The following is a 110,621-nucleotide window of genomic DNA, read 5'->3' as shown; positions in this document are numbered from 1 at the left end:
CTTCGCAAATGATGGGGCCGGTGGCAGCCTGTACTTTTTCCAGGGCGGAGTCCACATCTTCCCAATGGCGAATCTGGCAGGATGGAATACCAAAGCCGGTGGCCAGTTTCGAGAAGTCCGGGCAGGAAACACCTGAGGTCCGGTCGGTGCCTACGTAAGACCCCTTGAATAGCGAGTTTTGCGTATGTTTGATCATCAAGTAGCCGTCGTTATTGAAGATAAATAATTTGATCGGCAACTGGTGATGCACGATGGTCTGCAGTTCTTGAAGATTCATCATCATGCCCCCGTCGCAGTTGAGGCACATGACCTCACCACGATCAGTGGCGAAAGACACTCCAAGTGCGGCAGGGAGGCCGTAGCCCATCTCTCCCAGGCCAGTAGAGGTCATCAGACGCTGGCCTTCTTTCATGCGCAGCACCTGATGCCCGCACAAGAGTGCCGTGCCCATGTCTGTTACGACAATTTGGTTAGGTTTGAACGAGCGATTCAGACGCTCCATAAAGCGGTATGAGTTGATAAAGCCGCCTTTGTCCGCATGCTCCTCACCCACCCAAGGGAACTGTGATTCGTAGGCATCACACTGCGCAACCCACTGCGCCTTCGAAGGGATCTCCAACGATTCGAGGCGCGCGCTCAGTGCTTCCATAAATACGGCGGCATCACTGACGATGACTTCTTGGGTACGTGATGCATTCTTGGAGGCTTCATCACGGCTGATGTCTACCACGTCAATCCGAGCCTCACGAGCCAGCTCTGTCAAATCGTAGCCGACTTGTGGTATTGCCAATCGTGTACCGATGGCAAGTACGTAATCACTGTTTTGCAGGATAAAGTTCGCTGCACGCTGGCCGTAGACTCCGGCGCGCCCGAACACCAATGGGTGATCGGAGTCGATCATGTCAATGCCTGCCCATGAAACAAGACCCGGCGTACCAAGCTTTTCGAGTAAGGGGGCGATTCGCTTCTCGGCGCCTGCCAAGCGAATGCCATTACCCAACCATAAGAGAGGACGCTTGGCTTCGAGCAAAGCATTCACAACACTGTCAATTTGTGCCGCAACCTCGTTGCTAAGTGTTCTATCCGCCACGGGTGCATGGAATCGCGCCATTTCACTTGTCTGAATGCGGCTCGATTGTATATCCATCGGAATCTCGATCCAGGTTGGACCTGGTCGGCCTTCCAATGCGACATAAGCCGCTTTCTCGAGCTCGTAGACAGCCTGCTCCGGTAGGGTGACGCGTTGAGTGTATTTGCAGACCTGGCTTACCATCTGGCAAGAGTCGTATCCCTGTACGCCCCACATACGCAATGGGTTTTCCGGGAAGCAGTGCTTGGAGTGTTCGTTGCCAGCGATAATTATGCAAGGAATGGAATCCGCCCAAGCCGATACAACACCTGTGACGCCATTGGTCGAGCCTGCACCCGTGGTAAGCAGGGCGGCTGAGAGACGTCCATTCGTACGGTAGTAGGTTTGCACTGCCATGCAAGCGGCCTGCTCGTGGTGTACACATACGATTTCCGTGTAACCGCGGCGGCTTATGGCTTCAAAAAGATGAACATTACCTGCACCAATGATCCCGAACACATGAGTAATGCCCAGATTCTCCAGTGCTTCTGCGATTTGTTCACTTACTTTTATTTTTTCCTGCGCTTGCATTTGAAAACTCCATCGATGGACGCATCAGCCTGATCGATGACCAACAGCTGAGGTTCGAAAAATCTTGGTTAGGTTCTTATGCCCTTTTTGGCATTTGCTGGTCAATCAGCTTCCCGAATTCGAGTCGTGGGCGACACTCTCGTGCGTCGGGAATCAAGACTTCAATCAGCATCGGGCCTGGGGCCTGCAGAAATTGCATAATTGAAGTCCGAAACTCAGTATCTTCGCTGATGACTTTGGCGTTGATTCCGTATGCTTCGCCTATTGCCTTGAACTGGGACGTGTAGCCATTCCAGTAAGTCGAGGAGGTTCGACCCTCGAAATACATTTCCTGGAACCCGTGTACCATCCCTAACGAGTGATTGTTCAGCACAATTATCAGTACAGGCAATTGGTCTCGCGCAATGACATCCAGCTCTTGGATGTTGAGCTGGGCGCCGCCATCGCCCGTAATGACGATCACCGGCTTGTTGGCTGAGTGACACACCCCAATCGCCGTCGGAATTGCAAAACCCATTGCACCCAAACCGCCGGAATGGTGCATAGATTGATTTTTGCTCAGCCTCAACGTATGCGCGGCCCACATTTGGTTGTTGCCTACGTCGGCGACATAGTCGAGCGCATGAGCGGCAGTGAGCGCATTCAGGGCTGAGAAGATTTTGAAGGGACTGAATATCCAGTCAGTGTATTCATCTACAAAATTCTGATTGAAATGGGCTTGCAGTTCTGTGGCCCACGTCGCACACATAGGGTTTTTGAGGGAATCCGAAAGAGGGAAGTTTGCGAAAAAAGCGCTTAACTCCATTTGAACGGAGTCCGTTGCTTTTACGCGATTATTCAGTTGTCCCTCCATCAGATCAATCTGAATAATCTCGGCATTTCGAGCAAAGTCATCAGGTTGAGCGCCTGTCTGTCGCACATCCAAGCGGCTGCCCAATACCAGTAAAAAATCGCAATTTTGTACGGCATAGTTAGCGGTTCTGGTGCCATAAGCCCCCAACATGCCCATGTAATTCGGACTTTCTTGTATCTTTTCTGCGCCTTTCAAGCTTGCGACGAAAGGTATTCCAGACATCTCAAGCTGATTTTTCCACTGCTTGAAATTACGCGAATTGACTGCACCTCCGCCAAGCAAAATCAGAGGTTTTTTTGCGATCTTCAGTTTGCTTTTAATCGCCTCTAAATCGGATACACAGACTGTTTGCGTGGTCGATTTTCTTTGCGCGCTCAAAATGGCGTTTACTAAAGAGTCATCAATTTCGACTTTCTGAAGATCCATAGGGATATCCAGCAACACGGGGCCGGGACGTCCTTCTTTGGCTATATCGATTGCCTTCTGCAGGCAAGGGAGTAGCTCTTCGATATGCGTGACTTGGTGAGCATATTTAGTGATGCTGCTGACGAGGGCCACGCTGTCGAGTTCCTGAAAACCTTGCTGGCGAATGTTTCGATCGCCTTTGAGTTCGTAGGTATTTACCTGTCCGGTAATGAAGATGCATGGATGACTGTCAAGCCAGCAATCAGCAATACCCGTTATCAGGTTGGTTGCGCCCGGTCCGCTGGTGCCTAATGCAACCCCGAGCAGTTCGTGGTGTGTTGCGCGCGCGACTGCCGCCGCCGCAAATGCAGCCGCTTGCTCGTGATGCACTGAAACAAGGGAAGTCACGCCTAGTTGGTTGATGCTATCAACCAGGTGCGTAATCATCCCCCCGATCAGCTCGTACCCGTACAGAACCTTGTTCTGAGCGAGTACCAGCGCCACGGCGTCAGACGCTTTCATTGTTTAGAAACCAATCCCGAAAAATTCTTCCAGTTTCTCACCGACAAAATCAAAATGCTCTTGCCCCAGTGATGGCTGGACGCCAAGCCAGAAAGTCTGATTCATGGTGCGATCGGTGTTCGTCAGTTCGCCAACCACTCGATACTCCAGGTTCTGGAAATAAGGTTGACGTGTCAGGTTGCCGGCGAAAAGCAGGCGGGTGCCAATTTTGTGCTGATCGAGGTACTTGAGGAGGTCGACACGGTTCACGCCGCTGCTTTCTTTCAATGTCACCGGGAAGCCAAACCACGACGGGTCGCTATTGGGAGTAGCCTCGGCAATCTCAAGAAACTCGGATAGGGTCGACAGACGCTCCTTGAGCAGTTTGAAGTTGTGTTTGCGCGTATCGATGAAATCCTGGGCGCGTTCAAGTTGGGCAAGGCCACAGGCAGCCTGCATGTCAGTAATCTTCAGGTTGTAACCCAAGTGCGCATAGACGTACTTATGGTCATAACCTTGAGGCAGGCTACCGTATTGCTGGCCAAACCGATCGCCGCAGGTATTGTCGCAACCAGGAGCGCAGTAGCAGTCACGACCCCAGTCGCGGAAAGACTCTGCAATCACTTTGAGCATTGGATTGTTGGTGAATACCGCGCCGCCTTCGCCCATGGTGATGTGGTGCGCAGGGTAGAAACTGAGTGTCGCGATATCGCCGAAGGTACCTACCAGTTTGCCATCATAGGTCGCCCCCAAGGCATCGCAGCAGTCTTCAACCAGCCACAGATTGTACTTTTCGCACAGTGCCTTGACCTTCCCGAGGTTGAACGGATTACCCAGGGTGTGAGCCAGCATGATTGCCTTGGTTTTAGGCGTGATGGCGGCCTCGATCAAGTCGGCATTGATGTTGTGGGTTGCCATGTCGACATCGACGAAAACCGGGACTGCACCAAACTGGACGATTGGATTGACTGTTGTCGGGAATCCAGCTGCGACGCCTATGACTTCGTCGCCCTTTTTGATGGCTCGTTCACCCAGCTTGGGTGAAGTCAGCGTGCTGAAGGCAACCAGGTTTGCAGAAGATCCCGAGTTGACCGACAGCAGAAATTTCACACCGAGGAACTCAGCGAGTTTTTTCTCGAACTCGGCATTAAAGCGGCCGGTGGTCAGCCAGCCATCCAGGGAGGCCTCGACCATCAGTTGCAGCTCACGGGCCCCGATTACCTTACCTGATGGTGGGATTACGGTTTCGCCGGCCACGAACGGCTTGCTCGCCAATGCGACGTTTGCGTATTGCTCGACGAGCTTGCTGATTTCCTGGCGGAGCATATCGGGTGTCATGAAGGTTCCTGCTAAAAAATAAAGTTAGTTGCTGCTGGTGTGCATGGCGAGAACGTAAGCGCTTATTTCTTCCAGGCAGTGGGCCTGAATATCGTCGCCGCTCAACCATGCGCGGTGCCATGTGACAATCCGGGCGAGCGTGGTTTCCAGGCTCCAGCTCGGTGACCACTGTAAACGGGCACGAGCCTTTGAAATATCCAACTTGAGGTAATTTGCCTCATGTGGCTGTGGATCTTCATCCAGTTGCCAGCGGGCGCCTGCGCCCCAGGTCCGAACCATTTGGTCGAGAATCCACTCAACAGGTCGCGCATCTTCGTCCCGAGGACCGAAATTCCAGCCCTCGGCAAAGCGATGCCCGTGGGTCCAGAGATGCTCGGCCAACACCAGATAGCCGCTCAGCGGCTCCAGCACATGCTGCCATGGGCGCGTAGCCCTAGGGTTGCGTATTGTGACGGCTTTACCCTGTTGGAAGGCACTAAGGATATCAGGGATAAGCCGATCTTCAGCCCAATCTCCGCCGCCAATTACGTTGCCAGCACGGCCCGAGGCCAATGCCGCTCCTTGGGGATCGCTGAAGAACGATTTGCGATACGCACTGGTGATCAGTTCAACACAACCTTTGCTGTTGCTGTACGGGTCATGTCCGCCCATGGGCTCGTCTTCACGATAGCCCCATTCCCATTCACGGTTTTCGTAGCACTTGTCAGTGGTGACGTTGACGATTGCACGAAGGTTGGGGCACTGACGTGCGGCCTCCAGAACATGCAGGGTCCCCATCACGTTCGTCGAATAGGTTTCCACCGGTTGGCGGTAGGACAGGCGAACCAGCGGTTGAGCCGCCATGTGGATCAGCACATCTGGATTGAAGCTGGTCATGCTTAGGGTTATGGCTGCCAAGTCGCGGATGTCACCTTGTTCAGACTCCATGCCATCGGCGACCCTCGCCTCGACGAAAAGGGCAGGGTGTGTCGGAGGTGCCAATGCAAAGCCCTTGACCTGCGCGCCCATGCTGGTCAGCCAAAGAGATAGCCAGCTACCCTTGAAGCCGGTATGACCCGTCAGGAACACTTTTTTGCCTTGCCAAAAGGCGGGGGAAACCGTCGACTTCATATTCAGTCCCAAGACTTCCAAGGGGCTTTGCCAGAATGCCAAAGCTCTTCCAGATAGTGCTTGTCACGCAGGGTGTCCATGGGTTGCCAGAATCCAGGGTGTTCAAAGGCCATCAACTCGCCCTCAGCCGCAAGTTTCATCAGCGGTTCCTGTTCCCAAGTCGTGCTGTCATCCTTCAGGTAAGCCAATACCTTGGGGCTGAGTACGAAGAAGCCTCCATTTATCAAGGCGCCGTCGCCCTTTGGCTTTTCTTTGAAATTCAAGACCTGGCCCTTCTGGATATCCAGTGCGCCGAAACGCCCAGGCGGGAAGGTGGCAGTGAGCGTTGCGGCCTTGCCGTGCTGCTTGTGAAAAGCCAGTGTGGCGCTGATGTCGAGATCGCTGACGCCATCACCGTAGGTGAAGCAGAACGCCTCATCATCTTTGACATACTCCGCAACACGACGCAGGCGGCCGCCAGTCATGGAATCATCACCCGTATCAACCAGAGTGATATTCCAAGCCTCAGCGCGTCTGTCATGAACTTTCATGGTGTTATCGCGCATGTTGAACGTGACATCGGACATGTGCAGGAAGTAGTTGGCAAAGTACTCCTTGATGACATAACCCTTATAACCACAGCAAATAATGAAATCATTGATGCCATGAGCCGAGTACATTTTGAGGATATGCCAAAGGATAGGCTTACCCCCGATCTCGACCATGGGTTTTGGGCGTAGGCTGGTTTCTTCACTTAGGCGCGTTCCCAGGCCACCGGCCAAAATAACTGCTTTCATGCTGTCTCCGGGTCAATTCGAGCTTACAAAGGCATCGGAATGAAAAAAATTGGGGGGCAGGCCGGCCTGAATAAGCGCCTCGCGTGCTGTACGAATCATGGTTTCAGAGCCACAGGCATAGACTGAGGTGTCCGCCAAGTCGAGATTTTCTGCTAGCACTGCGTCTTGGACGTAACCTGTGGCGCCTGTCCATTGCTCGCCTGCGCGAGACAGCACCGGTCGATAATTTACGCGGAGTGCAGGGAAGTCAGGGCGCCAGTATAGGTCCGGTTCCTTACGCCCGCCCCAATAGACGTAAATATGCCGGTTGTCGAAGGATTCAGGTTCGGCCGCCAAGGATTCCAGCATGGCCTTTACTGGCGCGATACCTGTGCCGGTGGCCAAGAACACAAGATTCTGAGTGTTCGCGCTGCGTTGACAGAAGGTACCGAGTGGCCCCTCCAGTCTGAGGAGGTCGTTGGTCTGAGCTTCACCGAACCAATACTGGCTCATGACACCGTTAGGTACCTTACGGATATGCAGTTCCAGCTTGGCATCCTCGCGTTGTGCATTAGCAACGGAATAGCTGCGACGGACACCATCCTTGCCGATGACGTCGATGTACTGTCCAGCAAGGTAAACAAGTGCACTTTTAGGCGGTGTTCGGAGTACGACTCGCATCACGTCGTCGACCAAAGGCTCGATGGAGTCGATGCGGCAAGGCATGGTTTTGATCTGGATATCGGCCAGTAAGCCTAAATCCTCTATATCCAACTCAACATCACTGAGTGCAGCGCGGCAACAGGTAAGAATGGCACCCGACGCACGCTCTTCTTCCGTTAGGGCGAGCTCCGGTTGAACCACTTCAGTCTCGCCACTGAGAACGTTCGCCTTGCAAACACCGCATCGCCCCGTGCGGCAGCTGTACTCAAGCACCGTTGCCTGCGATTTTGCACAATCGAGCAAGCTCTTGCCGCTTTCGGCATCGAAAGTTTTATGGTTGGACAATGTGATAGTAGGCACGGGTCAGGCACCAATCTTTGCATTGCTAGCACAGCGATTGAATTCATCCGCCAGAATGTAAGGTGTTGTACACACCTGCTCCGAATTTTTGATTCCCATGTACGTTTACATCTCCTCTCGTCTGCCGCTGGAGCATCGCTCGGCATCCAGTGCGCAGACTACATGCCTTACGGCAGGTATCTATTTAATAATTTCAGGTAGTCATAAAGTGATGAACCTGAGAGCCAAGCCAACAAAATTTTGACAATTTGAGACTGCCGCAGCGTTGTACAGCAGCATATTTTGCCTTTCGCTTACGTTCGCGCCACTGAAAAAAAGGCTAAGCGGGCCACTAAGGAGCACCGTTTCCCTTCCCCTGTGTCGCGATTGATCTAAATGTACTGCGCCACTATTTTGCACATAGGCCAAGCCGTACAACCCACACTCGTCACCGTTTAAGGTGCGGGTTGATGCCTGCCTGCCTAATAATTGGCAGCAATTCTACCCGTTTGGAACCTTAACTGGAAATCATGGATGGGTAGTGCCGTTGGTCCGCCCCAGTACGTCTTGACCGAAGAAGTCACACTCTGTAACCCACCCGTTTTTGACACCCCTCCAGCATGACCTAAGTTAGAAAAGCAGCTTCGGAAAGCTGCTTTTCTCTTCCCAATGTCATGGAGCGTCAAATGCAAAACACCTACCTCACCTCCCTCATCTTCGCCTTTCTCACCACTCTCTCCGTCACCACCACCGCAGCCCCGTCGGTCAAGTCCGAAGCCCCAGCCCCCATTACCGCGCAGATGGCCAAGGCCGAGCAGTCCGGCAGGGTCAACCTCAACGCGGCCGACGCCGAAACGTTGCGTCGCGACATGTTTGGAATTGGTGCGGCCAAGGCGAAGGCTATCGTGGCTTATCGCGATAGCAATGGTCCGTTCAAGTCGGTGGATGAGTTGTTGGAAGTGAAGGGTATCGGCAAGGCGTTGCTGGAGAAGAATCGCGACCGGGTGGTGATCAACTAAGGCGGTGGAGGAGGCCGGTCATTGACCGGCCTTTTGGTCTTCGGGGATTTGCGCTTTCAAGCTGTCGCGCACGGTGTCCATGATTTTTGTCGCCAGGAGCGGGTCCTTGACACTGCGGGCCAGCACCAGGGCGCCGACGAGTGTCGACATCATCACCAGGCTTTGGGCGTCGCCCCGGCCATCGTTCAATGCCGTTTCAATCTGCTTGAGTCGTGCGCCGAGTACTGCGTCGGTCGTTGCGCTGTGTTGGCCCCTCAGTCCGAGTTCGGAGGACATGGTGGGCAGCGGGCAGCCTTGGTCGGGGGAGGTCAGGTGCCATTCGGAGAGGTAGCTGTCGATAAACGCTTCCAGCGGCCGTTCCTGGCTGAAGAGCATTTCGCAGTGGGCATCCAATTCTGCAGCGGCGGCCTGCAGGGCTTCTTCCACCAGTTGGTCCTTGGAGTTGAAGTGCGCGTAGAACCCACCGTGGGTGAGGTTGAGTGCCTTCATCAGGGGCTGCAGGCCGGTTGCGCCTATGCCGTCGCGGCGAAAACGCGCGGACGCCTCCTTGATGATGCGCTGGTGAGTCTGGGCTTTATGGTCTTGTGAATAGCGCATGGGACGGCCTCGAGGACAGGCTGGCATTCTAACCGGCTTGTATCCTTTTACACGCATTCCTTGGGCGATAGGCGCGTTGGCATGAAACGTGATTACCTCAGCGCTATAGATTGTTCAACAATCATGAGGTGGTGATGACGCTCACATTGTCTTTGGCCGATCAGATAGCCCTGGAACTGCGTGCCGATATCATCGGTGGGCGGCTGTTGCCGGGCATGGCGCTGGTCGAGGTTGAGCTGGTCAAAGCCTATAACGCTTCGCGCAACACCATTCGCGAAGCACTGCACCGTTTGGGGCAGGAAGGGCTGACTCGGTATGTGCGTAACAAAGGCGTGATGGTTCGGCGTTTGGACGCGCATGAAGTAAGTGATTTGTTTGTAGTCCGTCGCACCCTCGAGTTGCAGGCCATTGCCCAGGCAGGGCCTCTCACCGAAGCGCAATCCGAGCTTATGCAAAATGCCATCGACGCGACGACCCTGGCTCGCGAGCGCGAAGACTGGCGGGCGGTGGCGACCCACAGCCTGGTGTTTCACCAGCACATTGTCGGGCTGATGCGCAGCCCCTTATTCGACGAGTTCTTCGCCCAGGTCATCGCTCAGTTGCGCCTGGTGTTTTGCGCTGCGCCCGATGAACAACGTTTCCAGTCACCGTGGTTGGAGCGTGACCGTGAAATCTACTCGTTATTGGTCGAGGGCAATAAATCGGCGGCTGGGGAGGCGATGAGCCTGTACCTGGATGATTCTGAACAGTTGTCGTTGGCCCTTTTCAATCACCCCTGATCGAGGACTCCCCTCATGTACAAAGACTATCCGGCCGCTTATCAGGTCAGCAAAGGTTCGACGTTGCAGGTCGACACGGCGTTCTACGCGCGTATTCGCGATGGGAAGCAACAACGTCATTTGGTCGAGCAGTTCGAGGTGCCGATTCGTACAGGGAGGGCCTGGAAGGTGCCGGCGGGGCATGTGTTCCGTGTCACCACGCCGGTGGGCCCGCAGGTGGGTGACTTCAATATCTGGAACGCCAACGACCCTCGCGAGCGCCTGTGGGCGGCGCGTACTCGTCAGTTGCAGGGCGCCCATGTGAGCACCCATGACCGTCTGTGGTCGAACCTGCCTTTTCTGCGGCCGCTGGTGACCATCACCGATGACAGCCTGGCGGGCTACGGCATCGATGAGCACGGTGGGCGCCTGCATGATTTGTTGGGGACGCGTTGCGATCCGTATGTGAATCGCATGCTCACCGGCGAGGACTTCCATCATCACTGCCATTCCAACCTTACCCGTGCGGTTTTGCCCTACGGGCTGACGGAATTCGACGTACATGACGTGCTGAATATTTTCCAGTGCACGGGGCTGAATCATGACGATATGTATTTTATGAAGGCGTGCCCGGCGCAGAAGGGGGATTACCTGGAGTTCTTTGCGGAGATTGATGTGTTGTGTGCACTGTCGACGTGCCCGGGTGGGGATTTGTCTCTGCCGATGTGGGGGCCGGAGGCGCAGGATCCGCTGACGGTGTGTCGCCCGTTGGGGGTGGAGGTCTACAGGTTGGACGAGGCGTTACTGGAGGGTTGGCGTCAGCCGGAGCGTGCTGCCTACAAGGGTCAGCATGGGTTGCAGATTGCCAAGGCGGATTGGGAGTAGGCCGGGGGAAGGCGCTGCTGCGCAGCCATGCGCGGGGCAAGCCCGCTCACTACAGCGGGGGAGTCTGGGCAGCAGGGAGAAGGCCGTCTCATTGGAGGGACAGCCTTTTCTCCGAGGTCAGCGATCCTGCGCATCCTTGGCGTCCGCCTGGGCGTTGCGTTCGGCGACGCGCTTGCGTTGTTCGTCGGTGAGTTCCACCTTGTTGGCGCTGTCGCGCAGCATCATCAGCCCACCGACGATCGAACCGATCGCCACCACCATAATCAACCACGCATACCACGGCATAAGGCTCTCCTTGAGGCAGATTGCCGTGGGAGAATTTTCCCACGGGAATAACTGCTTTGAGTGACGGGCTTTCTTACTAGTTCAGTGTAGGCCCGTTCTGCCTCTCAGTAGATCAGAGCCCGGTCAGCATCGCATCCGCCGGTGCGTTGGCACGGTCATGTGCCGTCATCTGGAAGTACGCGAACCCGACCGCCATGAAGCCGAGGAAGATCAGCCCGATCAAGGCGTTGAACCAGGCCATGGCGACCAGGCACACGATGGCCAGCACCAACGCAATGCCTGGCACGATCGGATAACCCGGTGCGCGGAAAGTGCGCTCCAGCAAGGGTTCGGTCTTACGCAGTTTGAACAGGCTGAGCATGCTCATGATGTACATCACGATGGCGCCGAACACCGCCATGGTGATCATCGCGGCGGTCAATGTCATGCCACCCAGGTTGATCAAACCGTCGCTGTAGATGGCGGCAATCCCCACCACGCCGCCGGCGATGATTGCCCGGTGGGGTGTCTGAAAACGCGACAGTTTGGCGAGGAAGGGTGGAAGGTAACCGGCGCGGGCCAGGGCGAAGAATTGTCGGGAGTAGCCCAGGATAATGCCGTGGAAGCTCGCCACCAGGCCAAACAGGCCGATCCACACCAGCATGTGCAGCCAGCCGGAGTTGTCACCGACTACGGTTTTCATGGCTTGAGGCAGCGGGTCGTTGATGTTGGAGAGAGTGCGCCAGTCGCCCACGCCGCCGGCGAAGAACATCACGCCCATGGCCAGGATCACCAGGGTCAGGATGCCGCTGATGTAGGCTTTTGGAATGGTGCGCTTGGGATCCTTCGCTTCTTCGGCCGCCATGGCCGCGCCTTCAATCGCCAGGAAAAACCAGATGGCGAAGGGGATGGCGGCAAAGATGCCGGCAATTGCCGGGGCGCCAAACGTGTCGGAACCGGCCCATCCATTCAGTGCGAAATTGCTGAAGCTGAAAGCCGGAGCAACGACGCCCATAAACACCAGCAATTCGGCCACGGCGAGCACGCACACCACCAGCTCGAACGTGGCGGCGAGTTTCACCCCCAGGATGTTCAGGCCCATGAACACGATGTAGGCACCGACGGCCGCGTGTTTAGGGTCCAGTGCGGGGAATTGCACATTCAGATAGGCGCCAATGGCCAAGGCAATGGCCGGTGGTGCGAAGACGAATTCGATCAAGGTCGCGAGCCCTGCGATCAAGCCGCCTTTCTCCCCGAAGGCCCTGCGGCTGTAGGCAAATGGCCCGCCTGCATGAGGGATTGCGGTAGTCAGTTCGGTGAAACTGAAGATAAAGCAGGTGTACATCGCGGCGACCATCAACGAGGTCACCAGGAAACCCAAGGTCCCGGCGACGCCCCAGCCGTAGCTCCAGCCGAAGTATTCACCGGAAATCACGAGGCCGACCGCGATGCCCCATAAGTGCAGGGTGCCCAAGGTGGGTTTGAGTTGTGTGTTCATTGCGTTGCTCCCTGAACCGGTTGGAATGATTCAAGGTGTTGCAGCGGCCATGCCAGGGTGGAAATCGTTGTCGTAAAGCCGTGCAACTGTCGTCGGTGCGACGGTTTGGTGTTTGAAAATGTTCGGTATCGCACCAGATAAGTGCTGGAGTGGCTGTGCGGGCCTCATCGGGGGCAAGCCCCCTCCCACATTTCGACCGGTGTACGCAGGCCAAGTGTGGGGGGGCTTGCCCCCGATAAGGCCCTCCCAATCACCACCAATCCCTCTGTAACCTGCGCATAAGCGCACTCTTTACGCCATCTTTACGCCCCACCCACGGGCTCGCTCTCGTCCCTTTACACCACTCCTGCCGACAATTGCCCCACACGCGGCACTCGCCGCTAAACGGAGAGACTTCCATGAGTGTTCTGGACGGGGTGTCACTGCTACTGGCCGTGGCGCTGTTCATTTATCTGCTGGTTGCGCTGTTACGCGCGGATCGGAACTAGGAGCGGGCCATGCACAGTTATGACTATTGGCTGATCATTGCCTTCTTTGCCGTGGTGCTGGTGCCGGCGCCGTTCCTGGGGCGGTTCTATTACAAGGTGATGGAAGGGCAGCGCACCTGGCTCAGCCCGGTGCTGGGGCCTGTGGAGAAGGCCTGTTATCGCCTGTCGGGCGTGGATGAATCGCAGGAACAGAGCTGGCAGAAATACATGCTGGCATTGCTCGCTTTCAACCTCGCAGGCTTCGTGTTGCTGTTTGCGATCCTGCTGTTTCAGGATGTTCTCCCACTCAACCCGCAGCAATTGCCGGGGCAGGAATGGACCCTGGCCTTCAATACCGCAGTCAGTTTCATGACCAACACCAACTGGCAGTCCTACAGCGGTGAGGCGTCCCTGAGCTACCTCAGCCAGATGGCCGGCCTGACCGTGCAGAATTTCGTCAGTGCAGCCACCGGTTTGGCCGTCCTCGTCGCTTTATGTCGTGGGATCGGTCGCAAATCCGCCCAGACATTGGGTAATTTCTGGGTCGACATGACCCGCGCCACCCTTTATGGGCTGTTGCCGTTGTGCCTGGTGCTCGCACTGTTCCTGGTCTGGCAGGGCGTGCCGCAAACCTTCGCCCATTACATTGATGCCGTAACGCTGCAAGGCGTGGATCAAGTGATCCCCCTCGGTCCGGCAGCCAGCCAGATTGCGATCAAGCAACTGGGCACCAATGGCGGTGGGTTCTTCGGGGTCAACTCGGCCCATCCATTTGAAGACCCGACGGCGTGGGCCAACCTGTTCGAAGTGGCGGCGATCATCCTGATCCCGGTGGCGCTGGTGTTTACCTTCGGCCACTATGTGAAAGACCTGCGTCAGAGCCGCGCGATCCTCGGCTGCATGTTGGCGCTGTTCCTGATCGGCGGCGCGACCTCGTTGTGGTCCGAATACCAACCCAACCCAACCCTCAACCACCCGGCCGTGGAGCAAACCGCGCCGCTGGAAGGCAAGGAAGCGCGCTTCGGTACCACCGGCACCGTGCTCTGGTCGGTGACCACCACGGCGGCGTCCAACGGTTCGGTCAACGGCATGCAAGACAGCCTCAGTCCCCTCAGCGGGATGGTGGCGATGGTCAACATGATGGTCGGCGAAGTGATCTTCGGCGGCGTCGGCGCCGGCATGTACGGCATGTTGCTCAACGTGTTGATCGCCGTGTTCCTTGCCGGCTTGATGATCGGTCGCACGCCGGAATACCTGGGCAAGAAACTCCAGGCCAAGGAAGTCCAACTGCTCGTCGTGACCTTGCTGGTCATGCCGGTGGGCGTGCTGGTGCTGGGTGCCATCGCCGCGAGCCTGCCTGGCCCGGCCGCTGCCATCAGCAACCCTGGCCCCCACGGTTTCAGCCAGTTGCTCTACGCCTACACCTCGGCCAGCGCCAACAATGGCTCGGCGTTTGGCGGCTTTGGTGCCAACACGCCGTTTCACAACCTGATGCTCGGCCTGGGCATGTTGATCGGGCGCTTCGGCTACATCCTGCCGGTCCTCGCGCTGGCCGGCAGCCTGGCCATGAAGAAGGCCGCACCGCTCGGCCAGAACAGCTTCCCGACTCACGGCCCGTTGTTCGTGACCTTGTTGACCGTGACCATCTTGCTGGTGGGCGGCCTGACGTTCTTGCCGACGCTGGCGCTGGGCCCCATTGCTGAACACCTGAGCATGGGCTTCTAAGGGGGATATGAGAATGAACATGCCTGCAAAAAATGCTGCTCCGGTGAAAGCCCAGGAGCCTGCCAAGACCGCGATTTCCGCGCTGTGGCGCCCGGCGCTGGTCCAGGCGTTCGTCAAGCTGGACCCACGCCAGCTGCAACGCTCGCCGGTGATGCTGGTGGTCGAACTGACCGCGATCCTCACCACCGTGCTGTGCTTCGTGCCCGACACCCGCGTGCCGACGTTCGTCGCGGTGCAAATCGCCGTGTGGCTCTGGTTCACCGTGCTGTTCGCGAACTTCGCCGAAGCCTTGGCCGAGGGCCGTGGCAAGGCGCGCGCCGACAGCCTCAAGGCCGGCAGCGAAGGCCTCAGCGCGCGCCGCAGGGAAACCGATGGCGGCTTCAAGGTGGTGCCCGCGGCCAGCCTGCGCAAGGGCGATGTGGTACGCGTCGCTGCCGGGGAAATGATCCCGGGGGACGGTGAGGTCATCGAAGGTATTGCCGCGGTCAACGAAGCGGCGATCACCGGGGAGTCCGCGCCGGTCATCCGCGAGTCTGGCGGCGACCGTTCGGCAGTCACCGGCAATACCCGGCTGGTGTCGGACTGGCTGTTGATCCGCATCACCGCCAACCCTGGCGAATCGACGCTCGACCGCATGATCGCCCTGGTGGAAGGCGCCAAGCGCCAGAAGACCCCCAACGAAGTGGCGCTAGATATCCTGCTGATCGGTCTTACGCTGATTTTCCTGCTGGTGGTGGTGACGCTGCAGCCGTTCGCCCACTTCGCCAATGGCAGCTTGCCGCTGGTGTTCCTCGTCGCACTGCTGGTGACGCTGATTCCTACCACCATTGGCGGCTTGTTGTCGGCCATCGGCATCGCCGGTATGGACCGTCTGGTGCGTCTCAACGTGATCGCCAAATCCGGTCGCGCAGTGGAAGCAGCGGGTGACGTGCATGTGTTGCTGCTGGACAAGACCGGCACCATCACGTTCGGCAACCGTCGCTGTGCGGCGGTGGTCGCGGCGCCGGGCGTCAGTGGCAAGGCGCTGGCCGAAGGTGCGCTGCTGGCGTCCCTCGCAGATGACACGGCGGAGGGCAAGTCCATCGTCGACTACCTGCGCGCGTTGCTGCCCCAGGCCGAACCGCCCCTGGACGCATTGACGGCGGTGCCGTTCAGCGCGGAAACCCGCCTGTCCGGTGTCGACTACCAGGGCCGCGTGATCCGCAAGGGTGCGGTGGATTCGCTGCTGGCGTTCATCGGTCAGCAACGCAGCGACCTGGCCCCGGCGCTGGCGCGAGAAATCGACAAGATCGCGCAAAGTGGCGGCACGCCGTTGCTGGTGTGCGCCGACGGCAAATTGCTCGGTGCCATTCACCTCAAAGACGTGGTCAAGCCCGGCATCCGCGAGCGTTTCGCCGAACTGCGCAAGCTGGGCATCCGCACCGTGATGGTCACCGGCGACAACCCGCTGACGGCCGCCGCGATTGCTGCCGAAGCGGGCGTGGACGATGTGCTGGCCGAAGCGACACCGGAGAAAAAACTCGCGCGCATTCGCCACGAACAGAATGACGGCCGCCTGGTGGCGATGTGCGGCGACGGCGCCAACGACGCCCCGGCGCTGGCCCAGGCGGACGTCGGCATGGCAATGAACGATGGCACTCAAGCCGCTCGCGAAGCCGCCAACATGGTCGACCTCGACAGCGACCCCACCAAGCTGCTGGACGTGGTGCAGATCGGCAAGGAGTTGTTGGTAACCCGCGGTGCGCTCACCACGTTCTCCATCGCCAACGACGTGGCCAAGTACTTCGCGATCCTGCCGGCGCTGTTCGCCTCGATCTACCCGCAATTGGGCGTGCTCAACGTGATGCAATTGCAGAGCCCGCAAAGCGCGATTCTGTCGGCCATCGTGTTCAACGCGTTGATCATTGTGGTGCTGATTCCCCTGGCACTGCGCGGGGTGCGCGTACAGGCGGCGAGTGCGGCGGCCTTGTTGCGGCGCAACCTGCTGATCTATGGGCTGGGTGGGATCCTGGTGCCGTTCGTAGGCATCAAGGCGATCGACCTGTTGCTGACCGCGTTGCACCTGGTGTGAATTCACAGAATCGAGGAGTTTGAAATGTCCACTATCATCCGCCCGGCCCTGAGCCTGTTGGTCCTCATGACCCTGATCACTGGCGTGGCCTACCCTCTGGTCGTCACCGGTGTCGCGCAAGTCGCCTTCCCCGACCAGGCCAACGGCAGCCTGGTGCGCGACGCCAGCGGCAAAGTGCGCGGCTCCAGCTTGATCGCCCAGGATTTCAGCGGGGACGGTTGGTTCCACCCGCGTCCCTCCGCCGGGGCGTTTGCGACGGTTTCCAGCAGTGCCAGCAACCTCGGGCCAAGCAACCCGGCCTTGGCGACTCGGGTCTTCGATGACGCGAACAAGCAACAGGTGCCTGGTCAGGGTCCGGTGCCGTTGGCTTCTCTGACTACCTCTGGCAGCGGTCTTGATCCACACTTGCCACCTGCGGCGATTGCCTATCAACTGGCCCGCGTGGCGGCGGCGCGAAATGTGCCGGTGTCGACCTTGCAGCGGTTGCTCGACGCGCATATCGAACGCTCGTTGGTAGGCCCGCCAGTGGTGAATGTACTGGCCCTGAACATGGCCCTGGAAACGTTGTAGGCAGTAGCACCGCCATCGCGGGCAAGCCCGGCTCCCACAGTTGACCGCGTTTCAATGTGGGCGCCGGGCTTGCCCGCGATGACGGCCTGAAAGACACCCCATGAACACCTGAAGGAACCTCCAGCATGAGCGACTCCGGCCGCGCCGATGCCTTGCTAGCCGACCTGCCCCGCAACGGTCGTGGCCGGCTCAAAGTCTTCCTCGGCGCCGCGCCGGGGGTGGGCAAGACCTACGCCATGCTCCAGGCCGCCCATACGCAACTGCGCCAAGGCGTCACGCTCATCGCCGGGGTGGTGGAAACCCATGGCCGCGCCGAGACCGAAGCCTTGCTCGGCGGCCTGCCGCAGCAACCGTTGTTGCGCAGCGAATACCGCGGCGTGATGCTCGAAGAAATGGACCTCGACGGTCTGCTCGCCGCCAAGCCGAAACTGGTGCTGGTGGACGAACTCGCCCACAGCAACGCGCCCGGCAGCCGCCATGAAAAGCGCTGGCAAGACATCCAGGAACTGCTCGCCGCCGGCATCGACGTGTTCACCACGGTCAACGTCCAGCACCTGGAAAGTCTCAATGACCAGGTGCGCGGCATCACCGGCGTGCAAGTGCGTGAAACCCTGCCGGACTGGGTGCTGCAAGAGGCTGATGAACTGCTGTTGATCGACTTGCCGTCACGTGAATTGCTCGAGCGCCTGCGCGACGGCAAGGTTTACGTACCCGAGCAGGCCCGCGCGGCCATCGACGCATTTTTCACCCAGACCAACCTCATGGCCCTGCGTGAATTGGCGATGCAGACCGCCGCCGCCCACGTCGACAATGACCTGGCCCAAGGTTATCGCCAACTCGGCCAGGCCGCACCGGCGGTGCGCGGACGTTTGCTGGTGGGCGTGGACGGTGACGCCCAGGCCGAACGCCTGGTGCGACACGCCAGCCGCGTGGCCCAGCGGCGGCATTTGCCCTGGAGCCTGGTGCATGTCGACAACGGCCGCGCACGGGATGAGCAATCGCGCCTGCGCCTGCAAAACGCCCAGCAACTGGCGGAGCGCCTTGGCGGCGAAGTGGTGTTGCTGCGGGCTGGCGAGGTCGCCAGGACACTGATCCAGCATGCCGCCGAGCGTCGTGCCAGCCTGCTGCTGGTGGGGCAGTCGCGTATGCGATGGCGCCGTCGCCTGTTCGGTGGCGGGTTGGCGGCGCGTCTGCTGCTCAATGCGCGTGGCCTGGAAATCAACGTCCTCGACCGCGACGACAGCCCCGCACCGCCGCGCCTGCCGCCTGTGCGCGGCCTGGTGTGGTTCGACTACGCCCTGGCGGTGGTCGCGACGGTGGTCGCCGCCGCCCTGGCCTGGGCGGTGTCCAGTGTGTTGCCGTTGCCGAATATCTCCCTGGTGTTTCTCGCGGCCGTCCTGCTGGTGGCCGTGCGCAGCAGCCTGGGGCCGTCGCTGGTGTGCGCGGCGCTGTCGTTCATGACCTATGATTTCTTGTTTATCCCGCCCAATTTTTCCTTCGCGATTCAGCGTGAAGAAGACGTGCTGACGCTGCTGTTTTTCCTGCTGATGGCCGCACTCACCGGCAACCTCGCTGCGCGTCAACGCCGCCAGATGCAGGCGCTGCGTGATACCCAGGAAGAAACCAGTGAGTTGCTCGACCTGTCGCGCAAACTCACGGCGGCCACCGACCGCCAAGCGGTGATCAGTGCGGCGGCCCATCATCTTGAAGGCTGGAGTGACCTGGATTTGTGCCTGGTCAATCGTGACGGCCAGGGTGGCTGGACCATCGAGACCGGTGGCTCCCTGACGTTCAGCGAAGCTGAACGCGCCGCTGCCGACTGGGCCTGGCAGCATGATCAGCCGGCCGGTATGGGCACTGGCACGTTGCCGTTCGGGCGTTGGTGGTGGTGGCCGTTGTCCGGCGAGGAGGGGCCGTTGGGCTTGCTGGGCGTCAGCCCTAAACAGGGCTTGGCATTGAGCGGTCAACGTCGGCGGTTGCTCAGTGCGTTGAGCCAACCCTTGGCCCAGGCGCTGGCGCGGGCGCAACTGGCGCAGGAGCTGGAGTCTGCGCGCCTGCATGGCGAAACCGAGCAACTGCGCAGCGCCTTGCTCGCTTCGGTGTCCCACGACCTGCGCACGCCGCTCACCGCCATGCGCGGCAGCATCGACAGCTTGTTGGCGCTCGGCGAGGCCATCCCGCTGGAGGATCGTCGCGAGTTGCTTGAAGGTACCCGCGACGAAGCCGAGCGGCTGGACCGCTACATTCAGAATCTGCTGGACATGACCCGCCTGGGCCACGGCGCGCTCAAGCTGGCGCGGGACTGGGTGTCGCCGGCGGATATCGTCGGCAGTGCCCTTGGCCGTCTACGCACGGTGCTGGCGCCGTTGCAGGTACGTGTGCAGGTGCCCGCGCAGTTGCCGCTGTTGTATGTGCACGCGGCGCTGATCGAACAGGCGCTGGTCAATGTGCTGGAGAATGCGGCGCGGTTTTCGCCGCCCCAGGGCCATCTGCAATTGAGTGCCGGCGTGGCCGAGGATCAAGTGTCTTTCGCCGTGGCAGATGAAGGGCCGGGGATTCCCGCTGATGAACGCGCAAAAATTTTCGACATGTTCTACACCGCCGCCCGTGGCGATCGGGGCGGGCAGGGCACCGGCCTGGGCCTGGCGATCTGCCAGGGCATGGTCGGTGCCCATGGCGGGCGTATCAGCGTGGACGAGGGGATTGAAGGGCGCGGCACCTGTATCACCTTGTTCCTGCCATTGCCGACCCAGCCTGGCCTGGAGCGCGAGGCATGAGCTACCCTGTTTTGCTCAACGAGCTTGAAAAGACACCATGAGCCAGACCGCGACGATTTTGGTCATTGATGACGAACCGCAGATCCGCAAATTCCTGCGCATCAGCCTGGCCTCCCAGGGTTACAAGGTGATTGAGGCCGGCACCGGTGGTGAAGGCCTGGCCCAGGCGGCGCTGAGCAAGCCGGATCTGCTGGTGCTCGACCTGGGCTTGCCGGACATGGATGGCCAGCACGTGCTGCGCGAGTTTCGTGAGTGGTCGACGGTGCCAGTGCTGGTGCTGTCGGTGCGCGCCAGTGAAGCACAGAAAGTCGAGGCCCTCGATGGTGGGGCCAATGACTACGTGACCAAGCCCTTCGGCATTCAGGAATTTCTCGCCCGGATCCGTGCGCTGCTGCGCCAGGCGCCGGCGGGTGAAACGCCGGATGCCGCACTGCACGTGGGGCCGCTGACGGTCGATCTGGCCTACCGCCGCGTGTTGCTGGACGGCGCCGAAGTGGCGCTGACCCGCAAGGAGTACGCCGTGCTGGCGCAACTGGCACGGCATCCGGGCCGGGTGATTACCCAGCAGCAATTGCTCAAGGATATCTGGGGGCCGACCCATACCGAAGACAGTCACTACCTGCGGATTGTGGTGGGGCATCTGCGCCAGAAGCTGGCGGACGATCCGACCCAGCCGAGGTTTATCGTGACCGAAGCCGGGGTGGGGTACCGGTTGTTAGGCGCTTAGCCTGTCACCAGAGGGTCAAACACCCCAGCTCTCAGTGCTGCTCACTCTCATACCGATCCAACGTATCCCTGGCAATCTCCCGCCCCAACGCGATCAACTCCGGTGCCTTGTAGAACTCGAAAAACCGGCACACCCGCTTCGGCACGTTGATCAGCACATCCGGCGGGTAACCGGCGATCTTGTATTGCGCCAGCGACGTCTGCATCACCTCGAAACTCTGGTTGATCAAGTCCAGCAGCGACGCCGGCCCGACGTTATCGATAATGAACGAACCGGTGGCGGACTTCGGCGCGCCTGCCTGTTCCGGCGCAGCGGCGGGCTGCTGGGCTTCCGGCTCGGCTGAATCGAGCCACGGGTTGATGTCTGCAGCCTGGGCCTGCAAGGCCTCCTGTTCCAGCTTCATCAGCTGTTCAGCCTGCTTGCGCCGAAACGGCAGGTGGGAACCCAGCGACTGCGCCAGGTTGTTGAAGCGGCTCTTGAACGCCGGCGGACGCTGGATCACCGGCAAGTGATAGTGCTTCTGGTTGGTGGCGTTGAGGTTGACCGCGATGATCAAGTCGCAATGGCTAGACACCACTGGCACGATGGGCAGCGGGTTGAGCAGGCCGCCGTCCACCAGCATCCGGTTGCCCTGCATCACGGGGGTAAACAGGCTAGGGATGGCGGCCGAGGCGCGCATCGCCTGATGCAGGCAGCCTTCCTGGAACCAGATTTCCTGCTGGTTGGTGAGGTCGGTGGCGACGGCTGTGTAGGGGATGCGGAGCTCTTCGATATTCAATTCGCCGACGATCTTGCGGATCTGGCCGAAGACCTTCTCCCCACGGATCGCCCCCAGGCGAAAACTCACGTCCACCAGGCGCAATACGTCGAGGTAATCGAGGCTTTCGATCCAGTTTCGATACTCGTCCAGCTTGCCCGCGGCGTAGATGCCGCCCACCACCGCCCCCATGGAGCACCCGGCGATGCAGGCGATGTCGTAGCCGCGCCGTTCGATTTCTTCGATCACGCCGATATGGGCGTAGCCCCTGGCCCCCCCGGAGCCCAGCACCAAGGCAACACGTTTTTTCATGGTCCATGTCCTCCCCAAGGCAGGTGTCCACAATGCACCCATTGAGGGGGCTGCTTCAATGGTATGCTCTGGCAATGGGAGTTATCGATTTCAGGCTATGGACGAGGCACTTTTCTCTGTAGGCAACGTCTACGAAGTACGACTGGTTTATCTTTATTCTGAGGTGTCATCGATGAAAGCCTGGATGTGTGTGCCTGTGATCCTGTTGGCCCTGGCCGGTTGCGCCGGGAAAACCGCCTACCGTGACAGTTGCGGCTCGCAACTGGACGCGGCGTGGAAGGAGTTGGACCTGGCCAAGGCCGAAGGCTTTGCAGGCACCGTGAGCTACTCCAAGGCCCTGTCGCTGTTGACTGGCGCCAAGACCCAGCAACAATTTGAAGCGTTCGAAGGCTGCTCCAACAAGGCCGAGAAAGCGCGGTTCTACATTCGTGAGTCTCGCGCCGGGCGTTGATCGATGGCGCGGTTAAGGTCTTTCATCGAGAAGTGAGGGCAAGATGTCAGCGTTGGTCGATCAGTTAGTCGCTCAGGTCATTGGCCTGGAAGTAGGGTTACTGAGCTGCCAGGCTCGCCTCGCCGCCGTCACCGATGACGAAGCCTTGCATGACCTGCGCACCACCGTGCGCCGCCTGCGCAGTCTTTTGCGCCCATTGCGTGGGCTGCCGGGCGTCGAGCAGCTTGAACTGGCCGCCAGCGCGGTCGGCCAATTGACCACGCCGCTGCGCGACCGTGAGGTGCTGGCGGCGTACCTGCACCAGCATGGCTATCATGCCGCGGCCGACCGGCGTTTGCGCGTGCAAGCTGAGGCTTATCGCCACGTCGCGCGAAGCCCTGAGGTTGCGCAGTTGCTGCTGATTCTTGAAGCCTTCCCACGCTTTATCCGGGCGTCCCAGAACCAGAAATTGCTCAAAGGCCTGCGCCGACGCATTGAAAAGCGCCTGGCCAAGCAGTGGCAGAAACTCGACGAGGCGCTGAAGGATCCCGGCCACGACCGCCATCGCCTGCGTCTGTTGATCAAGCGCGTGCGATACGCCGCCGAAGCCTATCCCGAACTCGACAAGCTGCCTGCCAATGCCGTGTCTCGCCTCAAACAAGCCCAAGGCGCCCTGGGTGACTGGCACGACTGCTGGCAGTGGCTGGCACAGGCTGAACACCAGTCGGACCTGAAACCCTGCGTCCCTGTGTGGCAGCGCACCATGGCCGACGCGCAAGCCAAGGCGGACCGTGTGCTGGATAAACTCGGCGCAGAGTGTTTCTGACAGGCTTAAGCGATCGGTCCCACGCTCCGCGTGGGAATGCCTCCCGGGACGCTCTGCGTCCGGCAATCGTCCGGCAATCGTCCGGTTTTTGGCCGGAATAGGCGCTGCACCCGGCCCCCGTGCTGGTTAAGATCCCTCATCTATCCCCTTTGCCCCGAGGTCCTCATGCGCTTCAGTGACTTGCTCGACGCTGCCCGCAGTAACCCGCTGGACGTCACCATCCCTGCCGAATGGGCCCAGGGCCGCGCGTCGTTTGGCGGCCTCGTGGCGGCGTTGCAGTACGAAGCCCTGCGCGCCAACGTGCCGGCAGACCGCCCGTTACGTTCGCTGGCCGTCACCTTTGTAGGGCCGGTGACACCGGATGTATCCGCCAGTTATCAAGTCGAGGTGTTGCGCGAAGGCAAGGCCGTCAGCCAACTGCTCGGCCGTGTGGTGCAGGCAGGAGAAGTGGCGACCCTGGTTCAGGCCAGCTTCGGAGCCTCCCGTGAGTCGGAGATCCTGGTTGAAAGCGAAGCGCCGCCGACGTTCAAGCACTGGGATGAGTGCCAGGAATTACCCTACATCAAAGGTGTGACGCCGGAATTCATGCGCCATCTGGCGATGCGCTGGAGCGTCGGCGGCTTGCCGTTCACCGGCAATAAATCCCGCGAAATGGGCGGCTGGGTGCGCTTGCGCGGTGATGTGAAGGAAGAGCCGCTGACCGAGGCGCACATTTTGGCCCTGGTCGACGCCTGGCCACCGGCCCTGTTGCCGCACCTCAAAAAACCTGCGCCGGGCAGCACCCTGACCTGGACCATCGAATTTATCCAGCCGCTGCAAACGCTCACTACCCTCGACTGGTGCCAGTACCACGTCTCCATCGAACACGCCCGCGACGGCTATGGCCATGCGGCGGCTGCGCTGTGGGGCCCCACCGGCGAATTGATCGCCATCAGCCGTCAGACCGTGGTGGTATTCGGCTGAACCTCAGTGCCGGTGGCGCTGCCGCCAGGCACGCCACCAACCACCGCTCACCACGAAGCGCGGAAAGGTCACGAACTGCTCGACCACCAAGCGTTGCACGGCGTCCTTGCGGTCACTGAACGGCTCGCTGGCCTCGGCTTCCAGGCTATGCCCATGGCGCTGCAACGCCAGGCCGGCCAGGATGCCCACAACCCCAATGGCAAAACCCGCCAGGCTCAAGCTGAACACCCCGGACACGATCAGCAGGAACCCGATGATGAACAGCGGCACGGCAATCAGGTGCAACGCCAGATTGGTTGGGTGCTGATGATTCTGCGGGTAGTTACGCCATTGCCAGGCGGGGAGATTGGGATGACGTTTGCCCATGATGGTGAATCCTCTGTCCGTTGAAACAACCTTGGAGAGAGTTTAGGTGGGGAAGGATCGTGCGGCGAATCGACACTGGCTATGGGGGCTATAGCCAGTGTCGGTAGGTCTACAGCTTCAACTGCCCAATCGCTTTGCTCAATTCCCCCGCCAAGGTTGCCAATTCATTGCTGGTGGTCGCCGAGTCCACGGTTTGGTGCACGGTGTTCTCGGTCACGTCACGGATGCTCACCACGGCGCGGTTCATCTCTTCGGCCACATGGCTTTGTTGTTCGGCGGCGACGGCGATCTGGGTGTTGCTTTCGCGCATCTGCGCCACGGCGCCGGTGATTTCAGCGAGGGCGATGCCCGCTTCCTGGGCCTGTTGCACGCAGTCGTCGGCCTTGAATGAGCTTTCCTGCATGAAGTCCACCGCGTCGCGCGTACCGGCCTGCAACGCCGAGACCATGCGCGTGATTTCGTCGGTGGAGCTTTGCACGCGCTTGGCCAGGTTGCGCACTTCGTCGGCGACCACCGCAAAACCTCGGCCCATCTCCCCGGCGCGGGCGGCCTCGATGGCGGCGTTGAGGGCAAGCAGGTTGGTCTGTTCAGCGATGCTGTGGATCACCCCGACCACGCCGTTGATTTTCTGACTGTCCTCGGCAAGTTTCTGGATCATCTCGGCGGTCTGCTGCACACCGGTCGACAACCCCGCAATCGAGCGTTGCACACGGGTGACGACGGCCTGGCCGCTGCCGGCGAGGGTGTCGGCCGTCTGGGACAGGTCGCGGGTGGCGCCGGCGTGTTGGGCGATGTGGTAAACGGTGGCCGTCATCTCGTTGATGGCGGTAGCGGCCTGGTCGGTTTCGCTCTGCTGGCCGAGCATGCCGTGCTGCACCTCGTTCATGCTGCTGGCCAGGCGCGCGGCACCGTCGTCCAATTGCCGCGCGGTGCGCGCCACGGTGTTGACCACCCGCTGGTAGCCGGCCTGCATGGCGTTGAAGGCGCTGGCCATTTGGCCGACTTCGTCCTTGCACGCCAGCGGCACGCGGGCCGAGAGGTCGCCGGTTTGTTCGACGTGCAGCATCACGTCCTTGAGGGTGTTGAGTTGGCTGAGCAGGAAGCGAATCAGCAATTGCGAGGCGCCGAGCATCGCCAGCATCAGAATCAGCACGGCAACCGCATAGTGGACGAAGCGCTCGCTGAACACCTGGCTGAGGCTGGGGGCGAAGGCCAGTACGGCAATCTGCTGCCCGTCCGGGCGGGCAATCACTTCAGCCCCCATCAGTGGGTTTTCGCCGAACAGGGGCAGGTCATTGAGCGCTACCCAGCCACTGGCGCCGTCCAGGCTTGAAAGGTCTTGGCCGGCCAGCTGCGGGATTTGGCCGCGAGCGAATGTCAGCCAGTGCTCGTCCCTGGGCAACGGCTTGTCGGCCGGCCAGGCGCCGAGCATGCGTGCCTGCACCTGTGCCGAGTCCCGTGCAGCCTCGCTGCGTGCCTGCTGCTCAAGCTGCACTGCGTAAAGCACCAGCAGCAGGGTGGTAATGAAGGCGACCGCGTTGACGGCCCAGAATTTGTACTTCAGCGAGATGTTGCTAAGCCAGGCACCCATGGAAGGTTTTCTCTGATAGCGGAAACAGCATTGGCAAGGTGCCATTATTGTGCCGCTATCTCGGACGCGCATTTTTGACGTGGGTCAATGCGCCGCCTCACTCCACGTTGGGCAAGCCAAAAAAGGCGCGGGCGCAGGCGGTGCTGTGCCGGGCAAGGTCGTCTGCGGTTTCGTTGCGGTGCAGCGCCACTTCGCGCAGAACCTCGGGCAGGTACGCCGGTTCGTTGCGGCCGTTCTTCGGTTTGGGACGCAGGGTGCGCGGGAGCAGGTAAGGCGCATCGCTTTCCAGCATCAGACGGCCACGGGGGATTTCTCTTACCAGCGGGTGCAGATGCGTCCCACGGCGCTCGTCGCAGATCCAGCCGGTGATGCCAATGTGCAAGTCGAGGTCGAGGTAGCTGAACAGCGCCGGTTGTTCGCCGGTGAAGCAGTGCACCACGGCGGCGCTGAGGTGGTCGCGATAGTCCTTGAGGATCTCCAGCAGGCGCTGGTTGGCATCGCGCTCATGCAGAAACACCGGGAGTTTCAGCTCGACGGCCAGGGCCAGGTGTTCTTCGAGGACTTTTTCCTGCTGCGGGCGCGGGGAGAAATCCCGGTTGAAGTCCAGCCCGCATTCGCCCACTGCACGTACCCGTTTCTCACTGAGCAGGCCGCGTAGGCGCCGGGCGCTGTCGCCGTTCCAGTCGCTGGCGGAGTGGGGGTGGATACCGGCGGTGCTGAACAGGTGTTGGCCGCTGTCGTCCAGTCGCAGGCACAGTTCCAGGGCCTGCTCGCTGCCCTCGACGCTGGTGCCAGTGAGCACCAATTGCTGCACGCCAGCGGCGTAGGCGCGTTCGAGAACGGCCTCGTGCTTGTCGTCGAAACTGGGGTTGGTCAGGTTGACGCCGATATCAATGAGTTGCATGGTGCTACCTCCGCCTGCGGCCGGAAAGCATATCAGAGCTGTAGATTTATAAGAAAATCGAAGAACTACAACGAGTTATCGCTGTCTTTGAACGTCGCAAGTTGATTGCGGCTGGCTGAATGCCTTGCCCCATCCTTTTCGGAGAGCGGATGATCCGACCCTCGGCGTTGCTTATGTTATGCCTGACGTTGCTGCTGCCCATGGCGGCGGTCGCGCGTCTGGATGGGCCGTTGGAAGTGACCAAGCCTGGCAAGGTCCGCGACCTGGCGGAGATTCGCGCCAGCCGTACGCTGAGGGTGCTGGTCAACCAGAGTCGCAACAGTTCTGGAGAGGTGCAAGGCCAGGCGATTGGCGTCGAGTACCACCGTCTGCGTGCGTTCGAGCAATACCTCAACGGCCACGCCCGTGATGGCCAGGCGATCACTCTCAAGATCATTCCCAAGGCCAAGGACCAGTTGCTCGGCGCGCTGGCCCGGGGTGAAGGTGACCTGGTTGCACCCGGTGAGTTGCTGGATGTGAAGGCGGCGCACAAGATCAGCACCAGCGATCCGATTGCCAGTGACGTGCCCTTGTGGCTGGTGGGCGTGAAGGGGGAACGGCGCTTTACCCGGCTGGAGCAATTGTCCGGGCGCACCCTGGCACTGACCACCGGCAGTGCCGCAGCGGACGCGATCAGCCAGGTCAACCAGAAGCTGGCGCTGCACAAGCAGCCGCCGATCAAGGTGGAATGGGTGGACCCGACCCTGGCGGTGGAAGATGTGTTGGAAATGGTTCAGGCCAAGATCTTCCACCTGACGATTGTTGAAAAGCCCATTGCCGAACGCTGGTCGAAGATCCTCCCCAAGTTGCGCTTCGACAAGCAGGTGGCCATTAGTGAACCGGGTGACGAATACTGGTTTGTGCGCCAGGACGCCTCGATGCTGCGGGCAAGCATTGATCGATTTCTCAAGACCTACCGAACCCCGTCTGATCAGGATGTGGCGTTCCAGCGCATCTATCGACGCCTCTATCAAGTACGTAATCCACTGGCCAAGGTCGACCGCCAGCGTCTGGAAAAACTGCGCCCGGTGCTGCAAAAGCACGCGCGGGAGCAAGGCATGGACTGGCTGAACCTTGCCGCGCTGGCCTTCAAGGAGTCGGCGCTGGACCCCGGCGCGCGCAACAGCGGCGGCCCCACCGGCCTGATGCAAATCACCCCGTCGGCGGCGCAGCGGGTAGGCGTCAACAATATCGAAAACCTGGACAGCAATGTGCAGGCGGGCGCGCGCTACCTGGCGATGATCCGCCGCAAGTTCTTTGCCAGCCCCAAACTCAACGAGCGTGAGCGCATGGCGTTTGTGCTGGCGGCCTACAACATGGGGCCGGAGCGCGTGCAAGGGATGCGGACCGAGGCCAAGCGCCGGGGGTTGAACCCCAATCAGTGGTTCTTCCAGGTCGAACGCATTGCCATGGAGCAGGTGGGGATGGGCGGCGTCAGCTATGTTAATAGCGTCAACAAGTATTACCTGGCGTTTGACCGCGAGCGTGAATCCCTGGAGCCGGCGGCAGGAAAAATCGTCTCACGGAAGTAATCGATTTTATCGATATTAATCAGGCATTTTTTCGGCTTTTATCATTCCTTAAACTGATTAATATAGCGGCCAACCAACCCCTACTTAGAAAAGGATTAGCACCATGAGCCCACTGATCAAGAGCATTCTGTCCACCCGCGCCGGCTACGGCCTGACCATCCTGCGTATCATCGTCGGCATCATCTTCGCCGCCCACGGTTCGCAAAAGTTGTTCGGCTGGTTTGGCGGCTACGGCCTGGCGGGCACTGCCCAGTGGATGGAAAGCATCGGCTTGGCGCCGGGTACCCTGATGGCGTTGCTGTCGGGCGGTACTGAGTTCTTCGCCGGCCTGGCACTGATCATTGGCCTGCTGGTTCGCCCTGCAGCGCTCGGCCTGACCATCCTGACGCTGGTGGCGATCTTCTCGGTTCATATCCACAACGGTCTGTTCATGGCCAACAACGGCTACGAGTTCGCCCTGGCCTTGCTGGGCGGCACCCTGGCCGTGCTGCTCGAAGGTGCTGGCAAATTGTCTGCCGACCGCGCCATCGCCCGCTGATCTGCCTGCCGTCCCTCCAAGAGGCCCGCCCTGTGCGGGCCTTTTGCTGTCCGCGATTCTTGACACCGCCCCATCGGCTTCTCTAGGATGCCGTTCATGCGCCGATTTAAACAGCTAATTGCGGGGCGCCATGGGTGACTGTCATCAGTCCCGACAGAAGCATGCTCCATGCTTCGAAATTCCGCTAAAGCGCTGGTTCGGTGTTGCCTCTCACCTGCCCGCAGACTTTTGAGGCAGAGACACGACACGATGAATGCACTACGCCCCCTGATACGCCTGGCTCCGATTACCGCGGACCTTACCCAGCGCAACCCAAAAATTCTCCTTGGCGGCAAGCACCAGCCGACGCTGTTGCGTTACCTGGATGGCTGGCCGCGCCGTACCGGAAGGCCGTCGGCGTTTCTGATCCAGTTTGTCGAGGACGGCGACTCCCTGGCGCGCTTTGCCAACAACAGCTTCGACCTGGCCGTGATCCAGGCGCCTGGCGCTGACAACGCAGATGAGGTCATCCGTCATCTCACCCGCATTGCCCGGCAAGGGCTGATTGCCCGACGTTGAGCGGTCAGTAGATCGTTGCGTCGAATGCCGCGCGCCGCCGCTGATTTCCCAGGAAAACCAACCAGGCCACCAGGCATAGTGTCAGTGGCATGCCGAAGGCCAGTGCGAGCTTCAGGCCGAGTTCAATACGCAGCACTTGCTCATACGCCTGATGGCGCAGGGCATTCAGTTCCATAGGGATGCGCAGGCGCTCTTTGTTGAGTGCCTGCAACTGGATATTGGAAGCCACTGCCTGGGTGCCCAACGTGAGCGTGCGCGGGTTCTGCGATTGCCATTCCTGCTCTGTGCGCTGCAAACGGTGTTGCAGCTCGTCGGCCTTTTCACGATAAGCCTGCTCGGCTTTCTCACGTCGATCATTCAATACCGTTTGTGCCTTGGGTGCAGGCGCTCGTGGGCGAACGCCAGCGAGCGCGTCACCGGCAGCCAAATTATCCAGTGTGTTCAAGACAAACAGTGTGTTGCTGTCATGGGCAGCGCTGTTGAACTTATCGGTGAGCAGATCGGTGTCGGCCAGCACTACCACGTGCACCTGCGAGGCCTTTTGCAAGCCGATCGGTTGGCCCTTGATACCGGTTGGGAATACGGAATAGCTCGGGCCTTCGACGCGAGCTGCGATGACATGGCGCTGGCCCGGATCTGGCGGTGATTCAAACGATTTGCCTGCATCGAGGCGATTGCTGTCCACCAGAGCCGAACGCCCGGAGCTTTGCAGGAGCGGCGTGAAGGTTGTGCGGCTTTTTTTCAGCCGGATGAGGGCGCCGCTGCGGGAAATCGTTACGGAGTTCAGCCGCCAACTGCTGACATCATGAGGGTTCATCGCCAGACGGGGCAGGGTCAGTCTGGCAGGGTTGTGCGCGGCCGACTGCTCGTCCAGGCTGGCGTAAAGCGTGTCGACCAGCACGTTGTCTGCGGGCATGCGCACGCCCCAGGCGGCCAGCAATTCATCCAGCTTGGTGTGGAGGCTTCCCATTTTTGGATCTTGTTCGCGCACAGGGTCCTCGAACAGCATCAGCTTGCCGCCCTTCAATACGAACTGCTCGATTGCAAACAGGGTGGTTTCGGAGAGTGCGCGGGGGTGAACCACCATCAGCGTCTTGATCTGTTCCGGCACGCGCTCGGTGGTTGGTTCCAGACTGATCAGGTTGAAATACCGCTGCATCTGCGCCAGCAAACGCCCGGCGGAATGTTCCATCGCCAGCCCGGACAGCAGTCCCACCGTCGGGGGAGCCGGGTGCTGCAATTTGTAGATCAGGTGACTGATTTCATATTCAAGCAATGCTTCGCGGTCGAGGCTGAAAGATTCGATACGTTGCGCTGCCTGTCCGGCACGCGTTGCAATCAACCCCAGGAAACCGGCGTTTTTTTCCAGGCCAAAGAGCTCGGCCTTGTAGGCGTCTTCCGAAAAAGGTGTGGGGTCGATAAGGTGCAGGTTGATCATGCCCCGCGAGGCTTTTTCAAACTCCTTGAGTGTATCTTCAATGCGTTTGCCATAGCGATTCAGGGCGTAGCGTCTGCCAGGAGCGTTGTGCGTGTTGAAGTAGTAGAGGTCCAGCGGACTTTCCAGTGATGCCATTAACAGGCGTGCCGGTGCCGACAACGTATGGATTTTTCGTTCTGACACGTCCCACCTGATATCCGGCAGCTTGCCGATCCATACCAGGTTGAACGCGAGGAAAAGCAACACTGTGACGGCAAGTGTCATACCGGTGCGCAACTTGGATCGCATGGGAGCTTTCCTACTCAGCTGTGTTTGTAGTCGAGAGTGACCAGGGTGGCGGTGAGAAAGGCCAGGATCATGCTAATGAAGTAAAGGATGTCGCGAAGTGTGAGCTTGCCATTGTCAATTTCATTGAATCGCACAAGTGGACTCAAGGTGCTCAAACTGTCAACGACCCAGATAGGGGCCTGATGTTGCAGGGAATCCAGTACAGAAGACAGTCCGCTGGCGATCAACAACAAGCCCAGTGTCATGATGAAAATAGTGATGCGTTGATGCGCGAAAGTGCAGATGAAGCAGCCGACTGAAAGATAACTACCGGCCAACAACCAGCTCGCCAGAAACTGTGAAGCAATGACCTGGTTGTCGACGATGCCCAAGACGTTTGACGTAATGACGAGGGGCAGCATTAATAACAACGCCAGGGCGCTCACTATCCAGGCGGCGAGAAATTTACCGATAATCAGGTCGATGGGTCTGATGGGAAGTGTTTTCATCAAGTTGAATAAGCCGGCATTGGATTCACTCGACCAAAGTTGTGTCGCGAGTACCGGAATCAATAACAGGTAGAACCAGGGGTGGAGTGCAAAGTACGCCTGTAAGTTGCCACTTTCCAGATCCGTCCAAGGCCCCATGTACAGCCCCATTGCCACAGACAGCGCCAGAAACACCGCGACGCTCAGGTAGGTGCTCGGAGCATGCGCATAGCTTGCGAGTTGATGTTTGAAAATCACGGGCATTCGTTTCAAAGGGTGGCCTCACGGCTTATGTGATGGACAACATCGCTCACGCGACCAGGCTCCAGGTTCAGTGAGTTGATTTTCCAGCGACGGTTGGCGACAAGCGCGTTGATGTGGGGGTGGATCGCATGTCCAGGCATGGCCAGCACGGTCACGGTGCCGGGTGCCTGGTGATGCTCCTCGATGCCCGCGACACCGGGTAGAACGGCGAGCGCCAGCAGGTCGAGCGGGCTTTCCGAGCTGAGGGTGACGGCCTGGTGGTGGCGGGAATTGCGTTGCAACTCGGATACTGGCGCGTCAGCCACCAGCCGACCGTCTGCCAACACCAAGGCCCGACTGCAGAGCTCGGAGAGTTCCTCGCTGTGACGCGAGGCGATGATCACTGTCATTTCTTGCGTCAATGAGTGAACAAGCGACCTGAAGCTATGCTTCTGGCTGGGCTCAAGTCCTGTGGTCGGTTCGTTCAGAAGCAGCAAGGCCGGGCGGTGCAGGATTGCCTGGGCGATGCCGACCTTGCGTTTCAAGCCGATGGACAGGGCATCCAGGGGGGCATTGAACACCCTACCCAGTTCCAGTCGTGCGACTACTTGTTCGACCCGAGAACGTTTTTCCGCGCCATGGAGCCCGCGCAGGGCGGCGATAAAGTGCAGGAATTCCCTGACAGACATTCTGGAATGGCCAAGCGCCTGATCAAGTTGGTAGCCCATACATTGTCGGGCTTTGAACGCCTGTGTGCGGGTGTTGAACCCCTGGATTGTTACATGGCCGCTGGAGGAGGGCACCGAACCCGCTATCAGGTCTAGAAGTGTTGTCTTGGCAATAGCGTCTTCGCCAAATAACCCCAGGCATTCCTGATGAGTCGCACTAAATGATACGTCAGTGATAATGTTTCTTTTGCCCTGATATTTGCTCAGGTGGCTTATTTCGATCATGTGGTTACCGCATAAGTTTGGCGCGATAGGAAGCAGTGTTTGAACATTTTGAAATAGGGCGGGTGACGAAAATTCCGTCAGGCGAGCACACGGAGCGGGCACTAAAAAAGGGTACGGTTAATAATCCTGTTTGGGAACGCCGGTACACATTAATAAGAAAATTCCTACGTGCGGACTTGGGTCAGGACTGAAACAATTAATTTGTTTTTTCGAGTTTTTACTATCGAGCTTTGATTCGATTTTTATATACCCTTCGCTCTTTTGATGAGGCCTGATTGACATGATGCTGCTACGTACCCTTGTTCTGGAGCGCGACGGTCAGGATGCACCGGTCAACGGTGCACTGCTCTGCGGCTTCGCGGTCGGCCAGATTGCTACCAACTTCCTTGTCTACAGCCTTGACGAAGAAGTTGAGCCAGGTAGTTCGAGGGTCTACATCGCGGCTTTGCGTAAAAAGCACGATCGGTATTTCCTCGGCGGCGTCGAATCCCAGGAAGACCTGCAGGTTGCCATGCATGTCTTCAAGCAGATCCTGATAGTGGCGACGGCCTCGGGTGCCAGGGCTGGCGGCGTGGCCGAGGCCCAGGTGCCTTACCACTTCGTTGATCTCAAGGGCTGTAAATTGCCCCCGGCCAGGCCTGAAGATCATCACTCGGTGATTATCAAGAAGGCGCTGGTGATGAAGGTCATCACGCTCGGGATGTCTGTGCCGGTGCTGCCGGCCATCGAAAGCTCCTCCATCATCGTGCCCAGCATTCGTTTCTCGTCAAAAATGAGTGCACCTGTCAGGGAGGTAATTACCATGGAGCCTTCGAAGCCCTTCGAGCCTGAGCCCCCCGTTGAACAACCCCAGCCCACGCCGGGCGATATGCCTCGCGCCGTGGTGCAGGTTGAGCTGGCGGCTGCACAGGCGCCCGATGAGCCAGCCCAGTCGGTCCCGACCCCGACCCCGCAGTCAGAGTCGGATTCGAACATGTTGTTCGAAGTGGACAGCACCCTGACCAACCTGGCGCGTGTCGCCCAGGAGTTGACCCAGCAAAAGCGCGCGGCCATCGAGCGGGAGGCAGCCCTGGAGCAGTGGGAAGACCGCTTGCAGCAACAGCAGGCGCAACTGGATGAGCGGGCTCAGGCATTGGAGCAGCGCACTGCGCAGTTGCATGATCAGTCACTGGCTGTCAGCCAGCGGTCCGACGCCTTGAAGGTGACGATGAGCCAGGTGGCCAGCCTGCGACAGAACCTGCGAGGCGTGTTGCTTGAACTGGATCAGGCATTGGATGGCTAGGCCAGCACTGGCTACTTTGCCGGGTTCATTTATCATCAGCGCGAGCCCGCCGAATCCAGGACCCGGAACCTGGCACATCGGCACCTATGGACATTGCCTGGGGATGCACGCGTTTGAGTACCAAGCTGATTACCAAAGAAGGTCATGAGGCGCTGAAGAAAGAGTTGGATTACCTGTGGCGTGAAAAGCGTCCGGACACCACCCGCAAGGTGACCTGGGCTGCGTCGCTGGGGGATCGCAGCGAAAACGCCGACTACCAGTACAACAAGAAGTTGCTCCGCGAGATCGATCGCCGTGTGCGCTACCTGCGCAAGCGCCTGGAAGACATGCGTGTGGTGGAGTACATGCCCGAGCAAGAGGGCAAAGTGTTTTTCGGCGCTTGGGTGGATATCGAAAACGAGCAGGGTGAAACCAAGCGGTTTCGCATTGTCGGTTATGACGAGATTTACGATCGCATGGACTACATTTCCATCGACTCGCCGATGGCGCGCGCGTTGTTGCGCAAGGAAGTGGACGATGAGGCCGTCGTGCAGACGCCGGGAGGCGAGATGTGTTGGTGGATCACGGGAATCGAGTATGTGAAGTAAGCAACGATGGCCCGCCTGCCGTGAAGCAGGCGGGCCATTGTCGTTTCAACCTTCGCGCAGGACGGTCAATGGGCTTGCGTTGAGGGCCCGACGGGTGCCGAACACTCCGGCGGTGCCAATCAACACCGCGCCGATCACCGGCAGTAACAACAGCCAGGGGTGAGGATGCCAGGCGAGGTCGAACGCATAGCGGTACAACACCCAGGTCACCAACTCCGTCCCCAGCGCAGCCAGTAATCCGCTGGCGGCCCCCAGCAATCCGAACTCGATGCGCCGGGCCTTGACCAGCAGCTTGCGTTCAGCCCCCAGCGCACGCAGCAGCGCGCCCTGGCGAATACGTTCGTCCAGGGTGGCTTGCAGGCCGGAGAACAGCACCGCCATGCCGGCCGCCAGTACGAACAGCAGCACGTATTCCACCGCCAGGGTTACCTGGGCAAGAATGCTGCGCAACTGCTCCAGCAGCGCCTCGACCTGCAGGATGGTCACCGCCGGGAAAGCCCGGGAGAGGTCGACGATCTGTTGGTCGTGACCCGGTGCCAGGTAAAAGCTGGTCAGGTAGGTGGCCGGCAGGTCCTTCAAGGTGCCGGGCTGGAAAATCATGAAGAAGTTGGGTTGGAAATTATCCCAGTTGATGGTCCGCAGGCTGGTGACCCGGGCTTCGCGATTTTCCCCGGCCACGGTGAACACCAGGTGGTCGTTCAGTTTGAGCTTGAGGCTTTCCGCCACTTTGGCTTCCACCGAGACGCCAGGGATTTCATCCGCCGGTTGCGGTGACCACCACGTGCCTGCGGTCAGCGCATTGCCGGGCGGCAGGTCGGCGGCCCAGGTCAGGCTGAGGTCCCGCTGCACGGCGCGGTCGCCGCTGGAATCCTTGCTGACAATCTCTTGCACCGGCTCGCCATTGATACTGATCAGCCGGCCAGGCACCACTGGATACAGCGGGGCGGATTGCGCTTGCAGTTCCAACAGGCGGGCGCCGAAGGCGTCTTTGTCGGCAGGCAGGATGTTCAGCGCGAAATAGTTGGGTGCGTCCTTGGGCAACTGGTTTTGCCAGGTGTCGAGCAACTCGCCGCGCAGCAGGGCGATGAGGCCCATCGACAGCAGGATCAGGCCGAACGCCAGCGACTGGCCAGCAGCTGCCAGCGGGTGACGTAACAACTGGCCAAGGCCCAGGCGCCAGGGCAGGGAGGCACGGGCCAGCAGGCGGCGCAGGCTCTGCAGCAGCAACAGCAGCAAGCCACCGAGGATCAGCGCAGCCACGACGCCACCGCCGAGCAGGGCGAAGGTGAGTACCAGGTCAAGGCTCAAGCGCCACATGATCAGGCCCAGGGCAAACAGCGCCGTGCCGTAGACCATCCAGGTGCTGGACGGGATCGGCAACAGGTCGCGGCGCAACACCCGCAACGGCGGCACGCGGCCCAGCGCGGCCAGTGGCGGCAACGCGAAGCCGGCCAGTGCGACTAGGCCCGTACCTATCCCGGCGATTGCCGGCAACAGCCCGCCGGGGGGAACGTCCGAAGGCAGCAGGTCGTGGAGGAAATAGAACAGGCCAAACTGTGCCAGCCAGCCGAGCAACGCGCCGGCCAGGCTGGCCAGCAGGCCCAGGACGGTCAATTGCAGGCTGAACAGCAACATGGCTTCACGCCGTGACAACCCGAGGCAGCGCAACAAGGCGCTGGCGTCGAAGCGTCGGGTGGCGAACCGGTTGGCGGACAGCGCCACGGCCACGCCGGCGAGCAGCACGGCCACCAGGCTGGCCATGTTCAGGTAGCGTTCGGCCTTGCCCAGGGCGCCGCCGATCTGTTGGTTGCCGTCGCGTGAGTCCTGCAGCCGCTGGTTGGCGGCGAGCCCCGGCTTGATCAGGTCGCGATAGGTTTGCAGGACCGTGGTGCCTTGGGGGCCACGCCACAGCTCGCGGTAACTGACGCGGCTGCCGGGCTGGACCACCCCCGTGGCCTGCAGGTCTGCCAGGTTGATCATCACCCGTGGCGTGAGGCTGTAGAAGTTGCCGGCACGATCGGGCTCGTAGGTCAGCACTCGCGCGAGGCGCAGGGTCTTCATGCCGACGTCGACGCTGTCGCCGACCTTGAGGTTCAACGCCGTCAGCAGCCGCGCCTCCACCCAGGCTTCGCCGGGTTTTGGCTCGCCGCCGGATGTTTCTTCACCGAAGGGTGCGGCGGCGCTTTTCAGTTCGCCCCGCAGCGGGTACTGCTCGTTCACCGCCTTGATGCTGGAAAGCTGGATGCCGTTATCGGTGGCGATCACGCTGGAGAACTCCACCACGCGCGCATGACCCAGGCCCAGCTCGATGCCGGACTGGACCTGCTCGGGACGCGCAGGCGAACTGCCTTCCAGGACCAGGTCTGCGCCGAGGAACTCGGTGGCGCGCAACAGCATGGCGCCGTTGAGGCGGGCGCCGAAATAACCGATGGCGGTGCTGGCGGCCACGGCCACCAGCAGGGCGAAGAACAACACGCGCAATTCACCAGCGCGGGCATCGCGCAGCAATTGGCGCATGGCAAGGCTGAACAGGCGCAACAGCGGCAAACGTGCCATCAAGGCTCCAGGGGCGCGACCATCAGGCCGGCTTCAAGGCGGATCAGGCGTCGGCAACGATGGGCCAGGCGCTCGTCATGGGTGACCAGCACCAGGGTCGTGCCGCTCTCTTTATTGAGTTCGAACAGCAGGTCGCTGATGCGTTCGCCGGTGTGGCTGTCGAGGTTGCCCGTGGGCTCATCGGCAAACAACACGTCCGGCTCGGCCGCAAAGGCGCGGGCAATCGCCACCCGTTGTTGCTCGCCGCCCGACAGTTGGCGAGGCGAGTGGGTCAGGCGTTGGCCCAGGCCAACGCGCTCGAGCAGGTGCCGGGCGCGTTCGCGGGCGTCCTTGCGGCCGTCGAGCTCCAGCGGAAGCATGACGTTTTCCAGCGCATTGAGGCTGTCGAGCAATTGGAAAGACTGGAAGACGAAACCCACGTGCTCGGCGCGAATGCGCGCGCGCTGGTCTTCGTCGAGGGTGCTGAGGGCTTGGCCGGCGAGGGTGACTTCGCCGCTGCTGGGCAGGTCGAGGCCGGCCAGCAGGCCGAGGAGGGTGGATTTGCCGGAACCGGAGCTGCCAACGATGGCCAGGCTGTCGCCCTTGTTCAGTTCCAGGCTCAGTTCGTGCAGGATAGTCAGTTCACCTTCCGCGCTGGGAACCACTTTGCTAAGGTCCCGCGCGATGAGAATGCTTGCGCCCATGGAGAATCCGATGCGAATGTGGTTTTTGAGTGCTGGCCTGGCCTTGATGTGCATGGCCCAGAACGCAGCGGCGGGTACAGTCCTGATCGTTGGCGATAGTATCAGTGCCGGTTTCGGCCTGGATACCCGCAAAGGGTGGGTAGCCCTGCTCGAGCAACGGCTCAAGAAGGAGGGTTTCGACGATAAAGTGGTGAATGCCTCCATCAGCGGCGACACCAGTGCCGGAGGCCTGGCGCGGCTGCCGGCGGCGCTTGCAGAGCATAAGCCCGAGGTTGTGATCATCGAATTGGGCGGCAACGATGGCCTGCGCGGCCAGCCACCGGCGCAATTGCAACAAAATCTTGCCTCGATGATTGATCGCTCCAAGGCCATCGGCGCCAAGGTGCTGTTGCTGGGCATGCAGTTACCGCCCAATTATGGCCCGCGTTACACCAACGCGTTTGCACAGGTGTATGGCACCTTGGCGAAGGAGAAAGCGGTGCCGCTGGTGCCGTTTTTCCTCGAAGGCGTGGGGGGCAATCCCGAACTGATGCAGGCGGACGGCCTGCACCCGGCGGTCGGTGCCCAGGGCAAGTTGCTCGAAAATGTCTGGCCGGCGCTAAAACCGCTGTTATGACGCTTTTCTACCGGCAGGCTTTCGGCTAAGGTGGCGCCCCCCCGATTTGGAGCCCCTGATGTCGCGTCCTGCCTGGTCCCTGTTTAACTACCAACTGATCGAGCCGGACGAACAGCTGGATCTGTTCGCCTGCCAGGAAGTGCGGGTGCATCTGGTGGCGCGTCAGCTGGAACTGGGCGGCTCCATCGATCGCACGTTGTGTGGCACTTTATTGCCCGCGCAGCCCCGTTGGTCGAGGGTGGATCGCTCGATTTTCCAGGACCAGCGCCTGTGCCCCCTGTGCCGGGCGATTCTCGAATCCCAGAAGCGTGGCACGCCGCCGATCTGGCCGGAACTGCGGTTCGAACTGTAGCGGCCACGACAGGCTTGCAGCTAGAAGCCCGGTTCACGTATACAATCGATTTTTACCTACCCGTCGTTCTGCGAAGGATTTTCCGGATGTTGTCGCGCCTTTCCGTCGTCACCTGCTGCCTGTCTCTCGCTGCACTCTGTGCGGCCGGTTCTGCATCAGCCTTGCAGTTGCCCTTGCCACCGCCGGGTGAAGACATCGTCGGCCAGGTCCAGGTGATCAAGGCCAAGTACGAAGACACCTTTGCCGACCTGGGCACCACCTACGACCTGGGCTATTCGGAGATGGTCGCGGCCAACCCGGGCGTGGATGCCTGGTTGCCGGGGGCGGGCACCGAGATTGTGTTGCCGACGCGGTTCATCCTGCCACCCGGTCCTCGGGAAGGCATCGTGATCAACCTGGCGGAATACCGGCTCTATTACTTCCCCAAAGGCCAGAACGTGGTCTACACCTTCCCGTTGGGGATCGGTCGTGAAGGCTGGGGCTCGCCGATCGCTCACACGAGCATCATTGCCAAGACGCCAAATCCGACCTGGACGCCGCCGGCCTCGATCAAGGCCGAGCACGCCGCCAACGGTGACCCGTTGCCCAACGTGGTGCCGGCCGGTCCGGACAATCCTCTGGGGCCGTTCAAGTTCACCCTGGGCACGCCGGGTTACCTGATCCACGGTTCCAACATGAAGTTTGGTATCGGCACGCGCACGAGCCACGGTTGCTTCCGCATGTTCAACAACAACGTGCTGGAAATGGCTGGCATGGTGCCGGTGGGTACGTCGGTACGCATCATCAACGAGGCCTACAAGTTTGGCAGCCATGGCGGCAAGGTCTACCTTGAGGCCCATACCCCATTGAATGACGACGGCACGCCGTCGGTGGTCGACAAGCACACCGCGGTGATCAACGCCTTGCTCAAGCGTGAAGACCTGTCCAACAAGCTGCGGGTGAACTGGGACCAGGTACGGGACGTCGTGGCGGCCGAAGATGGCTTGCCGACGGAAATCGGTGTGCCTGGCCCAGCCTCGGTGGCCGCCAGCGCGCCGATCGATCCCTTGTAGGCGCGAGCCTGCTCGCGAAAATCTTGAAGATCGTAGGTAATTCGGGCAATAAAAAAGCCGACCCATAAATGGATCGGCTTGATAACAACCCCGAGGGATTATTACTTGCGGCTAGCTTTTTCAAGCATACGCAGAGCACGCTCGTTAGCTTCGTCAGCAGTCTGTTGTGCTTTTTGAGCAGCAGCCAGAGCTTCAGTAGCTTTGCTGTAGGCTTCATCTGCACGAGCCTGGGAGCGAGCTGCTGCGTCTTCAGTTGCAGTCAGACGTGCTTCGGTTTCTTTGGAGACGCTGCTGCAACCGGTAGCCAGAACTGCGGCCAGAGCCAGTGCAGAGAATTTCAGAACGTTGTTCATCGTGTTCCCCTTCAAGGACTTTCTATTAGATGGCTATTTTCTCAGAGTGAGCTAATAGCCGGCGTACATACTACCCATTACTTGTAGTAAGTAAACTGACGTAGCGCAAGAAGCAAAAAAAATTCTCACGCCGAATCTATTTTGGCTAATCTCTTGGAGGTTTGTATAAAAACCGTCCATTTTTTTTCATTCAGCCGCCAATTGCATCCTGCCTGAGAAGGCCGGCCCGCATGTGTCGAGCCCTGTCGCGCAAAACACATTTATATATCCACGCTTGCACTTACGTTGCGCTCGGGTTTGCCCGAGGCTGCATCTTTTACCCATGTAGAGGTGACTTTAAGAGCGTCTGTTCGTCTCAAGGTTCAACTGCCGGCAATGTTCAGGCTTTCGATCATCGGTTGATCGGTGCCCTTTCTATATCCACCCGCGGCAGGGGATGACGAGTGCGCCTTGAGCAATTGCTGGATTGGTGCCTACTATTCCCTACGTGCAGGTGTGAGCGCTCAAGGTTTTCTCGTTGTCGAAACCGGCACGGGGTGGCGTAGATGTTCCTTCGCCGGAAAAACATCGGTAAGGTAGGGGTCATAATTCAAGACCCGCGAGGAGTAGTGATGAGCGAGGCGTTGTCCATCCACCATGACCAGGCTGGTCATCAGTTCGAGACCAATGTGGACGGTCATCGTGCCTACCTGACCTACATGGACCTCGGGAAGCAGACCCTGGATATCTATCGCACCTTCGTGCCCAACGCATTGCGCGGTCGTGGCATCGCGGCGGCGTTGACCGAGGAAGCGCTGAAGTTCGCCGAAGAGTCCGGCTACACGGTGATTCCGTCGTGCTCTTATGTCGAACGCTACATGGAGCGTCACCAGCGCCATGCCGCGAAGCTTTAAGGCCTGAGACACAGCAAAAAAAACGCCGGGCTAAGCCCGGCGTTTTTGTGTGCGCAATCCAGCGTCAGGCGCGTTTGCGTTTCGGCAAGACGTCCTTGAGCTTGGCATGCATGCTGCGCAGGGTGTTTTCGGTCGCCGCCCAATCGATACAGGCATCGGTGATCGACACGCCGTACTGCAAGTCCGCCAGGTCTTTTGGAATCGCCTGGCAGCCCCAGTTCAGGTGGCTCTCGACCATCAGGCCGATGATCGACTGGTTGCCTTCCAGAATCTGGTTGGCAACGTTCTCCATCACCAGCGGTTGCAGAGCCGGGTCCTTGTTGGAATTGGCGTGGCTGCAATCGACCATGATGTTCGGCTTGATCTTGGCCTTGTTCAGCGCCTGTTCGCACAGCGCAACGCTGACCGAATCATAGTTCGGCTTGCCGTTGCCGCCACGCAGCACCACGTGACCGTAGGCATTGCCCTTGGTGGTGACGATGGACACGCCGCCTTCCTGGTTGATACCCAGGAAACGGTGAGGGCTGGACACTGATTGCAGCGCGTTGATCGCCACGGTCAGGCCGCCGTCGGTACCGTTCTTGAAGCCCACGGCCGAAGACAGGCCGGACGCCATTTCGCGGTGGGTCTGGGATTCGGTGGTTCGTGCGCCGATGGCCGACCAGCTGATCAAATCCTGCAGGTACTGCGGGGAGATCGGGTCGAGGGCTTCGGTGGCGGTGGGCAGGCCCATCTCAGCCAGGTCCAGCAGCAACTGACGACCGATGTGCAGGCCATCCTGGATCTTGAACGAATCGTCCAGGTACGGGTCGTTGATCAAGCCTTTCCAGCCGACGGTGGTACGCGGTTTCTCGAAGTAGACGCGCATCACCAGGTACAAGGTGTCGGACACTTCCGCGGCCAGCACCTTGAGGCGCTCGGCGTATTCGTGGGCAGCCTTGAGGTCGTGGATCGAGCAAGGCCCGATGACGACGAAGAGGCGGTGGTCGGTGCCGTCGAGAATGTCACGGATGACTTCGCGGCCCTTGGTGACGGTCTGCAGGGCAGCGTCGCTCAGGGGAATTTCGCGCTTGAGCTGATCGGGCGTGATCAGGGTCTCGTTGGATTCGACGTTTAGGTCATTGATCGGTAAATCAGCCATCGTGTTACTCGTCAGGGTCACGGGTGCCGGCCGCCAGCCATCCCCGTGCGGCGGAGCACAGCATGATTTGAATGCAGGGGGGAGGAACCTTAGCGCGTAACACGGGCCCGCGACAATGGGCAAAGCCCGCTTTAATCCAGCGCTGGCGCCGCAAAGGCCTCATGGGAGAACTCGACGGCATGGCGCGACACCCACTCGCGGGCCAGGGCTTCGAGTTGCTGGGGTGTCGGTTCGGCGTCTTCGTGCTGGCGGCAGTAGCGTTGCATGCGGCATGCTTGTTCACCCATGCGCGCGCCGAACAGCGCATGTTCGTCGGTAAACGCGACACCGATGCGGTAGCCATTGTCGACCTTGCGGCACCACGCCACATACCCCGGGTAGCGGGCGCTGGCGCCCAGCGAGGGTATGTGCAGATCGACCGCAGTGCCTTGGCGCCAGGCCCTTGGCCAATGGCAGGCGATGCCGCCCAGGCCGTTGGTGAGCAGACGTTGGCGGGGGATGGCAGGGGAGGGACGTTGTGTTAACTCGACAGCGACATCATCAGGGTGAGGTAAAAAACGACCCATGTACACGGACTCCGAGCACCGTCCTGTTGACGGCGGTGGCAGCAGTATAGTGAAGGAACTGGAATTGACCGACCTGGATATTGACCAGCAATTGCTGGGATTGCCAGGCCTTTCGCTCGTGGTATTCACCAGCGTCGGCTGTTCGAGCTGCCGCTGGGCCCGCCAGCAATTGCCCGCCTGGCCACTGCCGGTGGACCGCGTGTGCTGGGTGGATGCCGGGCACAACGGTGGCGCGGTCGAACGCTACCAGATCTTTCATTTGCCGGCGTTGTTCCTGGTGTGCGAGGGTCAGTTTCTCGGGCAAATACAGACACGTCTTACACTTGCCGACCTCGCCGGTGCAGTAAAACAGGCGCTTACCCGCTTACCAGAGGATTTGCCATGACTGCAGTTGCATCCCCCGCGCCGCGCATCGGCATCATCGGCACTGGCGCCATCGGTGGCTTCTACGGTGTGATGCTGGCCCGTGCCGGTTTTGACGTGCATTTTCTACTGCGCAGTGAATACGCCGCTGTCAGCGAACACGGCCTGCGCGTCAACAGCGTCATCCATGGTCCCTTGCACCTGCATCCCGTGCAGGCCTACGCCAACGCCGCCGATATGCCGGTATGCGACTGGCTGCTGGTGGGAACCAAATCCACCGGCAACGTCGAGCTGGCGCCGACTATCGCCCAGGTCGCGGCGCCGGACGCCAAGGTGGTGCTGCTGCAGAACGGCCTGGATGTGGAAGACAGCCTGCGCGCGCACCTGCCCCCTTCGCTGCACCTGTTGGGCGGGCTGTGCTACGTCGGCGTACACCGCACCGGCCCCGGGCATGTCGAACACCAGGCGCTGGGGCGGGTCAACCTCGGTTACCACAGTGGCACGGCGGCCAACGATCAAGGCCGGCAACAGGCGATCGTCGAAGAAGGTGCCGCGCTGTTCCACAAGGCCGGCATCGAATCCCAGGCCATGGCCAACGTGCATCAGGCACGCTGGCACAAGCTGGTGTGGAATGTGCCCTACAACGGGCTCTCGGTCTTACTCGGTGCTGGCACTACGGCCATGATGGCGGACGCCTCCAGTCGTGAAATGATCCAGGCGTTGATGGCCGAAGTGGTGCGAGGCGCCCGTGCCTGTGGCCACGAGATTCCCGAGAATTATGCCGGGCAGATGTTCACCCTCACCGAGTCCATGGCTGACTACCTGCCCAGCATGTACCACGATCACCTTCACAAACGCCCGCTGGAACTTGAGGCGATTTATGCGCGGCCACTGCTCGCTGCCAGGGCCGCCGGTTGCGAGCTGCCGCGCATGGAGGCGCTGTACCAGGCCTTGAGTTTCATTGATCGACATAACCGCTGAATCGGGGAGAGCACGATGGCGAAGGGACTGGGCGACAAACTGGTGCTGGCGATTTCTTCGCGGGCATTGTTCGACCTGAGCGACAGCCACAAGGTCTACCTCGCCCAAGGCGTCGAGGCTTACCGCCAATACCAGATCGAACACGAAGAAGAAATCCTCGAGCCCGGCGATGCGTTCCCCCTGGTCAAGAAGTTGCTGAGCCTCAACGCCAGCCTCGGCCGCGCTCGCGTCGAAGTGGTGCTGGTGTCGCGCAACAGCGCCGACACCGGCCTGCGGGTGTTCAATTCGATCCAGCATTACGGGCTGGATATTTCCCGCGCCGCTTTCGTCGGCGGGCGTAGTCCTTATCCCTATTTGTCGGCGTTTGGTTGCCATCTGTTTCTTTCGACCCATGCTGACGATGTGCGCAGTGCGCTGGAGGCCGGTTTTGCGGCGGCGACGATTTTGTCGGGCGGCCCGCGTCGAGCTTCCAGCGAGGAACTGCGCATTGCCTTCGACGGTGATGCGGTGCTGTTTTCCGATGAGTCGGAGCGCGTGTACCAGACCGGTGGCCTGGAGGCATTTCAGGCCAACGAGCGTGAGTCGGCGCGTCAACCTTTGCCTGGCGGGCCTTTCAAGGGGTTCCTGGCGGCACTCAATTTGCTGCAGCGTGAGTTTCCAGACGAGGCGTGCCCAATCCGCACCGCGTTGGTCACGGCCCGTTCGGCGCCGTCGCACGAGCGCGTGATTCGCACCTTGCGCGAATGGGATATCCGTCTGGATGAGTCGCTGTTTCTCGGCGGGCTGGAAAAATCCGCGTTCCTGGAGGCGTTTGCCGCCGATGTGTTTTTCGATGACCAGGCCGGGCATTGCGAAAAAGCCAGGGAGGTGGTCGCCACCGGGCATGTGCCCCATGGCGTCAGCAATGAGGTAAAGGGCTAAGTCAGTCGAAGTCGCCGGGGCGCTGCTACGCTGAAGAAATCTCCGCCATCCTGGCCGTCCAGGAGGTTCTATGATTCGGTCGATGCTGTACGCCACGGACCTGGGTCTGTACGCGCCCTATGTGATGCAACATGCGCTGGCACTGGCCCGAACGTTCAAGGCGGATTTGTATGTCATTCACGTGGTCGAGCCTATCGGGTTGTTCGCCGAATCGGTGTTACAGAGCTACCTTGATGAGAAGGCCCTGAGCGAATGGCAGAGCCAGGGCTTGAGCACGGTGATGGCAACCATTGAGCAACGGGTGCTGGATAATTTTCGCGAAGAGTTGGGGGGCGAGGAGCAGGACCTGCAGTTGATTCGCTCGGTTCGAGTGATTCAGGGTGACCCGTGCGAGGTCATACTGGACCAGTTGCGCAAATTGTCCGTCGACCTGTTGGTCGTCGGCAGCCATAGCCATGCGACTGCGGCCACTACACCGCTTGGGCGCACCGCCGCGCGGGTGTTGCAGCTGTCCACGGTGCCGGTCTACCTGGTGCCTTCGCTGCAGCGTCGACGCAGTGATGACGTGTGATGGTCAAAAAACGATAAAAAGTTCTAGATTTATCCATCGAACCTTTAATATAGTTATATACCGTCGCTGATACCCGTGGCGTCTATCTGCTTTGAGGGATACATATGAAGCTTCAACAACTGCGCTACATCTGGGAAGTGGCGCACCACGACCTCAACGTTTCCGCTACGGCTCAAAGCCTCTACACCTCGCAACCGGGTATCAGCAAGCAGATCCGCCTGCTCGAAGACGAACTGGGCGTCGAAGTATTCGCCCGCAGTGGCAAGCACCTGACCCGCGTCACGCCAGCCGGTGAGCGCATCATCACCACCGCCGGCGAGATCCTGCGCAAGGTCGAAAGCATCAAGCAGATTGCCCAGGAATTCTCCAACGAGAAGAAGGGCACGTTGTCCATCGCGACCACCCACACGCAGGCGCGTTATGCCTTGCCGCCGGTGATCCGCGATTTCATCAAGCAATACCCGGACGTGGCCCTGCACATGCACCAGGGCTCGCCGATGCAGATCGCCGAGATGGCGGCTGACGGCACTGTGGATTTCGCCATTGCCACCGAAGCCCTGGAGCTGTTCGGCGACCTGGTGATGATGCCGTGCTACCGCTGGAACCGCTGCGTCGTCGTCCCTCAGGGCCACCCGCTGGCCAAGCTGCCGAAGCTGACCCTGGAAGCCTTGGCTGAATACCCGATCGTGACGTACGTGTTCGGTTTCACCGGCCGTTCCAAGCTCGACGAAGCCTTCAGCCATCGCGGCCTTACGCCAAAAGTGGTGTTCACTGCCGCCGACGCCGACGTCATCAAGACGTACGTGCGCCTGGGCCTGGGCGTGGGTATCGTCGCCAAGATGGCCGTGGACACCAACCTCGACAAAGACCTGGTGGTGCTTGATGCCAGCGAGTTGTTCGAGTCCAGCGTGACCAAGATCGGTTTCCGTCGCGGCACGTTCCTGCGGGGTTTCATGTGCGACTTCATCGAGAAGTTCGCGCCTCACCTGACCCGCGAGGTCATGGCCAAGGCGATCCAGTGCCACAACAAGCAGGAATTGGAAGAACTGTTCGAAGGTGTTGAGCTGCCGGTTCACTGATACCGGCTATCTGGCCTCGGTAACCGTGAAATGTTGCCGAGCGCCCGCCACCAGAATCTCTACCTCATCCCCTTCGAAGCGGCCCAGCAGGCTTTTGCCCAGCGGTGATCGCGGGGTGATCACGGTCACCGGTTGCCCAACCACATCGACCTTCAAGCCTGCCGCGTCCGGCGCCAGGAACAGCCATTGCTGCCGGCCGTTCTCGTCTTCCAGGCCCAATAGCGCGCCGACTTCCACGCCACGCTGTTCATCGTATGCGCGCAGTTGCATGTTCTGGCACAGCGTCAACGCCTGCTTGATTTCCTCGACGCGCTTGGCTTGCCCCGCCGCGAGGTAGGACGCCTCCAGCCCCAAGGTGTCGTACTTGTTTTCCGCGATGTTTTCTTCGTGGGTCGCGGTCTCGTAAGCCGTCTGCGCTGCGCGTTGGGCGATATCGAGGTCGACGCTGAGCTTTTGCAGGATCAGCTGGTGTACGGCGTGTTTATTCATGGTCATCAATCACAGAATTGCAGGACATTGGCGCGGGTCTTTTCAGTCGGGGCGTTCTGGTCCTGTTGCAGCCAGAACTGGCACTTTGGGTTGGACAGGTTGCGCGCATGGTTGCGAGCCTGGTCCAGGGTTTGCTGCTGTTCCTGCTTGTGCAGGTTCTGTTGATACTGCTCGAACAGGCGGTTCGGAGGTTCAGGCACCACCACCGTCGGCTTGCCCAGTTGCTCGACGGCCTGGACCACCGGTGCCAGGCTCTGCGGGAACAGGTAGCGCGATGCCAGCCAGGCCGTGAGTGCAACGGCAATAAACCCCAGCCACATGCCAAACGCGATGGCGGCACTGAGCTTGAACAGCGACAACGGACGATCGGACATGGTGGCCTCCTGGCGGGCACGTGTGGCGTGCCGGCGATTGTCGCACAGCCTCCGTGCAGAATAATCGCGATCAAGCCTTCTGCATCCGCGCATTTATGCGGACAATCGAGCCTTTGAACGTTGGAGCCCGGAATGAAAGCCCGCTGGGATATTTTTTGCAGTGTTGTCGACAACTACGGCGACATCGGCGTGACGTGGCGCCTGGCCCGGCAATTGGTCGCTGAACAGGCGTGCGACGTGCGGTTGTGGGTCGACGATCTGCGGGCCTTCGAACGCATGTGTCCGGAAATCGACGTGCAGCAGGGGCAGCAATGGCAGGAGGGCGTCGACGTGCGTCATTGGCCGGCCGAGTGGCAGGGCGCCTCGGCGGCGGACGTGGTGATTGCCGCATTCGCCTGTCAGTTGCCCCCTGACTATATGGAAGCCATGGCCGTTCGCGATCGCGCGCCCCTCTGGATGAACCTGGACTACCTCAGTGCCGAAGACTGGGTGGTGGGCTGCCATCGCTTGCCCTCGGTGAAATTCAAGGGCGTGCAGAAGTACTTCTTTTTTCCAGGCTTCCGACCTGGCACCGGCGGACTGTTACGCGAAACGGGCCTGGTGGAACGACGCCGCGCCTTTCAGCAGTGTGACGCGGCGCAGCGAAAATTCCTGCAAAGCCTGGGTGTATGTCCTATAGAAGGTGCACGCCTGATCTCACTGTTTGCCTACGAAAATGCCGGACTGGCGCGTTGGCTGGACGTGTTGTCGACGGACGGCAATGCCACTCATCTATTGGTGCCGGAAGGGCGGATACTCGCGGATGTCGGGCGCTGGCTTGGAGTGGACGGGCTGGCCGCAGGGGCGGTGCATCAACGCGATGCCCTGACGGTGCAGGTGCTGCCATTCGTGCGCCAGGAACAATATGACCATCTGTTGTGGTGCTGCGACTTCAACGCCGTGCGCGGCGAAGACTCCTTCGTGCGAGCTCAATGGGCCGGCCGGCCGCTGTTGTGGCACATCTATCGGCAGGATGAAGACATCCACCTCGACAAGCTCGATGCCTTCCTGGACCTGTACACCGCCGCGTTATCGCCGGCGGCCAAGGCTGCGTTGGTTGGCCTTTGGCAAGCCTGGAACAGCCCGGGCGATATGGCTCAATCCTGGAAAATGCTGCTGGAACACTGGCCGGAGCTGAATCAGCACGCCGAAAACTGGTGTCTGGAACAGGCCTTGCAGGCCGATCTTGCGACGGCGCTGGTACAGTTTTATGAAAGTTGGATATGATACGCCACCTTGAATTTTGTAAATCCCATCCAAATTTCGGATATATGCAATGAAAACTGGTAAAGAACTGAAACCCGGTACAGTGATCCGTCTCGAAAACGACCCTTGGCTGGTTCAGAAAGCTGAGTTCACCAAGTCTGGTCGTAACAGCGCAATCATGAAGACCAAGCTGAAGAACCTGCTGACCGGTTACAAGACCGAGATCGTTTACAGCGCCGACGACAAACTGGACGACGTAATCCTCGACCGCAAAGAAGCGACCCTGTCCTTCATCAGCGGCGACACCTACACGTTCATGGACACCACCGACTACACCATGTACGAGCTGAACGCTGAAGATATCGAAGCTGTTCTGCCGTTCGTGGAAGAAGGCATGGAAGACGTTTGCGAAGCCATCTTCTTTGAAGAGCGCCTGGTTTCCGTAGAGCTGCCGACCACCATCGTGCGTAAAGTTGCCTACACCGAAGGTTCCGCTCGCGGCGACACTTCGGGCAAGGTCATGAAGCCTGCCAAGCTGGCTAACGGTACCGAACTGCAAGTGGCCGATTTCATCGAAATCGACGACCTGATCGAGATCGACACCCGCGAAGGTGGTTCGTACAAAGGCCGCGCCAAGAAGTAATTCTGGCCCCGCCGATACGAAAAAAACCCGACTCTGAGTCGGGTTTTTTTATGGGCGTCGGTTTTATCAGACGGTGACGTGCAGGCGGACATCGACGTTGCCACGGGTGGCGTTGGAGTACGGGCACACCTGGTGGGCGGCGTCGACCAGGCTTTGCGCATCTTCCTGAGCCAGGCCCGGCAGGCTGATGTGCAGGTCGATGTCCAGGCCGAAACCGCCGGGGATTTGACCGATGCCGACGTGGGCAGTGATCGAAGCGTCATCCGGGATTTTGCGCTTGGTCTGGCTGGCGACGAATTTCAATGCGCCGATGAAGCAGGCCGAGTAGCCAGCGGCGAACAGTTGCTCAGGGTTGGTGGCCTGGCCACCGGCACCGCCCAATTCCTTGGGTGTGGAGAGTTTGACGTCGAGGATGTTGTCGCTGGAAACAGCACGACCATCACGGCCGCCGGTGGCGGTGGCTACTGCGGTATAGAGCGTTTGCATGGTGTGTTCCTCTTGGATTGTTTGCGCTAATGTTTTGCGCGCTAAGTAGTTGGTGAGATGAATGTATCGCGCTAATGTTTAGTGCGCAAGACAAATATGAAAATTATTTTGCCGGATTCGATTGTCGGCCACGGCATTGATGCTGCCATGGCAGGCAAGTCAGCTGCCACACTGGCGTTATTGGGGGAGTGGCTAACCGCGTCAGACGTTGGCTTGCAGGTTGGCGCGCAATGCAATCAGTTCGCTTTGCAGCTTGCGTAGCTGCTCCAGGTCCAGGCCGCTGGCCCCGAGAATGCACTGCGGAATCCCCATGGCCTTGTCCTGCAAGGCGCGGCCGGCGTCCGTCAGTTCTACCACCACTACTCGTTCGTCTTCACGGTTGCGGGTGCGGCTGAGCAGGCCTTCGGCTTCCAGGCGCTTGAGCAGGGGCGTGAGTGAGCCCGGGTCGGTCAGCAGGCGGCTACTGATTTCGCTTACGGTCAAACCATCCTCTTCCCACAACACCATCATGGCCAGGTATTGCGGGTACGTCAGCCCCAGCGCCTGCAACAGCGGCTTGTAGACCTTGGTCATCAGCAGCGACGTGGAGTGCAGGGCGAAACACAGCTGGTTGTCCAGCATCAGCGATTCGCAGGGGGCGGGGTTCTTGCTCATGGCGGTACCTCGAAAAAGCGTGTCTGGGCTGGAATCTAGCGGGCAAATGTTTAATGCGCCAGATAATTCTGGCCGCTCGGTCAGATCAAGCCGCTTTGCAGCGCCAGATCCCAGGGCGGTACCGGGCTGAAGCGCGACTTCAGGTATTCCAGCAACAAGCGGCTGCGAGCGTTGGGTTGTTGTTCCAGGCGCAATGCGTAGATACCGGTGGTCTCTGGGCTGGGCAGGCCGTCTTCGCAAAACAGGGGCAGCAGTTCGCCACGCACCAGGTACTCGCTCGCCAGCCAGGTGGGCAGGTGCGCAATGCCGAGCCCGGCGAGCGCGCCGCACAGCAGGGCTTCGGCGTTGTTGGCACTCATGCGGATGCGCCGTGGGCGATAGGTGGCGCGGCGCCCATCCATCTCGAAGCGCCAGGCAAACATCGGCGCCAGGCCGTCCCAGTCCAGGCCGTCGTGTTCGCTCAATTCGCGGGGGTGCGCCGGGGTGCCGCGGCTTTTCAGGTAGGCCGGGCTGGCGCAGGCAATCCGCACGATGCTGGCCAGCGGGGTCGCGATCAGCCGCGTGTCGACGATATGCCCGGCCCGCAGCACAAGGTCGACCTTGCCCAGGTGCGCACCCTGCATGTCCACAAAACTGTCGATCAAATGCAGGTGCACATCCAGCCCCGGGTATACATTCAAAAAGTCTGCAATCACCGGCGCCAGGTGGCGTCGACCGAACGCCGCTGGCGCGTCCACTCGGATCAATCCCTCGGGGGCATGGCTCAACGAAGCAGCCTCGGCCCGGGCCAATTGCAACTCACTGACGATCCGCCGCGCCCGTTCGGCAAATGCCAGGCCGGCCGTCGTGGGTATCACGGCGTGGGTGCTGCGCTGGAACAGACGACTGCCTATCGAATTTTCCAGGCTATCGATCCGCCGCGCCACCGCGGAAGGCGTCAGCGGATGGCGCCGGGCGGCGGCGGAAAAGCTGCCGGTTTCCAGGACATCCAGGAACAGGCCGAGTTGATCGGTCAGCGTATTAGGGTTCATTGGCAGGTGCTTGTGCGAGATTGGCATAGCCATTGTGCGTTGCTATGCGTTTCCGTGCCATACCCGACTGCGTAGCATGCAAACCTTGGGATCGAGGAGTGGCACGGCGTGTTGGATTTAGTGATGTATCTGGTATTGGGTGCAGCGTTGGGCACCTTGGGTGGGCTGTTTGGCATTGGCGGGGGGCTGATCGCCATCCCCGTGCTCGGGGTGTTCTTCGGCCTGGACCAGCAGATTGCCCAAGGCACTGCGCTGGTCATGGTGGTGCCCAACGTGATGCTGGCGCTGTGGCGTTATCACCAGCGCAATCGCATACAACTGCGCCATGCGCTGCCCCTCGGCGTGATGGGGTTCTGCTTTGCGTGGCTCGGCTCTATCTGGGCCGTTGGCCTGGATGCGGGTGCGATGCGTATCGGATTCATCGCCTTCCTGGTGACGCTGTCAGCCTACACGCTGTTGCGTATGTTCACGCGCAATGCCGCGCCGACAGCCGAAATGCGGTATGCGTGGCCGTGGCTGGGTGTGCTCGGCGCCGCTTCCGGGTCCGTCGGGGGGTTGTTTGGTGTCGGCGGCGCCGTGATTGCCACGCCGGTGCTGACGGGGCTGTTCGGCACCAGCCAAGTGGTGGCTCAGGGCCTGTCGCTGGCCCTGGCACTGCCCAGCACCGGTGTGACGCTGGTGACCTACGCTTGGCACCACGAGGTGAACTGGCTGATCGGCGCACCCTTGGCGGTGGGCGGCTTGCTCAGCATCAGTTGGGGCGTAAAAGTCGCCCACGCCTTGCCGGAGCGCGTGTTGCGCGGCTTGTTCTGCGGGTTCCTGATCCTGTGTGCGGTGATGCTGACCTTTAAAGTTTGAAGCCTTCGCGGATGTAGTCGGCCAGGCATTCAGTGATGGGCGAGGTCATCTGCGGGTTGCGCAGCAAATGCAGGTTCATCGACGGCAGCGGCGGCAGGCCCTCATCGCTGCCGAGCACGCGCAGGTCGTCGGTCACCAGGCTCTCCATGCAAATCATCAGCGCCAGGCCGGCACTCACCACCGCCTGGATCGCTGCGCCGTTGGTGCTGTGGTAGGCCAGGCGATAATCCCGTCCCACCGCTTCCAGTGCCGAACGGGTCCATTGGGTATACAGGCAGTCCTCACCCGACACCGCCAGGGGCAGGGTGTCGTGTTCTTCCACGCAGAAGCACGGGGCCGCCGCCCAGACCATGCGCTCGGTGCGCAACAGTTCACCCAGCTCGTTGCCGGGTTCGCGGCTGATCACTGTGAGTGCCAGGTCGCGGCGTTGCATCAACACCGTGGATGACTCGCAGTGCAGCTCGATCTGGATCAGCGGATAGGCCTTGGAAAACGGCTTGAGAATCCCCGGTAGAAAGCGCATCACGTAGTCGTCCGGCGTGCCGATGCGCACCAGCCCGACCATGTGCGGTTCGCGCAGGGTGTTGAACACCTCGCTGTGCAACTTGAGGATACGTCGCGCATAGCCCAGCAACACCTGACCCTCCGGCGTCAGCCGCACCTGGCGGCCGTCGCGCTCGAACAACTTGCGCTGCAGCACATCTTCTTCCAGGCGTTTCATCTGCATGCTCACCGCCGATTGAGTGCGGTTGACCTGCTCCCCGGCGCGGGTAAAGCCGCCCTGGTCGGCGATGGCGACGAAGGTGCGCAGCACGTCAGTGTCGATACTCGGGTAGCTGGACAATCGATGAATTCCTGAGATGTATTGCATAAGAAACATTCGTTGGATTGATCTTAATCGCCCGCTCAAACTTGCGCCATCCCCACGGGAGGGCGAGAAGATGAAAGGTCAAAGAGGTTTTATATTAATGGCGAAGCGGCCGCTAACCGGCGTGTTGAACGCGCTGTGCCGATGGCATGAGCGCCAGTTGCTGGCGAACTTGAGCGACGACGCACTCAAGGACATTGGGCTCAATCGCGTCGATGTGGAGCAGGAACGTCGCCTGCCTGTGTGGCAAGACCCCCTGCGTAAGTGACCGGGATGCAGTAGGGTAGTCGGCGAGCCCACTTGGAGAACGCCATGCCTGCCGACCTGTGTTTTTCACTCAAGCAAGCGCGACGCATGGCGCTGGCCGCCCAAGGGTTTTCAGGGCGCCAGGCGCCGCGCCAGATCAAGGCCGCGCACCTCAACCGTTTGATCGAACGCCTCGGTGTGTTGCAGATCGATTCCGTCAATGCGGTGGTGCGCTCTCACTACCTGCCGCTGTTTTCCCGGCTGGGTAATTATTCCCCTTTGATGCTTGAGCAAGCGGCCTGGAGCCAGGGCCGGCGACGTTCGCTGTTCGAATATTGGGGGCACGAGGCGTCATTGCTGCCGATGGCGCTGTACCCATTGATGCGCTGGCGCATGGAGCGGGCCAGGCAGGGGCGGGGGATTTATGCGCAGATGGCGCGGTTTGGGCGTGAGCAGCAGGCCACTATTGAGCGTGTGTTGAAGATCGTTGAGCAGCAGGGCGCAGTGGGGGCGGGCAGCTTGTCTACTCGCGAAGAGCGCGCGGGCCCTTGGTGGGACTGGAGTGATGAAAAACATGCGCTGGAGTGGCTGTTCGCGGCAGGATTGGTGACGGTTGCCGGTCGGCGTGGGTTTGAGCGGCTCTATGATTTACCCGAGCGAGTGATCCCCGGCGAGCTGCTGCAACGCGCTGTCGGCGAAGCTGACGCCCAGCGCGGTTTGCTGCTGCACAGCGCGACGGCATTGGCAGTGGGCACCGAAAAAGACCTGCGCGATTACTTCCGCCTCGACCCTGCCGACAGCCGCAGTCGTCTGGCCGAACTGGTGGAAGACGGCCAGTTGCTGACGTGCCAGGTGCAAGGCTGGAAGCAACCGGCGTATTGCCTGCCTGTGCCGACCGTACCGCGCAAAGTTGCGGCCAGTGCCTTGTTGTCACCCTTCGACTCACTGGTCTGGGAACGCAGTCGAACCGAGCGACTGTTCGATTTTCGTTACCGCCTGGAGATCTATACGCCGCAGGACAAGCGGGTATACGGCTACTACGTGTTGCCCTTTTTGCACAACGAGCGGATTGCGGCACGCGTTGACCTGCGGGCTGAGCGGGCCAATGGCTGCCTGGCGGTGCATGCCGTGCATGAGGAAGAACCGGGGCTGGACGAGGAGGGGATGGCAGCGTTGGCATCGAACCTGCTGCAACTGGCCGACTGGCTGGGGTTGGGGCGGGTGCAGCTCAATTGCCAGCGGCCGAGTGCCGATCGGTTAAGGCTTGCCATTGGGGTCGGTCTTTAGAGCCTCATCGGGGTCAAGCCCCTCCCACATTTTGATGCGTGAACACATTCAAAGGTGGGAGGGGGCTTGCCCCCGATGGGGCCCTAAAAGGCAACAACACGCTCAGCGCCTGACCTGTTTCAAGGTTTCGGCAATCAGAAACGCCAACTCCAGCGACTGATCGGCATTCATCCGCGGGTCGCAATGGGTGTGGTAACGGTCCGATAACCCATCTTCAGTGATCGGCCGCGCGCCGCCGATGCATTCGGTGACGTTCTGCCCGGTCATCTCGATATGAATCCCGCCGGCATACGTGCCTTCGGCCTCGTGTACCTGGAAGAAGTCCTTCACCTCGCCAAGAATCTGCGCGAAATCACGGGTCTTGTAGCCGCTGCTGGCCTTGATGGTATTGCCGTGCATCGGGTCGGAACTCCACAACACCTGCTTGCCCTCGCGCTGGACGGCGCGGATCAGGTTGGGCAGGTGGTCGCCGACCTTGCCGGCGCCCATGCGCGCGATCAGGTTGAGGCGGCCGGGGTCGTTCTGCGGATTGAGGATGTCGATCAGGCGGATCAGGTCATCCGGGTTCATGCTCGGCCCGACCTTGACGCCAATCGGGTTATGCACCCCGCGCAGGAATTCGACATGAGCGCCATCCAACTGACGGGTACGGTCGCCGATCCACAGCATGTGCGCCGAGCAGTCGTAATAGTCGTTGGTGAGGCTGTCACGGCGCACGAAAGCCTGTTCGTAGTTGAGCAGCAGTGCTTCGTGGGCGGTAAAGAAGCTGGTTTCGCGCAATTGCGGCGAGCTGTCCATGCCGCAGGCACGCATGAACGCCAGGGTTTCGTCGATGCGGTCGGCCAGCAGGCTGTACTTCTCGGCCAGTGCGGAGTTGGCGATGAAGTCCAGGTTCCACTGATGCACCTGGTGCAGGTCGGCGAAGCCGCCCTGGGCAAAGGCCCGCAGCAGGTTCAGCGTGGCGGTGGACTGGTGGTAGGACTGCAGCAGGCGGTCCGGGTCCGGCACACGGCTTTTTTCGTCAAAGCCGATGCCATTGACGATGTCGCCACGGTAAGCGGGCAGGGTGATGCCGTCGATGGTTTCATCGTTGGCCGAGCGCGGTTTGGCGAACTGGCCGGCCATGCGCCCGACCTTCACCACCGGGCAACCGGCAGCGAAGGTCATCACGATGGCCATCTGCAGCAGCACTTTGAAGGTGTCGCGGATTTTTGCCGCAGAGAACTCGGCAAAGCTTTCGGCGCAGTCGCCACCCTGTAACAGGAACGCGCGACCCTGGGTCACTTCGGCGAACTGACGGCGCAACTCGCGGGCTTCCCCGGCAAACACCAGCGGCGGATAGCTGGCGAGGTTCTGCTCCACTTGCAGCAAGTGCGCAGCGTCCGGGTACTGGGGTTGTTGCTGGATCGGCAGGGCGCGCCAGCTGTCGGGGCTCCAGGGTTGGCTCATCATGAACTCGATTGGTTGATTGACGGTCGGGCGCCAATGTTATCAGCAATTAGTGCGTGACCTGTTGCCGCCGGTTGGCCGACAATCGCGCCTTTGCCGTGCAGCAACCCCGTTAGGAGTAGTGATGACCGAGGAGCGTGTCGAGCGCCTGTTGGCCGAAGTCCATGATGACTTCGGCATGATCCGCGTGCTCGAAGTGGCCGATTACCGTTTTCTCGAGTTCGGCGATGCCATCGAGCAAAGCTGCGTGTTCACTGCTGACCCGAGTTGGCTGGAGTACGACTACACCCGCGCGATGCTGATTGGCGCGTTGTGCCATGAACAGCCGGACAGCGCGTTGTTCCTTGGCCTGGGCGCCGGCACGCTGACCCAGGCCTGTCTCAAGTTCTTGCCACTGGAAGACGTGGAAGCCATCGAACTGCGCCCCGACGTACCGCGCCTGGCCATTGAATACCTGGGGCTGGACGATGATCCGCGTTTGTACATTCGCATCGGCGACGCCGTGCAATTGCTCGAAACCGCTGAATCGGCGGATCTGATTTTCGTCGACCTTTACACCGATGTCGGCCCGGGCGTGGGGCATCTCGCCTGGACCTTCCTGGAAAACTGCCAGAAGAAGCTCACCCCCGGCGGCTGGCTGGTGATCAACCAGTGGGCCACCGACGATGGCAAGCCGCTGGGCGCGGCGTTGCTGCGCGGATTGTACCACCGGCATTACTGGGAGCTGCCGGTGAAGGAGGGCAATGTGATTCTGCTGGTGCCTTCGGAGCTGGATCAGGAACTGGACCTTGGAGCGCTTTCGGCCCGTGCCGAGGCTCTGGCGCCTCGTTTGGGGTATTCGTTGCAGGCGTTGATCAAGGCGATTCGGCCGGCGACTTGAGTGGCCTGGTCGGATGCTATCGGGGGCAAGCCCCCTCCCACCTTTTTGACCTGTGAATACATTCAAACTGTGGGAGGGGGCTTGCCCCCGATAAGGCCATCGCTGCCCTGGCTCAAATACCCTTGAATACTCCGGGCCGCTTCTCAATCATCGCCCGCACACCCTCCTTGGCATCCTCGCTGTTGAGTAATTTGTCCACCATTGGCGGTAACGCCGCCGCCGCGACGGCCTCACCCTCCATGTGCGCCAGTCGCGCCGACATCAACGTGGCCTGCACCCCCAATGGCGCCTGGCGTGCGATGCGGTTGGCCAGTTCGACGGCACGCGGCAGCAAGTCTTCGCTGGCCATCACCTCCTGCACCAGGCCCAGGCGCAGGGCTTCATGGGCGTCGAATTCGTCGCCAGTGAGCAGCCAGCGCATCGCGTTACCCCAGCCTGCGATTTGATGCAGGCGCAATGTCGCGCCGCCAAACGGAAAGATCCCGCGTTGCACTTCCATCTGTGCAAAGCGGGTGTTGCTGGCACAGAGGTTGATGTCCGCCGCCAGCATCAGCTCGATGCCGATGGTCAGGCAGTAGCCCTGGGCGGCAATGATCACCGGCTTACTGACACGTGGTCCGGCAAACACGCCCCAGGGGTCACATCCCCCCAGCGGTGGCACCCAACCGCCGGCCATCAACCCGCTGACATTGGCCAGGTCCAGCCCGGCGGTAAAATGTTCACCGTGGGCAAACACCACGGCGACCCGTGCGTCGACGTTTCGATCGAATTCGCCATACGCCAGGCTCAATTCATTGAGCAGGTCCAGGTCGAAGGCATTGCGCTTGGCCACCCGGTCCAGGCCCAACAGCAGGACATGGCCCTGGAGTTCACGGCTGACGCGGCTACTGCTGGCTTGATTCATCGGGTGTGCCCTCGGGCGCGGGGATAGGTTTCGGACCGAAAGGTCTCGATGGCTGGGTGAACCGTTTAAGCTTTATGACTAGCAGGGCCGGGCCTTTCAAAAATAGACCTTGCGGCGGTTATGTGCAAAGACTGTGACACAGCGCGGTTTATCGGCGCTTTGAGATAAAAAAAGCTCCCTTTTTCAGCTATTTCCGGTATAGTGCGCGCCGGCCTTTAACCGGGCCGCGTTTAGGTAGCGCAATTCCCCGAAGTCAGCTTCGGCTGCTCGTCCGCACAGCGGACTCTCCCTTGACGAATCTTTTTCATTCATTCGTTTTCGCAAATCCCCGCCGACAAAGCAGCCAGGGCGACTCTTGAGTCTCAACACGGCATGCGCAGCTTTGGAGCATGGGTCTTTGCGGATGCACTTAGAGGCAGACCCATGACCCAGGAAACCGGCGGCTTCGCCGCTTTTAATCTTAACCCGAATATTCTTGCAGCCGTCGCAGCGACTGGCTACGAAGAGCCTTCGGCGATTCAGCAGCAATCGATCCCGATCATCATGGCCGGCAAGGACATGATCGGTCAGGCGCAGACGGGTACCGGTAAAACCGCTGCCTTCGCCCTGCCTATCCTGCAGTGCATCGATCCTGCCAAGCGCGAACCGCAAGCCCTGATCCTGGCGCCAACCCGTGAGTTGGCGCTGCAAGTAGCAACCGCTTTTGAAACCTACGCCAAGCAAATGCCAGGCGTAACCGTTGTGGCCGTTTACGGCGGCGCGCCTATGGGCCCACAACTCAAAGCAATCCGTAATGGCGCACAGATCGTTGTCGCCACCCCGGGCCGTCTGTGCGACCACCTGCGTCGTGACGAAAAAGTCCTGTCGACCGTGAACCACCTGGTTCTCGACGAAGCTGACGAAATGCTGAAGCTGGGCTTCATGGATGACCTGGAAGTCATCTTCAAGGCGCTGCCACCGACCCGTCAGACCGTGCTGTTCTCGGCCACCCTGCCGCAGTCGATCCGTGCCATTGCCGAGCGTCACCTGCGTGACCCAGAGCACGTCAAGATCCAGACCAAGACTCAGACCGTTACCGCGATCGAACAGGCTCACCTGTTGGTTCACGCTGACCAGAAGACCTCGGCTGTATTGAGCCTGCTGGAAGTCGAAGACTTCGACGCCCTGATCATGTTCGTGCGCACCAAGCAAGCGACCCTGGACCTGGCCAGTGCCCTGGAAGCCAAAGGCTACAAAGCCGCTGCGCTGAACGGTGACATCGCCCAGAACCAACGTGAGCGCGTGATCGACTCCCTCAAGGATGGCCGTCTGGACATCGTTGTTGCGACCGACGTTGCTGCCCGTGGCCTCGACGTTCCACGTATCACCCACGTGTTCAACGTTGATATGCCCTACGACCCAGAGTCCTACGTTCACCGTATCGGCCGTACCGGCCGTGCCGGTCGCGAAGGTCGTGCACTGCTGCTGGTGACTCCGCGTGAGCGCCGCATGCTGCAAGTGATCGAGCGTGTAACCGGTCAGAAAGTGGCTGAAGTTCGCCTGCCGGACGCCCAAGCTGTCCTGGATGCGCGCATCAAGAAACTGACCAACAGCCTGTCGCCGCTGGTGGCTGACGCCGAATCGACCCACGGTGATCTGCTCGATCGCCTGACCGCCGATATCGGTTGCACCCCGCGTGCCCTGGCTGCAGCCCTGCTGCGCAAGGCAACCAACGGTCAGGCCCTGACCCTGGCAGCCATCGAGAAAGAACGTCCACTGGTTCCGAACAGCGCCCCGCGCGGTGATCGTCCAGAGCGTTCCGGCGACCGTCCAGACCGTGGTGATCGTGAGCGTCGTGCTCCGGTTCCATTGGCTGAAGGTCGTGCTCGTTGCCGTACCGCGCTGGGCGCGCGTGACGGTATCGCGGCCAAGAACCTGCTGGGCGCTATCCTCAACGAGGGTGGCCTGGCACGTGAAGCCATCGGTCGCATCCAGGTCCGTGACAGCTTCTCCCTGGTGGAGCTGCCGGAAGACGGTCTGGAAAAACTGCTGGCCAAGCTGAAAGACACTCGCGTTGCCGGCAAGCAGCTGAAGCTGCGTCGCTACCGCGAAGATTGATCCGCCCCCGGGCTGATTGATCGCACATAAAAAATCCCCGACTGGTTCGGGGATTTTTTTTGGCTCCTGTTTGAGGCCTCTGGGCTAGCCGAAGCGGTAGATGTCCATGCCAAGCGCGCCCAGGGTGAACCCTTGGTGGGCCACGCTGAATTCACCCCCGGCACCCCGCGCGAAATACAGCGGTAAAAGATGCTCATCGCTGGGATGGCTGCGCACCGCGTGCGGTGCCTGGCGGCGGTAGTCATGCAGCGCGCTTTCATCATTGGCGGTCAATCTATCGACCACCCAGTCGCGAAAGTCCCGCGCCCACGGCTCGATACTCTCAGGGCCTGCGTGCCAGTCCAGTTCTCCCAGGTTATGGGTGATACTGCCGGAACCGATCAACAGTACGCCTTGCTCGCGCAGGCTGGCGAGCGCGTGCCCGACTCGGGTTTGCAGGGCAGGGCCCATGCGGCTTGGCAGGGACACTTGCACGACCGGGATATCGGCCGCGGGGTACATCAGCGAAAGGGGCACCCAGGTGCCATGGTCGAAGGGGCGCTGCTCGTCGATGCGCGCCGTGAGGCCGTCGGCGTGCAGCAGGTCGACGATCTCGGCGGCCAGTTGCGGATCGCCGGGTGCAGGGTATTGCACCGCGAACAATTCGCGGGGGAAGCCGCCGAAATCATGCCAGGTGTCGGGTGCAGCGCCGCCGCTGACCAGCAGCTCATGGCTTTCCCAATGCGCCGACACCACCACAATCGCTTTCGGCCGTGGCAGTGCGGCGGCCAGGCGCTGCAAGGCCGGACCGCTGGCGCCGGGTTGCAGGGCGAGCATGGGCGAACCGTGGGAGATAAACAGGCTAGGGAGCATAATCTGGGTCCTGGGCGTTAACATGGACCCATCTTCAATCAGATCACTGATCTATATCTAATATAAGTTTTCGCAGCATTTGATCGAATTTTCGGGGGGATCCATGGAGCCTGAGTTTTGGCGGGAGCGCTGGGCGCGCAATCAGATTGGCTTTCATCTGCACGAGGTCAATCCGTACCTGCAACGTCACTGGCCTTCGCTGGCTGTGCCTGCGTCGACCAAGGTGCTGGTGCCGTTGTGTGGCAAAAGCCTGGATTTGCGCTGGTTGGCCAGCCAGGGGTTGCGTGTCATGGGTGTGGAGCTGTCTGAGCAGGCAGTGGCGGCGTTTTTCACTGAGCAGGACCTTGTGCCCCTGATCAGCCGACGCGGTGTCTTCACGGTGTATCAGGCGGGTTCGATCGAGGTGTGGTGTGGCGACTTCTTTGCCATCGATGCCCAGGCACTGGCCGAGTGCGGCGCGCTGTACGACCGTGCGGCCCTGATCGCACTGCCGCCGCTGATGCGTGCGCGGTACGCCGAACATCTCAATAAGAGCCTGCCACCGGGCTGCCAGGGGCTGTTGATCACCCTCGACTACGACCAGGCGCAAAAAGCCGGGCCACCGTTCGCGGTGACCGACGACGAAGTGCGCGGGTTGCTGGGCGAGCAGTGGGGGCTGCAGGTGCTGGAGGAGCGGGATATCCTCGGTGAGAGCTGGAAGTTCGTGCAAGACGGCGTCACGCGCCTCGAAGAGCGCGTCTTCCGTTTGGCGAGGCGTTGACCCTGCCATCGCGGGCAAACCCCGATGTGGAATGCATTCCCCTGTGGGAGTGGGCTTGCCCGTGATAGCGGCAGTGACCTGGACACACAACGCACAGGCAAAAAAAAGGAGCGATCAGATCGCCCCTTTTTGTATCGCGTTTATCAGCCCCGACGACGCAATGCGTCGATACGCTCTTCCAGCGGCGGGTGACTCATGAACATGCGAGCCAGGCCCTGCTTGATGCCGCCGTTGATGCCGAAGGCGGTCAGGCTGTCCGGCATGTGCACCGGCAGGCCCTGTTCCGAACGCAGGCGTTGCAGTGCGCTGATCATCGCACCGGTGCCTGCCAGGCTTGCGCCGGCTTCGTCTGCACGGAACTCGCGTTTGCGCGAGAACCACATCACGATCGCGCTGGCCAGGAAGCCCAGGATGATTTCGGCAAAGATGGTCGCCACGAAGTAGGCAATGCCACGGCCTTCTTCGTTCTTGAAGATCACTTTGTCGACAAAGTTGCCGATGATCCGCGCGAAGAACATCACGAAGGTGTTCACCACGCCTTGCACCAGCGCCAGGGTAACCATGTCGCCATTGGCCACGTGGCCGATCTCGTGGGCCAGCACGGCCTTGACTTCATCGGGCGAAAAACGCTCCAGAAGGCCTTGGCTCACCGCGACCAGCGCGTCGTTCTTGTTCCAGCCCGTGGCGAAGGCGTTGGCCTCGTAGGCGGGGAAAATCCCCACTTCGGGCATCTTGATGCCGGCTTCCCGAGACAACTGCTCCACGGTTTGCATCAACCATTGTTCATGGCGGGTGCGGGGTTGGGTGATGATCTGGGTGCTGGTGCTCATCTTCGCCATCCACTTGGAGATGAACAGCGAGAACAGCGAGCCGGCAAAACCAAAGACCGCACAGAAAATCAGCAGCTGATTGAGGTTGAGATCAACCCCGTTGGCCGCCATGAACCCGTTGAAGCCGAACAGGCTCAGGGTGATGCTGGCAATCAGCACGACCGCCAGGTTAGTGGCCAAGAACAGCAGGATGCGCATCATGGTTGTAGAGTTCTCCTCATGCTTAATATGTCGCTTACTGCGGGGTATATAAGGTGCGGCCTGGGGTGATTCAACCGAGCGACTATTTCAAACTGTGTCCTACAGCCTGAATGTAGACCCTTGAAAGGATTTTCCGACATGGAAAAGTCGGCTTGATCGGTTCATCAACGCCGTGCAAACCCGTAATTACAGGGGTTAGAGGGGGTGTGCGTGGCCAGCGAGTCGCCGTTCCAGGTGAAAGGCAAAGAAGTGTTGCCAGATACTCGCTGTGCGACCGAAACCTGGCCGCACAGCGACGGATCCGTTACTGGCGATAGGACTTGAGGAAGTTGCCGATGCGACCAATGGCCATTTCCAGGTCATCCACGCGCGGCAGCGTCACCACGCGGAAGTGATCCGGCCACGGCCAGTTGAATGCAGTGCCCTGAACCACCAGCAGTTTTTCCGAGAGCAGCAGGTCGAGTACGAACTTCTCGTCGTTCAGGATCGGGCAGACTTTCGGGTCGATGCGCGGGAAGGCATACAGCGCGCCCATCGGCTTCACGCAGCTCACGCCCGGAATGGCGTTGAGCAGTTCCCAGGTACGGTTGCGCTGTTCCAGCAGGCGGCCCTGGGGCAGGACCAGGTCGTTGATGCTCTGGTAGCCGCCGAGGGCGGTCTGGATCGCGTGCTGGCTTGGCACGTTGGCGCACAGGCGCATGTTCGCCAGCATGTCGATGCCTTCGATGTAGCTCTGGGCATTGTGCTTGGGGCCGGAGATGGCAATCCAGCCGGAGCGGAAGCCCGCCACGCGGTAGGATTTGGACAGGCCGTTGAACGTCAGGCACAGCAGGTCCGGCGCCAGGGAGGCGGTGCAGATGTGAACGGCGTCGTCGTAGAGGATCTTGTCGTAGATCTCGTCGGAGAACACCACCAGGTTGTGCTGGCGTGCCAGTTCGAGCATGCCCAGCAACACTTCCCTGGAATACACGGCACCGGTGGGGTTGTTCGGGTTGATGATCACCAGGGCCTTGGTATTGGGGGTGATCTTGGCCTTGATGTCGGCCAGGTCCGGGAACCAGTCGGCGCCTTCGTCACACAGGTAGTGCACCGGGTTGCCGCCGGCCAGGGCCACGGCGGCGGTCCACAGTGGGTAGTCCGGCGCCGGCACCAGCACTTCGTCACCGTTGTTGAGCAGCGCCTGCATGGACATCACGATCAGCTCGGACACGCCATTGCCCAGGTAGACGTCTTCGATACCGACACCTTCCACCTGTTTTTGCTGGTAATACTGCATCACCGCCTTGCGCGCGCTGAACAGGCCCTTGGAATCGCTGTAGCCCTGGGCGGTCGGCAGGTTGCGGATCACGTCCTGGAGGATTTCTTCCGGCGCTTCGAAACCAAAGGGCGCCGGGTTGCCAATGTTCAGCTTGAGGATGCGTTGGCCTTCCTCTTCCAGGCGCTTGGCGTGCTTGAGCACCGGGCCGCGAATGTCGTAGCAGACGTTGGCGAGCTTGTTCGATTTGCTGACCTGCATGGCGATGTGATCCTGAAAATGAACGATCCAGACGGCGAGGGCACGACCGAACGTTGAATCCTGCGGGTCCCGCACCCATAAATACGTTTGAATGCCGATGGCGCGGGTGCCAGACTGGTGTTTTGAAGAGGCGCAATCATACGTGCCACCTGATCCAGCGAAAAGACACAGATCAGGGTTTTTCAGTTGCCGAGGTGTACCGATGGAAAAGTTGCAGAAAACCCTTCAGGAATGGCAGGACATGCTCGACCCGGCGCAATACCAGGTGTGCCGTCTCAAAGGCACCGAGCGCCCGTTTTCCGGCAAGTACAATGCCACCACCACGGACGGCGTCTATCACTGTATCTGCTGCAATGAGCCGCTGTTCGACTCCAAGACCAAATTCGATGCCGGCTGCGGCTGGCCCAGCTTCTACGAGCCGATTGCCGACAGCGCGATGATCGAGATCCGTGACGTCAGCCACGGCATGATCCGCACCGAAGTCACCTGCGCCAAATGCGATGCGCACTTGGGCCACGTTTTCCCCGACGGCCCGCCGCCCACCGGCCTGCGGTACTGCATCAACTCGGTGTGCCTGGACTTCGTCCCCCGCTGAACTCAACGGCGCAGCCCCTGTAGGCACGAGCAAGCGCGTTCCTACAGGTCTGGCGTTGATACCCCGGTATCAATGTCGGAAATTAAATTGCACACAATTGAATTGCTGACTATGTTTATGCTTCTTTTCTCCTGATCGAGGCACTGCCATGAGCGACAACCTGCTGAGCATCCCTTGCACCACCATCAAGGGTGAGCAAAAGACCTTGGCTGATTTCGCCGGCAAGGCCATCCTGGTGGTCAACACTGCCAGCAAATGCGGTTTCACTCCTCAGTACAAGGGCCTGGAACAGCTCTGGCAGCAGTACAAGGACCAGGGCCTGGTGGTGCTCGGTTTTCCCTGCAACCAGTTCGGCAAACAGGAGCCCGGTAACGAGGGGGCGATTTCCGAGTTCTGCGAGCTGAACTTCGGCGTCAGTTTCCCGCTGTTCAAGAAGATCGACGTCAACGGCAGCGATGCCCATCCCCTGTTCGTACAGCTCAAGAAGCAGGCGCCAGGCCTGCTGGGTTCCAAGGGGATCAAGTGGAATTTCACCAAGTTCCTCATCGGGCGCGATGGCCAGGTGGTCAAGCGTTACGCCCCGACCACCAAGCCCCAGGAACTGGCCCAAGAGATTGAAGCCCTGCTCAAATGACTGTCTCCCTGGCCCTCGACCACCAGCTGTGTTTCAAGCTCTACGCGGCTTCCCGGGCCGTGACCCGTGCGTATAAGCCGATGCTCGATCAACTGGGCCTGACGTACCCGCAATACCTGGCCATGCTGGTGTTGTGGGAATGGCACGCGGCAGCCCCGCCGCAGCCTACGGTCAAAGCCTTGGGCGAACGGCTGCTGCTTGATTCGGGCACGCTGACGCCGCTGCTCAAGCGCCTTGAGCAGCTCGCATTGGTCAAGCGCCAGCGCAGCGCCAAGGACGAACGTGAAGTGCACCTGAGCCTGAGCCCGGCCGGCGTGCAGTTGCGTGATCAGGCCTTTGGCCTCAAGACCCGGCTGCTGTGCGACAGCGGCGTCGACCTGAACCAGGCCGATGCCTTGCGCGAGGGGTTGGACCAGTTGCTACGACAGATCAGAGATTTGTCGTCCTCGGCACCCACAGATCCAGCAAGCCGCTGAGCTCTTCGCGGCGAAACGGCTTGGCCAGGTAGTCATTCATGCCCGCCGCGCGGCAACGCTCACGCTCCTCGGCCAATGCATTGGCGGTGAGGGCAACGATAGGCAGGTCGGGCCAGCGCCCGCTTTGGCGGATTTGTCGGCTGGCCTCGTAACCGTCCATCACGGGCATGTTGCAGTCCATCAGGACCATGTCGAAGGGCCGTTCCTCAAGGCACTTGAGGGCCTCGCCGCCATGGGCGGCCACGATCACTTCGCACCCCAGCTTGCTGAGCATGCCCTTGGCGACCAGTTGATTGACCGGGTTGTCCTCCACCAGCAGGATGCGCGCGCGCTGCGTCAGGGGCGGTGCTTCCAGCTGGATTGGGTCGAGGGCAAGGTCTGTGTCGCTGCGCAAGTTGCGCTGCAGAATCTGATACAGCGCGTTGCGGCTCAGCGGTCGCGCCTGTTGTTGCAGGGGCGCGAGCGCAGCGACTTCTTCGCTGGGCATGAAGTTGCCATAGGCGGTCACCAGCAGGATCGGCGCGCTGATGAGCGGCCGCAGGCGGAACAGGCACTCCGGGCAGTCGGTGATCAACAGGTCCGGCGTTTGCCCGCGCACATCCGCTTCGTAAGGGTAGCAGCGCGGTGTCAGCCCCCAGTGCGGCAGCAGGGTCGTCAGCAACTCCGTCAGCCCATTGTCGGGGCGGGTGATGGCGATGACCTCGCCCTTGAGCGGCGCAAGGTGTGCGGCGGGCAGGTGTGTCGGCAGTGGCAGTTCGGCACTGAACTGGCTGCCAAAGCCGGCCTCCGAACTGATGCTCAGGCGCCCCTGCATGGCTTCACACAAATTGTGGGTCAGCGCCAGGCCCAGGCCCGTGCCGCCGAACTGGCGCGTGATGCCCGCGCCGGCTTGGGTGAACGGCTGGAAGATCTTCACCTGGGCCTCCTGTGCAATGCCGATGCCGGTATCACACACCTCGATACGCACCCCGTTTTCAAGGGCGCTGAGACGCACGTCCACGCGTCCAAAGCGGGTGAATTTCAAGGCGTTGGACAGCAAGTTACTGACGATCTGGCGCACGCGGGTCGGGTCGCCCAGAACCTGGGCGGGAAACTGCGGATCGATCAGGCACGTCAGCTCGACACTCGGCGCGGCGTTCTGCGACAGCAGGTTGGCGGTGTCTTCCACCAGCGAACCCAGGTCGAAGGGGATGCGCTCCAGCTCCAGTTGGCCGGCGTCGAACTTGGACAGGTCGAGGATATCGTTGAGCAGCTCCACCAGCACTTTGCCGGAATCGTGGGCGATCGAGAGTTGCTGGCGTTGATCGGCGTTGAGTGGGCTGTCCAGTGACAGGGCGATCATCCCCAGCAGGCCGTTGAGCGGGGTGCGGATTTCGTGGCTCATGTTCGCCAGAAACGCCGCCCGCGCCTGGGCCATGCCCAGCGCGTGCATTTTTGCCGTTTCCAGCTCATCGTTGGACTGGCTCAGGCGCTGGTTGCTGGCCTTGAGTTCAAGGGTACGCGCCGACACGATATGTTCCAGTTGCCCGAGGTATTCCGTCAGCCGGTCCTCGGCGTGGCGGCGTTGCTGGATCTCGGTCTCCATGTTTTCGAATTGCTGGTTGGCGACATTCACCAGTACGCCGATTTCGTCGTTTTCGTGGCCGGGCGGGCAGTCCAGGCGCGTCTGTTTGCGGTTGCTCAGCTCCCGGATGATGCGCACCAGCGGCTGTGTCAGCATCACGTAGAACACGCCGAGCAAGATGCCGGTCAGCAACAGGCTGCGGACAAAACCATTGAGCAGGGTGATCTCGGCGCGGTGCAGGAAACGGCTGCCGAACGCGTAGGTATCCACGTCCAGGCGCAGCATGCCGAGGGAGTCGTTGGGCATGTGGTTGAGAAACAGCCGGTCTTCGAACGCGCGGTTGGCGCCGAACAGGAAATCGCTGAGGGGGCGGTAGGTGCTTTCCTTGCGCGGCCGGTTTACGTCGGCCAAGACCACGCCGTTGTTGTCGGTCAACCGCGCACGAACAATGGCGGGGGAGTGGAGCAGGCCCAGGGTCAGTTCCTGTGCCAACTCGGCATCGATGTTGTAGGCGATGCGCGAGGCCGGATTGTGGCTGATTTCGATCAGTGAGCGTATTTCACGGTTGATGGATGCGTCTTCGCTGGCATAATCAATGCCGATTTGGATCAGGCTGAGCAAGGTTCCCAAGACGAAACCGACCAGCACAGTCAATCTGGCTTGTTTATAAGACAAGCGGTGGGCGAACTTGATATCCATCGAGTGTTGAACCACTTCACGTTTCCCTTCGCCGGCAAGCATAGCTGAACATCCACACGCCCTGGCTTGCCCGGCATGAATCGTTTTATCACGCAGCACCGTGCGCTCTGCCGCAGGGCTGCCAATACGCCATCTTTTGCAAGAACTTGCCAGAGGAATAATCGTGGATTCTCGATTGAATGCCTTTCTTGAGCGGGCCGATGCAGTGCTCGCCCGCCTGGAGCCGTTGTTGCCCGCGCCGCGCCAAGCCATCGATTGGAATCAGTGCCTGGCCGCCCGTTGGCAGCGTGAGGGCCGCAGTGGTTTCCTGTTGCCATTGGACGTGAGCCTGGACATGCGCCTGTCCGACCTGATCGGCGTAGACAAACAACGCGAACAATTGGCCCGCAACACCCAGCAGTTCATCGATGGCCTGCCCGCCAACCATGCGCTGCTGTGGGGCTCGCGGGGTACCGGTAAATCGTCCATGGTGCGCGCCTTGCTGGCACAGCATGCCAAGGCCGGCCTGCGTTTGATCGAGATCGAGCGCGATCACCTGGCCGATCTGCCACGGGTGGTCGAGCAACTGGTCAAGCTACCGCAACGTTTCATTCTGTTCTGTGATGACCTGTCGTTCGAAGCCGGTGAGGGCGACTACCGCGTGCTCAAAAGCGTGCTGGACGGCTCGCTCGAGCAGGCGCCGGAAAATGTGTTGTTGTACGCCACCTCCAACCGTCGCCACCTGGTTCCGGAAAACCAGAGCGACAACGAGAACTGGACACGCGTGGACGGCGAACTGCACCCCAGTGAAGCGGTTGAAGACAAGATCGCCTTGTCCGACCGTTTCGGCCTGTGGCTGTCGTTCTACCCCTTTACCCAGGAGCACTTCCTGGATGTGGTGGAACACTGGATCGACGAATTGGCGAACAAGGCCGGCCTGCAGTGGCAGCGCGACGAAGCCCTCGACATCCTCGCTGTACGCTGGGCCACCGGGCGCGGCAACCGCAACGGCCGTTGCGCGTATCAATTCGCCCGTTACTGGGTGGGTCTCAAATTGCTGGAGCGTCAACCATGATCGATCTACAACAGGCCGGCACCGGCCTCGACGGCTACGCCATGCTCTGTGCGCAGCTGGAATCATTGCTGGCCGATGAGCGGGATTTCATCGCCAACAGTGCTCAGTTTTCCGCGTTCCTGTTCAATCAACTGGATGACTTGAACTGGGCCGGCTTTTACCTCAACCGCAATGAAGAACTGGTGCTCGGCCCGTTCCAGGGCCAGATTGCCTGTGTGCGTATTCCGTTCGGCCGTGGCGTATGCGGCGCCGCTGCAGCCTCTCGGCAAACTCAGCGGGTCGAGGACGTGCATGAGTTTCCCGGGCATATCGCCTGTGACAGCGCGTCGAACAGCGAACTGGTCGTGCCCTTGGTCAAGGACGGCAAGCTGATTGGCGTCCTTGACCTGGACAGCCCGTCGCTGGCGCGCTTTACCGTCCAGGACCAGGCCGGCATCGAGCAACTGGCGGCGATCTTCCTGCGCTTGACCGACTGCTGAGCCCATGAGGGGCTTCCATCGCCCCTTATTGACGCTCCAGCTCATCGAGCTGCACTTGCAGTGCCTTTTCTAGCTCAAGCATGAGCCTTTCCAGGGACTTCACACCTGCGTCGACCTGCTCACGGGCATCGCCTCGGGCACAGGCCTGTTCCAGCGTTTCGCACTGCCCCGCCAGCGCGTTCGCCTGGACGATACGGGCGGCGCCCTTGATCTTGTGGGCCTGCTCGATGATGTCCTGGAGTGGGGCTTGCCCGGCCAGCAGTCCAGCCAACTCCTGGCGATCCTGGCGACTGCTGCTTAGCAGTTCCACCAACAGCCGACGACTCATCTGCGGGTCACCGCCCGTCAGTGCCTCGAAATTGCCAAGGTCCAGGTGCAGTGTGGACGGTTGCGGCGCGATCTGTGCCAGTTGCCGCTCCAACGCGGTGAGGCTGATGGGTTTGAACAGGCAGTCGTTCATGCCAGCGTCCCGGCAACGCACCTTCTCCTCAGGCTGCGCATTGGCGGTAAACCCCAACACCACGCAGGGTGTGAGCTGTTCACGCTGCTCATACTCGCGGATCGAGCGGCTCAACTCGTAGCCATTCATGATGGGCATGTTGCAGTCGGCGATCACCAGGTCGAAGCGCTCCTGGCGCCACGCGTGGAAGCCGGCGGCACCGTGATTGGCGGCCGTGAACAGGTGGCCCAGGTACCCGAGTTGCTGGCACATCAGCAAACGGTTCGCTGGATGATCGTCCACCACCAGCACGTTGAGTACGCATGCCGTCGCCGGCGCCTGCGGCTTGAGCTCGTCCGCCGCCTGCATCGGCTGCAGGCGCATCATGTCCAGGCTGAGATGCACCTGCGTGCCCACCATCGGCACACTGCTCAAGCTCAGTTGCCCACCCATCATCGCGCAGAGGCTGCGGCATATCACCAGGCCAAGGCCAGCACCGCTGCGGGCGAGTTGTCCGGAATTGTCGGCCTGGGCAAAGGGCTCGAACAGCCGCAGCTGGTCGTCCCGGCTGATACCGATGCCGGTGTCTTCCACCACCAGCTTCATGCGGACCTGCTGGGGCAGTTCGGTGGGCTGGATTTCCACCTTGATCTTCACCTGGCCACGCTCGGTGAACTTGATGGCGTTGCTCACCAGGTTGGAGAGCACTTGCTTGAAACGCAGCGGGTCGATCAATACATCGGTGGCGTCCAGGTCGGGTTGGAAATCCAGCAGCAGGCTGAGGGTTTTCTGCCGGGCCAGCCCGTCGAACACGCGCACCACCGACTCGACGACCTCCCGCAAGTTGACGCGTTCCGGCGCCAGGCTCAGGCGTCCGGATTCGATGCGCGCGATATCGAGGATGTCGCCGATCAGCTCCAGCAAGTCCTTGGCCGAGTTGTACGCCACTTCGATGGCGGGTCGGTCGAGATGGCCCTGGTCGGCGCGCTTGAGGGTCAACTCCAGCATGCCGATGACGGCGTTCATGGGGGTGCGGATTTCATGGCTCATGGTCGCCAGGAAGGTGCTCTTGGCGCGATTGGCCTCGTCGGCACGCTCCTTGGCGGCACGAATTTCGTCGAACAACTGTCGGCGTTCACTGATGTCGATCCAGCCACCAATGATGCCCTGAACCTCGCCGACGGAGTCGCGGTACGGCAGGATCCAGTGGTAGATGGTCAGTTTCTTGCCGCTGATGTGCAGCGTGCGATCCATGATCAGTGGATTGCCCTCGGCCATCACCCGCTGGTAGTCGGCGTGATATTGCGTGGCATCGGTTTCGAGGGCATCGCTCATCTGGATCGCACTTTTGCCGATCACGTCTTCGCGCTTGACCTCGAACACCTGCAGGTAGCTGTCGTTGCAGGTCTGCAGCAGACCTTTGCGATCACGTACATAGATCGGGTGAGGGGTCTCGTTGACGAGCGCGCGCATGAATTCAAATTGATCGTTGAGCGCGCGTTCGGCCAATTTCCGGTGCTTGATCTGGCGGCGCATGTAGGCGTTCCAGGCCAGGGAAATCAGCAGCAGTGCACCGGTGCCCATGATGATGCGGGCAATCAATTGATGGTAGTTGCGCCAGTAGCTGTCGGAGGCAGCGGTGTAGCCTCGCCAACGGCTGTTGATCACCCCCAGTTCGTCGGGGGCGATGCTCAGCAGGGCTTTGTCCAGGATGGAACTGAGTTCGGTGGCGCCGCGTGAGGTTGCCAGGGCGAAAGTGGCCGGCATCGTGCCAATGCTGAAGGTGATCTGGACCTTGTCCTGCAGCACCTGCGAAGACAACAGGTAATTGGCCACGACCAAGGTATTGACCGCGCCATCCACCTGGCCCTGCACGAGCAGTTCGGCTGACCTGAACGAGTCACCGGTTTCTACCAGCTGAATATTCGGAAAGCTGTCGCGCAGGAATGTTGCCAGCGGGCTGCCTTGTGTGATTGCCAGGCGCTTGCCTTCCATTTCCTCAAGGCTGGTCGGCGCCTGGCGCTCCTTGCGCGTCAACATGACGTAGGAGTTTTCCAGGTAGGGTCGGCTGAAGTTCAACAGGGCTTCACGTTCGGCGCTGGGCACGATGGCGCCGATCATGTCGCCTTTCCCGGATTCGATCTGCGCGATCATCGCATTCACGTCACGCTCGCGCAGCACCTCGAAACGCAGGCCGGTGCGCAGGCGAACCAGTTCCAGCAGGTCGGCGGTGATCCCGCGAAAATTGCCGTCAGCGTCGAAGAAGGTCAGTGGCGCGAAGGTTTCGTTCACGATGACTTTGACGACCGGATGCTCCTTGAGCCAGCGTTCTTCGCGTTGGGTCAGTTGCAGCTTCTGGTCGGTGAGCAGGATATCGCTGCCGGCGCTCCAGCGCTTGGCGATGTTGTCCCGTTCCAGCGTGGGCACGGCCGACAGCACCGTATCGACGATATTCAGAAGAACCTGCTGCTGCCGGGCCAGGGCAAAGCTGAATCCATAGGCCTCGTGCTTGCCGAAGTTGGCCATGCGGATGTTTTTGAGATAACCCTTGTTGATCATGTAATGGGTGGAGATGGTATCGCCCAGAAACACGTCGGCCTGTTCGAATGCAACAGCATTCAGGGCGTTCTGGTAGGAGGGGTAGACCTTGATGATTGCCTTGGGATACAGCTTTTGCACCTCTGCCAGGGGCAGGTAATGGTAGACCAGGGCCAGGCGCATTCCGGCCAGGCCTTCGCTCAGGCTGCGCGTTTCGCCCTCTCGGGTGACCAGCACCGGTTGGTCCACCGCGTAAGGCTCGGACAGGACGAGATTGGGGTTGGCTGCTTCAAACCCGTTGGATGAGCCCAGCAGGTCGATATCGCCGGCTTCGAGCGCTCGAATGGCCGCCTCCCGGGTCGGGTAGCGCTGCACCTTGACCGGCAGCGCCAGGGCCTTGGCCAGCAGCCCGGCGTAATCGGCTGTGAGCCCCTCATAGTCGCGGCCGCTGGAGGTGAGGTCGAAGGGAGGGTAGTCGGGAGAGGCGGTGCCCAGCACCAGCTCGCGCTTGTTCTGCAACCACTGGCGCTGAGCTTTGTTCAGATGTGTCTCCAACTGCACGGCACCGGCGCGGCTCAATAGGGTGAAATGTTCCGGGCCTGCTTCATGGTCGGCGAGCGCGGCGGTGCTGAAGCACAAGCACGCACTCAATAAAATCAAATAGTCCTTTATACGCCTGGGCATCCGCTTTCTCACACTAGCGCGTTTCGTTTTGCCATCTCGATAAGTTCTACCAAGGATTTGGCTTGAAGTTTCTGCATGAGCCTCTTTTTGTAAGTGCTGACGGTCTTGTTGCTCAGGAACATGCCTTTGGCAATTTCCTTGTTGGTACGGCCTTGGGCAAACAGTTGTAAAACCATCAACTCCCGGTCGTTAACAGTTTTGAACAGTTCAAGTTCGTGGGTGTTCACGCCGTCGGCACTGTGGGCATTCAGTGCCTGGCTGGGGAAGTAGTTGTAGCCGGACAATACCGCGCGAATGGCACTCAGCAGTTCGCTCAGGTCACCCTCCTTGCACACATATCCGTCTGCACCCGAGCGCATGCAGCGGGTGGCGAACAGGGTAGGCGACTGGGCCGTCAGTATCAGCGTCTTCATGGGGGTGCTCATCGAGTTGAACCGGCAAAGCACTTCCAGCCCATCGAGTTTTGGAATGCCGATATCCAGGATGATCAGGTCCGGGAGGCATTCACGGACCATCTGGATGGCGTCACATCCGTTGTCCGTTTCCCCCACGACTTTGTAGCCTTCGTGTTCCAGCAACATTCGGATGGCAAGCCGTATAACGGGATGGTCATCGATAATAAAAACTGAGTTCATGATCCTGTCCGTGCAAGTGCAAATAAAGCGGGCACATTAGCTCAGAAGCGCAGACCGGAGCATGAAGGCAAGGGGCAACAAGTATAAAACAGGAATCTTCCTACAATAAAAAAGGTATCGGCTCACAGGTTGCCAAGGCTTTGTAAGTCTAACGGTGGGTGTTTAGCCAGCGCTTATGTACGCGGCACTGAATCAAGGGTTTTGCCTGGGCCGTCAGGTGGCTTTTCGTAGGACTGTCACGTTTAAATTCCTACAATGATTATCTAATTAACGGGTGTGCCAAACCCAGAAGTTCCTCTTTGTTCAGTGGCTTTGATAAATAACCGAGCAGCGGCAAGTTACGTTTCAGTGCCTGTGTATGCAATGCTGAAAGTTCATCGGCGGGCAGCCCGCTCAACAGGATGGCGCTGATGATGAAGTGCCGGCGGTTGGCAATGTCAATCAGCTCAAGCCCTGGCAGGTCAGGCAGGCATTGGTCGCACAGGAGAATATCGAACGGGGTGTGTGCCTGCGTCATCGCGCGAATGGCCTGCTCGGCGTTTTCGGCCGGGGTCAACTGGCAAAACCCGAAGCTCCTGAGCAGGCACTGGGTTGCGAGCAACTGAAAGGGATGGTCCTCCACCAACAGGATACGAAGGGGATATAGGGGCATAGGGTGCACACGATGGGTCAGGCATCAAAGAGGGGCGAGTAGGAGAGGTTCGCCCGAAGCGTGCGTGATTATTCTTTGGCTGTCTGTGCGACTTCGATCAGGCTGCTCTGTTCCCTTTGTAGGTAGATTCCTCAAGGAACAGGCAGCTTTCCCTGTCGAATCATTGCGGGCTGGAGCGCCCTGTCATTTCTCGCGCCATTTCGGTGGCATAGCTGTCGGTCATGCCGGCGATGAAGTCGATCATGCGCAGGAACGACGCATGCAACGGCCAGGCGGGATTCGGCGCGCTATTGCCCAGCAGGTCCAGGATGCGCCGGTTCTTGAACGACGGCGTACGTCCGCCATGTTGTTCCAACGCTGCGCCACAGAACGCGTTCAACAGAATTTCCAAAGTGGTGTAGGCGCCGATTTCGTGCAGCGTCTTGCGCTTGTCCTGGAAGATTTTCTTGCGCGCCATGTCCTTGGCGTCCAGCACGCAGCGCTGGGCGGGGCCGTGCATGTGCTCCACCAGGTCGCCGGGCAGGGTGCCGGCGAGCAGGGCGTCCTGTTGTTCGACAAAGGCCTGCGCCGCGGCGTTGGTCAGGTGCTCGATGGCCTTGCCGCGCAGGATGGCCAGTTTGCGGCGGCGTGAATCCTGCGCACCCAACTGGCGATAGGTCTGTGGCAGGTCATCGCCCACCAGGTTCAGCAGCAGTGACTCCACTTCGGCGTATTCGAGCAGCTCCATCTCCAGGCCGTCTTCGAGGTCGATCAAGGCGTAACAGATGTCGTCCGCGGCTTCCATCAGGTACACCAGCGGGTGACGGGCCCAGCGCTGATCCTCGATTTGCGGCAAGCCGAGCTTGTGGGCGATCTGCTCGAGGATCGGCAGTTCGCTCTGGTAGCAGCCGAACTTGTGTTTCTTGTAGCCCAGTGAATCTGCGTGGCGCGCGGTCCAGGGGTACTTGAGGTAGGTGCCCAGGGTGGCGTAGGTCAGCCGTGTGCCACCGTCGAACTGGTGGTACTCGAGCTGGGTGAGCACGCGGAAACCCTGGGCGTTGCCCTCGAAATTGAGGAAGTCATTGCGCTCGGCGCCACTCATGTCGTCCAGCCAGCCACGTCCGGCGGCCTGCTGGAACCAGTGGCGAATGGCGTCTTCGCCGGAGTGCCCGAACGGCGGATTGCCAATGTCATGGGCCAGACAGGCCGATTGCACCACCATGCCCAGGTCGCTCGGGTCGCACCAGTCGGGCAGGGCGCCGCGCAACGTTTCACCCACGCGCATGCCCAGGGAGCGGCCCACGCAGCTGACTTCCAGGGAATGGGTCAGACGGGTGTGAATATGGTCGTTGCTGGACACCGGGTGCACTTGGGTCTTGCGGCCCAGGCGGCGAAACGCACCGGAGAAGATGATGCGGTCATGGTCTTTGTGAAACGGGCTGCGGCCCAGTTCTTCAGGGCTGTGCAGGGGCTTTCCAAGACGCTCGCGGGTAAGCAGGGTGGGCCAATCCAAGGCGGGTACTCTCCGTGCGGTGAATGACCCTCCCAGCTTCCCGGTTCGGCGCGCCCCGGGCAAGCGAAAATCTACAGCCCCGCCGCGTCGATATCGATTAACAGCAAGCGCTGACCGTTATCGAAGAATTGTCCGGCAGTGAGGCAGTACTGGTTGGTAGTGGCGTCGCGATAGGTGGAAGACAGCGTCAGGCGCCGCTCCTCCCACCCTTCGGCCAGCAGGTGGTAGAAATACGGACGCCACGACCAGTTGTGGCCCAGGTAACGGCTGTCGGCCTGCCAGGCGTCCTGGCGCCACTCGAAATTCGGCGTCAGCTGGGTGCCGTGTCGGTCGCACTGGTAAAACCGCAGCAGCCACGGGAAGGCAGGGAGTTGGGGCAACTGGCTCAGCGGGGCCTGGGCTTGGGCCCAGGTCTGCAGGATGTTCATCAACTCAGCCAATTGCTGGCGCAGTTGCATGATGCGTCCGCGCTCCCCCAGTTTCTGCTGGACATAGGCTTTGCGTAGCCGGTCAAAATGCGGCACGAACGCATCGGCGGCGAACCAGTCGAGTTCCGCCTGGGCGAACAGGTAGCCCTGCACATAGCGCGAACCGCATTCCAGGGCGAAGCTCAGTTGCGCTTCGGTTTCAACGCCTTCGGCAATGATCCAGCAACCGGTTTTCTCGGCCATCTGTGCCAGCGCCCGCACCACCTCACTGCTGGGCCCGCCACGGGCGGCGTCCTGAAACAAGCGCATGTCCAATTTGAGGATATCCGGCTGCAGGGCCAGTACCCGGTCGAGCTGCGAGTAACCGGCGCCGAAATCATCGATGGCAATCCTCGCGCCGGCCTCGCGGTAGCGTGCCACCACGTCGGCCAAGCGGCGGATATCGCCGCCCAGCTCGGTGATTTCGAAGACGATGCGCTGCGGGTCGACGCCATGGTTGTGGATCTGTTTCAGGCTCGGCAAGGCTTGGCCCGGCCGTAGGCGGTTGATCCAGCGGGGCGAGATGTTCAGGCTCAGGAACCAGTCTTCCGGCGTCTCGTGCAGACGGCTCAGCGCATTCTCGCGAATCAGCCGGTCGAGGCGGCGCAAGGTCACCCCGGGCGTGCGTGGATCGGCAAACAGCGGGCCTACCGACTGCAAGCGGCCGTCCGCCTGGCGCAGGCGGCCCAGTGCCTCGACGCCGGCGATACGGCCGGTGGCGGTGTCGATAAAGGGCTGGAAGCAGGCGAGCGGTTGCCCGTCGATCACGGGGCCTCCTTAGTGGAACGGTGGCGAAAAAAAGGCCCGACCCTCGAAAACGGGGATCGAGCCGATTCTGTTAGCAAGAATGCAGCCAGCAGGCTCAACGTTTGCGCGAAGAACCCTGCATGGCCAACTTGATCAACGGGATCAAGCCTGCACCCAGTCGTACCAGGCGCGTCACGCTGCTGATGCCGCCGCCCTTGGCGCCTTTGCCGGTGAAAAAGCCCATCAGCGTCACGGCAGCCACACCCCACAGCGGTGCATGCTTGATGCCCAGGCCGTCTTGCCAGCTCTGTCCGAGGTTGCGCACCTTGGTCAGGGGCAACACCAATTGCTGGGATTCGTGACGTATTTCCTGGCGGTGCATTTCCATGCGCAGGCGGATCAACGCCTTGCGCATTTCCCGCCGCGAGGTGGTTTTTGGCACTTCAGTCAGGCTCATGGCAGCAGGCGCTCCCGATCATTGGCCAGCTCTTCGAGCGTGGCATGGAACGGCGTGGACTCATCGAACACCGCGGCTTTCAGGCGCACCCCGCAGAAGGCTGCGGCCAGGCTGTAGAAGACACAGAGGCAGATGATTCCGGTCAGGCGGTAGCCGGTGTCCCACACCAAGATCATCACCAGCGTCGACAACCCCACCAGCAACAGCAGCGCAAATACCAGCGCAAGGCCGGCAAACAGCAGCAGGCTGACGGTGCGAGCCTTTTGCTCTTGCAATTCGATACCAAACAACTCGACGTGGCTGTGCAGCAAGCCCAGCACGGCCGCGCCAAGACGACGGGAAGTTGTACCCGTGGACGAGCCTGTTTCGCCGATAGACATAATTAGCGCCTTGTGGCCAACAGGCCGATCAGAAAGCCCACGCCGGCGGCGATGCCGACCGACTGCCAAGGGTTGGCCTGCACGTAATCTTCAGTGGCGGTGACCGCCGCCTGGCCGCGTTCGCGCAAGGAATCTTCGGTCAGTTGCAGGGTTTCGCGGGCCTTGAGCAGGCTCTCGTGAATCTTGCTGCGCAGTTCATCGGCCTGGTCACCGGCGAGGTTGGTGGTGTCGTCCAGCAACTGCTCGGTGTCCCTGACCAAGGCTTGAAAATCCGCCATCAGTATTTCTTGCGCAGTCTTTGCCGTTCTTCTGGCCATGGTTATCTCCGTGATTGGCTGATCGTTACTTGTGGTTTCGAGTCACCGGCTTCGGTGAAGGTTCAGTGCAATTGTCTGGTACAGCTTTTGCTTTGCCTTGGTGCGCACGCCCCGGGGCTTGCGCTGAATCCGGGCGGTCGGGCAGGAAGCCTCGAAAAACCTTACCCTAAATAACTGAAACTCGCGGAAAAACCCTGTCGGCAACGGCCTGTTGTATTGATCGCTGCGCTAAGGCGGTTCACGCCTCCTGAAGAGGGGTGGAGCCGCAGGTACCAATTTAGTGCGCGAAATCCAGGCTTGAACCGCTTTGGTGCTTTTTGCCTTTAATGCAGGCCTGCCAACCTCCATGGAAAATTTGCAAAGTGCAGTGGACACCCTCGTCCACAGTTCCAACACCCTGTTTATCCTGATCGGTGCAGTCATGGTGCTGGCCATGCACGCCGGCTTCGCGTTCTTGGAAGTCGGCACAGTGCGTCAGAAAAACCAGGTCAACGCCTTGTCGAAGATCCTCAGCGACTTCGCCATCTCCACCCTGGCTTATTTCTTTATAGGCTACTGGATCTCCTACGGCGTGAACTTCATGCAACCGGCGGCAGTGATCAGCGCCGACCATGGTTACGGCCTGGTGAAGTTCTTTTTCCTGTTGACCTTCGCGGCGGCGATCCCGGCGATCATTTCCGGCGGTATCGCCGAACGGGCGCGGTTTGTTCCGCAATTGTGCGCCACCGCCTTGATCGTGGCGTTTATCTACCCGTTCTTCGAAGGCATGGTGTGGAACGGCAACTTCGGCCTGCAAGCCTGGCTGCTTGCGACCTTTGGTGCCAGCTTCCATGATTTTGCCGGGTCCGTGGTGGTGCACGCCATGGGCGGCTGGCTGGCGCTGGCAGCGGTGTTGCTGCTCGGGCCGCGTAACGGCCGATACCGTGACGGCCGATTAGTGGCCTTCGCGCCGTCGAGTATTCCATTCCTGGCGTTGGGCTCGTGGATCCTGATCGTCGGCTGGTTCGGCTTCAACGTGATGAGCGCGCAAACCCTGAACGGTGTCAGCGGCCTGGTGGCGGTCAACTCGCTGATGGCGATGGTCGGCGGCACCGTTGCGGCATTGATCATCGGCCGCAACGACCCGGGCTTCCTGCACAACGGCCCGCTGGCCGGGTTGGTGGCGATCTGCGCCGGTTCCGACCTGATGCACCCGGTGGGCGCACTGGTCACGGGCGTGATCGCCGGTGGCTTGTTCGTGTGGTGCTTCATTGCTGCCCAGGATCGCTGGAAGATCGATGACGTGCTCGGCGTCTGGCCCCTGCATGGCCTGTGCGGCGTGTGGGGCGGGATCGCCTGTGGCATTTTCGGCCAGACCGCGCTGGGTGGCCTGGGCGGTGTGAGCCTGGCCAGTCAGTTGATCGGCACGGCCCTTGGCGTGATCGTCGCGCTGGGCGGTGGCCTGTTGGTCTACGGCGTGATCAAGCGCGTGTGCGGGCTGCGTTTGAGCCAGGAAGAGGAGTATTACGGCGCAGACCTGTCGATCCACAAGATCGGCGCGGTCAGCCAGGATTAGCGACTCGCCACCGGCAAGGGGCGGGCATAGAATAATGGCCTACTTTCGATAAGGTCACTGCCCATGCCTCCCGAGTGCCAGTTGTTCACCACCCTGGGCTGCCATCTGTGCGAACTTGCCGAAGCCGAAATCATGCCGTTGGTCGAACATGGCCTGTTGGTGGAGTTGGTGGATATCGCCGATTCCGAAGCCCTGTTCGAAGCCTACGGCCTAAGGATTCCGGTGCTTCGACGGGTAGATACCGGGGCGGAACTGGGCTGGCCGTTCGACACTGAACAGGTGGTCGCCTTCCTGCTCTAGCCTTTGCACGATGGCGAGTTTCCAAATATTAAGTTACTGTATGTTTGTACAGCGATTGAATAGAGGGAACGCCCGTGGTGAATGTTGAACAATTGAAAAGCAGCGTCAATCGCATGACCGCCGACGTCGTGCGCGACGCGGTGAACGAGCTGCGCCTCGATGGCCTGGTCACGGAAGGCAAGACGCCATTCAACAAAGTGCATTTCAACACCTGCTTTGCGGAGATCGAGGCATTGTTCCAGCGCGCCGGTTACCACAAGCAGTTGGATGTGGTGGGTTACCAGGGCTTGATGTACGCACTTTACGATCCGGGCCGCTGGGAGGCGGTGGACGTACTGCGCTGGCTCAAGGAATTCACCGACGCCGCCAGCGCCTCGCCGATCCTGCGCAGCCAGTTGGCGAAGGCCTGAGATTCGCCCTAGGCTCGATCCCGCTCCATGCGGGATAATGCCCGCCTGTTTCCCCAAGGCACTGGCACCTGCATGTCCACTTCCGTTTTTGTTGCGTCCGAACACCAAGCCAGTACGTTGTATTTACCTCCTGGCCCTTGGGCGACGGTGCTCGACTGCCTGTGCGAGCACTTCCCGGCGATCGGCCGTGAGCACTGGCTGGACCGCATTGCCCGTGGCCGCGTGCTGGATATCAACGGCAGCCCCATTGCCCTGGACCTGGCCTACAGGGAAGGCCTGTGCATCTATTACTTTCGCGAGGTGCCGAACGAGAAGGTCATCCCTGTGCAGGAGACCATTCTCTACGCGGATGAACATCTGGTCGTCGCCGATAAGCCGCACTTCCTGCCCGTCACGCCGGCCGGTGAATACGTCGAGCAAACCTTGCTGCGCCGCCTGATCCGCCGCCTCGACAACCCTGCGCTGGTGCCCCTGCATCGCATCGACCGGCACACGGCGGGGTTGGTGCTGTTTTCGGCCAATCCAGCCACGCGTTCGGCGTATCAGCAGCTGTTTCCCACCCGCAAGATCGATAAGTACTACGAGGCTATCGCCCCGGCCCTGCCTGGGCTGACGTTCCCGCTGGTGCATAAAAGCCGCCTGGTGGACGGCGAGCCGTTCTTTCGCATGCAGGAAGGCCCGGGCACGAGCAACACTGAAACGGCCGTGGAAGTGCGGGAAAAACAAGGGGATCTCTGGCGCTATGGCCTGTTCCCGGTGACCGGCAAAAAGCACCAGTTGCGCGTACATATGACGGCGCTCGGCGCGAGTATCTGCAACGATCCGTTCTACCCCGACGTGATCAAGGACGCCGTGGACGACTACGCCAACCCGCTCAAGCTGTTGGCCCAGGGCGTGCGTTTTATCGACCCGGTGACGGGCGAAGAACGCCGTTTCCACAGCCGCATCACGCTCGACTGGTAAACCCCGGAAACGACAAGGCCCGCACGGGGCGGGCCTTGGGTGCAAGCCGTGAGGCTTACAGGTCTTTGACGGTGCGGACCTGATCCTTGTTGATGCGGGTGCGCTTGCCGTCCAGTTGTTCGAACTCGTAGAAGCCCGAATCTTCGTTGTATTTAGGGGTGTCGACGGCCTGGATTTCACGACCGTCATTCAGGGTGATCACTGTTGGCGAGGCGCAACCGGCGAGGGTGGCGAGGCCCAGTGCAAGCATGAAAGCGGCGATGGTCCGTTGAGTCATGGGTGTTGTCTCCAAAAGAATTCTTTTTAAGTGCTGACCTTGTGACGCGCGAGGCGCCGACAAAGTTCCTTGTGCGAGGTTCATTCTGACACGCCCGACCTTGGGTGCAACAGCTCTGGCGTATTCAGGTTGGCCAGGCGCGGATCATCCGCCGGGCACTCCAGGCCAATGCCGCCCAGTTGCAGGAAGATCCGGCGGGGGCTGCGCTCGCCAGCGTCCCAGGCGCGTTCCACATCGTTGCGCAGGTAGGTGGGGATCACGCAAATCAGCGGTTCCCAGAACTCGCCATGGCGCACCATCACGGGCAAACGTGGGTTGAGTTGCGCCGTCTGGCGCAGGTCGGCGAGCAGTCTTGCGTCAACCAGCGGCACATCGCACGGCAGTATCAGCAGGTGCTCGTGCCGCGCGGCGCCAAGGCCGGCACGGATGCCGGCGAGTGGGCCGGGGAAGTCCGGGCTGTCGTCGCTCACCAGTTGGTCGGCATAGGCGGCGTACTGCTGCAGGTTGCGGTTGCACGAGATGATCAGGTCGTCGGTCAACGGTCGCACCCGTGCATGCAAATGGCTGATCAGCGGCTGACCGCGCCACGCCAGCAGGCCTTTGTCCTGACCGCCCATGCGCTGGCCGCGTCCTCCGGACAACAACAGCACCGAACAGGGCAGGGGGGGTGAGTCGATGGGCATGGCAGTTCCGCAGCGGCAGTCAAAGGGGGGGCTGTGATATAACATCGGGCTGTTCCTTCGACAACCGGACCGTGCCATGAAAGCCAAGGCAGATGCGCCCTTCGTACCCCTGAATATCGCTGTACTGACCGTCAGTGACACCCGCACCCTCGACACCGACACCTCGGGCCAGGTCTTCGTCGACCGCCTCACCGCCGCCGGTCACCACCTGGCCGAGCGCGTGCTGCTCAAGGACGACCTCTACAAGATCCGCGCCCAGGTGGCCCACTGGATCGCCGAAGACGTGGTGCAAGTGGTGCTGATCACCGGCGGCACCGGCTTCACCGGCCGCGACAGCACGCCTGAAGCCGTGAGTTGCCTGCTGGACAAGCAGGTCGATGGCTTTGGCGAATTGTTCCGCCAGATCTCCGTGGCCGACATCGGCACCTCTACCGTGCAATCGCGCGCCCTGGCCGGCCTGGCCAATGGCACCCTGGTGTGCTGCCTGCCGGGTTCCACCAACGCGGTGCGCACCGGCTGGGACGGCATTCTCGGCGAGCAGCTCGACAACCGTCATCGCCCGTGCAATTTCGTCCCGCATCTAAAACAGGCCGCACCCTGTGAATCCCGTGGGTAAGCCTGGCAAGACCGGCACCCTGATGCCGGTGGAGCAAGCGCTGCAACAGCTGCTGGACCTCGCCGACGCCGCGCCGATTCGCGAGCAGCAAGCGCTGCCCTTGGCCGACTGCGACGGCCGCGTGCTGGCGCAAGACCTGGTCTCCAGCCTCGATCTGCCGCCCTGGCCCAACAGCGCCATGGACGGCTATGCCCTGCGCCTGGCGGACTGGACCGGCGAGCCGCTGGTCGTCAGCCAGCGTATCTTCGCCGGCCAGGCACCGCTGCCTCTGGCCGCCGGCACCTGTGCGCGCATCTTCACGGGCGCGCCGGTGCCCGCAGGCGCCGATTGCGTGGAAATGCAGGAAAATGCCGTGGTCCACGCCGACGAGCGCGTGGGTTTTACCGAGGCCTTGCACGTCGGCCAGAACATCCGCCCCCAGGGCCAGGAAACCACGGTCGGCGACTTGGTCCTGACCGCGGGCACGCGCTTGGGACCCATCGAGCTGGGGCTGGCCGCCTCACTTGGCCGTGAACAGCTCAACGTAATTCGCCGCCCGCGGGTGGCGGTGTTGTCCACCGGCGACGAGTTGATCGAGCCCGGCTTGCCCTTGGGCCCGGGTCAGATCTACAACAGCAACCGCCGTGTGCTGTGCTCGTGGCTGGCGCGCATGGGCTGCGAGGTGATCGACGCCGGCATCCTGCCCGATGACCTGGAACAGACGCGCGCACGCCTGGCGGGGTTGGGCGACGTTGACCTGATCCTCTCCACAGGCGGCGTGTCTGTAGGCGAGGCGGATTTCCTCGGCATCGCCCTGCGTGAAGAGGGCGAATTGGCGCTGTGGAAACTGGCGATCAAACCCGGCAAGCCGCTCACGTTCGGTCACTTGCGGGGTGTGCCGGTGATCGGCCTGCCGGGTAACCCGGCCTCGACCCTGGTGACCTTTGCGTTGTTGGCGCGGCCCTACCTGCTGCGCCGCCAAGGGGTGCAGAACGTTGCACCGTTGCGCTTCGAGGTACCCGTAGGGTTCGAGTGGCCAAAACCCGGCAACCGCCGTGAGTACCTGCGCGGGCGCATCGAGCAGGGCAAGGCGATCATCTACCGCAACCAGAGCTCCGGCGTGCTGCGCAGCGCGGCGTGGGCCGAGGGCTTCGTGGAAGTGCTGGAAGGCACGACGCTGGGGCCGGGCGACCGGGTCAATTTCATCCCGCTGAGCGAAGTCCTGAACTGATCACCCCTCTGCAGGCGCCCGTAAATCGGCGCCTGCAGTGTGCAGCATCGGCGGGGCCTGATCAGGAAAAGTCCTATCAGTAAAACCTGGCAGTGGCATTAAGTTGCCAAGTCCTGATCGACTCGAGGACCGCACATGCCTATCCCCGCCACACCCCCCAGCCCCACCGCTGCAACGCCTGCGCAACAACCGGGCTTGCCAATCAGCTCCAGTAACGCCCGCAGCGTGTTACAGGTCTTGATCAACAGGCCGCCTGGCGACAACACCTTCCGCGAGCGCCTTGACTGCATGCGCGCCGACCCGAGCATTACCTCCTGGCAGGCATTGACCCGCGACCCGGCGCGTTTGCATCGCCTGCAAGACAATGAACGCATGGCCTGGAGCAACCCGGCCGGCGTCGACAAAAGCCTGATGCCCCTGGCCCAGGCCCTGAGGCAGAAAGATGTCTGGCTGCCCGAGGTGGAGAGCCTCAACGGGAACATCCTGACCAACCTCACCACCCAGATGGCCGACACCTACCTCACGCAATTCAAGTCCATCCTCCAGAATCCGTCCCCGGCACGGGCGAGCGATGTCTCGATTGTTCGCGGTGCGCCCTCGGCGGGCAAGACCACTTTTCTCAAAGGCCAGTTCGCGCTCAATACCGATGCGGTCAAAAACATGCTCCAGGACCGTATGCCGGGTACGAGCATGTTGCAGGTCCATGATCAGGGGGCGGCGTTGGTCCAGCAATTTTCAGGCGCAATGGAAAAGCGCCTGGCGCAGCCGCTGACAAGGGATGCGCTGTACCTGTGGCCCAATGATTTCAAGAGCAAGATGGCGGATGTGGAGAAGCTGTCAGACGCCCCTCGGTTGCGCTTTCACGATATCCAGGTGGACCTCGCCACCTTGTGCTGTCGGATTCTCAAGCGCGGCACGGATGAGGCAGTGATGAACTTCGATGTACTGAGCCAGTTTTATACGGCAGGCCTGGAGCATCGGGGCACCAGTGTCGAGTCGGTCAAGGGCAGCGGCAGTGCGCTCAAGGAATACTCGCTGTCGGAATGGGACGGCAGCCGTAACGTGCCCGTGGCCAAGCGGGCCGCTGGCTCGAAGGATTTCGTGATCCAGGACCCGGTACGCTTCAACAAGGTCACCACGTGGGACAAGCAGTCAGCCCAGGCGGAAGTGAATCGGGTGCGGGGCACGCGGATCGATGCGCCGTTCATCGACCGCTTCACGGCGCCGCTTCCAGCGGCACAGGCGGCGGCATTTCGGGAAGCGTTGGGCGCCTATACGGGCCTGACCTTCGAAGAGGCTCTGAAACAACATGCCCAGCGCAAACCTGTCGTCACCTCGCTGGGGGCAAGGGTGCTGGCCGGGGTAGTGCCCGGTTGATTCAGTAGTCGTCGCCGCGCGCCGTGACGTCGCGTTCAACGGGCCCGGCATCCGGGTCGTGCCCGATCGGGAACTTGCCCTTCAGCGTCCAGGCAAACGCGATGATCTCCGCCACGGTGCGGTACAACTCTTCGGGAATGCTGTCACCCAGCTCCATGCGCGCCAGCAGTTTTACCAGCTCGGCGTTTTCATAGATCGGCACTTCATGTTCCCGTGCCAGCTTGAGGATCGCTTCGGCCAAGGCATCATCGCCCTTGGCCGACAGGGTCGGTGCCTGGTGGCCGTCGTACTTGAGGGCAATCGCCTGGCGCGGTAGGCTCGGGTTTTTCATGCGGTTTCGTCCACCCAGCGTTGCTCCAGTCCGGTTTTCGGGCCACGCGGCGGGGTGCCGAGGTGGCAGTCGAGGTCGCCGACGTTGATGCCCGAGCTCACCAGGCGTTCGCGCAGGGTGCCCAGGTGGCTTTCGATCAAGCTGGCGGTGAAGGCCCGCGCCGCCCACAGCTGGCTGGACAACTTGCCCTGGCTCAGTTGCGCCTGCACCTGCAATGGCCCGAGCGGGTCCATATCGAAGGCCAGCTCTACGCGCCAGAGCATCTGCTTGGGGTCCTTGCGCTCCTTGCGGTCGGGCTGGTCCTTGTCTGGCGCAGGCTCCTCGCGCTGGAACTTGACCTGCAGCGGCACGATGTCCTGCAAGGTGCGCAGGGGGATTTCCAGTTGCCAGGTGGTCTGCAGGCGGCCATCGGCGGTGGTGCCGGTTTGCTCCAGGCTCGACAGTTGATGGCTCTGCAACCGCGAGATGGCACCGGCGGCCAGGCGCAGCAGATTTTCCAGGTCGCCTTCACCTTCCAGTTTCGCCATCAGCCGTTCGGGCAGGGGGAAACTTGCGGGTGTCTGCCGGGCGCTGACTTGGCCCAGCGTATTCAGCGGGCTGCGTACAAAGTTGGGCAGCACGTGCGCCAGCGTATTGGCAGCGAGGATGGCATTCAGGTTGGTGCTGGCGGGCAGGGCGGGCAGCAAGTCGGCGACCAGGCGCAAGAGGGCGCCTTTCATGTCCAGCGGTGGAACCCCAGGGTTCTGCCCGGCGAGCAGTTTGGCCTCCAGGAAGGCGCCGCTGTTTTGCACCACTTGCGCGAGCACTTTGGGATTGCTGACCTGGGCCAGGTCCGGCAATGCCGCCAGTAAACGATCGGCGGCGCTGCGCAGTTCGGCGGAGGTGCTTTCGTTGCGCGGCAGGTTCTGCAAGGCCGTGAACACCGCATCCAGCGAGCCTTGGCGGCTTTGCTGGGTGGCGAGTTGCTGGGTGACGGCCAGTTGATCCTTGAGCCCGCTCAGCGGCACGAAATTGAGGGTCTGCGCGTCCTGCACCACGGCGCTGAGCAAGCTGCCAACCCGCAGCGGTTGCGGACTTTCCAGCGTCAGCGTCGCATTGGCCAGGGCGTTATTGAGCACCGTCACCAGTGAGCGGTAGAGGGCCGGTTGCGCCGTGCCCTGGGGCAACATCTGGGTGGTCAACACCTTGGCCTGCAACAGCGTGCCGATAGGGATTTTGGCGGTATCGATGCGGGTGAGGGCGGCCACATTGGCGCTTAACGCCTGTTGCAGGCTCAGGGTCAGGTTGCCGGCGGGCGTCTGGCTCACCGCGACGTTGCTGCCCAGTGGCAAGGGCTGGGCGCTGCTGGCCTGCACCAGGGTCTGGCGGCCGCCTTCCAGGGTCAGCTTGAGCAGCAGCTGGAAGGCTTCACCGCCTTGCTTGAGGGCAATCACCTCCGCATTCACGGTTTTCCCCGGCGTGATCAAGCCAATCTGTGGCTCCAGCAGTTTCAGCAATTCTCCGGCGGCAGGCGCAGGGCTGGGCCCGGTGGCCGGGGCCGGTGGAAGCACAGGAAGGTTGATCTCGCCGGTCATCGTTCACGCCGTCTTGAAGGAAATTGCCCTCTTTAGAGTAGGGCATCGCATGTATAATGCCGCCCGTCTGCAAAGAGAGCGCGCAAAACCTCACAACTATTTGATCCAGCTCTCTAAAATCGGTCGCCAAAGCCGTTATTGTGCATCTCTCTTTAACGGCCGCTGCACCGCCGACTTGAACCGTAAAGGCCCGCGATCTTTTGACCAGCCCTCTTCTTGAAGCCGTAGCGCTCTCCTGTGAACGCGACCTGCGCCTGCTGTTCGAACACCTCGAACTGCGGCTGGCGGGCGGCGACATGGTGCAGATCAGCGGCCCCAACGGCAGCGGCAAGACCAGCTTGCTGCGCCTGCTGGCCGGGTTGATGCAGCCGACGGCCGGCGAAGTTCGACTCAATGGCAAACCCTTGGCTGAACAACGCACTGAACTGGCGCGCAACCTCGTGTGGATCGGCCACGCTGCCGGCATCAAGGACGTGCTCACCGCCGAGGAAAACCTCAGTTGGCTCAGCGCCCTGCATCATCCTGCATCCCGCGATGCGATCTGGCAGGCCCTGGCCGCCGTCGGCCTCAAGGGTTTTGAAGACGTGCCGTGCCACACCCTGTCCGCCGGCCAGCAGCGCCGCGTGGCCCTCGCGCGTTTGTATCTGCCGGGGCCGCCGCTGTGGATTCTCGACGAACCCTTCACCGCCCTCGACAAACAAGGTGTTGCCCAGTTGGAAGAGCACCTGGCTCGACATTGCGAACAGGGCGGCCTGGTCGTCCTCACCACCCACCACAGCCTGACACGCACGCCCATCGGTTACCGCGATCTTGATCTGGGCCGGTGGCCGGCATGAGTGTCTTTGCCCTGTTGGTTGCCCGCGAAGCACGGCTGTTGTGCCGTCGCCCGGCCGAACTGGCCAACCCGCTGGTGTTCTTCGCCATCGTGATCGCGCTGTTCCCGTTGGCGGTGGGCCCCGAGACTAAACTGTTGCAAACCTTGTCCCCAGGTTTGGTGTGGGTGGCTGCGTTGTTGTCGGTGCTGCTGTCACTGGACGGGCTGTTTCGCAGTGATTTCGAAGACGGTTCCCTCGAACAGTGGGTCCTTTCGTCACACCCGTTGCCCCTTCTGGTATTGGCCAAAGTGCTGGCACACTGGGCGTTTTCCGGGCTCGCGCTGGTCTTGCTCTCGCCGCTTCTGGCGATGATGCTGGGCCTGCCCGTCGAGTGCCTGCCGATCCTCCTGCTGAGCCTGTTGCTCGGCACGCCGGTCCTGAGCCTGCTGGGCGCTGTGGGCGCGGCGTTGACCGTGGGACTGAAACGCGGAGGCCTGTTGCTGGCCCTGTTGATCCTGCCTTTGTATATTCCGGTGTTGATCCTGGGCAGCGGCGCCTTGCAAGCCGCGCTCATGGGCATGCCGGCGACTGGCTACCTTCTGTGGCTGGGCAGCCTGACCGCCCTGGCGATAACCCTGACACCGTTTGCTATAGCCGCCGGCCTGAAGATCAGCGTCGGCGAATAATGAGGTCTGGCCGACTACCCTTGGCCAGTAAAGACCCTGAGCGGCTTGCACCGACAAGCCGCACCCGTGATGGAAACAGCAATGAACTGGACCTGGTTTCACAAGCTCGGCTCGCCCAAATGGTTCTACGGCATCAGCGGCAAGCTGCTGCCGTGGTTGAGCCTCTCCGCCGTGCTGCTGATCGGCACCGGTCTGGTCTGGGGCCTGGCGTTCGCGCCGCCCGACTACCAGCAAGGCAATAGCTTTCGCATCATCTATATCCACGTGCCTGCCGCGATGCTGGCCCAGTCCTGCTACGTGATGCTGGCGGTGTGTGGCATCGTCGGCCTCGTGTGGAAGATGAAACTCGCCGACGTCGCCCTGCAATGCGCCGCGCCGATCGGTGCCTGGATGACCGCCGTGGCACTCGTCACCGGGGCGATCTGGGGCAAACCGACCTGGGGCTCGTGGTGGGTGTGGGATGCGCGACTAACGTCGATGTTGATCCTGCTGTTCCTGTACTTCGGACTCATTGCCCTGGGCAACGCGATCAGTAATCGTGACAGCGCCGCCAAGGCCTGCGCGGTGCTGGCGATTGTCGGCGTGATCAACATCCCGATCATCAAATACTCCGTGGAGTGGTGGAACACCCTGCACCAGGGCGCCACCTTCACCCTCACCGAAAAACCAGCGATGCCTGTCGAAATGTGGGCGCCGTTGCTGCTGATGGTGCTGGGTTTCTACTGCTTCTTCGGCGCCGTGCTGCTGCTGCGCATGCGCCTTGAAGTGCTCAAGCGTGAAGCCCGCGCCAGTTGGGTCAAGGCCGAAGTGCAAAACAGCCTGGGAGCGCGCGCATGAGTTTTGCTTCTTTCAGCGAGTTTCTCGCCATGGGCCATCACGGCCTGTACGTCTGGACGGCCTATGGCATCTGCCTGGCGGTGCTGGCCCTCAACGTCGCCGCGCCGATCCTGGCCCGCAAGCGTTACCTGCAACAAGAGGCGCGTCGTCTGCGCCGGGAGAGCGAAAAGTGAATCCGCTGCGTAGAAAGCGTCTGTTGATCATCCTGGCCATCCTGGCCGGCGTCGGTATTGCCGTGGCCCTGGCCTTGAGTGCCTTGCAGCAGAACATCAACCTGTTCTACACCCCGACCCAGATCGCCAATGGCGAAGCGCCGGTGGACACGCGCATCCGCGCTGGCGGCATGGTGGAGAAGGGCTCGTTGAAACGCTCCGGCGACTCCCTCGACGTGACCTTTGCAGTCACGGACTTCAGCAAGTCCGTGACCATCAGTTACCGCGGCATCCTCCCGGACCTGTTCCGCGAAGGCCAGGGCATCGTCGCCCTCGGCAAGCTCAACGCCGACGGCGTGGTAGTGGCCGATGAAGTGCTGGCCAAGCACGATGAGAAATACATGCCGCCGGAAGTCACCAAAGCCCTGAAAGACAGCGGTCAATCCGCGCCAACCCCTGCCAAGGAGGGCTGAGTGATGACGTCCGCATTGTTTATTCCGGAGTTGGGCCAGTTGGCGATGATCCTCGCCTTGTGCTTTGCCATCGTGCAAGCCGTGGTGCCGCTGCTCGGCGCCTGGCGCGGCGACCGCTTGTGGATGAGCCTGGCGCAGCCCGCCGCCTGGGGCCAGTTTGCGTTCCTGTTGTTCGCATTTGGCTGCCTGACCTACGCCTTCATGACTGACGACTTTTCCGTCGCGTATGTGGCGAACAACTCCAACAGCGCCTTGCCCTGGTACTACAAGTTCAGCGCCGTGTGGGGCGCCCACGAAGGGTCGCTGCTGCTCTGGGCATTGATCCTCGGCGGTTGGACCTTCGCGGTGTCGGTGTTCTCCCGGCAACTGCCGCAAGTCATGCTGGCGCGCGTGCTGGCAGTGATGGGCATGATCAGCATCGGTTTCCTGCTGTTCCTGATCATGACGTCCAACCCGTTCAGCCGCATCCTGCCGCAGATCCCGGCGGACGGGCACGACCTCAACCCGCTGCTGCAGGACATCGGCCTGATCGTGCACCCGCCGATGCTCTACATGGGTTACGTGGGTTTCTCGGTGGCCTTTGCCTTCGCCATCGCGGCCTTGCTCGGTGGGCGCCTGGATGCGGCCTGGGCGCGCTGGTCGCGTCCATGGACCATCGTCGCCTGGGCCTTCCTCGGCATCGGCATCACCCTGGGTTCATGGTGGGCCTACTACGAACTCGGCTGGGGTGGCTGGTGGTTCTGGGACCCGGTGGAAAACGCCTCGTTCATGCCCTGGCTGGTGGGCACGGCGTTGATTCACTCGCTGGCGGTCACGGAAAAACGCGGCGTGTTCAAGAGCTGGACGGTGTTGCTGGCGATTGCAGCGTTTTCCCTCAGCCTGCTCGGCACGTTCCTCGTGCGTTCGGGTGTTTTGACTTCGGTCCACGCGTTCGCGTCCGACCCGGAGCGCGGCGTCTTCATCCTGATCTTCCTGCTGTTCGTGGTCGGCGGCTCCCTGACCCTGTTCGCCTTGCGCGCGCCGGTGGTCAAGAGCCAGGTCGGTTTCAACCTGTGGTCGCGCGAAACCCTGTTGCTGGGCAATAACCTGGTACTGGTAGTGGCGGCGTCGATGATTCTGCTCGGTACCCTGTACCCGCTGGTGCTGGATGCGCTGAGCGGCGCCAAGCTGTCCGTCGGCCCGCCGTACTTCAACGCGTTGTTTATTCCATTGATGGGCCTGTTGATGGTGGTGATGGCCGTCGGCGTGCTGGTGCGCTGGAAAGACACACCAGTGAAATGGCTGGCCGGCATGCTGATGCCGGTGCTGTTGGGCAGTGTGGCCCTGGCGGTGATCGCCGGCATCGCTTATGGCGACTTCAACTGGGCGGTGCTCGCCACCTTCCTGCTTGCCGCCTGGGTATTGCTGGCCGGCGTGCGTGACATCGTCGACAAGACCCGCCACAAGGGCCTGATCAAGGGCCTGCCGAGCCTGACCCGCAGCTACTGGGGCATGCAGATCGCCCATATCGGCATCGCCGTGTGTGCCCTCGGCGTGGTGCTCTCCAGCCAGAACAGCGCTGAACGCGACCTGCGCCTGGCACCGGGCGAGTCCATGGACCTAGCCGGTTACCACTTCATCTTCGAAGGCGCCAAGCACTTCGAGGGGCCGAATTTCACCTCGGACAAAGGCACCGTGCGCGTCGTCCGCAACGGTAAGGAAATCGCGGTGCTGCACCCGGAAAAACGCCTGTACACCGTACAGAGTTCGATGATGACCGAGGCCGGTATCGACGCGGGGTTCACCCGCGACCTGTATGTGGCCCTGGGTGAACCGCTAGGCGAGGGCGCCTGGGCGGTGCGGGTTCACGTCAAGCCGTTTGTGCGCTGGATCTGGTTCGGCGGCCTGCTCACCGGTTTCGGTGGTTTGCTGGCGGCGCTGGACCGACGTTATCGGGTCAAGGTCAAGAGCCGGGTGCGGGAAGCGCTGGGCATGCAGGGAGCGGCGGTATGAAGCGTTGGTTGATGGTATTGCCGCTGGCGGCATTCCTGGTGGTGGCGGTGTTCCTGTATCGCGGTTTGTATCTGGACCCGGCCGAGCTGCCTTCGGCGATGATCGGCAAGCCGTTCCCGGCGTTTTCGTTGCCAACGGTGCAGGGCGATAAAACCCTGACCCAGGCCGACCTGCTGGGCAAGCCGGCGCTGGTCAACGTGTGGGGCACCTGGTGCATTTCCTGCCGCGTCGAACACCCGGTGCTCAACACGCTCGCCGAGCGCGGCGTGGTGATCTACGGCATCAACTACAAAGACGACAACGCCGCCGCGCTGAAATGGCTGGCCGAGTTCCACAACCCGTACCAGTTGGACATCCGCGATGAGGACGGCAACCTCGGCCTCAACCTCGGCGTGTACGGCGCGCCGGAAACCTTCTTCATCGATGCCAAGGGTGTGATCCGCGACAAGTACGTCGGCGTGATCGACGAAGTGGTGTGGCGCGAGCAACTGGCCGCCAAGTACCAGGCGCTGGTCGACGAGGCCACGCCATGAAGCGTCTGTTAGCCGCTGCAGTATTGGCCCTGGGCCTGGCCGGTGTGGCCCACGCCGCCATCGACACCTACGAATTCGCCAACGACACGGACCGCGAACGCTTCCGCGAGTTGACCAAGGAGCTGCGCTGTCCCAAGTGCCAGAACCAGGACATCGCCGACTCCAACGCCCCCATCGCCACTGACCTGCGCCGAGAGATCTTCCGCATGCTGGGTGAAGGCAAGGACAACCAGCAGATCATCGACTTCATGGTCGACCGCTACGGTGATTTCGTGCGCTACAAACCCGCGCTCACCGGCAAGACCGCACTGCTCTGGTTCGGCCCCGCCGGGCTGTTGCTGGCCGGCGTGGTGGTGATGGCCGTGATCGTGCGCCGCCGCCGCGCTGCACCGACTGACGGCTCCGACGCGCTGTCCCCCGAAGAGCGCAAACGTCTCGACCACTTGCTGGACACCAAGACTGATGATTGATTTCTGGCTCGCAGCCGGCTTGCTGCTTTTGATTGCCCTGAGTTTCCTGCTGATCCCTGTACTGCGCGGCCGCCGTGCCCAGCGCGAAGAGGACCGCACCGCGCTGAACGTCGCGCTGTACCAGGAGCGTGTCGCCGAGCTGCAAGTGCAGCAAGCCGAAGGCGTGCTCAATGCCGCCCAACTCGACACCGGCCGCGCCGAAGCCGCCCGCGAATTGCTGGCGGATACCGAAGGCGTGGAAAAGCCTCGCGAATCGCGCCTGGGCAAACCGCTGCCGTTGTTGGCCGCGGTGCTCGTGCCGGTGCTGGGGTTGGGTTTGTATCTGCATTTCGGTGCCAGCGACAAGGTCGAACTGACCCGCGAATTTTCCCAGCCGCCGGTGTCGATGGAAGACATGACCCACCGCCTGGAACGCGCCGCCGCCGCCCAGCCGGACTCAGCCGAAGGCCTGTACTTCCTTGGCCGTGCCTACATGGCCCAGGACCGTTCTGCCGACGCGGCGAAGGTCTTCGAACGCACGGTCGCCCTGGCCGGGCGCCAGCCGGAACTGCTTGGCCAGTGGGCCCAGGCCCAGTACTTTGCCGACAACAAACAGTGGTCGCCCAAGGTCCAGGCCTTGACGGACGAAGCGTTGAAGCTCGATCCGAAGGAAGTCACCAGCCTGGGTCTGCTGGGTATCGCGGCCTTCGAGGGCAAGCGTTATCAGGAAGCGATCGACTATTGGAATCGCCTGCTGGCCCAGTTGCCGCCGCAAGACAATTCCCGTGCAGCGCTGCAAGGCGGCATTGACCGTGCGGCGCAGAAACTCAAGGAAAGCGGTGGCAGCGTCGCGCAGAAACCCCTGATGAAGGTGCGTGTCGACCTGGCGCCGGAGGTGAAAGCCAAGGCCCTGCCGACGGACAGCGTGTTCATTTTTGCCCGCGCAGTGCAGGGCCCTCCGGCGCCGTTGGCGGCCAAGCGGGTGACGGTTGCCGAGCTGCCGATCACCGTCGAACTGGGCGATGCCGACGCGATGATGCCGCAATTGAAACTGTCGAACTTCGCCGAAGTCCAACTGGTTGCGCGCATATCCCGGGCCGGTCTTCCGACCGCAGGCGAATGGATCGGCCGCAGCCCACCCCTGGCCAGCACCACCACTGCCTTGCAGCAGCTGACCATCGACAGTCCGGACCCGTAATTTCGAGGAAACGCCCATGACCGCATTTGCACGCATCACCTTGCTCAGCCTGGTAGTGGGACTGAGCGCTTGTGCGGTCCATCGGCCCCCTCCGGCGCCCACGGGCCCGACCATTCCGCCTTCGGGCCCGTCGACCCAGCCGAGCACCAAGCCCAGCACCCCGGTGACTGCACCGCCGAAAAAACCGGTGCCAACCTCGTCGCCGACCTTTGCCCCACCACCGGGAGCGGCGAGCCACTGGGACGGCAACATGAAGGTCTACGTGCTCGAAGACCAGCCCGACACCTTCTACCGCCAGCGCACCTACTACCGTTGGAGCAATGGCTGGAGCCGCTCCATCAGCCCGAACGGCCCGTGGGAAGACACCAACGTGCAGGGCGTGCCGCCGGGGTTGAGCAAAAAGTACGCGCAATGACACAAGGCGACCTTCAGGTCGCCTTTTTCTTGCCCGTCAAACACGCTCCTGATCGTTCCCACCACTGGCGAGCCAACGCTTACAATGAGATCCTTTCCCGGCAATTTCCTTGAGCAATACACACAGGTTTTTCGATGACAGGCAGGTTGATCTATCTCATCGGCCCCTCGGGCTCGGGCAAGGACAGCCTGTTGGACGCCGCACGCGCACGCTTGGCCGAACGCGGTTGCTGCATTGTGCGCCGCGTCATCACCCGCTCCGCGGAGGCCGTCGGTGAAGCGGCTCAAGGCGTGAGCCCGGAGCAGTTTGCCGCGATGCAGGCCGACGGTGCGTTCGCCCTGAGTTGGCAGGCCAACGGCTTGAGCTATGGCATTCCCACCGTGATCGATGAGTGGCTGGCGGCGGGGCGGGACGTGTTGGTCAACGGCTCCCGAGCGCATCTGGCGCACGCGCGCGCGCGTTATCCGGCGCTGCGGGTGTTGCTGCTGACAGTGGATCAAGCCGTGCTGCGCCAGCGCCTGATCGCGCGCGGGCGCGAATCGCTGGCCGAGATCGAAGAGCGCCTGGCGCGCAATGCGCGGTTTACCACTGAGGTGATCAGCGGCAATGCGTCGGGGCTGTTCGTGCTGGATAACTCCGGACCGTTGGCCGAGAGCGTCGAGCGCTTGATGCAGACTCTGGATGCCTAAGGGTTCAACAACTGCTCGACGAAGTCCACGAACGCCCGCGCCTTGGCACTCGCCATCCTGCCGGTAGGGAACACCGCCCACAGGTCCCGCGCCGGCAGTTTCCAGTCGCAGAGCACAGCCTTCACCTCGCCGCTGGCCAACTCCGGGGCGAACATCCACGTAGAAGACAACGTCAGCCCCAGATGACTCAGCACCGCCGCACGCACACCCTCTGCCGCGGTGACTCGCACCCGGCCGTGGGCCACGACGGGATACACCGATTCGCCTTGAGAGAAGGCCCACTGTGAACCTTCCCCCCGGGTGTAGATGATCGCTTCGTGGTGCAGCAGGTCCGCCGGTGTCGAGGGCTCGCCGCACCGTTCGAAGTAGGCGGGAGTGCCCAGGATCACGCAGGGCGATTCGCTGATCTTGCGAGCGGTGAGGCTGGAGTCCTCCAGGTTGCCCATGCGCAGCGCGACGTCGATGCCTTCTTCCACCAGGTTGAGGCTGCGGTCATCGAGGACCACGTCCACCTTCAGTTCGGGGTACTGCGCCAGGAAGGCGCCGAGGTGAGGAATGATGTGCATGCGGGCGAAGGTCACCGACGCACTGATGCGCAGGTTGCCGCTGAGCCCCGCACCGGCGCCACGCGCGGCGTCGTCGGCCGCGTTGGCTTCATCAATAGCGCGCTTGGCTTTCTCGAAAAACGCCAGGCCTGCCTCGGTAGGCGCAAGACCGCGCGTAGAGCGCAGCACCAATCGCACCGCCAAGCGTGTCTCCAGTTGCGCAATGCTCTTGGACACAGCGGGCTGGCCGATGCCCAGGCGCTTCGCCGCAGCGGAAAACGAGCCGGTTTCGACCACGTGGACAAAGGTTTCCATGGCGGCAAGGCGGTCCATCGGGTGTTCCTGTTTAGCTCGGCGGCGCTCAAGCCTAAGGTGATGAACCGCAGCTGTCATGCTTTTCCAGCGCAGGCGGGTGGCTTTCAACATTCTGTAAAATAGCCATCAGTCAGACTTGGGGGTTATGTGCTTGAGCAAAGATAACTCTAGAGTTACTTTTTTCGAGCCAGCCAAGGAGGCAGTGGTGCAAAGCAGGTTATTGATCAAGGCGCTGCAAGACGCGGGCTGGGTACGGTGAGAAGCATCCGGAAACGTGCTGGTTTGTTTGAGTTTTAAGGAGAGCATTCATGCAGTACCCGATCTCTATCGAATGGGGCGATGACTTCACCGCCACCGGCATTCAGATCCCCGACATTCCAGGCGCCGCGACTGCCGGGGATAGCTTTGAGGAGGCGTACAACGCCGCCGTGGAAGTCGCGCACATCATGCTGCAAGCAATGGCCGCAAAGGGCAGGCCGATTCCGATGCCAAGCTCTGTGGCCCACCACCATGCCCACGAAGACTACGCAGGCATGGGCTGGGGCATGTTGGAGCTGGACGTTACGCCTTATCTGGGCAAGACCGAGAAGGTCAATGTGACCTTGCCCGGTTATGTCATCCAGCGTATCGACCGCTACGTGCGCGAGCACAAGGTGAAAAGCCGCTCGTCATTTCTGGCGGACGCGGCTTTGGAGAAGTTGGTGCGTTCTTGACATCCCACCACTGTGGCGAGGGGGCACGCGCCTTCGCCACAGGTTATTCGACAGGTTGATGGGTTCAGGCCACAACCGGGGTGGCTTGGCGCGAGGCACTGAGGAACCGCAGCAACGCCAGCAAGGGAAACGCGCTGCCCACCAGCATCACGCCCAGCCAGCCGCCGTGTTCGTACACGCTGCTGGCAATCGCCGAACCGAACGCGCCGCCGATGAAGATGCTGGTCATGTACAGCGCATTCAGACGGCTGCGGCTGTTGGCGTCGAGGGCATAGACGGCGCGCTGGCCGAGGACCATGTTCATTTGCACGCAGAAGTCCAGGACCACGCCGGTGACGGCCAGGCCGATCACGCTGTACAGCGGGTGGACGAAGGCCGGCAGGAAGCTCAACGCACCAAACAGCATGGCCAGCAGCGACGCACGGTGAGTGTGGCCCGCATCGGCCAGGCGACCGGCGATGGGCGCGGCGATGGCACCGATGGCGCCCACCAGGGCGAAGATCGCGATCTGGGTCTGGCTCAGGCCGTGGTTACGCACCAGCTCCAGTGGGGCAGCGGTCCAGAACAGGCTGAAGGTGGCAAACATGCAGCCCTGGTAGAACGCACGCTGGCGCAGTACCGGCTGTTGGCGCAGCAAGGTGCCGAGCGAGCGCAGCAACTGGCCGTAGGTGGCGCTGTGGTCGGGCTGGCGCTTGGGGATGGTCAGCAGCAACACCACGCTGATGAACGCCATCAATGCTGCGGCCGCCATGAACATCGCACGCCAGCCGAAGTGATCCGCCACCACGCTGGAGACGGGTCGTGCCAGCAGGATGCCGAGCAACAGGCCGCCCATGATGCTGCCCACCACACGCCCTCGGGATTCGGCGGGCGCCAGGTGCGCGGCCAGCGGAATCAGGATCTGCACCGACACCGAGCTGAAACCGATCAACAGCGACACCAGCAGGAACAGGTTCGGTTGCTCGGTAAATCCCGCACCCAGCAGGCTGGCGATGGCGAGCACCGTGGTGCTGATCATCAGTTTGCGGTTTTCCAGCAAGTCACCCAGGGGCACCAGGAAGAACAGGCCAAGCGCGTAGCCGATTTGCGTCAACGACACGATCAGGCTGGCCATGGCCGGGGTGAGGCCGATGTCGGGTGCGATCAGCTCGATGATCGGCTGCGCGTAGTAGATGTTGGCAACGATGGCGCCGCAGCAAAACGCAAACAGCATCACCATGCCTCGGGTCAGGGTGGTGGTAGCGGGGGACGTAGGGTTCATGGTGTTCTCATTAAGGCGAATGAAAGTGGAGCGAGCCTAAAGCCAACACCGGAGCTCGAGTAGGCCGCTGGCAGTGATAACTCTCATGCCTGGCAATGATACATTCAGAAACATCTGTGCGCAGAAACCAATGTGGGAGGGGGCTTGCTCCCGATGGCCGTGGGTCAGTGGAGGCTATTCCAACTGATACACCGCTATCGGGGGCGAGCCCCCTCCCACTTTTTTACCGCAGTAATTAGTTACTGACCGGAGTAGATCTGGTCGAACACACCACCATCGTTGAAATGGGTTTTCTGCACGGTACGCCAGTCGCCGAAGGTCTTCTCTACCGACAGGAAGTCGACTTTCGGAAAGCGATCGGTGTACTTGGCCAGCACTTTCGGGTCACGTGGACGCAGGTAGTTGTTGGCCGCGATTTCCTGGCCTTCCGGTGACCACAGGTACTTCAGGTAGTCCTCGGCTGCTGCGCGGGTGCCTTTCTTGTCGACCACTTTGTCGACCACCGACACCGGCGGCTCAGCCTCGGCGGAGACGCTTGGGTAGATCACTTCGAACTGATCACGGCCGAATTCACGGGCGATCATTTCCGCTTCGTTTTCAAAGGTCACCAGCACGTCGCCGATCTGGTTGGTCATGAAGGTCGTGGTGGCCGCGCGGCCACCGGTATCCAGCACCGGCGCCTGTTTGAACAGTTTGCCAACGAACGCCTTGGCCTTGTTTTCGTCGCCGCCGTTCTTCAGGACATAGCCCCAGGCTGACAGGTAGGTGTAGCGGCCGTTACCCGAGGTCTTCGGGTTGGGCACGATCACTTGCACGCCGTCTTTCAACAGGTCCGGCCAGTCTTTCAGGGCCTTGGGGTTGCCCTTGCGCACGATGAACACGGTGGCTGACGTGAAGGGCGCACTGTTGTTCGGCAGGCGGGTGACCCAGTTGTCCGGCACCAGTTTGCCATTGTCGACCAGGGCATTGATGTCGGTGGCCATGTTCATGGTGATGACGTCAGCCGGCAGGCCGTCGATCACCGAACGCGCTTGTTTGCTGGAGCCACCAAAGGACATCTGCAAGGTCAGCTTGTCATTCGGGTGCTCGGCATCCCAGTGCTTCTGGAAGGCCGCGTTGTAGTCCTTGTAGAAATCGCGCATCACGTCGTAGGAGACGTTGAGCAGTGTCACGGGGGCGGCCTGGACGGCGCCCGCCAGGGCAAGGCCGGCGGCCAGTAGGGAGGCGCTTACGAGTTTTTTCACTGCTCATTCCTTGTTGTTCGAGAAGGTGGCTGGATAAGTGACGGCAATTTGCCAGCGACTATAGCCGGGCGCGCATAGACGTTTAAAGATTAAAACGTACTTTGCTTATTCCGCTTTATGGAAAAGATTATTCCCACAGCGCGAACAGAATGCGGCGTTCGGCTCATGGGTGTTTTTCTTGCACACCGGGCAGTCATGCTGCAGTTGTTCACCGCGCATCGCACTGGCCAGCTCGGCGGTGAAAATCCCGGTGGGCACGGCGATGATCGAGTAGCCGGTGATCATCACCAGTGACGAAATCACCTGGCCCAGCGGCGTTTTCGGCACGATGTCGCCAAAGCCCACGGTGGTCAGGGTGACGATGGCCCAATAGATACCCTTGGGAATACTGGTAAACCCGTGTTCCGGGCCTTCGATCACGTACATCAAGGTGCCGAACACCGTCACCAGGGTGCACACGCTCACCAGGAACACCACGATTTTCTGCTTGCTGCCACGCAGCGCCGCCATCAAGTAGTTGGCCTGCTTGAGGTAGGGGCTGAGCTTGAGCACGCGGAAGATCCGCAGCATCCGGATGATGCGGATGATCAACAGGTACTGCGCATCGCTGTAATACAAGGCGAGGATGCCGGGTACGATGGCCAGCAGGTCCACCAGCCCGTAGAAGCTGAAGGCATAGCGCAACGGCTTGGGCGAGCAGTACAGCCGCAAGCCGTACTCGATGGCGAAGATCAGCGTGAAGCCCCACTCGATGTAGGCCAGCACGTCGGCGTAGTTCTGGTGGATCTCGTCGATGCTGTCGAGCATCACGATCACCAGACTGGCGAGGATGATCAGCAGCAGGATGCCGTCAAAGCGCCGCCCCGCTGCCGTATCACTTTGAAAAACCATGACGTAGAGCCGTTGGCGCCAGTCGTTGTTGCTGTCCATAAAGCCCGCCTGAAACTGATATCGAGCAAGCCTAGGGGGATTCGAAGGGGCTGTCCATGCGCGGTTTCTGAAGCATGCGCACGCCCGCATGCACCAGCCAGCAGGCGAGGATGAAGGGCGCGGTCAACGTGGGCAGGTGCAGGCCGGCAAAGCCCGGGGTCAGCAGGATTGCCAGGGCGATACCGAGCAGCGGCAGCCAGGGTCGTCGGCCTGCGTGGCTCAACGCCAGGGCCGCGAGTGCCGGGTTGTAGCTGTGCAGGCCGAGGAGGGCGCCGGCCGCTTCGCCGTGCAGCAAGGCGAAGAGCACGCCGGCACTTGCGCCCATCAAGGCCCACAGCGCGGCACGCCGATTGGCCAGCCACAGGCCGAGTGCAATCGACAGGCCGGCCAGGGGCTGGTCCAGCAGCATGATTTGCGCGAGCCCGGTGAACGGTGCGGCCAGGATGCCAAGGATGTCCGGGGTCACCAGGGCAACGGTATTGTCCGCGGCCGTGCCCAGCAGTAACCAGCCAAGGCCCACGAACGGCGCGGTGTAGACCGGCAGGCTCTCTGGCCGCGTCGCGTGCTTCAACCATTGGCGCGTGAGCATCGCCGCCAGCCCGCCGCACGCCAGGATCAGCGGTGGCAACAACGCCGACCAGGCGAACTGCTGGCTGATCAACACTCCCAGCAGCACGCCGTTATAGCTGTACAGCCCTGCCTGGCGCTCGGCTTTGGGATAACCCCGGCGCTGGGCCGTGAGCAACCCCGCCACGCCACCCAGCAACGCCCCGCCGAACAACGCCGGGGCGCCGATCAGGATGGCCAGCAGGCACAAAAGTCCGCACAGCGGATGGCGTTGCAGGAAGATCTGGCTGAAGCCGTTGAGCAAGGCTTCGGCCCAGTCGGGGCAGGTCTGGTTGTGCATGGCACACTCCCTGTAGGAGCGGGCTTGCCCGCGAAAAACCTGAGAGCGCCGCGTGCATTCAGCATGCCCGCGTCATCGTTAACGTTTTTCGCGAGCAAGCTCGCTCCTACAGTAGGGTTTCGATACGCAGTGAGTTGGTCGACCCCGGCTGCCCGAACGGCACCCCGGCGGTAATCACCAGCGTATCCCCACGCTGCGCCATGCCTTGCGCCTGGGCGATTTCCAGCGCCGTCGAACACACCTCATCCACCTGGCGCAGCCGATCATTGACCACCGAATGCACCCCCCACGCCACGCTCAAGCGCCGCGCCGTAGACAGGTTGGGCGTGAGGTTGAGGATCGGCGCCACCGGCCGCTCCCGCGCCGCGCGCAGGCTAGAGCTGCCCGACTCGCTGTAGTTCACCAGCACCGCCACCGGCAGGATGCTGCTGATGCGCCGGATGGCGCAGCTGATGGCGTCCGACACTGTCGCATCTGCTTTCGGTCGGCTGACGTCCAGCTGGGTCTGGTAATCCGGGCCATTTTCCACCTGGCGGATGATCTTGCTCATCATCTGCACGGCTTCCAATGGATACTCGCCGGACGCGGTTTCCGCCGACAGCATCACCGCGTCCGCACCTTCGGCGACGGCGTTGGCGACATCGGTAACTTCGGCACGGGTCGGCGCCGGCGAGAAACGCATGGACTCCAGCATCTGTGTGGCCACCACCACCGGTTTGCCCAATTGGCGACAGGTGCTGATGATGTCCTTCTGGATCTGCGGCACGCTCTCGGCTGGCACTTCCACGCCCAGGTCGCCTCTGGCCACCATGATCGCGTCGCTCAGCTCGGCGATTTCCCGCAAGCGTTGCACCGCCGAGGGTTTCTCGATCTTGGCCATCAGGAACGCCTTGTCGCCGATCAGCTCGCGGGCTTCGCGGATATCTTCCGGGCGCTGCACGAATGACAGCGCCACCCAGTCCACGCCCAGTTCGAGGCCAAAGCTCAAATCGCGCCGGTCCTTGGCGGTCAGCGGGCTGAGTTCGAGCAGGGCTTGTGGGACGTTCACGCCTTTGCGATCAGACAATTCGCCGCCATTCAGCACGGTGGTGTCGATGGCGTCCGCGTGTTTGGTGATCACCCGCAGGCGCAGCTTGCCGTCGTCCAGCAGCAGGTCCATGCCCGGCTCCAACGCCGCGATGATCTCCGGGTGGGGCAGGTTGACCCGGCATTGGTCGCCCGGCGCCGGGTCCAGGTCCAGGCGCAGTGCCTGGCCGCGCACCAGTTGCACCTTGCCCTCGGCGAAGCGCCCGACGCGCAGCTTCGGCCCTTGCAGGTCCATGAGGATGCCCAATGGGTAGTTGAGCTGGCGCTCCACCTGGCGGATCCACTGGTAGCGTTGGGCGTGGTCGGCATGGTCGCCGTGGCTGAAGTTGAGGCGGAAGATATTCACCCCGGCCTCCACCAGCTCGCGGATGTCGTCGATACCGTCAGTGGCCGGGCCCAGGGTGGCGAGGATCTTGACCTTCTTGTCAGGCGTCATGGTTGGCAGTCTCAAGAATCAGGATGGCGCGGAAGTCATTGACGTTGGTGCGCGTCGGCTCGGTGACGATCAGGTCGTCGAGGGCCGCGAAGTAGCCGTAGCCGTTGTTGTTGTCCAGCTCGTCACTGGCCGACAGGCCCAGCGTTTCGGCGCGCGAATAGCTGCACGGGGTCATGATGGCGCCGGCGTTGTCTTCCGAACCGTCGATGCCGTCGGTGTCACCGGCCAGGGCGTAGACGCCGGGCAGGCCCTTGAGGCTGTCGGTGAGGCTCAGCAAGAACTCCGCATTGCGCCCGCCACGGCCATTGCCGCGCACGGTCACGGTGGTTTCGCCGCCGGAGAGGATCACGCACGGCGCCGCCAAGGGTTGGCCGTGTTGCACGATTTGCCGCGCGATGCCGGCGTGCACCTTGGCCACGTCCCGCGCTTCGCCTTCGAGGTCGCCGAGGATCAGCGGGCTGAACCCGGCCTGGCGGACTTTGACCGCCACCGCTTCCAGGGATTGCTGGGGGCGGGCGATTAGCTGGAAGTGGCTGCGGGCGAGCACCGGGTCGCCAGGCTTGACGGTTTCCGAGGCCGGGTTCTGCAACCAGCTGCGCACCGAGGCGGGGGCATCGATGTTGTAGCGTTTGAGGATCGCCAGGGCCTGGGCCGAGGTGCTCGGGTCGCCGACCGTAGGGCCGGAGGCAATGACCGTGGCCTGGTCGCCCGGCACGTCGGAAATCGCGTAGGTATAGACCGTGGCGGGCCAAGCGGCTTTCGCCAGGCGCCCGCCCTTGATTGCCGAGAGGTGCTTGCGCACGCAATTCATCTCGCCAATGGTCGCGCCGGATTTGAGCAGGGCTTTGTTGAGGGTTTGCTTGTCGGCCAGGGTGATGCCTTCAGCCGGCAGGGCGAGCAGGGCAGAGCCACCGCCGGAAAGCAGGAAGATCACGCGGTCGTCTTCGCCGAGGTTGCTGATCATTGCCAGCACCCGCTGGGCCACGGCCAGGCCGGCAGCGTCGGGGACCGGGTGGGCGGCTTCGACCACTTCGATTTTCTTGCACGGCGCGCCATGGCCGTAGCGGGTGACGACGAGGCCGGTGACTTCGCCCTGCCAGCAATTTTCCACGACAAGGGCCATGGCGGCAGCCGCCTTGCCGGCGCCGATCACGATGACACGGCCGCTGCGGTCGGCGGGCAGGTAGGGTTCAAGGACTTGCCGGGGGTGGGCGGCGTCGATAGCTGTGGCAAACAGCTCGCGAAGCAGGTGTTGTGGATCGACCGACATAAGCGGGCTCCCGGGGATTTTTTGTTATTAGAGGTGCAGCAATGGCAGGCCTTGAAATGCAATCAAACTGTGAGAGGGGCTTGCCCCCGATGGCGGTGCATCAGTCAGCACATCTGTAGCTGACCCACTGCAATCGGGGGCAAGCCCCTCCCACCTTTGATCGCATTTCAGATCAGGGGTTACTTGTCGCGGATCGAGAAGTTGGCCATATGTTCCAGGCCCTTGATCAACGCCGAGTGGTCCCAGTTGCCGCCGCCAATCGCGGTGCAGGTGCTGAACACCTGCTGGGTGCCGGCAGTGTTCGGCAGGTTGATCCCCAGCTCCTTGGCGCCGGCCAGCGCCAGGTTCAGGTCCTTCTGGTGCAGGTTGATACGGAAACCCGGATCGAAGGTGCCCTTGATCATGCGTTCGCCATGCACTTCCAGGATCTTCGACGAGGCAAAACCACCCATCAGCGCTTCACGCACCTTGGCCGGGTCGGCGCCGTTCTTGGCGGCGAACAACAGCGCTTCGGCCACGGCCTGGATGTTCAGCGCGACGATGATCTGGTTGGCAACCTTGGCGGTCTGGCCATCGCCGTTGCCGCCCACCAGGGTGATGTTCTTGCCCATGGCCTGGAACAGCGGCAGGGCGCGTTCGAAGGTCTGCGGCTCGCCGCCGATCATGATGCTCAGGGTGCCGGCCTTGGCGCCGACTTCACCGCCGGACACCGGGGCGTCCAGATACTGCGCGCCGCTCTCGTTGATCTTTGCGGCGAACGCCTTGGTGGCGGTGGGGGAGATCGAACTCATGTCGATCACCACTTTGTTCGGCGACAGGCCGGCGGCTACACCGTCCTTGCGGAACAGCACGTCGTCGACCTGCGGGGTGTCCGGCACCATCACGATGATGAACTCGGCTTCCTGGGCGACTTGCTGCGGGTTGGCCAGGGCGATGGCACCGGCGTCGATCAGGGCTTGCGGGGCCTTGCCGTGGTGCTCGGAGAGGAACAGTTGGTGACCTGCTTTCTGCAGGTTCGCAGCCATGGGTTGACCCATGATGCCGGTGCCGATAAATCCGATTTTAGCCATGACGAAAATCCTCTTGTTAGTGCACCCCCTCCCACATGGGGGAGGTGGTGTGTTTGTCAGATCGCGTTGTGGGTCTTGAGCCAGCCCAAACCGGCCTCGGTGGTGGTCAACGGCTTGTATTCACAGCCGACCCACCCCGTGTAGCCAATGCGGTCCAGGTGTTCGAACAGGAAGCGATAGTTGATTTCCCCCGTGCCCGGCTCGTTGCGCCCTGGGTTGTCCGCCAGCTGAATGTGGTTGATCTCACTCAGGTGCGCGGCCATGGTGCGGGCCAGGTCACCTTCCATGATTTGCATGTGGTAGATGTCGTATTGCAGGAACAGGTTGGCGCTGCCCACCTGCTCGCGGATCGACAGCGCCTGGGCGGTGTTGTTCAGGTAGAAGCCGGGGATGTCGCGGGTGTTGATCATCTCCATCACCAGCTTGATGCCCGCTGCCTGCAACTTGTCGGCGGCGTACTTGAGGTTGGCGACGAAGGTCTTCTCGACGGTCTCATCGTCAACGCCTTGCGGCCGGATACCTGCCAGGCAGTTGACCTGGGTGTTGCCCAGGACCTGCGCGTAGGCGATGGCCAGGTTGACCCCGGCCCGGAACTCCTCGACCCGGTCCGGGTGGCACGCCAGGCCGCGCTCGCCCTGGGCCCAGTCACCGGCCGGCAGGTTGAACAGCACTTGCGTCAGGCCATTGGCGTCGAGTTGTGCCTTGATTTCAGCCGAGCTGAATTCGTAGGGGAACAGGTACTCGACCCCCTGGAAACCGGCCTCGGCAGCCGCTTTGAAACGGGCAAGAAAATCCTGTTCGGTAAACAGCATGGACAGGTTGGCGGCGAAACGCGGCATAGGGTTCTCCTTAATCGAGCAGGGAAATGGCGGTCGGCGCATCGTTGCCGACCAGTGCCAGATCTTCGAATTCGTTGACGGCGTTGATCTCGGTGCCCATCGAAATATTGGTCACGCGCTCCAGAATAATCTCAACGATCACCGGAACCTTGAATTCTTCGATCATTTCCTCGGCGCGGCGCAGGGCCGGCGCAATCTGGCTCGGCTCGAACACACGCAAGGCCTTGCAACCCAGGCCTTCGGCGACGGCCACGTGGTCTACGCCATAGCCGTTGAGTTCCGGGGCGTTGAGGTTGTCGAAAGACAGTTGCACGCAGTAGTCCATTTCGAACCCGCGCTGGGCCTGACGGATCAGGCCGAGGTAAGAGTTGTTCACCACGACGTGGATGTACGGCAGCTTGAATTGCGCGCCCACGGCCAGTTCTTCGATCATGAACTGGAAGTCATAGTCGCCCGACAGCGCCACGACCTTGCGGCTCGGGTCGGCCTTGACCACGCCGAGTGCCGCCGGAATGGTCCAGCCCAACGGGCCGGCCTGGCCGCAGTTGATCCAGTGACGTGGCTTGTAGACGTGCAGGAACTGCGCGCCGGCAATCTGTGACAGGCCGATGGTGCTGACGTAGCACGTGTCTTTTCCGAACACCTGGTTCATCTCTTCGTACACCCGTTGCGGCTTGACCGGTACGTTGTCGAAGTGGGTCTTGCGGTGCAGGGTGGCCTTGCGCTGTTGGCAGTCATTGAGCCAGGCGCTGCGGTCCTTGAGCTTGCCGGCGGCTTTCCACTCGCGGGCCACTTCGATAAACATCGTCAGGGCGGAACCGGCGTCGGACACGATGCCCAGGTCCGGGGTGAACACGCGGCCAATCTGGGTCGGTTCGATGTCGACGTGAATGAACTTGCGGCCCTCGGTGTACACCTCCACCGAGCCGGTGTGACGGTTGGCCCAGCGGTTGCCGATGCCCAGCACTACGTCCGATTTGAGCATCGTCGCGTTGCCATAGCGGTGCGAGGTCTGCAGGCCGACCATGCCGACCATCTGTGGGTGGTCATCCGGGATGGTGCCCCAGCCCATCAGGGTCGGGATCACCGGGATGCCGGTCAATTCAGCAAATTCAACCAGCAACTCGCTGGCGTCGGCATTGATCACACCGCCACCGCTCACCAGCAACGGGCGCTCGGCTTGGTCCAGCAGCGCCAGGGCTTTTTCCACCTGGACGCGGGTGGCCAGTGGCTTGGCCAGGGGCAGCGGCTGATAGGCGTCAATGTCGAATTCGATCTCGGCCATCTGTACATCGAATGGCAGGTCGATCAACACCGGGCCCGGGCGGCCGGAGCGCATCTCAAAGAAGGCTTTCTGGAAGGCGTAAGGCACCTGGCCAGGTTCTAGGACGGTGGTTGCCCACTTGGTCACCGGCTTGACGATGCTGGTGATGTCGACGGCCTGGAAGTCTTCCTTGTGCATGCGGGCACGCGGTGCTTGACCGGTGATGCACAGGATCGGGATCGAATCCGCCGAGGCGCTGTACAGGCCGGTGACCATGTCGGTACCCGCCGGGCCCGACGTGCCGATGCACACGCCGATGTTGCCGGCCTTGGTGCGGGTGTAGCCCTCGGCCATGTGCGAGGCGCCTTCAACGTGGCGAGCAAGGACGTGATCGATGCCACCCACCTTCTGCAAGGCCGAGTACAGCGGGTTGATCGCAGCGCCTGGGATACCGAAAGCGGTGTCCACGCCTTCACGGCGCATTACCAGAACGGCGGCTTCGATTGCTCTCATTTTGCTCATGGTTTTGGTGCCTCTTGCGTTTTGTAATTGTATACAAGTGGTGTCTGGACAAAGTGTATTCACGCCGAGCGGGGAAGGTCAATCCATTTTATTGGCTAGCCTTGGCGTTCGTCGGAAGGCACTTTTTCGACGTGTGGAGGGTTTGTGCGAAAATATTGTATACAAAAACAAATGTCATTGTGTTCTATTTGTTTGATCGGGCATCTGATTCAACAGAGCTCCACCGCATTCCCAATAACAAAAGAAGGACGGCACCATGAGCGCTTTAACCTTGAAAATCGCCACCCAACTCGCCAGCCAGGCCCTGAATGCCGGGCGTACCATTTCGGCGGCGCCCTTGACGATCGCGGTACTCGACAGTGGCGGGCACCTGGTCACCCTGCAGCGCGAGGACGGCGCCAGCCTGCTGCGCCCGCAAATCGCCATCGGCAAAGCCTGGGGCGCGATTGCGTTGGGCAAGGGCTCACGCCTTTTGGCGCTGGACGCGCAGCAACGGCCGGCGTTTATCGCGGCGCTGAACAGCCTGGGGCAGGGCAGCGTGGTGCCGGCGCCCGGTGGGGTGTTGATTCGGGATCAGCAGGGTGTGGTGTTGGGGGCGATCGGCATTAGCGGGGATACGTCGGATATTGATGAGCAGTGCGCGATTACGGCGATCGAGGGGGTGGGGTTGTTGGCGGATGCGGGGGTGTCTGCTTGATTCTTTGCTGACTGTCAGGGCCTCATCGGGGGCAAACCTCCTCCCACATTAAACCGTGTTCCAAGGGGTGTACCCGGTCGAGTGTGGGAGGGGGCTTGCCCCCGATTGGCACAGGCACCTTGGTTTTTCAGTCCGGCTCACACCCTTTCAATACCAAACGAATAATGGTCTGCGCCGCCGCCTCATAGTCAGCCTCATCCAGCTTCGCCTTCCCTGTCACCGCTGAAATCTGCCAGTCGAAGTCCGCGTAGGTCTGGGTCGCGGCCCAGATGCTGAACATCAGGTGGTTGGGGTCAATGGCCGCGATCAGGCCGCGATCTACCCAGCTTTGGATGCACGCGATGTTGTGCTTGGCCTGGGCGTTCAGCTGTTCGACCTGATCGGCGCTGAGGTGCGGGGCGCCGTGCATGATTTCGCTGGCGAACACTTTGGAAGCAAACGGCAGGTCGCGGGAGATGCGGATTTTCGAGCGGATGTAATTGCTTAGCACTTCTTGGGGGGGAGCCTCGGGATTAAACGGCGTGGACGCCGCCAGGATTGGCTCGATAATGCTTTCGAGCACCTCGCGGTAGAGGTTGTCCTTGGACTTGAAGTAGTAATACACGTTGGGCTTGGGCAGCCCGGCCTTGGCGGCGATGTCGCTGGTTTTGGTCGCGGCGAAGCCCTTGTCGGCAAACTCCTCGCTGGCCGCCCGCAGGATTTTTTCTTTGTTGCGCTCGCGAATGCTGCTCATAAACCAGGAATTTCCTTGCCACTATGGCGGTTGCGCATGGTAGCACCGGCTATCCGCGAGCCTCAACAAGGCGCCCGCAAAGCCCTGCGCCG

At 61.1% G+C, this 110,621-nt stretch carries 115 protein-coding genes (1 of these 115 only partly in view); 59 read left to right on the top strand and 56 right to left on the bottom strand.

The window, feature by feature from the left end; all coding sequences use genetic code 11:
- The 6 genes from CQ041_RS08540 to CQ041_RS08515 all read right to left on the bottom strand — a co-directional run.
- Positions 1-1,660: the 5' portion of a thiamine pyrophosphate-binding protein gene (locus CQ041_RS08540; protein WP_105522364.1), read on the bottom strand. 173 nt of this gene lie to the left of the window's left edge; 1,660 of the gene's 1,833 nt are visible here — the first part of the coding sequence; the start codon lies at positions 1,658-1,660; its stop codon lies off the left edge, out of view.
- A 76-nt stretch (positions 1,661-1,736) separates the two neighbouring features.
- Positions 1,737-3,440, bottom strand: a complete 1,704-nt coding sequence (locus CQ041_RS08535) for a thiamine pyrophosphate-binding protein (RefSeq protein ID WP_105522363.1) — start codon at positions 3,438-3,440, stop codon at positions 1,737-1,739.
- A 3-nt stretch (positions 3,441-3,443) separates the two neighbouring features.
- On the bottom strand, positions 3,444-4,757 hold the full coding sequence (rfbH, locus tag CQ041_RS08530) for a lipopolysaccharide biosynthesis protein RfbH (RefSeq protein WP_105522362.1): 1,314 nt from the start codon (positions 4,755-4,757) through the stop codon (positions 3,444-3,446).
- 24 nt (positions 4,758-4,781) lie between these two features.
- The gene (gene rfbG / locus CQ041_RS08525) at positions 4,782-5,867 is read right to left on the bottom strand and encodes a CDP-glucose 4,6-dehydratase (RefSeq protein WP_105522361.1); all 1,086 of its coding nucleotides are present in this window, start codon (positions 5,865-5,867) and stop codon (positions 4,782-4,784) included.
- 2 nt (positions 5,868-5,869) lie between these two features.
- Positions 5,870-6,643, bottom strand: coding sequence for a glucose-1-phosphate cytidylyltransferase (gene rfbF / locus CQ041_RS08520; protein ID WP_105522360.1), 774 nt, complete (start codon positions 6,641-6,643; stop codon positions 5,870-5,872).
- A 12-nt stretch (positions 6,644-6,655) separates the two neighbouring features.
- The gene (locus tag CQ041_RS08515; protein WP_105522359.1) at positions 6,656-7,645 is read right to left on the bottom strand and encodes an FAD-binding oxidoreductase; all 990 of its coding nucleotides are present in this window, start codon (positions 7,643-7,645) and stop codon (positions 6,656-6,658) included.
- 665 nt (positions 7,646-8,310) lie between these two features.
- Here CQ041_RS08515 and CQ041_RS08510 point away from each other — a divergent pair.
- Positions 8,311-8,643: a ComEA family DNA-binding protein gene (locus CQ041_RS08510; protein ID WP_105522358.1), complete on the top strand. Its 333-nt coding sequence runs from the start codon at positions 8,311-8,313 to the stop codon at positions 8,641-8,643.
- Between the two features lie 18 nt (positions 8,644-8,661).
- On the opposite strand, the gene CQ041_RS08505 is transcribed toward CQ041_RS08510, so the two are convergent.
- Complete coding sequence (locus tag CQ041_RS08505) at positions 8,662-9,240, bottom strand: TetR/AcrR family transcriptional regulator (RefSeq protein ID WP_105522357.1); 579 nt, start codon at positions 9,238-9,240, stop codon at positions 8,662-8,664.
- A 134-nt stretch (positions 9,241-9,374) separates the two neighbouring features.
- Between CQ041_RS08505 and CQ041_RS08500 the strand changes: the two genes are divergently transcribed.
- Together CQ041_RS08500 and CQ041_RS08495 are read left to right on the top strand one after the other, a co-directional pair.
- Complete coding sequence (locus tag CQ041_RS08500) at positions 9,375-10,019, top strand: GntR family transcriptional regulator (RefSeq protein ID WP_105522583.1); 645 nt, start codon at positions 9,375-9,377, stop codon at positions 10,017-10,019.
- A gap of 15 nt (positions 10,020-10,034) precedes the next feature.
- Entirely contained in the window at positions 10,035-10,883 is an 849-nt protein-coding gene (locus CQ041_RS08495; protein ID WP_105522356.1) for a DUF1989 domain-containing protein, read from the top strand.
- A 117-nt stretch (positions 10,884-11,000) separates the two neighbouring features.
- Here CQ041_RS08495 and CQ041_RS08490 read toward each other — a convergent pair whose 3' ends face one another.
- Complete coding sequence (locus tag CQ041_RS08490; RefSeq protein ID WP_003172675.1) at positions 11,001-11,168, bottom strand: DUF2897 family protein; 168 nt, start codon at positions 11,166-11,168, stop codon at positions 11,001-11,003.
- Positions 11,169-11,280: 112 nt separating this feature from the next.
- The gene (gene eat, locus CQ041_RS08485; protein ID WP_105522355.1) at positions 11,281-12,645 is read right to left on the bottom strand and encodes an ethanolamine permease; all 1,365 of its coding nucleotides are present in this window, start codon (positions 12,643-12,645) and stop codon (positions 11,281-11,283) included.
- Positions 12,646-13,043: 398 nt separating this feature from the next.
- On the opposite strand from eat, the gene kdpF reads away from it, so the two are divergent.
- From kdpF to CQ041_RS08455, 6 genes are all read left to right on the top strand, one after another.
- Positions 13,044-13,133 (top strand): K(+)-transporting ATPase subunit F, encoded by a 90-nt coding sequence (gene kdpF, locus CQ041_RS08480; protein ID WP_003218754.1) that lies wholly within the window; start codon positions 13,044-13,046, stop codon positions 13,131-13,133.
- Positions 13,134-13,142: 9 nt separating this feature from the next.
- Complete coding sequence (gene kdpA / locus CQ041_RS08475) at positions 13,143-14,837, top strand: potassium-transporting ATPase subunit KdpA (RefSeq protein WP_033900227.1); 1,695 nt, start codon at positions 13,143-13,145, stop codon at positions 14,835-14,837.
- Positions 14,838-14,850: 13 nt separating this feature from the next.
- On the top strand, positions 14,851-16,908 hold the full coding sequence (gene kdpB / locus CQ041_RS08470; protein ID WP_177429372.1) for a potassium-transporting ATPase subunit KdpB: 2,058 nt from the start codon (positions 14,851-14,853) through the stop codon (positions 16,906-16,908).
- A 24-nt stretch (positions 16,909-16,932) separates the two neighbouring features.
- Positions 16,933-17,478, top strand: coding sequence for a potassium-transporting ATPase subunit KdpC (gene kdpC, locus CQ041_RS08465; protein WP_105522353.1), 546 nt, complete (start codon positions 16,933-16,935; stop codon positions 17,476-17,478).
- A gap of 125 nt (positions 17,479-17,603) precedes the next feature.
- Positions 17,604-20,255 carry a sensor histidine kinase KdpD gene (locus tag CQ041_RS08460; protein ID WP_105522352.1) on the top strand — a complete coding sequence of 884 codons (2,652 nt, stop codon included), beginning with the start codon at positions 17,604-17,606 and terminating at the stop codon, positions 20,253-20,255.
- Between the two features lie 37 nt (positions 20,256-20,292).
- Complete coding sequence (locus CQ041_RS08455; RefSeq protein WP_105522351.1) at positions 20,293-20,982, top strand: response regulator; 690 nt, start codon at positions 20,293-20,295, stop codon at positions 20,980-20,982.
- Positions 20,983-21,013: 31 nt separating this feature from the next.
- Here the strand turns inward: CQ041_RS08455 and CQ041_RS08450 are convergent, their stop codons facing one another.
- Positions 21,014-22,051, bottom strand: a complete 1,038-nt coding sequence (locus CQ041_RS08450) for a patatin-like phospholipase family protein (protein WP_033900220.1) — start codon at positions 22,049-22,051, stop codon at positions 21,014-21,016.
- A gap of 172 nt (positions 22,052-22,223) precedes the next feature.
- Here CQ041_RS08450 and CQ041_RS08445 point away from each other — a divergent pair, with 172 nt between their 5' ends.
- The 3 genes from CQ041_RS08445 (at position 22,224) to CQ041_RS08435 (ending at position 24,270) form a co-directional block, all read left to right on the top strand.
- Positions 22,224-22,502, top strand: coding sequence for a hypothetical protein (locus tag CQ041_RS08445; RefSeq protein ID WP_003238638.1), 279 nt, complete (start codon positions 22,224-22,226; stop codon positions 22,500-22,502).
- Between the two features lie 43 nt (positions 22,503-22,545).
- Positions 22,546-23,307 (top strand): CHAD domain-containing protein, encoded by a 762-nt coding sequence (locus CQ041_RS08440; protein ID WP_105522350.1) that lies wholly within the window; start codon positions 22,546-22,548, stop codon positions 23,305-23,307.
- A 165-nt stretch (positions 23,308-23,472) separates the two neighbouring features.
- The gene (locus CQ041_RS08435; RefSeq protein ID WP_105522349.1) at positions 23,473-24,270 is read left to right on the top strand and encodes an acyl-CoA thioesterase II; all 798 of its coding nucleotides are present in this window, start codon (positions 23,473-23,475) and stop codon (positions 24,268-24,270) included.
- Between the two features lie 3 nt (positions 24,271-24,273).
- Here CQ041_RS08435 and CQ041_RS08430 read toward each other — a convergent pair whose 3' ends face one another.
- From CQ041_RS08430 to CQ041_RS08420, 3 genes are all read right to left on the bottom strand, one after another.
- Positions 24,274-24,636 (bottom strand): Mpo1-like protein, encoded by a 363-nt coding sequence (locus CQ041_RS08430; protein WP_033900215.1) that lies wholly within the window; start codon positions 24,634-24,636, stop codon positions 24,274-24,276.
- Positions 24,637-24,745: 109 nt separating this feature from the next.
- Positions 24,746-26,227 carry a methyl-accepting chemotaxis protein gene (locus CQ041_RS08425; protein WP_105522348.1) on the bottom strand — a complete coding sequence of 494 codons (1,482 nt, stop codon included), beginning with the start codon at positions 26,225-26,227 and terminating at the stop codon, positions 24,746-24,748.
- A gap of 97 nt (positions 26,228-26,324) precedes the next feature.
- Positions 26,325-27,131 carry a TatD family hydrolase gene (locus CQ041_RS08420; protein WP_105522347.1) on the bottom strand — a complete coding sequence of 269 codons (807 nt, stop codon included), beginning with the start codon at positions 27,129-27,131 and terminating at the stop codon, positions 26,325-26,327.
- Between the two features lie 149 nt (positions 27,132-27,280).
- Between CQ041_RS08420 and CQ041_RS08415 the strand changes: the two genes are divergently transcribed.
- The 3 genes from CQ041_RS08415 (at position 27,281) to CQ041_RS08405 (ending at position 29,798) form a co-directional block, all read left to right on the top strand.
- The gene (locus CQ041_RS08415) at positions 27,281-28,702 is read left to right on the top strand and encodes a transglycosylase SLT domain-containing protein (protein ID WP_105522346.1); all 1,422 of its coding nucleotides are present in this window, start codon (positions 27,281-27,283) and stop codon (positions 28,700-28,702) included.
- A 103-nt stretch (positions 28,703-28,805) separates the two neighbouring features.
- Entirely contained in the window at positions 28,806-29,240 is a 435-nt protein-coding gene (locus CQ041_RS08410; protein WP_105522345.1) for a DoxX family protein, read from the top strand.
- Between the two features lie 249 nt (positions 29,241-29,489).
- Positions 29,490-29,798, top strand: a complete 309-nt coding sequence (locus CQ041_RS08405; RefSeq protein ID WP_105522344.1) for a hypothetical protein — start codon at positions 29,490-29,492, stop codon at positions 29,796-29,798.
- Positions 29,799-29,802: 4 nt separating this feature from the next.
- On the opposite strand, the gene CQ041_RS08400 is transcribed toward CQ041_RS08405, so the two are convergent.
- The 3 genes from CQ041_RS08400 to CQ041_RS08390 are packed head-to-tail and all read right to left on the bottom strand — an operon-like array spanning position 29,803 to position 33,187.
- Positions 29,803-31,524 (bottom strand): Gldg family protein, encoded by a 1,722-nt coding sequence (locus CQ041_RS08400; RefSeq protein WP_105522343.1) that lies wholly within the window; start codon positions 31,522-31,524, stop codon positions 29,803-29,805.
- Between the two features lie 14 nt (positions 31,525-31,538).
- Positions 31,539-32,264: an ABC transporter permease gene (locus CQ041_RS08395; RefSeq protein WP_105522342.1), complete on the bottom strand. Its 726-nt coding sequence runs from the start codon at positions 32,262-32,264 to the stop codon at positions 31,539-31,541.
- Positions 32,261-33,187 carry an ABC transporter ATP-binding protein gene (locus CQ041_RS08390; protein WP_033900201.1) on the bottom strand — a complete coding sequence of 309 codons (927 nt, stop codon included), beginning with the start codon at positions 33,185-33,187 and terminating at the stop codon, positions 32,261-32,263. The genes CQ041_RS08395 and CQ041_RS08390 overlap by 4 nt, the downstream gene beginning before the upstream one ends.
- Before the next feature lie 280 nt (positions 33,188-33,467).
- Between CQ041_RS08390 and CQ041_RS08385 the strand changes: the two genes are divergently transcribed.
- Complete coding sequence (locus tag CQ041_RS08385; protein WP_105522341.1) at positions 33,468-34,469, top strand: hypothetical protein; 1,002 nt, start codon at positions 33,468-33,470, stop codon at positions 34,467-34,469.
- Positions 34,470-34,582: 113 nt separating this feature from the next.
- Positions 34,583-35,056 (top strand): transcription elongation factor GreB, encoded by a 474-nt coding sequence (gene greB / locus CQ041_RS08380; protein ID WP_033900255.1) that lies wholly within the window; start codon positions 34,583-34,585, stop codon positions 35,054-35,056.
- A 45-nt stretch (positions 35,057-35,101) separates the two neighbouring features.
- Here the strand turns inward: greB and CQ041_RS08375 are convergent, their stop codons facing one another.
- Together CQ041_RS08375 and CQ041_RS08370 are read right to left on the bottom strand one after the other, a co-directional pair.
- Positions 35,102-37,612 (bottom strand): ABC transporter permease, encoded by a 2,511-nt coding sequence (locus CQ041_RS08375; protein ID WP_105522340.1) that lies wholly within the window; start codon positions 37,610-37,612, stop codon positions 35,102-35,104.
- Entirely contained in the window at positions 37,612-38,295 is a 684-nt protein-coding gene (locus CQ041_RS08370; RefSeq protein WP_033901457.1) for an ABC transporter ATP-binding protein, read from the bottom strand. Before CQ041_RS08370 ends, CQ041_RS08375 begins: the two co-directional genes overlap by 1 nt.
- Before the next feature lie 10 nt (positions 38,296-38,305).
- On the opposite strand from CQ041_RS08370, the gene CQ041_RS08365 reads away from it, so the two are divergent.
- The 3 genes from CQ041_RS08365 (at position 38,306) to CQ041_RS08355 (ending at position 40,315) form a co-directional block, all read left to right on the top strand.
- The gene (locus tag CQ041_RS08365; RefSeq protein WP_163001996.1) at positions 38,306-38,911 is read left to right on the top strand and encodes an arylesterase; all 606 of its coding nucleotides are present in this window, start codon (positions 38,306-38,308) and stop codon (positions 38,909-38,911) included.
- Between the two features lie 58 nt (positions 38,912-38,969).
- Complete coding sequence (locus CQ041_RS08360) at positions 38,970-39,263, top strand: hypothetical protein (protein ID WP_010211879.1); 294 nt, start codon at positions 38,970-38,972, stop codon at positions 39,261-39,263.
- Between the two features lie 86 nt (positions 39,264-39,349).
- Positions 39,350-40,315 carry a L,D-transpeptidase family protein gene (locus CQ041_RS08355; RefSeq protein WP_105522338.1) on the top strand — a complete coding sequence of 322 codons (966 nt, stop codon included), beginning with the start codon at positions 39,350-39,352 and terminating at the stop codon, positions 40,313-40,315.
- A gap of 101 nt (positions 40,316-40,416) precedes the next feature.
- On the opposite strand, the gene CQ041_RS08350 is transcribed toward CQ041_RS08355, so the two are convergent.
- Positions 40,417-40,668, bottom strand: a complete 252-nt coding sequence (locus CQ041_RS08350) for an Lpp/OprI family alanine-zipper lipoprotein (protein WP_105522337.1) — start codon at positions 40,666-40,668, stop codon at positions 40,417-40,419.
- A gap of 611 nt (positions 40,669-41,279) precedes the next feature.
- Between CQ041_RS08350 and CQ041_RS08345 the strand changes: the two genes are divergently transcribed.
- Entirely contained in the window at positions 41,280-41,561 is a 282-nt protein-coding gene (locus CQ041_RS08345) for a GNAT family N-acetyltransferase (RefSeq protein WP_003233387.1), read from the top strand.
- Positions 41,562-41,625: 64 nt separating this feature from the next.
- On the opposite strand, the gene CQ041_RS08340 is transcribed toward CQ041_RS08345, so the two are convergent.
- A complete protein-coding gene (locus CQ041_RS08340; RefSeq protein WP_105522336.1) occupies positions 41,626-42,702 on the bottom strand; it encodes a 3-deoxy-7-phosphoheptulonate synthase in 1,077 nt (358 codons plus the stop codon).
- 131 nt (positions 42,703-42,833) lie between these two features.
- Positions 42,834-43,268, bottom strand: a complete 435-nt coding sequence (locus CQ041_RS08335) for a PilZ domain-containing protein (protein WP_105522335.1) — start codon at positions 43,266-43,268, stop codon at positions 42,834-42,836.
- Between CQ041_RS08335 and CQ041_RS08330 the strand changes: the two genes are divergently transcribed.
- From CQ041_RS08330 to cysB, 5 genes are all read left to right on the top strand, one after another.
- On the top strand, positions 43,267-43,653 hold the full coding sequence (locus CQ041_RS08330; RefSeq protein WP_105522334.1) for a thioredoxin: 387 nt from the start codon (positions 43,267-43,269) through the stop codon (positions 43,651-43,653). The genes CQ041_RS08335 and CQ041_RS08330 overlap by 2 nt on opposite strands.
- Positions 43,650-44,612 (top strand): putative 2-dehydropantoate 2-reductase, encoded by a 963-nt coding sequence (locus CQ041_RS08325; RefSeq protein ID WP_105522333.1) that lies wholly within the window; start codon positions 43,650-43,652, stop codon positions 44,610-44,612. The genes CQ041_RS08330 and CQ041_RS08325 overlap by 4 nt, the downstream gene beginning before the upstream one ends.
- 15 nt (positions 44,613-44,627) lie before the next feature.
- A complete protein-coding gene (locus CQ041_RS08320) occupies positions 44,628-45,533 on the top strand; it encodes a 5'-nucleotidase (protein ID WP_105522332.1) in 906 nt (301 codons plus the stop codon).
- Between the two features lie 70 nt (positions 45,534-45,603).
- The gene (locus tag CQ041_RS08315) at positions 45,604-46,104 is read left to right on the top strand and encodes a universal stress protein (protein WP_105522331.1); all 501 of its coding nucleotides are present in this window, start codon (positions 45,604-45,606) and stop codon (positions 46,102-46,104) included.
- A 104-nt stretch (positions 46,105-46,208) separates the two neighbouring features.
- Positions 46,209-47,183: an HTH-type transcriptional regulator CysB gene (gene cysB / locus CQ041_RS08310; RefSeq protein WP_017734418.1), complete on the top strand. Its 975-nt coding sequence runs from the start codon at positions 46,209-46,211 to the stop codon at positions 47,181-47,183.
- Positions 47,184-47,189: 6 nt separating this feature from the next.
- Here the strand turns inward: cysB and CQ041_RS08305 are convergent, their stop codons facing one another.
- Positions 47,190-47,672 carry a GreA/GreB family elongation factor gene (locus CQ041_RS08305; protein ID WP_105522582.1) on the bottom strand — a complete coding sequence of 161 codons (483 nt, stop codon included), beginning with the start codon at positions 47,670-47,672 and terminating at the stop codon, positions 47,190-47,192.
- Between the two features lie 5 nt (positions 47,673-47,677).
- Entirely contained in the window at positions 47,678-48,046 is a 369-nt protein-coding gene (locus CQ041_RS08300) for a hypothetical protein (RefSeq protein WP_105522330.1), read from the bottom strand.
- Positions 48,047-48,178: 132 nt separating this feature from the next.
- On the opposite strand from CQ041_RS08300, the gene earP reads away from it, so the two are divergent.
- Entirely contained in the window at positions 48,179-49,312 is a 1,134-nt protein-coding gene (earP, locus tag CQ041_RS08295) for an elongation factor P maturation arginine rhamnosyltransferase EarP (RefSeq protein WP_105522329.1), read from the top strand.
- A 49-nt stretch (positions 49,313-49,361) separates the two neighbouring features.
- Entirely contained in the window at positions 49,362-49,934 is a 573-nt protein-coding gene (locus tag CQ041_RS08290) for an elongation factor P (RefSeq protein WP_105522328.1), read from the top strand.
- 66 nt (positions 49,935-50,000) lie between these two features.
- Here the strand turns inward: CQ041_RS08290 and CQ041_RS08285 are convergent, their stop codons facing one another.
- The 3 genes from CQ041_RS08285 to CQ041_RS08275 form a co-directional block, all read right to left on the bottom strand.
- Positions 50,001-50,420, bottom strand: coding sequence for an organic hydroperoxide resistance protein (locus tag CQ041_RS08285; RefSeq protein WP_105522327.1), 420 nt, complete (start codon positions 50,418-50,420; stop codon positions 50,001-50,003).
- Positions 50,421-50,621: 201 nt separating this feature from the next.
- The gene (locus CQ041_RS08280; protein WP_105522326.1) at positions 50,622-51,074 is read right to left on the bottom strand and encodes a MarR family winged helix-turn-helix transcriptional regulator; all 453 of its coding nucleotides are present in this window, start codon (positions 51,072-51,074) and stop codon (positions 50,622-50,624) included.
- A gap of 80 nt (positions 51,075-51,154) precedes the next feature.
- Positions 51,155-52,105, bottom strand: coding sequence for a LysR family transcriptional regulator (locus CQ041_RS08275; RefSeq protein ID WP_105522581.1), 951 nt, complete (start codon positions 52,103-52,105; stop codon positions 51,155-51,157).
- A 108-nt stretch (positions 52,106-52,213) separates the two neighbouring features.
- Here CQ041_RS08275 and CQ041_RS08270 point away from each other — a divergent pair, with 108 nt between their 5' ends.
- Positions 52,214-52,963, top strand: coding sequence for a sulfite exporter TauE/SafE family protein (locus CQ041_RS08270; RefSeq protein WP_105522325.1), 750 nt, complete (start codon positions 52,214-52,216; stop codon positions 52,961-52,963).
- On the opposite strand, the gene CQ041_RS08265 is transcribed toward CQ041_RS08270, so the two are convergent.
- On the bottom strand, positions 52,953-53,834 hold the full coding sequence (locus tag CQ041_RS08265; protein ID WP_105522324.1) for a LysR family transcriptional regulator: 882 nt from the start codon (positions 53,832-53,834) through the stop codon (positions 52,953-52,955). The genes CQ041_RS08270 and CQ041_RS08265 overlap by 11 nt on opposite strands.
- A gap of 70 nt (positions 53,835-53,904) precedes the next feature.
- Here CQ041_RS08265 and CQ041_RS08260 point away from each other — a divergent pair, with 70 nt between their 5' ends.
- Both CQ041_RS08260 and CQ041_RS08255 read left to right on the top strand, forming a co-directional pair.
- Positions 53,905-54,099, top strand: coding sequence for a DUF1127 domain-containing protein (locus CQ041_RS08260; RefSeq protein WP_163001994.1), 195 nt, complete (start codon positions 53,905-53,907; stop codon positions 54,097-54,099).
- Positions 54,100-54,143: 44 nt separating this feature from the next.
- Positions 54,144-55,364, top strand: a complete 1,221-nt coding sequence (locus tag CQ041_RS08255; RefSeq protein WP_105522322.1) for a winged helix-turn-helix domain-containing protein — start codon at positions 54,144-54,146, stop codon at positions 55,362-55,364.
- A gap of 102 nt (positions 55,365-55,466) precedes the next feature.
- Here CQ041_RS08255 and CQ041_RS08250 read toward each other — a convergent pair whose 3' ends face one another.
- The gene (locus CQ041_RS08250; RefSeq protein WP_105522321.1) at positions 55,467-56,813 is read right to left on the bottom strand and encodes a class II 3-deoxy-7-phosphoheptulonate synthase; all 1,347 of its coding nucleotides are present in this window, start codon (positions 56,811-56,813) and stop codon (positions 55,467-55,469) included.
- A gap of 124 nt (positions 56,814-56,937) precedes the next feature.
- Between CQ041_RS08250 and CQ041_RS08245 the strand changes: the two genes are divergently transcribed.
- Complete coding sequence (locus CQ041_RS08245) at positions 56,938-57,693, top strand: spermidine synthase (RefSeq protein WP_105522320.1); 756 nt, start codon at positions 56,938-56,940, stop codon at positions 57,691-57,693.
- Between the two features lie 112 nt (positions 57,694-57,805).
- On the opposite strand, the gene CQ041_RS08240 is transcribed toward CQ041_RS08245, so the two are convergent.
- Positions 57,806-58,597, bottom strand: a complete 792-nt coding sequence (locus CQ041_RS08240; RefSeq protein ID WP_105522319.1) for a crotonase/enoyl-CoA hydratase family protein — start codon at positions 58,595-58,597, stop codon at positions 57,806-57,808.
- A gap of 423 nt (positions 58,598-59,020) precedes the next feature.
- On the opposite strand from CQ041_RS08240, the gene CQ041_RS08235 reads away from it, so the two are divergent.
- Complete coding sequence (locus CQ041_RS08235; RefSeq protein ID WP_016972326.1) at positions 59,021-60,694, top strand: DEAD/DEAH box helicase; 1,674 nt, start codon at positions 59,021-59,023, stop codon at positions 60,692-60,694.
- 84 nt (positions 60,695-60,778) lie between these two features.
- Here CQ041_RS08235 and CQ041_RS08230 read toward each other — a convergent pair whose 3' ends face one another.
- The gene (locus CQ041_RS08230; protein WP_105522318.1) at positions 60,779-61,546 is read right to left on the bottom strand and encodes a class III extradiol ring-cleavage dioxygenase; all 768 of its coding nucleotides are present in this window, start codon (positions 61,544-61,546) and stop codon (positions 60,779-60,781) included.
- A 103-nt stretch (positions 61,547-61,649) separates the two neighbouring features.
- On the opposite strand from CQ041_RS08230, the gene CQ041_RS08225 reads away from it, so the two are divergent.
- A complete protein-coding gene (locus CQ041_RS08225; RefSeq protein ID WP_105522317.1) occupies positions 61,650-62,306 on the top strand; it encodes a thiopurine S-methyltransferase in 657 nt (218 codons plus the stop codon).
- A gap of 143 nt (positions 62,307-62,449) precedes the next feature.
- Here CQ041_RS08225 and htpX read toward each other — a convergent pair whose 3' ends face one another.
- Together htpX and CQ041_RS08215 are read right to left on the bottom strand one after the other, a co-directional pair.
- A complete protein-coding gene (gene htpX, locus CQ041_RS08220; protein ID WP_105522316.1) occupies positions 62,450-63,337 on the bottom strand; it encodes a protease HtpX in 888 nt (295 codons plus the stop codon).
- A 304-nt stretch (positions 63,338-63,641) separates the two neighbouring features.
- Positions 63,642-64,853 (bottom strand): pyridoxal phosphate-dependent aminotransferase, encoded by a 1,212-nt coding sequence (locus tag CQ041_RS08215; RefSeq protein WP_105522315.1) that lies wholly within the window; start codon positions 64,851-64,853, stop codon positions 63,642-63,644.
- 202 nt (positions 64,854-65,055) lie between these two features.
- Between CQ041_RS08215 and msrB the strand changes: the two genes are divergently transcribed.
- The 3 genes from msrB to CQ041_RS08200 all read left to right on the top strand — a co-directional run bounded on the left by msrB (position 65,056) and on the right by CQ041_RS08200 (position 66,558).
- Complete coding sequence (gene msrB, locus CQ041_RS08210; protein ID WP_105522314.1) at positions 65,056-65,448, top strand: peptide-methionine (R)-S-oxide reductase MsrB; 393 nt, start codon at positions 65,056-65,058, stop codon at positions 65,446-65,448.
- 148 nt (positions 65,449-65,596) lie between these two features.
- Positions 65,597-66,082 carry a glutathione peroxidase gene (locus CQ041_RS08205; protein WP_105522313.1) on the top strand — a complete coding sequence of 162 codons (486 nt, stop codon included), beginning with the start codon at positions 65,597-65,599 and terminating at the stop codon, positions 66,080-66,082.
- On the top strand, positions 66,079-66,558 hold the full coding sequence (locus CQ041_RS08200) for a MarR family winged helix-turn-helix transcriptional regulator (protein ID WP_105522312.1): 480 nt from the start codon (positions 66,079-66,081) through the stop codon (positions 66,556-66,558). Before CQ041_RS08205 ends, CQ041_RS08200 begins: the two co-directional genes overlap by 4 nt.
- On the opposite strand, the gene CQ041_RS08195 is transcribed toward CQ041_RS08200, so the two are convergent.
- The gene (locus CQ041_RS08195) at positions 66,512-68,821 is read right to left on the bottom strand and encodes an ATP-binding protein (RefSeq protein WP_105522580.1); all 2,310 of its coding nucleotides are present in this window, start codon (positions 68,819-68,821) and stop codon (positions 66,512-66,514) included. The genes CQ041_RS08200 and CQ041_RS08195 overlap by 47 nt on opposite strands.
- A 163-nt stretch (positions 68,822-68,984) precedes the next feature.
- Between CQ041_RS08195 and CQ041_RS08190 the strand changes: the two genes are divergently transcribed.
- Both CQ041_RS08190 and CQ041_RS08185 read left to right on the top strand, forming a co-directional pair.
- Positions 68,985-69,875 carry an ATP-binding protein gene (locus CQ041_RS08190; protein ID WP_105522311.1) on the top strand — a complete coding sequence of 297 codons (891 nt, stop codon included), beginning with the start codon at positions 68,985-68,987 and terminating at the stop codon, positions 69,873-69,875.
- Positions 69,872-70,354, top strand: a complete 483-nt coding sequence (locus CQ041_RS08185) for a GAF domain-containing protein (RefSeq protein ID WP_105522310.1) — start codon at positions 69,872-69,874, stop codon at positions 70,352-70,354. The genes CQ041_RS08190 and CQ041_RS08185 overlap by 4 nt, the downstream gene beginning before the upstream one ends.
- A gap of 25 nt (positions 70,355-70,379) precedes the next feature.
- Here CQ041_RS08185 and CQ041_RS08180 read toward each other — a convergent pair whose 3' ends face one another.
- The 8 genes from CQ041_RS08180 to CQ041_RS08145 form a co-directional block, all read right to left on the bottom strand.
- Positions 70,380-74,015, bottom strand: a complete 3,636-nt coding sequence (locus CQ041_RS08180) for a transporter substrate-binding domain-containing protein (RefSeq protein ID WP_105522309.1) — start codon at positions 74,013-74,015, stop codon at positions 70,380-70,382.
- Positions 74,016-74,023: 8 nt separating this feature from the next.
- Complete coding sequence (locus CQ041_RS08175) at positions 74,024-74,650, bottom strand: response regulator transcription factor (RefSeq protein WP_105522308.1); 627 nt, start codon at positions 74,648-74,650, stop codon at positions 74,024-74,026.
- 259 nt (positions 74,651-74,909) lie between these two features.
- Positions 74,910-75,302 carry a response regulator gene (locus CQ041_RS08170; protein ID WP_105522307.1) on the bottom strand — a complete coding sequence of 131 codons (393 nt, stop codon included), beginning with the start codon at positions 75,300-75,302 and terminating at the stop codon, positions 74,910-74,912.
- Positions 75,303-75,462: 160 nt separating this feature from the next.
- Positions 75,463-76,794: a deoxyguanosinetriphosphate triphosphohydrolase gene (locus CQ041_RS08165; RefSeq protein ID WP_105522306.1), complete on the bottom strand. Its 1,332-nt coding sequence runs from the start codon at positions 76,792-76,794 to the stop codon at positions 75,463-75,465.
- Between the two features lie 71 nt (positions 76,795-76,865).
- Positions 76,866-78,029 carry an EAL domain-containing protein gene (locus CQ041_RS08160; protein ID WP_105522305.1) on the bottom strand — a complete coding sequence of 388 codons (1,164 nt, stop codon included), beginning with the start codon at positions 78,027-78,029 and terminating at the stop codon, positions 76,866-76,868.
- A gap of 94 nt (positions 78,030-78,123) precedes the next feature.
- Positions 78,124-78,465 (bottom strand): hypothetical protein, encoded by a 342-nt coding sequence (locus tag CQ041_RS08155; RefSeq protein ID WP_105522304.1) that lies wholly within the window; start codon positions 78,463-78,465, stop codon positions 78,124-78,126.
- Positions 78,462-78,845 (bottom strand): phage holin family protein, encoded by a 384-nt coding sequence (locus CQ041_RS08150; protein ID WP_012723020.1) that lies wholly within the window; start codon positions 78,843-78,845, stop codon positions 78,462-78,464. The genes CQ041_RS08155 and CQ041_RS08150 overlap by 4 nt, the downstream gene beginning before the upstream one ends.
- A 2-nt stretch (positions 78,846-78,847) precedes the next feature.
- Positions 78,848-79,162: a YqjD family protein gene (locus tag CQ041_RS08145; protein ID WP_105522303.1), complete on the bottom strand. Its 315-nt coding sequence runs from the start codon at positions 79,160-79,162 to the stop codon at positions 78,848-78,850.
- Between the two features lie 346 nt (positions 79,163-79,508).
- On the opposite strand from CQ041_RS08145, the gene CQ041_RS08140 reads away from it, so the two are divergent.
- The 4 genes from CQ041_RS08140 (at position 79,509) to CQ041_RS08125 (ending at position 82,390) form a co-directional block, all read left to right on the top strand.
- Positions 79,509-80,717 (top strand): ammonium transporter, encoded by a 1,209-nt coding sequence (locus CQ041_RS08140; protein WP_105522579.1) that lies wholly within the window; start codon positions 79,509-79,511, stop codon positions 80,715-80,717.
- A gap of 63 nt (positions 80,718-80,780) precedes the next feature.
- Positions 80,781-81,017, top strand: a complete 237-nt coding sequence (locus CQ041_RS08135; RefSeq protein ID WP_105522302.1) for a glutaredoxin family protein — start codon at positions 80,781-80,783, stop codon at positions 81,015-81,017.
- Between the two features lie 74 nt (positions 81,018-81,091).
- Positions 81,092-81,427, top strand: a complete 336-nt coding sequence (locus tag CQ041_RS08130) for a transcriptional regulator (protein WP_105522301.1) — start codon at positions 81,092-81,094, stop codon at positions 81,425-81,427.
- A 72-nt stretch (positions 81,428-81,499) separates the two neighbouring features.
- Positions 81,500-82,390, top strand: coding sequence for a pseudouridine synthase (locus tag CQ041_RS08125; protein ID WP_105522578.1), 891 nt, complete (start codon positions 81,500-81,502; stop codon positions 82,388-82,390).
- Positions 82,391-82,445: 55 nt separating this feature from the next.
- Here CQ041_RS08125 and CQ041_RS08120 read toward each other — a convergent pair whose 3' ends face one another.
- Together CQ041_RS08120 and mobA are read right to left on the bottom strand one after the other, a co-directional pair.
- On the bottom strand, positions 82,446-82,667 hold the full coding sequence (locus CQ041_RS08120; protein WP_065877956.1) for a YgdI/YgdR family lipoprotein: 222 nt from the start codon (positions 82,665-82,667) through the stop codon (positions 82,446-82,448).
- Positions 82,668-82,747: 80 nt separating this feature from the next.
- Positions 82,748-83,350 carry a molybdenum cofactor guanylyltransferase MobA gene (gene mobA / locus CQ041_RS08115; protein ID WP_105522300.1) on the bottom strand — a complete coding sequence of 201 codons (603 nt, stop codon included), beginning with the start codon at positions 83,348-83,350 and terminating at the stop codon, positions 82,748-82,750.
- Between the two features lie 76 nt (positions 83,351-83,426).
- Between mobA and moaB the strand changes: the two genes are divergently transcribed.
- The 3 genes from moaB (at position 83,427) to CQ041_RS08100 (ending at position 86,553) form a co-directional block, all read left to right on the top strand.
- Positions 83,427-83,966, top strand: a complete 540-nt coding sequence (moaB, locus tag CQ041_RS08110) for a molybdenum cofactor biosynthesis protein B (protein WP_105522299.1) — start codon at positions 83,427-83,429, stop codon at positions 83,964-83,966.
- A complete protein-coding gene (gene glp / locus CQ041_RS08105; RefSeq protein WP_105522298.1) occupies positions 83,950-85,176 on the top strand; it encodes a gephyrin-like molybdotransferase Glp in 1,227 nt (408 codons plus the stop codon). Before moaB ends, glp begins: the two co-directional genes overlap by 17 nt.
- A 135-nt stretch (positions 85,177-85,311) precedes the next feature.
- Positions 85,312-86,553 carry a hypothetical protein gene (locus CQ041_RS08100; protein ID WP_105522297.1) on the top strand — a complete coding sequence of 414 codons (1,242 nt, stop codon included), beginning with the start codon at positions 85,312-85,314 and terminating at the stop codon, positions 86,551-86,553.
- 1 nt (position 86,554) lies between these two features.
- Here CQ041_RS08100 and CQ041_RS08095 read toward each other — a convergent pair whose 3' ends face one another.
- Positions 86,555-86,884: an EscU/YscU/HrcU family type III secretion system export apparatus switch protein gene (locus CQ041_RS08095; RefSeq protein ID WP_105522296.1), complete on the bottom strand. Its 330-nt coding sequence runs from the start codon at positions 86,882-86,884 to the stop codon at positions 86,555-86,557.
- Positions 86,881-88,458: a flagellar hook-length control protein FliK gene (locus CQ041_RS08090; RefSeq protein WP_105522295.1), complete on the bottom strand. Its 1,578-nt coding sequence runs from the start codon at positions 88,456-88,458 to the stop codon at positions 86,881-86,883. Before CQ041_RS08090 ends, CQ041_RS08095 begins: the two co-directional genes overlap by 4 nt.
- A 200-nt stretch (positions 88,459-88,658) precedes the next feature.
- Here CQ041_RS08090 and ccmA point away from each other — a divergent pair, with 200 nt between their 5' ends.
- The 11 genes from ccmA (at position 88,659) to phnN (ending at position 96,697) form a co-directional block, all read left to right on the top strand.
- Positions 88,659-89,294, top strand: a complete 636-nt coding sequence (gene ccmA, locus CQ041_RS08085; RefSeq protein ID WP_105522294.1) for a cytochrome c biogenesis heme-transporting ATPase CcmA — start codon at positions 88,659-88,661, stop codon at positions 89,292-89,294.
- Positions 89,291-89,959, top strand: a complete 669-nt coding sequence (gene ccmB, locus CQ041_RS08080) for a heme exporter protein CcmB (RefSeq protein ID WP_105522577.1) — start codon at positions 89,291-89,293, stop codon at positions 89,957-89,959. Before ccmA ends, ccmB begins: the two co-directional genes overlap by 4 nt.
- Positions 89,960-90,040: 81 nt before the next feature.
- A complete protein-coding gene (locus CQ041_RS08075; protein ID WP_105522293.1) occupies positions 90,041-90,796 on the top strand; it encodes a heme ABC transporter permease in 756 nt (251 codons plus the stop codon).
- Positions 90,793-90,969, top strand: coding sequence for a heme exporter protein CcmD (gene ccmD, locus CQ041_RS08070; RefSeq protein WP_105522292.1), 177 nt, complete (start codon positions 90,793-90,795; stop codon positions 90,967-90,969). The genes CQ041_RS08075 and ccmD overlap by 4 nt, the downstream gene beginning before the upstream one ends.
- On the top strand, positions 90,966-91,421 hold the full coding sequence (ccmE, locus tag CQ041_RS08065) for a cytochrome c maturation protein CcmE (protein ID WP_105522291.1): 456 nt from the start codon (positions 90,966-90,968) through the stop codon (positions 91,419-91,421). Before ccmD ends, ccmE begins: the two co-directional genes overlap by 4 nt.
- 3 nt (positions 91,422-91,424) lie before the next feature.
- On the top strand, positions 91,425-93,413 hold the full coding sequence (locus tag CQ041_RS08060) for a heme lyase CcmF/NrfE family subunit (protein ID WP_105522290.1): 1,989 nt from the start codon (positions 91,425-91,427) through the stop codon (positions 93,411-93,413).
- Positions 93,410-93,946 carry a DsbE family thiol:disulfide interchange protein gene (locus CQ041_RS08055; RefSeq protein WP_105522289.1) on the top strand — a complete coding sequence of 179 codons (537 nt, stop codon included), beginning with the start codon at positions 93,410-93,412 and terminating at the stop codon, positions 93,944-93,946. The genes CQ041_RS08060 and CQ041_RS08055 overlap by 4 nt, the downstream gene beginning before the upstream one ends.
- Positions 93,943-94,416 (top strand): cytochrome c-type biogenesis protein, encoded by a 474-nt coding sequence (locus tag CQ041_RS08050; protein ID WP_105522288.1) that lies wholly within the window; start codon positions 93,943-93,945, stop codon positions 94,414-94,416. Before CQ041_RS08055 ends, CQ041_RS08050 begins: the two co-directional genes overlap by 4 nt.
- On the top strand, positions 94,409-95,593 hold the full coding sequence (gene ccmI / locus CQ041_RS08045; protein WP_105522287.1) for a c-type cytochrome biogenesis protein CcmI: 1,185 nt from the start codon (positions 94,409-94,411) through the stop codon (positions 95,591-95,593). Before CQ041_RS08050 ends, ccmI begins: the two co-directional genes overlap by 8 nt.
- Positions 95,594-95,609: 16 nt before the next feature.
- On the top strand, positions 95,610-96,008 hold the full coding sequence (locus CQ041_RS08040; protein ID WP_105522286.1) for a hypothetical protein: 399 nt from the start codon (positions 95,610-95,612) through the stop codon (positions 96,006-96,008).
- A gap of 134 nt (positions 96,009-96,142) precedes the next feature.
- The gene (phnN, locus tag CQ041_RS08035) at positions 96,143-96,697 is read left to right on the top strand and encodes a phosphonate metabolism protein/1,5-bisphosphokinase (PRPP-forming) PhnN (protein ID WP_105522285.1); all 555 of its coding nucleotides are present in this window, start codon (positions 96,143-96,145) and stop codon (positions 96,695-96,697) included.
- Here the strand turns inward: phnN and CQ041_RS08030 are convergent.
- Complete coding sequence (locus CQ041_RS08030; RefSeq protein ID WP_105522284.1) at positions 96,694-97,575, bottom strand: LysR family transcriptional regulator; 882 nt, start codon at positions 97,573-97,575, stop codon at positions 96,694-96,696. The two genes, phnN and CQ041_RS08030, sit on opposite strands and share 4 nt — an antisense overlap.
- A 290-nt stretch (positions 97,576-97,865) precedes the next feature.
- Here CQ041_RS08030 and CQ041_RS08025 point away from each other — a divergent pair, with 290 nt between their 5' ends.
- On the top strand, positions 97,866-98,270 hold the full coding sequence (locus CQ041_RS08025; protein WP_105522283.1) for a type II toxin-antitoxin system HicB family antitoxin: 405 nt from the start codon (positions 97,866-97,868) through the stop codon (positions 98,268-98,270).
- Between the two features lie 64 nt (positions 98,271-98,334).
- Here the strand turns inward: CQ041_RS08025 and CQ041_RS08020 are convergent, their stop codons facing one another.
- The 9 genes from CQ041_RS08020 to gcl form a co-directional block, all read right to left on the bottom strand.
- Positions 98,335-99,531 (bottom strand): MFS transporter, encoded by a 1,197-nt coding sequence (locus CQ041_RS08020; RefSeq protein ID WP_105522282.1) that lies wholly within the window; start codon positions 99,529-99,531, stop codon positions 98,335-98,337.
- 239 nt (positions 99,532-99,770) lie between these two features.
- Positions 99,771-100,775: a sulfate ABC transporter substrate-binding protein gene (locus CQ041_RS08015; RefSeq protein ID WP_105522281.1), complete on the bottom strand. Its 1,005-nt coding sequence runs from the start codon at positions 100,773-100,775 to the stop codon at positions 99,771-99,773.
- A gap of 105 nt (positions 100,776-100,880) precedes the next feature.
- Entirely contained in the window at positions 100,881-101,705 is an 825-nt protein-coding gene (locus tag CQ041_RS08010) for an ion transporter (protein WP_105522280.1), read from the bottom strand.
- A gap of 31 nt (positions 101,706-101,736) precedes the next feature.
- Positions 101,737-102,612 (bottom strand): urea transporter, encoded by an 876-nt coding sequence (locus CQ041_RS08005; protein WP_105522279.1) that lies wholly within the window; start codon positions 102,610-102,612, stop codon positions 101,737-101,739.
- Between the two features lie 106 nt (positions 102,613-102,718).
- Complete coding sequence (gene pyk, locus CQ041_RS08000) at positions 102,719-104,134, bottom strand: pyruvate kinase (RefSeq protein ID WP_105522278.1); 1,416 nt, start codon at positions 104,132-104,134, stop codon at positions 102,719-102,721.
- Positions 104,124-105,404, bottom strand: a complete 1,281-nt coding sequence (locus CQ041_RS07995; RefSeq protein ID WP_105522277.1) for a glycerate kinase — start codon at positions 105,402-105,404, stop codon at positions 104,124-104,126. Before CQ041_RS07995 ends, pyk begins: the two co-directional genes overlap by 11 nt.
- Positions 105,405-105,583: 179 nt before the next feature.
- Complete coding sequence (locus CQ041_RS07990) at positions 105,584-106,474, bottom strand: 2-hydroxy-3-oxopropionate reductase (protein WP_105522276.1); 891 nt, start codon at positions 106,472-106,474, stop codon at positions 105,584-105,586.
- A gap of 56 nt (positions 106,475-106,530) precedes the next feature.
- Positions 106,531-107,313, bottom strand: a complete 783-nt coding sequence (gene hyi / locus CQ041_RS07985) for a hydroxypyruvate isomerase (protein WP_105522275.1) — start codon at positions 107,311-107,313, stop codon at positions 106,531-106,533.
- Between the two features lie 10 nt (positions 107,314-107,323).
- A complete protein-coding gene (gene gcl / locus CQ041_RS07980) occupies positions 107,324-109,099 on the bottom strand; it encodes a glyoxylate carboligase (RefSeq protein WP_105522274.1) in 1,776 nt (591 codons plus the stop codon).
- A gap of 256 nt (positions 109,100-109,355) precedes the next feature.
- On the opposite strand from gcl, the gene CQ041_RS07975 reads away from it, so the two are divergent.
- Entirely contained in the window at positions 109,356-109,796 is a 441-nt protein-coding gene (locus CQ041_RS07975) for a heme-binding protein (RefSeq protein WP_105522273.1), read from the top strand.
- A gap of 127 nt (positions 109,797-109,923) precedes the next feature.
- Here CQ041_RS07975 and CQ041_RS07970 read toward each other — a convergent pair whose 3' ends face one another.
- Complete coding sequence (locus CQ041_RS07970; RefSeq protein ID WP_105522272.1) at positions 109,924-110,529, bottom strand: TetR/AcrR family transcriptional regulator; 606 nt, start codon at positions 110,527-110,529, stop codon at positions 109,924-109,926.
- Positions 110,530-110,621 lie beyond the last annotated feature (92 nt).

Source organism: Pseudomonas sp. MYb60, from assembly GCF_002979555.1.
GTDB lineage: Bacteria > Pseudomonadota > Gammaproteobacteria > Pseudomonadales > Pseudomonadaceae > Aquipseudomonas.
This window is presented reverse-complemented; position numbering and strand designations above follow the sequence as displayed.

Bases quoted from the DNA above. Each gene is read 5' to 3' on its own strand.
- CQ041_RS08535 (WP_105522363.1), bottom strand. From the start codon at position 3,440: ATGAAAGCGTCTGACGCCGTGGCGCTGGTACTCGCTCAGAACAAGGTT.
- rfbH (WP_105522362.1), bottom strand. From the start codon at position 4,757: ATGACACCCGATATGCTCCGCCAGGAAATCAGCAAGCTCGTCGAGCAA.
- rfbG (WP_105522361.1), bottom strand. From the start codon at position 5,867: ATGAAGTCGACGGTTTCCCCCGCCTTTTGGCAAGGCAAAAAAGTGTTC.
- rfbF (WP_105522360.1), bottom strand. From the start codon at position 6,643: ATGAAAGCAGTTATTTTGGCCGGTGGCCTGGGAACGCGCCTAAGTGAA.
- CQ041_RS08510 (WP_105522358.1), top strand. From the start codon at position 8,311: ATGCAAAACACCTACCTCACCTCCCTCATCTTCGCCTTTCTCACCACT.
- CQ041_RS08505 (WP_105522357.1), bottom strand. From the start codon at position 9,240: ATGCGCTATTCACAAGACCATAAAGCCCAGACTCACCAGCGCATCATC.
- CQ041_RS08500 (WP_105522583.1), top strand. From the start codon at position 9,375: ATGACGCTCACATTGTCTTTGGCCGATCAGATAGCCCTGGAACTGCGT.
- CQ041_RS08495 (WP_105522356.1), top strand. From the start codon at position 10,035: ATGTACAAAGACTATCCGGCCGCTTATCAGGTCAGCAAAGGTTCGACG.
- CQ041_RS08490 (WP_003172675.1), bottom strand. From the start codon at position 11,168: ATGCCGTGGTATGCGTGGTTGATTATGGTGGTGGCGATCGGTTCGATC.
- eat (WP_105522355.1), bottom strand. From the start codon at position 12,645: ATGAACACACAACTCAAACCCACCTTGGGCACCCTGCACTTATGGGGC.
- kdpF (WP_003218754.1), top strand. From the start codon at position 13,044: ATGAGTGTTCTGGACGGGGTGTCACTGCTACTGGCCGTGGCGCTGTTC.
- kdpA (WP_033900227.1), top strand. From the start codon at position 13,143: ATGCACAGTTATGACTATTGGCTGATCATTGCCTTCTTTGCCGTGGTG.
- kdpB (WP_177429372.1), top strand. From the start codon at position 14,851: ATGAACATGCCTGCAAAAAATGCTGCTCCGGTGAAAGCCCAGGAGCCT.
- kdpC (WP_105522353.1), top strand. From the start codon at position 16,933: ATGTCCACTATCATCCGCCCGGCCCTGAGCCTGTTGGTCCTCATGACC.
- CQ041_RS08460 (WP_105522352.1), top strand. From the start codon at position 17,604: ATGAGCGACTCCGGCCGCGCCGATGCCTTGCTAGCCGACCTGCCCCGC.
- CQ041_RS08455 (WP_105522351.1), top strand. From the start codon at position 20,293: ATGAGCCAGACCGCGACGATTTTGGTCATTGATGACGAACCGCAGATC.
- CQ041_RS08450 (WP_033900220.1), bottom strand. From the start codon at position 22,051: ATGAAAAAACGTGTTGCCTTGGTGCTGGGCTCCGGGGGGGCCAGGGGC.
- CQ041_RS08445 (WP_003238638.1), top strand. From the start codon at position 22,224: ATGAAAGCCTGGATGTGTGTGCCTGTGATCCTGTTGGCCCTGGCCGGT.
- CQ041_RS08440 (WP_105522350.1), top strand. From the start codon at position 22,546: ATGTCAGCGTTGGTCGATCAGTTAGTCGCTCAGGTCATTGGCCTGGAA.
- CQ041_RS08435 (WP_105522349.1), top strand. From the start codon at position 23,473: ATGCGCTTCAGTGACTTGCTCGACGCTGCCCGCAGTAACCCGCTGGAC.
- CQ041_RS08430 (WP_033900215.1), bottom strand. From the start codon at position 24,636: ATGGGCAAACGTCATCCCAATCTCCCCGCCTGGCAATGGCGTAACTAC.
- CQ041_RS08425 (WP_105522348.1), bottom strand. From the start codon at position 26,227: ATGGGTGCCTGGCTTAGCAACATCTCGCTGAAGTACAAATTCTGGGCC.
- CQ041_RS08420 (WP_105522347.1), bottom strand. From the start codon at position 27,131: ATGCAACTCATTGATATCGGCGTCAACCTGACCAACCCCAGTTTCGAC.
- CQ041_RS08415 (WP_105522346.1), top strand. From the start codon at position 27,281: ATGATCCGACCCTCGGCGTTGCTTATGTTATGCCTGACGTTGCTGCTG.
- CQ041_RS08410 (WP_105522345.1), top strand. From the start codon at position 28,806: ATGAGCCCACTGATCAAGAGCATTCTGTCCACCCGCGCCGGCTACGGC.
- CQ041_RS08405 (WP_105522344.1), top strand. From the start codon at position 29,490: ATGAATGCACTACGCCCCCTGATACGCCTGGCTCCGATTACCGCGGAC.
- CQ041_RS08400 (WP_105522343.1), bottom strand. From the start codon at position 31,524: ATGCGATCCAAGTTGCGCACCGGTATGACACTTGCCGTCACAGTGTTG.
- CQ041_RS08390 (WP_033900201.1), bottom strand. From the start codon at position 33,187: ATGATCGAAATAAGCCACCTGAGCAAATATCAGGGCAAAAGAAACATT.
- CQ041_RS08385 (WP_105522341.1), top strand. From the start codon at position 33,468: ATGATGCTGCTACGTACCCTTGTTCTGGAGCGCGACGGTCAGGATGCA.
- CQ041_RS08375 (WP_105522340.1), bottom strand. From the start codon at position 37,612: ATGGCACGTTTGCCGCTGTTGCGCCTGTTCAGCCTTGCCATGCGCCAA.
- CQ041_RS08370 (WP_033901457.1), bottom strand. From the start codon at position 38,295: ATGGGCGCAAGCATTCTCATCGCGCGGGACCTTAGCAAAGTGGTTCCC.
- CQ041_RS08365 (WP_163001996.1), top strand. From the start codon at position 38,306: ATGCGAATGTGGTTTTTGAGTGCTGGCCTGGCCTTGATGTGCATGGCC.
- CQ041_RS08360 (WP_010211879.1), top strand. From the start codon at position 38,970: ATGTCGCGTCCTGCCTGGTCCCTGTTTAACTACCAACTGATCGAGCCG.
- CQ041_RS08355 (WP_105522338.1), top strand. From the start codon at position 39,350: ATGTTGTCGCGCCTTTCCGTCGTCACCTGCTGCCTGTCTCTCGCTGCA.
- CQ041_RS08350 (WP_105522337.1), bottom strand. From the start codon at position 40,668: ATGAACAACGTTCTGAAATTCTCTGCACTGGCTCTGGCCGCAGTTCTG.
- CQ041_RS08345 (WP_003233387.1), top strand. From the start codon at position 41,280: ATGAGCGAGGCGTTGTCCATCCACCATGACCAGGCTGGTCATCAGTTC.
- CQ041_RS08340 (WP_105522336.1), bottom strand. From the start codon at position 42,702: ATGGCTGATTTACCGATCAATGACCTAAACGTCGAATCCAACGAGACC.
- CQ041_RS08330 (WP_105522334.1), top strand. From the start codon at position 43,267: ATGTACACGGACTCCGAGCACCGTCCTGTTGACGGCGGTGGCAGCAGT.
- CQ041_RS08335 (WP_105522335.1), bottom strand. From the start codon at position 43,268: ATGGGTCGTTTTTTACCTCACCCTGATGATGTCGCTGTCGAGTTAACA.
- CQ041_RS08325 (WP_105522333.1), top strand. From the start codon at position 43,650: ATGACTGCAGTTGCATCCCCCGCGCCGCGCATCGGCATCATCGGCACT.
- CQ041_RS08320 (WP_105522332.1), top strand. From the start codon at position 44,628: ATGGCGAAGGGACTGGGCGACAAACTGGTGCTGGCGATTTCTTCGCGG.
- CQ041_RS08315 (WP_105522331.1), top strand. From the start codon at position 45,604: ATGATTCGGTCGATGCTGTACGCCACGGACCTGGGTCTGTACGCGCCC.
- cysB (WP_017734418.1), top strand. From the start codon at position 46,209: ATGAAGCTTCAACAACTGCGCTACATCTGGGAAGTGGCGCACCACGAC.
- CQ041_RS08305 (WP_105522582.1), bottom strand. From the start codon at position 47,672: ATGAATAAACACGCCGTACACCAGCTGATCCTGCAAAAGCTCAGCGTC.
- CQ041_RS08300 (WP_105522330.1), bottom strand. From the start codon at position 48,046: ATGTCCGATCGTCCGTTGTCGCTGTTCAAGCTCAGTGCCGCCATCGCG.
- earP (WP_105522329.1), top strand. From the start codon at position 48,179: ATGAAAGCCCGCTGGGATATTTTTTGCAGTGTTGTCGACAACTACGGC.
- CQ041_RS08290 (WP_105522328.1), top strand. From the start codon at position 49,362: ATGAAAACTGGTAAAGAACTGAAACCCGGTACAGTGATCCGTCTCGAA.
- CQ041_RS08285 (WP_105522327.1), bottom strand. From the start codon at position 50,420: ATGCAAACGCTCTATACCGCAGTAGCCACCGCCACCGGCGGCCGTGAT.
- CQ041_RS08280 (WP_105522326.1), bottom strand. From the start codon at position 51,074: ATGAGCAAGAACCCCGCCCCCTGCGAATCGCTGATGCTGGACAACCAG.
- CQ041_RS08275 (WP_105522581.1), bottom strand. From the start codon at position 52,105: ATGAACCCTAATACGCTGACCGATCAACTCGGCCTGTTCCTGGATGTC.
- CQ041_RS08265 (WP_105522324.1), bottom strand. From the start codon at position 53,834: ATGCAATACATCTCAGGAATTCATCGATTGTCCAGCTACCCGAGTATC.
- CQ041_RS08260 (WP_163001994.1), top strand. From the start codon at position 53,905: ATGAAAGGTCAAAGAGGTTTTATATTAATGGCGAAGCGGCCGCTAACC.
- CQ041_RS08255 (WP_105522322.1), top strand. From the start codon at position 54,144: ATGCCTGCCGACCTGTGTTTTTCACTCAAGCAAGCGCGACGCATGGCG.
- CQ041_RS08250 (WP_105522321.1), bottom strand. From the start codon at position 56,813: ATGAGCCAACCCTGGAGCCCCGACAGCTGGCGCGCCCTGCCGATCCAG.
- CQ041_RS08245 (WP_105522320.1), top strand. From the start codon at position 56,938: ATGACCGAGGAGCGTGTCGAGCGCCTGTTGGCCGAAGTCCATGATGAC.
- CQ041_RS08240 (WP_105522319.1), bottom strand. From the start codon at position 58,597: ATGAATCAAGCCAGCAGTAGCCGCGTCAGCCGTGAACTCCAGGGCCAT.
- CQ041_RS08235 (WP_016972326.1), top strand. From the start codon at position 59,021: ATGACCCAGGAAACCGGCGGCTTCGCCGCTTTTAATCTTAACCCGAAT.
- CQ041_RS08230 (WP_105522318.1), bottom strand. From the start codon at position 61,546: ATGCTCCCTAGCCTGTTTATCTCCCACGGTTCGCCCATGCTCGCCCTG.
- CQ041_RS08225 (WP_105522317.1), top strand. From the start codon at position 61,650: ATGGAGCCTGAGTTTTGGCGGGAGCGCTGGGCGCGCAATCAGATTGGC.
- htpX (WP_105522316.1), bottom strand. From the start codon at position 63,337: ATGATGCGCATCCTGCTGTTCTTGGCCACTAACCTGGCGGTCGTGCTG.
- CQ041_RS08215 (WP_105522315.1), bottom strand. From the start codon at position 64,853: ATGCAGGTCAGCAAATCGAACAAGCTCGCCAACGTCTGCTACGACATT.
- msrB (WP_105522314.1), top strand. From the start codon at position 65,056: ATGGAAAAGTTGCAGAAAACCCTTCAGGAATGGCAGGACATGCTCGAC.
- CQ041_RS08205 (WP_105522313.1), top strand. From the start codon at position 65,597: ATGAGCGACAACCTGCTGAGCATCCCTTGCACCACCATCAAGGGTGAG.
- CQ041_RS08200 (WP_105522312.1), top strand. From the start codon at position 66,079: ATGACTGTCTCCCTGGCCCTCGACCACCAGCTGTGTTTCAAGCTCTAC.
- CQ041_RS08195 (WP_105522580.1), bottom strand. From the start codon at position 68,821: ATGGATATCAAGTTCGCCCACCGCTTGTCTTATAAACAAGCCAGATTG.
- CQ041_RS08185 (WP_105522310.1), top strand. From the start codon at position 69,872: ATGATCGATCTACAACAGGCCGGCACCGGCCTCGACGGCTACGCCATG.
- CQ041_RS08180 (WP_105522309.1), bottom strand. From the start codon at position 74,015: ATGCCCAGGCGTATAAAGGACTATTTGATTTTATTGAGTGCGTGCTTG.
- CQ041_RS08175 (WP_105522308.1), bottom strand. From the start codon at position 74,650: ATGAACTCAGTTTTTATTATCGATGACCATCCCGTTATACGGCTTGCC.
- CQ041_RS08170 (WP_105522307.1), bottom strand. From the start codon at position 75,302: ATGCCCCTATATCCCCTTCGTATCCTGTTGGTGGAGGACCATCCCTTT.
- CQ041_RS08155 (WP_105522304.1), bottom strand. From the start codon at position 78,465: ATGAGCCTGACTGAAGTGCCAAAAACCACCTCGCGGCGGGAAATGCGC.
- CQ041_RS08150 (WP_012723020.1), bottom strand. From the start codon at position 78,845: ATGTCTATCGGCGAAACAGGCTCGTCCACGGGTACAACTTCCCGTCGT.
- CQ041_RS08145 (WP_105522303.1), bottom strand. From the start codon at position 79,162: ATGGCCAGAAGAACGGCAAAGACTGCGCAAGAAATACTGATGGCGGAT.
- CQ041_RS08140 (WP_105522579.1), top strand. From the start codon at position 79,509: ATGGAAAATTTGCAAAGTGCAGTGGACACCCTCGTCCACAGTTCCAAC.
- CQ041_RS08135 (WP_105522302.1), top strand. From the start codon at position 80,781: ATGCCTCCCGAGTGCCAGTTGTTCACCACCCTGGGCTGCCATCTGTGC.
- CQ041_RS08125 (WP_105522578.1), top strand. From the start codon at position 81,500: ATGTCCACTTCCGTTTTTGTTGCGTCCGAACACCAAGCCAGTACGTTG.
- CQ041_RS08120 (WP_065877956.1), bottom strand. From the start codon at position 82,667: ATGACTCAACGGACCATCGCCGCTTTCATGCTTGCACTGGGCCTCGCC.
- mobA (WP_105522300.1), bottom strand. From the start codon at position 83,350: ATGCCCATCGACTCACCCCCCCTGCCCTGTTCGGTGCTGTTGTTGTCC.
- moaB (WP_105522299.1), top strand. From the start codon at position 83,427: ATGAAAGCCAAGGCAGATGCGCCCTTCGTACCCCTGAATATCGCTGTA.
- CQ041_RS08100 (WP_105522297.1), top strand. From the start codon at position 85,312: ATGCCTATCCCCGCCACACCCCCCAGCCCCACCGCTGCAACGCCTGCG.
- CQ041_RS08095 (WP_105522296.1), bottom strand. From the start codon at position 86,884: ATGAAAAACCCGAGCCTACCGCGCCAGGCGATTGCCCTCAAGTACGAC.
- CQ041_RS08090 (WP_105522295.1), bottom strand. From the start codon at position 88,458: ATGACCGGCGAGATCAACCTTCCTGTGCTTCCACCGGCCCCGGCCACC.
- ccmB (WP_105522577.1), top strand. From the start codon at position 89,291: ATGAGTGTCTTTGCCCTGTTGGTTGCCCGCGAAGCACGGCTGTTGTGC.
- CQ041_RS08075 (WP_105522293.1), top strand. From the start codon at position 90,041: ATGAACTGGACCTGGTTTCACAAGCTCGGCTCGCCCAAATGGTTCTAC.
- ccmD (WP_105522292.1), top strand. From the start codon at position 90,793: ATGAGTTTTGCTTCTTTCAGCGAGTTTCTCGCCATGGGCCATCACGGC.
- CQ041_RS08060 (WP_105522290.1), top strand. From the start codon at position 91,425: ATGACGTCCGCATTGTTTATTCCGGAGTTGGGCCAGTTGGCGATGATC.
- CQ041_RS08055 (WP_105522289.1), top strand. From the start codon at position 93,410: ATGAAGCGTTGGTTGATGGTATTGCCGCTGGCGGCATTCCTGGTGGTG.
- CQ041_RS08050 (WP_105522288.1), top strand. From the start codon at position 93,943: ATGAAGCGTCTGTTAGCCGCTGCAGTATTGGCCCTGGGCCTGGCCGGT.
- ccmI (WP_105522287.1), top strand. From the start codon at position 94,409: ATGATTGATTTCTGGCTCGCAGCCGGCTTGCTGCTTTTGATTGCCCTG.
- CQ041_RS08040 (WP_105522286.1), top strand. From the start codon at position 95,610: ATGACCGCATTTGCACGCATCACCTTGCTCAGCCTGGTAGTGGGACTG.
- phnN (WP_105522285.1), top strand. From the start codon at position 96,143: ATGACAGGCAGGTTGATCTATCTCATCGGCCCCTCGGGCTCGGGCAAG.
- CQ041_RS08030 (WP_105522284.1), bottom strand. From the start codon at position 97,575: ATGGACCGCCTTGCCGCCATGGAAACCTTTGTCCACGTGGTCGAAACC.
- CQ041_RS08025 (WP_105522283.1), top strand. From the start codon at position 97,866: ATGCAGTACCCGATCTCTATCGAATGGGGCGATGACTTCACCGCCACC.
- CQ041_RS08020 (WP_105522282.1), bottom strand. From the start codon at position 99,531: ATGAACCCTACGTCCCCCGCTACCACCACCCTGACCCGAGGCATGGTG.
- CQ041_RS08010 (WP_105522280.1), bottom strand. From the start codon at position 101,705: ATGGACAGCAACAACGACTGGCGCCAACGGCTCTACGTCATGGTTTTT.
- CQ041_RS08005 (WP_105522279.1), bottom strand. From the start codon at position 102,612: ATGCACAACCAGACCTGCCCCGACTGGGCCGAAGCCTTGCTCAACGGC.
- pyk (WP_105522278.1), bottom strand. From the start codon at position 104,134: ATGACGCCTGACAAGAAGGTCAAGATCCTCGCCACCCTGGGCCCGGCC.
- CQ041_RS07995 (WP_105522277.1), bottom strand. From the start codon at position 105,404: ATGTCGGTCGATCCACAACACCTGCTTCGCGAGCTGTTTGCCACAGCT.
- CQ041_RS07990 (WP_105522276.1), bottom strand. From the start codon at position 106,474: ATGGCTAAAATCGGATTTATCGGCACCGGCATCATGGGTCAACCCATG.
- hyi (WP_105522275.1), bottom strand. From the start codon at position 107,313: ATGCCGCGTTTCGCCGCCAACCTGTCCATGCTGTTTACCGAACAGGAT.
- gcl (WP_105522274.1), bottom strand. From the start codon at position 109,099: ATGAGCAAAATGAGAGCAATCGAAGCCGCCGTTCTGGTAATGCGCCGT.
- CQ041_RS07975 (WP_105522273.1), top strand. From the start codon at position 109,356: ATGAGCGCTTTAACCTTGAAAATCGCCACCCAACTCGCCAGCCAGGCC.
- CQ041_RS07970 (WP_105522272.1), bottom strand. From the start codon at position 110,529: ATGAGCAGCATTCGCGAGCGCAACAAAGAAAAAATCCTGCGGGCGGCC.